This is a genomic window from Streptomyces sp. G45 (assembly GCF_049542095.1).
Lineage (GTDB): Bacteria > Actinomycetota > Actinomycetes > Streptomycetales > Streptomycetaceae > Streptomyces.
The window spans coordinates 6,946,252-7,057,672 of the sequence record NZ_JBMUZU010000001.1 but is presented as its reverse complement, the minus strand read 5'-3'; the positions used below and the strand labels follow the sequence as shown (position 1 = coordinate 7,057,672).

Sequence of the window (111,421 nt, the reverse complement as noted above, 5' to 3'; positions counted from 1 at the left end):
TCGCGGCCGTCCTCGGCGAGTTGGCCATCACCGGTGAAGTGGTGGAAGAGGACGGTCTCCTCATCGAAGACCCACAGGTCAGTGCCAGGGACCAGGAGGTCCTTCGCCTGGCGCCGAGGCAGCCACCGCACCTGTTCCCCGGCAGCGATGTTGGTGAAGGTCACGTCGTGCTCGTAGCGGATGTACTCGCTGACCGGCTCCGACACGATCCGGGCGCGCCGGACCGCGACGCCCCGGGCCGTGGCCTGGCTGACGGCGTCGTGCCAGCCTCCCCACCACGAGTCCCTATCCGACGGATCGAGCCGGTGCCCCTCCTGCCAGGCGATGAACTCCGGGTCGTCCAGCATGTAGCTGTCACGCAACTCCAGGTGCACCGCGGATCGTTGGGCTTGGGCCAGGGCGCTACGCGCTGGTGGCTGCACTTGCTTCCTCTCCGCTGCAGTTCGGGCAGGGGGTGTACTTCAGCATGACCTTGGGCAGCCTAATGACCGTCTCGTGATCCGGCACATCCGTGGAGTGTCCGGGGATAGAGCCGACCTCCTGGCACCCACGTACTTCCTCCGGCGTCGCCTTGTACGACTGGATCAGGAGGTCCCCTGTGGCCTCATCCAGCCAGATCGTGGGGGACTCGTCGGTCGGAGTGTTGGGGATGATGCCGAGGAAGCGCAGGGCCATCAGAATCTCCTCTACGAGCGGATTCCACGCTGTTGCACCGCACCTTCATTGCGGCAGGGCGTCGCGTCAAGAGTGCGTCACGCTGTGTGTCCGCGCCGGGGCGTGGCGAGGTGGTAGGCGTCGACGGCTGTCAGGGGCACCGCTTGCGCTGGCAGGCATGTCCTCCGCCCCCAGCACCGCGGCCCCGTGCGCCCTGCCGCGGCCGTGAACGAGGACACCCGCGCCTTCCCCTGGCGTGACCCGCGCGTCGGCCTGGCCGATGGGCAACGCGTCGCGTACGAACGGCTGCTCGCCGGGGGGCCGACGCGGTACGCGCCGACGTCGTCACGGCGGCCTGAACCTCACACCCCGCAGGGGCAAGCTCCGCGGAATCGCCCCGACGCCGGGCCCAGGTTCGGCATGGTGGACCTCGATCCCCTACCGGCGAGGAGCGGCCATGTGGGCCACGGAGGAGTACGGCAAGAGCCACGAGGGATGGGTGGGAGCCGTACTCGCGGACGGCACCGAGCCCAAGCCAGCACACATCGACCCCGGCAGCGGCCCCAACTTCCGCCAGACACGCGAGTGGTGGGCCTACAGCGGATCCCTGGGGCGCCCGCGAGCATCCCGGGCCCGCGGTGCCTGCTCCTGCGGGTGGCGCGGGGAGAACGAGTACCTCATCGACTGGGATCAAGTCGACGTCCGCACGCAAGAGTTCCCCTCGCTCGAACCGCTCTCGGACTGGGAGCGGCACATCGACTCCGTAGCGGCCCTCACCGTCCCGCTGCCCACCGAACTGGCGGACCTCTTGGAACAGGTCGACACCCAGCTCACACGTCTCGCCGACGAGGCACCGCTGGCTGCGATCAAGGCCGTGATCGCGCTGGAGAGCACGATGAAGCGCGTCGCTCGCAACTCCGCCGCCTACGCTGAGGCCGATGGCCTGTCAGGCGAGGCGCTGGGGCAGGCGCTCGGCTTGTCGCCAGCAGCTGCTGAGTCGCGGTTGCTGCGGTATCGACTCCGCTAAGCGGCTCTGCTGTCCGCGGGCATGATGGAGTGCCCCGGCCCGCGCGCAAGGCGGGGGGCGGGGCATCGTTCACGGTTCACGCGTACTGGCCTCGTTGAGGATCCTCATGGTTTTCACCATGCTCATGAGCGGCGCTGTCCCGCCGCCGGAGCCGCGCCGCGGCAAGTACGTCAGGAAAGCGGTGTGCGAGAAGCGACCGCTCGCGATGGGCCCGGCCTGCCAGCTCGCGGTGAACGCGTACGCGGTGTGGGGCTTCTCCGGCTGGACGTACATCTGGCGCGCCGCGTTACAGGGGCCAGCGGCCAGTGAGCGCGAGGCGCGCAGGGGCTTCCTGCGCCCGGCGGTCCCGCCCGGGGCGCGGGCCTCGCCCGCCTAGGCGAACAGCCCGCTGTACGCGTTCAACGCGGGCTGTCCGCCCAGGTGGGCGTAGAGGACCGTCGACCGCGGGCCGATCTCCTCACGCCGTACGAGATCGAGGAGTGCCGCCATCGACTTCCCCTCGTAGACGGGATCGGTGATCATGCCCTCGGTGCGGGCGGCGACGCGCATCGCGTCGAGGGTGGCGTCGTCCGGGATGCCGTACGTCCCGGCGTGGTAGCGCTCGTCCAGTTCGATGTCCGCCTCCTCGATGGGCCGCCGCACGCCCAGGAGCTCGGCCGTGGCGCGGGCGATCCGCAGGATCTGCGCGCGGGTGCGGGCGGGCTCGGCGGAGGCGTCGACCCCGAGGATCCGGCGGGGGCGCCCGCCCCGCTCCTCGGCGAGCGCGGCGAACCCGGCGACCATCCCGGCCTGCGTGGACCCGGTCACCGAGCACACCACCACGGTGTCGAAGAAGACCCCCAGCTCGTCCTCCTGCCGGGCGACTTCGGCGGCCCACCCGGCGAACCCGAGGCCGCCGAGCGGATGGTCGGAGGCGCCCGCCGGGATGGCGTACGGCGCGCCGCCCGCCTCCTCCACCTCGCGCACCGCCCGCTCCCAGCTCTCCCTGACGCCGATGTCGAACCCGGCCCGCACCAGGCGCACATCGGCGCCCGCGAGGCGGCTGAGGAGGATGTTGCCGACCTTGTCATAGCCGGGTTCTGGCCAGTCGACCCAGCTCTCCTGGACGAGCACGCACCGGAGCCCGGCGTGCGCGGCGGCCGCGGCGACCTGCCGGGTGTGGTTGGACTGCACGCCGCCGACCGACACGAGCGTGTCGCGGCCTTGGGCGAGCGCGTCGGCGACCAGGTACTCCAGCTTGCGGGTCTTGTTGCCGCCGTAGGCGACGCCGGAGTTGCAGTCCTCCCGCTTGGCCCACAGGGCGGGCCCGCCGAGGTGGTCCGTGAGGCGCCGCAGGGGGTGGACGGGCGAGGGGCCGAAGAGCAGCGGATGGCGGGGGAAGGCGCGGAGCGCGGCGGCCAGCGGCGAGGGGGACACGGAACCTCCGGACGGTCAGGGGACGTCAAGGCCTGGGGTGTCGTCGGCCAGCTCTTCCAGGGCGCGCCAGATGTCCGTCGTGACGCGCACGGCGGCGCCGGTGTCGCCCGCCGCGCACGCGTCGATCAGCCGGTCGTGCAGCGCGGCGGAGCGGCAGCGGCTGCCCGCGCCGAACACCTGGCGCTCCAGACGGCGGATCAGCGGGGTGTAGCGGGCGATGGTGGCGGCCGCGGCGCGGTTGCCCGCGGCGTCCACCAGGATCTGGTGCAGCGCGTCGTCCTCGGCCAGCGCGGCGTCCACGTCCCCGGCCGCGACGGCCGCCGAGAAGCGGGAGTTGGCGGCGCGCAGGGCCGCGACGGCGCCGGGGCCGAGCCGGGGCACGGCGGTGCGCGCGACCAGTTCGTGCAGGGCGCGGACCACGGCCGCCGCGTCCCGGACGTCGGCGGCGACCAGCGGCGTCACGCGCGTACGGCTCTGCGGCTTCGTCTCCACCAGTCCCTCGTCGGACAGGCGCGCCAGGGCCTCGCGGACGGGCGCCCGGGACAGGCCGAGCCGGTCGGCGAGGTCCGTGTCGCGCACGATCGAGCCGGGCGGCAGGTCGCCGCCGACGATGGCGTCGCGCAGCGCTGCGTACGCCTGGTCGCGAAGGAGCGTGCGGCGCACGGGTCGTAGGGCACCCATGAACTGACATGTTAGATACCAGTACGGGTTTTGCACAGACGCACGAAGACGCGGAAGGGGCGGCGAGCGGCTCGGGCCGTCCGCCGCCCCCGGTGGTTCAGCGCTTCCAGGGCCAGTCCGCGGCCCGTCCCGCCTCCAGGAGCGGCACCATGCGGAACGCGGCGTCCGAAAGGCCGCCGAACACATGGCGGTTGCCGGTGCCGGAGGGGCCGTGGCCCGTGCGGTAGCCCGCCAGGTTCCAGGTGTACACCGGGATGTGCGCCGGGATCTGGTCGGTGGGGCCGCCGTGGCGGCTGTGCGCGGTCTGCTCGTCGGTGACGATCAGGACCCGGTCGTGGCCGCGGTAGTGGCGGCGGACCGCCTCCGTGGTGTGGGTGCCGCCGAGGTCGCCGAAGCGGTCCAGGACCTTCAGGACGGACTCGCCCCGCGCGTACCGCACTTCGGCGCTGGTGGTGCCGAACTGCACGAGGTCGGCGTCGGCGGCGCGCAGCGCGAGGGCCGCGCCGAACACCGCCGCCGCGTCCGCGCGGTTGAGCTGCGAGCGCTCCGAAAGCGGCGACCACATGGAGCCGGAGCGGTCCACCAGGATCAGCGAACGGCCGGGCAGCGCGGGCACGTTGGCCAGCGAGTGGCCGAGCGCCCGCTCCAGCGCGTACGCCCAGCGCAGCGACGGCGCGTGCTGGTACGCGGCCAGGTAGCGGAAGGGGAACTGCCGCGACCGCGCGACCTCCGCGGGGTCGGCGAGCCGTGCCGCGACCCCGGCGGCGACCTCGTCGCTGACGCCCGCCTCGTCGAAGTTCCGCAGGTTCCGTGTCAGCGCCATCACGCCCATGGACGGAATGACCGCCTCCCAGGCGGCCCTGTCCATCGGCCCCTGGAGCCAGCCCGCGAGCGCCTCCCAGGTCATGCCCGCGGCGGCGAGCCGCTCGGCGGCGCCCGCGCCGGTGACGACGCGGCGCCGCTTGGCGACGCGCAGCGCCATCAGGTCGCGGTGCGCGGCCAGCACGGGCAGGGACGCGGGCACCACGGCCGTCTCCGGGTGGTGGCGCCGGTCGAGCGCGTACCGGAACAGGTCGCCCTGCCAGGGCTTGTCCGGGTCGGGCGCGGCGTGCACCAGGTTCAGGATGTCGCCGAAGCGGTAGCCCTTGGACGCCGTGTCGTACTTCAGCAGGGACTTCTGCGAGTACAGACGGCGTACGGCGTCGGCGATGCCGCGCTTGACGGGCTTCGGCACGCTCCGGCCGTACGTCGCCGTCCAGTAGCCGAGCAGTTCGCCGGGCTCGTCGGGGCGGCGCAGGACGGAGGCGATGACCTGGCGGTTGGCGGGGCCGCCGGTGGCGCCCGCCGCGAGGCGCGCCCGCACGTACTCGGCGGCGCCGACCAGGGACGCCGTCCGCATGCCGCCGTCGCCGCGGAGCCAGCCGAGCAGGCCCGCGGTCCACTCGGGGTCCTCGACGGCGAGCTGGCGCACGAGCGCCGCGAACCGGTCGTCGCGGGCCTGGCCGCTCTCGTAGTGGGTGTCCTGCGCCACGAAGTTCGCGACGGCGAACAGGAAAAGTTCGGAGCGCGCGTCCCTCAGGTGTCCCCGGCCGCCCTGGTGGGTGCGGGTGACCGCGCCGGTCGAGCGGACGGGCGAGGCGGGCGGGGCCTTGGCCGCCCTGGCGTTGAATCGCGCCATGGTGAATTCCCCCGAATTCTGGGCCTCCCGAGATCTGATCGGCGGCGGCGTCATTTCGGAAAAGGAAGGAGCCGCGGCCAGCGCACCGGGAGGTGGATGTCCTGGGTGTCCAGAGATCTCGGCGGCGGAACTGACGTATGGCGCTCTGACCCCTGAGCTACACCGGCCTGACGTGCCGATGGCGGGATTCGAACCCGCGGCCTCCCCGTTAGCAGCGGAAGTAAGTCCCGCCCGCGCACCTGGACACGGATCACTTTAGGAGAGCGAACTCGACGGGTGCCAAGGGTTTTTCCCGCGGGCCCGGTCGCGGGCGGACGCAACCATACGATGCCCGTGCGGCGTCGCTCTGTGCGGCCGGATCGAGGAGGGGGCGGGCGCTATGGCGGGGGCCACGGGGGTCACACGGGCCACGGCCGGTGACGTCGGCGGCTACCGGCTCGTCGCCGAGCTGGGCGCGGGCGGCATGGGGCGGGTGCACCTGGCGCGGTCCGCGGCGGGGCGGCCGGTCGCCGTGAAGACGGTGCACGCGCACCTGGCCGCCGAGCCGGAGTTCCGCGAGCGGTTCCGCCGCGAGACGGCCGCCGCGCGCGCCGTCACCGGCCCGTTCACCGCAGCGGTCCTCGACGCCGACCCGGAGGCGGAGCGGCCCTGGCTGGCCACGGAGTTCTGCGCGGGCCCGGACCTCGCGGACGCGGTCGCCGCGCACGGGCCGCTGTCCGCCGCCGACCTCGCCGCGCTCGGCGCCGCGCTCGCGGAGGCGCTCGGCGCCGTCCACGCGGCGGGCCTGGTGCACCGCGACCTGAAGCCCGCCAACGTGGTCGTCACCCGCGCGGGGCCGAAGGTCCTCGACTTCGGCATCGCCAAGAGCGCCGCCGACGACAGCCTCACGGCCAGCGACGAGGCCATCGGCTCCCCCGGCTTCATCGCCCCCGAGCAGCTGGCGCGCGGCGCCGACGCGGCGCGCCCCGGGCCGCCCGCCGACGTGTTCGCGCTCGGCGCGGTGCTCGCGCTGGCGATGACGGGGCGGGCCCCGTTCGGCGGGGACGGCGCGGCCCGCGTCCTGTACCGCACGCTGCACGAGGACCCGGACCTGGACGGCGTGCCCGCTGACCTGGACGGCGTGCCCAGCCCCGGCCCGCGCGCCTTCCTCGCCCGCTGCCTGGCCCGCGACCCCGGCGAGCGGCCGACGGTCGTGGAGGTGCTGGCGTGGTGCGGGGAGCGGACGGCGGGGGTGCCGTGGTGGGAGCGGGGCGCGGTCGCTGAGCTGATACGACGTCATGAGGACGACGTGGCAAGGCTGTTGGCGCCCAGCGCGCCCCCGGGCGGCACGGGCGGCACGGGCGCCTCGGACAGCACGTGCGCCTTGCACACCTCGGGCGCCTTGGCCACCTCGGGCGCGTTGGACGCCTCGGGTGCCTCGGCCGACTCGGACAGCACGGCCGCCTTGGGTGCCTCGGGCAGCACGGACACCTCCGCCGCCCCTGACGCTCCCACCTCCCCCGCCGCCCTCACCGCCCCTACCGTCCCCACCGTCTCCGACACCCCCGCCCCACCCCGCCGCCGCCTGCTCCTCTGGGGCGGCGGCGCCCTCGCCGCCGCCGCGGTGGCGACCACGGCGACCGTCGCCGCCCTGGCCGGGAACGACGGCGACGGCCGCAAGGGGAAGGGCAGCGGCGGCCGGACCCGCTGGACCCGGGGCCGCGTCCTGTGGACCAGGGAGGCCGACGACGTCAGGACCGGGGGCCTGGTGCGCCGCGGCGCCGACCTGTACCTGCTCACCGTCGACGGGCTCACCTGCCTGGACGCCCCATCCGGCACGGAGCGCTGGGGGTATCCGGAGGCGAGCCTGCACCAGGTGGAGCGCTACCGCGACACGGTGTACGTCCTCAAGGACGACCTGTTCGAGCCGGAGGCGCACGCGCTCGGCGCCGCCACCGGCCGCAAGGAGTGGCAGTCCCCCTCGCACGTCCTCAACCCGCGGCGCCGCACGCTCGCCGCCACGGACGCCGACAACCCGCTCAGCACGCTGGAGGGCGACCGCGGCACGCTCGTGCTCTGCGGCGGCGTGCTCTGCCTGCTGACGTACGCCGCGTACGACACCCGGTGGGCGCGGCGCTCCGCGCAGGGCAGGCGGTGGCGGGCCTACGGCTTCGACGCCCGCACCCACCGGGACCTCTGGTACCACCAGGGGGACGCGTCCGGGGTGGTCGGCACCCACCAGGCGGGCGGCCGCATCGCCGTGGCCACGTCGGCGCGCCCGGCGTACGGAAGCGAGGAGCCGCGCGGCCCGCTCGTGGTGCTGCGGGCCGCGGACGGCGGGGTGGAGCGGACCGTGCCGGGCGGCGCGGCCCGCCCCCAGGCGCACCCGGGCGCGCGGGGCACCGGCGTGTACGCGGCCGGGCCCGGCCTGACGGCGGTCGACCTGGGCACGGGCCGCACCCGCTGGAGCCGCCGCGCGACGGCGGTCACCGCGCACACGCCGCGCCCGGTGCGGGGCCTGGTGCTGGCCGCGGCGGGCGACGGGGTCAGCGCGTACGACGCCGGGTCGGGCGGCGGGCCCCGCTGGACCCGCGCCGGGGTGCGCGGACTGACCGCCGGGGACGGCTCGCTGCTCACCGCGGACGGATACGCGTACGTCCTCGGGCCCGAGCCCGGGACGCGGGGCGAGCCCACGTGGGGCCTGCACGCCCTGGACGTGCGCACGGGCGCGACGGCCTGGGCGGTGGAGCTGGGCGCGGGCACGACGGTGGCCGCGGCGGCGGCCGGTGACGGTCTGGTCCACCTGTACGCCGACGACGCGCTCCGGACGGTCGGGGGGCCGGACCGCTCATGACGACGCCCCTGCTGCCGGAGGACCCGGCGACCCTCGGCGGCCACCGGCTGCTGGCCCGGCTCGGCGCGGGCGGCATGGGCCAGGTGTACCTGGCGCGCAGCCCCGGCGGGAAGCCGCTCGCGGTGAAGACGGTGCACGCGCACCTGGCGGCGGAGCCGCACTTCCGGGAGCGTTTCCGGCGGGAGGCCACCGCGGCGCGGGCCGTCACCGGCGCGTACACGGCGGCGGTGGTGGACGCGGACCCCGACGCCGAGCAGCCGTGGCTGGCGACGGCCTACCTGCCGGGCGTGACGCTCCGCCAGGCGGTCGCGGCGGCGGGCCCGTTGGGCGCGGACGTGGCGCGGTCGCTGGCGGCGTGCCTGGCCGAGGCGCTGGTCGCCATGCACGCGGCCGGGGTCGTCCACCGCGACCTCAAGCCGTCCAACGTGCTGCTCACCGCCGACGGCCCGCGCGTCATCGACTTCGGCATCGCCCGCGCCACCGGCGACCACGCCCGGGGCGCCCTGACGGCGACGGGCGCGCTGCTCGGCACGCCGGGCTACATGGCGCCGGAGCAGGTCCTGGGGGCGGAGGTGGGCCCGGCGACGGACGTGTTCGCCCTGGGCGCGGTCCTGACCTTCGCGACGACGGGGCAGCACCCGTTCGGCACGGGACCGGTAGCGGTACTCCTCTACCGGGCGGCCCACGAGGACCCGGACCTCAGCGGCGTACCCGAGCCCCTGCGCGCCCTGACCGCCCGCTGCCTCAGCAAGCCCCCACCGGCCCGCCCGACCCCCGCCGACATCCTCTCCGAGACCTCCACCCCCCAGGCCCCGCTGTGGTGGCGCGAGCCCCCGTTGGGCCCGCTGATCCAGAACGAGCAGCCCGAGATTCCAGCCCGTCCGACGCCCGAGGACGAGCGCACAGCGCGACAGACCGAGCCCGTCCGGCGTTCGAGGACAAGCGCGGAGCGCGGGGAATCAGCCCGTCCGGCGCTTGAGGACGAGGCGCGGAGCGCCGACGGGGCGGGGGCCCAGGGGCGGCAGCCCCCTGGCTCGGGGCGAAGGGGCGGGTCTGGGGGTCCCCGCGACAGCGCACCCTCGCCCGCCGCACCGCCCTCACCCTCGGCGGCACCGCCCTCGCGGCCCTGGCGGGCTGGGCCATCAGCACCTCCCCGGGCCCGGCCACCCCGGGCAACCGCAGCGGCAACGGCGACGGCACGGACAGAGCCGCCCTGGCGCTCAGCAAGGGCCGCCGCGCCACCCCGGCCGCCACCCGCTGGACCCTGACCTCCGAGGCCACCCCCGGCGACGGCCCCAACGGCCTGCTGCTGACGGGCGGCACCCTCCTGGTGCACGCCCCGGCCTCCGCCGCCTCGACGGGCGGCACGGTCCACGCCGTACGCACCGCCGACGGCACCCGCCGCTGGCAGCGGGACGGCGGCGCGGGCGCCCCGCCGAAGCTGTGGGGCGTCGTGGACGGCCTGCTGCTCGCGCCGGACGCGCTGGCGGAGGCGCTGGACGTGCGCACGGGCGAGCCGTGGCCGGTGCCGGACGCCTGGCCGGGGACCACGCTCTGGTACGCCGTCGCCGGGCGGCGCCTGGCCACGCTGCACCGGGTCGACGGGGTGGACCGCTACGAACTGCGGCTGCGCACCCTGCCCGACGGCTCCGCGCCCAGGACCCGCAAGAGCGCCCCGCACTGGCACCGGCCCGCGGCCCTCGGCTCGGCGCTGCTGCTCGCGCCCGAGCCGGGCACGCTCGTGGACGACGTCACCTGCCTGGACGCGGCCACCGGGAACACGCGGTGGACGTACGACGGACTCGGCTCCGACGCGAAGGCGGTGGCCGCGCCACTGGCGCTGCCCGGTCGTGGCGGGCGCGCGGCGCGCTTCGCGCTCCTGTCCGACACGGGTGACCTGCACCTGGTCGCCGCCCGCGACGGGAAGCGCCTTGCCCGCCGCGCGCTCGGCATCGCGGCGGGCCGCGGTACCACGGCGCTCGGCCAGGCGCGGGGCACCGGTCTGGTGCTCGGCGGCGGCAGGCTCGTCGCCTTCGACCCCGACGACGGGGCGGTGCGGTGGAACCGCCCGACGGCCGGGCTCGCCGCGAGCTGGCCGTCCGGCCCCGGCGGCGCGGCGGCGCCGGTGACCGCCGATGGCGTCCTGCTGCACTGGGCGGACCCCGGCACCCTGGAGGCCGTCGACCTCGCCGACGGCGGCAGGCGGTTGTGGGCGGCGGCCTTCGACGCCACCGCCCAGTGCCCTCCCGCCGTCGGCGGTGGCGTCGTCTATGTCACGGCGGGCCGCGAGTGCCGGGCGCTGCCGCCGCGCGGCGGGGCGCCGCTCGCGCGGTGGCGCCTCGACGCCGAGGCCACGGCGCTGGCCGCCGACGCGTCCGGCTGGTACGCGCTGCTCGGCGGGCGGTCCGTACGCGCCGTCAACGCGCCGTCCGTGTAAGGGAGTTCAGTGGCGCTGGCGCCGCCAGGGCCCGGTGATCGCGAACATGATGCCGGGGCTCTGGATGTTGGCGTACAGGGTCCGGCCGTCCGGCGAGAACGTGACGCCGGTGAACTCGCTGTAGGAGGGCTTCTCCGGGGTGCCCGCGTTGAGTTCGTTGCGGGCGATCGGGTACGTGCGGCCGCGCTCCGTCGCGCCGAACAGGTGCTGGACGCCGTCGCCGTCCTCGGCGAGGATCAGGCCGCCGTACGGCGAGACGGTGATGTTGTCGGGGCCGTCGAAGGCGCCGTCCCGGTCCGGGTCCTGGTTGACGCCGAGCCGCACCTTCAGGGTGAGGGTGCGGCGGCCGGGGTGGTAGAACCACACCTGCCCGTCGTGCTGGGCGCCGGGGCTCTCGTCACGGGCGTACGACGACACGATGTACGCGCCGCCGTCGCCCCACCACATGCCTTCGAGCTTGCGGGCGCGCGTGACGGCGCCGAGGTCGAACTGCTCGCGCACGGGGACGTCGCGGGCGTCGCGGTCGGGCACCTCCACCCAGTCCACGCCGTACACGGTGCCGATCTTCGTGGCGCGCGAGAGGTCGTCGACGAACCGGCCGCCGGAGTCGTAGCACTTGGGGGCCTTCAGGACGCCCGCATCGTCGGCGAGGGCACGCAGGCGGCCGCGGCCGTGGCGAAAGCCGTGCGGCGGGGTCCAGCGGTAGAACAGGCCGTTGGGCCCGGCGGCGTCCTCGGTCAGATACAGGTGGCCGCGCTTGGGGTCGACGACGACGGCCTCGTGGGCGTAGCGGCCGAGGGCCTTGATGGGCTTGGGGGCGAGGTTGGCGCGCCGGTCGTGGGGGTCGACCTCGAAGACATAGCCGTGGTCCTTGGTCATGCCGTTCTGACCGGCCTTGTCCTCGGTCTCCTCGCAGGTCAGCCAGGTGCCCCAGGGGGTGGATCCGCCCGCGCAGTTGGTGGAGGTGCCCGCGACGCCCACCCACTCGGCGACGGCGCCGCCGCGGCGGACCTCGACGACCGTGCAGCCGCCGGACGCGGCCGGGTCGTAGACCAGGCCCTCGGTGAGCGGGACGGGGTGCTTCCACCTGGAGCGGCGGCCGCCCAGCTCGTGGTTGTTGACGAGCAGGGTCACGCCGCGCGGGCCGGGGAAGGCGGCGGTGCCGTCGTGGTTCGAGGGCGTGAACTCACCCGTCTCCAGGCGGGTACGGCCGCTGTAGGTGAGGACGCGGTACGAGAACCCGGCGGGCAGCGCGAGCAGTCCCTCGGGGTCGGGGACGAGCGGCCCGTAGCCGGGCGCGCCGTGGCCGTGGCCGTCGGCGGTGGCCTCCCCGGCCACGTCGGGGTCCTCGGCCGCGAGCGCGCCCGGCGCGGTGGCGAGCGCCCCGGCACTGCCCGCGATGGCGATGCCCGCGCCGGTGGCCGCGGATCGTCTGGTGAAGTCCCTGCGCGTGAGCGACGACATGGTTTCTCCTGAGGGAGCGGATGACGGCGGGTGGGGGGCGCGAACGACCAGGCAACTGCCGCCGACAGATTCCCGCGCCCGCCTGAACACCACTTGAACACCACTCAACCGCCCGCCCTGAAAAGGGCGGGCGGGTGGGGAAAAGCGAGCGCGCCAGCGCGAGCAACCCGCGGACGACCGCGGACCGCGACGAAACCACTCAGCCCGTCCGGCGCTTGAGGACGAGCGCGCAGCGCGAAGACCGGCACCCCGAGGGGGCGGTCACCCCCTCTGGGACCTGGCCTTGAAGGCCGCCTTGCGGGCCTCCTTCGCCACCTTCTTGTCCGGGTGCAGCCGCCCCATCGCCTCCAGGACGTCCGCCGTCGCGGGGTGCTCCACCCGCCACGCCGCCGCGAAGAACCCGCTGTGCTGGGCGGCGAGCCCCTCCACGAGCCCCCGCAGCTCCTCGGAGTTGCCCTCGGCGGCGAGCTGCGCCGCGATCGTGTCGATGGTGAGCCAGAAGACCATGCCCTCGCCCGGCGGGGGCACGTCCGCCGCGCCGCGCTCGGCCAGCCACACCCTCGCGAGCCCGCCCAGCTCGGCGTCGTCGAGGACCTCGCGCAGCGCGGGCTCGGCGGCGCCGCCGACCAGGGACAGCGCCTGCTGGCAGCGCAGCCGCCGCAGCGGCGCCCCCTCGTCGCTGCCGCGCGCGGCGGCCAGCAGCTCCCGCGCGGCGTCGAGCGGCTCGCGCCGGGCGAGCCACTGCTCGGTCTCGGCCCGCGCGGCGGTCTGCGGGAAGGCGGAGGTGGCGTCGAGGAGGGTGTCGGCGCCCTTGTCGGCGAGGTCGCCGACGGCGGGCGCGTCGACACCGGCCTCCAGCATCCGGGCGCGGACGCCGTAGAGGCCGAGCGGCGTCAGCCTGACCATGCCGTAGCGCGTGACGTCCTCGTCGTCGACGGGCGGCAGCGGCTCCCCGCTGTCGCCCTGGTCGATGTCCGCCATCAGGGCCTCGTCCACGGGCTGGTAGTCGACGAGGCCGACCGGCGCCAGCATCCGGAACTGGTCGTCGAGCCGCATCATCGCGTCGGAGACCTGCTCCAGGATGTCGTCGGTGGGCTCGCCCATGTCGTCGGGCACGATCATCGAGGCGGCGAGCGCGGGCAGCGGCACCGCGCCGTCGTCGGTGGCGCCGTCGCCGACCGTCAGCAGGTACAGGTTGCCGAGGACGCCCTCGAGGAAGTCGGCCTCGGCCTGCGGGTCCCAGCCCAGCTCGCCGAAGTCGATCTCACCGCCGTCCTGGATGACGTCGACGAGGTCCTCCAGGTCCGGCACGGTGGCGTCGGCGAACACGGTCTCCAGGGCGCCCAGCCAGATGGCGAGGACGTCCTGCGGGCCGCCGGAGGTGATCAGCTCCAGCTCCTCCCCCGCGACCACGGTGCCCTCGGCGTCATCGGCGTCGGCGTCGTCGTCGGCGTCATCGGCGGCGTCCACGACCTCCACCAGGCCGGTGTCGACGGCGACCCGCCAGGCCTCGCTCGCGTACGCCGCCGCGTCCCCGGCCTGCAGGCCGTCGGCCCCGTCGACGAGCCCTAGCTCGGCCGCCGCCGCGGGCAGCTGCTCGTCGACGAGCTCACCGCCCGCGCCGACCCTGGTCTCCGGGCCCGCCCAGCGGGCGAGCCGCACCGCGCGGCCCAGCAGCGGGGTGGCGAGCGCGTCCCGCGCGAGCTCCGCTTCTGAGTGCAGCAGCACCGGCGGCAGGGTGGCGGGGCTTTGGGACATCGGCTGGTTCTCCTGACGGGGGTACACGGGGGCACGGTCTGCTGCGTGAAGCCTAGACGGATGTGACCGTTCGCCGCCCACCCGTCACCGGACCCGGCCACCGGCCGGGGCGCCACGGGGGTTGCCCCTCTTTGGCCTAGTTCATGTCCCTGTCAGAAAACGTACAGCCGGACCACACCCGTCCAACCTTGACAACTCCCCTGGTCAGGCAAGAGATTGACGCGCGTAGAGCCGCGTTCCCCGAGCCGCGCGCCCCACCGCTTTCCCTTCTTTCCGCTCTCTCCTCTCATCATCCGGAGCCTCTCGATGCCCGCCATATCCGGCAAGAACCGCCTGCCCCGCGTCCCCAGGTCCGCCGCCGTCAGCGCCGCCGTCGCCACGGCCCTCGCGGCCGGGCTGCTCGCCGCCACCGCCGCCCCCGCCTCGGCCGACCAGGTGCGCGTCCACGACATCCAGGGCACCACGCGCCTGTCCCCGCTGGCCGGACAGCAGGTCACGGACGTGCCCGGGATCGTGACCGGCGTCCGCGCCTACGGCTCGAAGGGCTTCTGGATCCAGGACCCGCGGGCCGACGACGACCGCGCGACCAGCGAGGGCGTCTTCGTCTACACCGGCTCGACGCCCACGGTGAAGCCGGGCGACGCGGTACGGGTCTCGGGCACCGTCACCGAGTACGTCCCCGGCGGCGCGAACTCCGGCAACCAGTCCCTGACGCAGCTCACCAAGCCGACGGTCACCGTCGAGTCGTCCGGCAACCCGCTGCCCGCCCCCGTCACCCTCGACGCCAAGTCGGTGCCGTCCGCGTACGCGCCCGCCGGTGACCCGGCCGCCGGGAACAGCGTCAACGCCCTGCCGCTGCGGCCCCGCTCGTACGCCCTGGACCTGTACGAGTCCCTGGAGGGCATGAACGTCCGTGTCGGCACCTCGCGCGTCGTCGGCGCCACCGACCCGCACCACGAGCTGTGGATCACCGTGAAGCCGCGGGAGCACCGCAGCGAACGCGGGGGCGCGCTCTACGGCTCGTACGCCTCCCAGAACACCGGGCGCCTCCAGATCCAGCAGCTCGCGCCGGTCTCGGAGCAGCCCTTCCCGAAGGCGGACGTCGGGGACGTGCTGTCCGGCACCACCGAGGGCCCGCTGGACTTCAACCAGTACGGCGGCTACACGCTGACCGCGCGCACGCTCGGCACGGTCGTCGGCAAGGGCCTGGAGCGGGAGCGGACCCGCCCGCAGCGCGAGCGCGAGCTGGCCGTGGCCACGTACAACGTCGAGAACCTCGACCCGGGCGACCCGCAGGCGAAGTTCGACGCGCTCGCCACGGGCGTCGTCACCAACCTCGCCTCGCCGGACATCGTCGCCCTGGAGGAGATCCAGGACGACAACGGCGCGAAGAACGACGGCACGGTGGGCGCGGGCCAGACCCTGAAGAAGTTCACCGACGCCGTCGTGGCGGCGGGCGGCCCCCGCTACGCGTGGCGCTCCGTCGACCCGGAGAACAACAAGGACGGCGGCGAGCCCGGCGGCAACATCCGCCAGGTATTCCTCTACAACCCCGAGCGGGTGTCGTTCACCGACCGCGCGGGCGGGGACGCGACGACCCCCACCGACGTGGTGCGCCACGGCAAGCGGGCCGCGCTCACCCTCTCCCCCGGCCGGATCGACCCGGCGAACGAGGCGTGGACCAACAGCCGCAAGCCGCTCGCGGGCGAGTTCACCTTCCGCGGCCGGACCGTCTTCGTGATCGCCAACCACTTCGCCTCCAAGGGCGGCGACGAGTCCCTGACCTCCCACCACCAGCCGCCGTCGCGCCCCTCGGAGGTCCAGCGGCTCAAGCAGGCGCAGGCCGTCAACGCGTTCGTGCGCAAGCTGCGCGCCGCGGAGAAGGACGCGGACGTCGTGGTCGCCGGTGACATCAACGACTTCGAGTTCTCGCCGACCACCAAGGCCCTTGAGGCGGGCGGCGCCCTGCGCGCGGGCGTGAGGACGCTGCCGCGCGACGAGCGCTACTCGTACGTCTTCCAGGGCAATTCCCAGGTGCTCGACCAGATCCTGGTCAGCCCCGGCGTCGGCCGCTTCACCTACGACAGCGTGCACCTGAACGCGGAGTTCGCCGAGCAGAACAGCGACCACGACCCGCAGGTGGTCCGCTTCAAGCCGTGAGCCGGGCGTCACGCCCGCGGGCCCGCGGGCGTGACGCCGTACGCGAACCGGTAGCGCTTCACCCGGTCGTCCCGGGCCACGCCAGGGAACTCCCGCACCCCGCGCCACTGCGGTGTCGGCGAGCCCACGCCCGCGCCCGGGGCGGCCAGCGCCTCGTCGTGGTCCCGGGCGCTTCGCCACTCCGCGTAGTTGAGCACCCGCCTGCCGTCGGTGCTGAGGTGGAAGTGCGCGCCGAGCAGGCCGGGGGCGGGCGCGGGGTCGGAGGCGAGGGCCGCGAGGACGGTGTCGACCCAGGCGCGCTGGCGGTCGGCGTCGGGCCCGTCGAAGTCGACCTCGACCAGCACGAAGGCCCCGGCGGTGCCGCTGCCCGGCGTCACGCTGCGGTAGCGGCGGGTCTTGTGCAGGCCGAGGCGTTCGATGCCCGGCACGGCCGCGTCGATGTCGGCGTTGCGCTGGTCCCGGCCGTGGGCGAAGAAGTCCTCGTAGGCCTGCTCGTCGCGCCACTGCGAGTGGTGCATCAGGGTCGCCCCGTCCTCGCCCTCGTACACGGAGTACGACAGCAGCCCCGCGTGCGGCCAGTCACGGGACTCCCAGGCGCGGGAGATCGCCTCGACGGTGGCGCGCTGGCGCTCGGGGGTGCCGACGTGCCAGGTGCTGAAGAAGGCGAGGCCCACGTCGGTGCGGGTCGGGTCGGGGGGCGTGAGGGCGCGCTGGGTCATGGGTGCTCCCGGGTCGTGAACGGGCGAGGGCCGCCGGGTCGGCGGCACGGCTCACGCTCCAACGTGAACCAAGGTTGAAGTCAAGCCCGTGCTCTGAGAAGCCCGTACTTCTGGAAGGCCCGCACGCCTGGAAGGCCTGTACTTGTGGGGGCCCGCACTCCCGGAAGGCCTGTACTTGTGGGGGCCCGCACTCCCGGAAGCCCCGCCCTCAGGCCCCTTCCGGCAGCCGCACCGCGTCCAGCGCCGGGCGCTTCGGGCGCCGCCCTGAGCCGCCAGGCTCCGGCAGCCGCATCCGGCGCCGCGCCCAGGGCGCCACCGCCCCGGCCAGCCACCGCACCTCCTGCGCCGCCCCGCCGAGCGCTGTCACCGGGGCGAGCGGCGGCAGCGGGCGCGCCCAGTCGGCGTACCCGGGGACGCCGAGCACGTCGGCCACGCCCGCGGCGATCCGGGCGTGGCCCACGGGGCTCGGGTGGGTGCGGTCGCGGCTCCACAGGCGCGGGTCGGCCATGACGCGCTGCGGGAACAGGTCGAGGACGACGACGCCGTGGCGGTCCGCGGCGGCCCGGACGCGGGCGTTCAGGTCGACGGCGCGCGGCTGGGCGCGGCGCGCGAGGGGCGCGATCCTGCCGATGTCCGGGAAGGTCACGGTGACCACGCGGGCGCCCGCCGCGGTGAGTTCGGCGAACATCTCCTCCATGGCGCGCGCGGTGCGGGCCGCCTCGTAGCCGGGTCCCATCAGGTCGACCAGGCCCGCCACGACGGTCGCGAGGTCGGGCTTCAGGTCGAGCGCGGGGCCGAGCTGCCCGTCCCTGACCCGTGCCGCGGAGCGGCCGCGCACGGCGAGGTTGGCGTACGCGAAGTCCGGGCGCCCGACGGCGAGGATCTCCGCGAGGCGGTCGGCCCAGCCGCGGTAGCCGCGTCGCGCGTCGCCGTCGCCGATCCCCTCGGTCAAGCCGTCTCCGAGCGCGACGTACCGCGCGTACGGATGCGAGCTCATGGCCTGAGGGTCCTGCGCGCGCCGGGCCCCGTCAACGCGGCCGCCGGTGGCGCGTGCCGGACTTCACGGCCGCACCGCCTCCCCCGGCGCGCCCGCGCCGCGGCCACGGCGGGTGCGGGCTCGCCCCGCGGGCCGTGGCGGGCGCGCCGCCCGGTGCTCAGCCCGGCCCCCGCAGCCGCCCCAACTCGCTCTGGAACCAGTCGAGCCGGGCCTGGAGCAGCGCCGCCTCCGCGGCCAGCTCCGGCAGGCCGAGCCCGGTGGGTACGGGCGCGGGCGCGCCGGGCACCGCGGGGGCCGCGGTCACCCGCAGCCCCTCGCCCGCCACCTCGGCGAAGCGGCCGAGGGTCACCGAGACCCGGCCGCCGCCCCGCCCGCAGCCGCCGCACACCGCGTCGAGGGCCCGCCAGCCGGGCCTGCCCCAGCCCGCGTCCGCGAGCCGGGTGGCGGCGGCGCCGCAGCCGCAGGGCCCCACGGTGAGCACGCGCACGCGCTGGCGCGCGTACCGGAAGCCGCGCTCGAAGCGGATGTAGGCGCCGAGCACGGCCACTTCGAGGAGCGCGGCCGCGCGGTGCTCGGCGGTGCACAGCAGTCCCTCGGCCTCGGCGCGCGCGTGCACGCAGTGGAAGCCGCAGTCGCAGCGCCGGTGCGGGGCCCGGTGCCGTCGGCCGTAGGCGCAGCGGGCCTCGTCGAGCACCCCGTACGGCAGCGCGCCGCCGAGCGAGACGCCGGTGAACCCGGCGCGGGTGCCGTCCTGGGACAGCACCGGGTGGGCGACCTTGTATCCGGTCGGCGGCGTCGCGGGGCGCTCCGCGGGCAGCCGGAACCTCATCGGGCCGCGGGCACCTCGGCCGGGGCGGCGGCGGTGGCTGGGGCCGGGGTCAGGGGCGGGGCCGGGGTCGGCCCGGCGGTTTCCGGGGCGGGGGCGGACGCGGTGCCGGTGGCGTCGGCGGCGCCGGTCCCGGTGGCCGCGGGGGTCTCGTGGGGCTCTTCCGTGGCGATTCCGGTGGCGAGTGCCTTGCCCAGCCTCATGGTGCCTCCTGTACACGTGACTACACGTGGCGCGTGACGGACGTGTTCCCTGGCTTCCGCCATGGTGACGCATTCCGGGGCGAGTTGGCACCGGTGCCTCCCCATCTCGTGGCGGGCCAGACGGCGCGGACCGGACGGCGCGGGCGGGCGGGACGGCGCGGGCGGGCGGGACGGCGCGGGCGGCCCGTCGGCCACGAGGTGGTCGACGGGCCGCGCACGGTCTACGAGGCGCTCACGGGCGGCGGCGCGGATCCGCTCACCGCGCGGTGAGCAGCGGCGTCCAGCGACCGGGGTAGTCGGCCGACGGTTTGCGGAAGCCGCCGAGCGGCACGACCTTCCCGCTGCCGACGGTGACCAGGACGAGGCGCGTGCGGAACTCGTCACCGCCGTGGCACCTGCCGGGCTCGCAGCCCCAGGCGATGAGGCGCCGGTTGTCGGCCCAGGCGAGCTGCTGCATGCCGGGGACGGTGCCGACCTGCTTGCCGGTTCCCGGGTCGAGGAGCGGGGAGCCCTTGTCGTCGCCGTCGGCGGCGAGCAGCTTGCCGTCGGGCGAGAGCCCGGCCCGGGGCCAGCCCGCGTACCGCTCGCCCGCGGGCGCCTCGGTCCGCTTGCCGTCGAGGGTGTACCAGTGGCGGCTCTCGCCGACGCGGGCCGAGGCGTCGCGGGTGGGCGGGACCTCGTCGGCCGGAACCTCCTTGCCTTCGGTGATCTTCACCTTCCCGACGTCGGCGGGCTCGTACTCGACCTCCTGCGTGTAGAGCTTGGTGCCGTCCCGGGACCAGTCGAGGTCCTCGCGCGGGTTGCCGTCGTAGGACCGCCCCATCGGCGCCTTGGGCTGCCGCAGTTCGCGGAACGGGCCGACCTCGCCGGTGCCCGCGTCGATCACGTAGAAGCCGGTGCGGCTGCCGTGCGGGCGCGTGTCGTCCCCGGGCCACTTCTTGGGCGGCGCCAGGCGGCGGTCGGGGTTCTTGCTGTACGCGGTCGCGACGAGCCGCTTGCCGTCGGGCGACCACTCGACGCCCGCGACGGCGCTGCCCGGTGTGATCCACCGCCGTACCTCGCCGGTCATCAGGTCGAGCATCCCGATGCGCCGGGCGGGCAGTTCGCCCTCCAGGACGGCGGCGGTGCGCATGCCGGGGGCGACGTCCACCCAGGCCCACTTCGCGTCGGCCTTCTCGTACGTCCCGGTCTTCTGGTCGAGGAGCGTGTAGCGGCGCTCGATCACCTCGTCGCCGTTCGACCGCTTCTCGGTGCGGGTCGTGTAGTACCCGGACACCGCCGTGTTCCCGGCGGCGATCAGGTCGCGGGGCGGCGACTGGTCGGGGTGGGCGACGACGTCGGCGGTCAGCGACGCGCTGGCCGGGCCCGCCTCCTCGGTGCCGTCGCCGGGCAGGCCGAGGGCCGCGGCGGCGATCGCGGCCGCCGTCACCGCGGCGGCGCCCGCGAGGGCGCCCCGCGTGCGGCGGCGCCGTGCGGCGAGCACCCGGTCGGCGAGGCCGGTCCGTGCTCCGCCGCCTGCGGCGGCCTCTTCCTTGAGCGCCTCGCGCACCAACTGTTCGACGTTCACGGACGTACCTCCACAGGCTCCACAGGCTGCACGGGCGAGATGTCACGGGGCGGCGCCGCGTCGGCGGTCTCGTCGGCGTCGTCCGGGCCGCCGAGCGCGGCGAGTTCCGGCGCGAGCTGGCGGAGCCGGGCGAGCGAGCGGTGCGTGGTGCTGCGGACCGTGCCGACGGTGCAGCCGAGGACACGGGCCACGTCGGCCTCCGGAAGGTCCTCGAAGTAGCGCAGCACCAGCACGGAGCGCTGCCGCGGGGTGAGCCGGGCGAGCGCCCCGCGCATCACCACGCGCAGCTCGGCGGCGCTCTGGTCGCCGTCACCGGCGCGTTCCGGCGGCTCGGCGACGGCCACCTCGCGGCGCGGCCACTTCAGCCGCCACCGGCTGACCTGCTGGCGGTAGAGCACCTGCCGGACGTACGCCTCCGGTTCCTCCACCCTGGACCACCGGCCCGCGACCTTCACCAGCGCGTTCTGCAGCTGGTCCTCGGCGGCGTGCCGGTCGCCGCCGCACAGCAGCACGGCGGTCCTCAGCAGGGCGGAGGATCTGCTCTCCACGAACTCCCGGAAGCGTTCCTGGCTCTCGGCATCCATCGTCACCTTCTCTTCTCCGGCGGCCCTGCTGCCCCCTCTGCCCTGGGTGACGCGCGCGGACCCGCGTCGCTATGCCTGTGCGGCGACGCGGGTCCGTGAGGTGGTGTACGGGGGTGGGGTCAGCCCTTGGTGAAGCCTCCGCCCTTGGTCCAGCGCAGGCGGTCGGCGTGGTGCTTGAACGTGACGCGCTTGCCGTCGCGCGCGATGTCGGCCCTGGTCCAGCCGTCGAAGTGCCGGGTGATGTGCCGCTCCCACGTGGTGAGGCCGCCGGTGGCGACGGCGGCGAGCGAGGTCTGCGGGGGCTCGCCGTCGTAGCAGTACGTCCCCCAGTCGGCGATGGCCGCGACGGTGCCCGCGCGGGCCGTGAGCGTGATGCCCTGGCAGACGTCGGCCCGGGTGCGGTACACGGCCTTCGGCTTGGACCAGCCGCGCTCCCTGGGGCTGTAGTCCTGGACGTACAGCCCCTTCCGCTTCAGGTAGTGCAGGGCCACGCGCCGCCCGTCGGGGAGCTTCAGCCGCGACTCGAAGGGCGACGGCGACCCGCTCCAGGGGATGTCGGAGTGCTGGAGCCGGTAGTGGTGGTGCCCACCGCCCGCCCCTCGGGCCCCGGCACCCCCGGTCTCCGCCCCTCGGGCCCCGGCGACCCCGGTCCCCGCCCCCGCGACGAGCACGAGGGCGACACCGCCCGCCACGACCGCCCGCGCCGCCGCCTCGCGCATGGTTGTTCCCCTCCCTGGAAAGTGCCCGAGTCCGGATAAGTGCCCGAGCCTGGATAAGTGCCCGAGCCGGATCGCCCCGGAGGGGCGCTCAGTTGTGGCTGTGCAGCACGTCGTTGAGGCCGCCCCACACCGCGTTGTTGGGCCGTGCCTCCACCGCGCCGGTGACGGAGTTGCGCCGGAAGAGGATGTTCGACGCCCCGGACAGCTCACGGGCCTTCACGATCTGCCCGTCGGGCATCGTCACGCGCGTACCGGCGGTGACGTAGAGACCCGCCTCGACGACGCACTCGTCACCGAGCGCGATGCCGACCCCGGCCTCGGCGCCGATGAGGCAGCGCTCGCCGATGACGATGCGGACGTTGCCGCCGCCGGACAGGGTGCCCATGGTGGACGCGCCGCCCCCGATGTCGGACCCGTCGCCGACGACGACCCCGGCGGAGATCCGGCCCTCGACCATCGAGGTGCCGAGCGTTCCGGCGTTGAAGTTCACGAAGCCCTCGTGCATGACCGTGGTGCCCTCGGCGAGGTGCGCGCCGAGCCGGACGCGGTCGGCGTCGCCGATGCGGACGCCCTTGGGGGCGACGTAGTCGGTCATGCGCGGGAACTTGTCGACGGAGGTCACCTGAAGGTGCAGGCCCTCGGCGCGGGCGTTCAGACGCACGGTCTCCAGGTCGTCGACGGCGACCGGGCCGAGGGAGGTCCAGGCGACGTTGGCGAGGAAGCCGAACATGCCGTCGAGGTTCGCACCGTGCGGCTTGATCAGGCGGTGGCTGAGCAGGTGCAGGCGCAGATAGACGTCGTGCGCGTCCAGCGGCTTGGCGTCGAGCGAGGCGATGACCGTGCGGACGGCGACGACCTCCACACCGCGGCGGGCGTCCGGCCCGATGGCCTTCGCGGCGCCCGCGCCGAGCAGCTCCACGGCACGCTCCGCGCTCAGCCGCTCGCTCCCGGCGGGGCCGGGCTCGGCGACGAGCCCGGGCGCGGGGAACCAGGTGTCGAGCACGGTGCCGTCGGCGGCGACGGTGGCGAGACCGGCGGCAACGGCGCCGGTGGTGGGGGAAGCAGTCGTTTCGGTCATGGGTGAAAACCTAACCGGGCCGGGCCCGCGGATGCTAACCGACGCCGGTCAGGCCCGCGGGAGGGCCACATCACGCCGCCCCGCGCGAAGGAGTGGGTTCCCTTTCGGAACGCACTAGGGCATCATGCGGAGCCACCGGATCACCGGGGAGACACCACGAAGAGCCAGGAAGACACCCGGGCACGAGAAGAGAGGGACAGACCCCACCGATGAGGACCCCGCAGGACGCACGGCAGGCACACCCGCTCCTCGGCACGCGCCTGCCGAACCTCCACCTCCCCTCCACCACCGGCGAGTTGACCGACCCCGTGGCCAACACGGCGTTCACGGTCCTGTACTGCTTCCCGGGCGCGTACGCCCGCGCGGACGCCTATCCGCCCGACTGGTCGGCGATCCCGGGCGCGCGGGGCTGCACCCGGCAGTCCTGCGCCTACCGCGACCGGCTCGCCGAGTTCACGGCGGCGGGCGCGGCCGTGCGCGGCGTCTCGACGCAGACCCCGGACGAACAGCGGGCGTTCGCCGCCAAGGAGGGGCTGCGCTTCCCCCTGCTGTCGGACGCGGACCTGGCCCTGTCGGCGGCCCTCGGCCTGCCGACGTTCCGCGCGGCGGGGGTCAGCCGCCTCACGCGGCTGACCCTGGTCGTGGACGCCGACCGGACCGTACGGGACGTGCACCACCCGGTCACGGACGTGACGGCGAGCGTCGACGACGCGCTGGCGGCCGTCAACCGCCTTGCGACAGCGGGTCGTTGACGATCCGCGTGAACATCTCCCGGGCGTAGTCCGCGTCGTAGGCGTCCCCGGCGAGCAGCACCTGGAGGCAGATGCCGTCCATCAGGGCACTGAGCCCGCGCGCCGTGGCGGCGTCGACGTGCTCCCGCAGCAGGTCGATCAGGCCCCCGCACCACTCGGCCGCCACGGGCCGCAGCGCGGGCCTGCGCAGGGCCGCCAGATACAGCTCGTACTCCAGCTCCACGCCCGGCCGCCGCGCCGCGAGCCACTCCCCGAGCAGCGCCGCCAGCTCCTCGGCGACGTCGGCGCCCGGCTCCCGCAGCAGCCCCCGGGCGCGGACCGCCTTCGCGTACGCCTCGCTGGACTGCCGCAGGGCGGCCACCATCAGCTCGTCCAGGGTCTTGAAGTGGTACGTCATGGACCCCAGCGGCACATCGGCCTCGGCGGCCACGGACCGGTGGCTCAGCCCCGCGATGCCGTCGCGCCCCACCACGCGGATCGCCGCGTCGATGATCCGCTGCCGCCGCTCGGGGTCGTAGCGCCGCACCACTAGTGGGCCCCACCCAGGTTCAGCACGACGACGCCCGCGATCACCAGTGCGATCCCGCCGAGCTTCACCAGGCTCGTGGACTCCCCCAGGAACACCATGCCGATGGCGGCCACGGCGGCGGTCCCGATCCCCGCCCAGATCGCGTACGCCGTCCCCACCGATAGCGTCTTCAACGTCTGCGCCAGCAGCGCGAACGCGAGCACATACCCCACCACCGTCACCAGCGAGGGCCACAGCTTGCTGAACCCGTCGCTGTACTTCATGGCCGTCGTCCCGGCCACCTCCGCCGCGATCGCCGCGGCCAGCAGTCCGTATCCCATGCGTACGAGAGTACACATCGTTGCGTACGGCTGTACACATCTGGCGGCCGCCGGATCGCGCCGCCCGGGCCCCGCACACGACGAGGCCCCCGCGCCAGTGGCGCGGGGGCCTCGTGAAGCCCGAAGAAGCGTGCTCGGCTCAGACGTTGAACGTCAGACGTTGAACCCGAGCGCCCGCAGCTGCTCGCGGCCGTCGTCGGTGATCTTGTCGGGGCCCCACGGCGGCATCCAGACCCAGTTGATGCGCAGCTCGTTGACGATGCCGTCCGTGGCGGACTTCGCCTGGTCCTCGATGACGTCGGTCAGCGGGCAGGCCGCCGAGGTGAGCGTCATGTCGATGGTGGCGATGTTGGCGTCGTCGATGTGGATGCCGTAGATCAGGCCCAGGTTGACGACGTCGATGCCCAGCTCGGGGTCGACGACGTCGTACAGCGCTTCGCGGACCTCTTCCTCCGAAGCGGGCTTCGTGGTCAGGGTCTCGTTCTCGCTCATGCCGTCTTCCTCTCCACGCTCTCGCCCAGGGCCTGGGCGGTCGCGTCCTTCCACGCCATCCAGCTCAGCAGAGCACACTTCACGCGCGCCGGGTACTTGGAGACCCCGGCGAACGCGACCGCGTCCTCCAGGACCTCCTCCATCGCGTCGTCCGGCTCCAGCCTGCCCTTGGACTGCATCAGCTCCAGGAACACCGCCTGGATCTTCTGCGCCTCGGCCAGGTCCTTGCCGACGAGCAGCTCGTTCAGGACGGAGGCGCTGGCCTGGCTGATGGAGCAGCCCTGGCCCTCGTAACTCACGTCCTCGATCCGCGTACCGTCGTACTTCACCCGTAGCGTGATCTCGTCGCCGCACGTCGGGTTGACGTGGTGCACCTCGGCGTCGCCGGGGCGCAGTCCGCGGCCGTGCGGATGCTTGTAGTGGTCCAGGATCACGTCCTGGTACATCGAATCCAGCTTCACGATTCCCAGCCAGCCCCTCAGGCGAAGAAGTTCCGGACGTGCTCCAGACCCTCGACGAGCGTGTCGATCTCGCCGGGCGTGGAGTACAGATAGAACGACGCCCGCGTGGTCGCGGGAATTCCGTAGCGCAGGCAGACCGGGCGGGCGCAGTGGTGGCCGACCCGGACCGCGATGCCCTGCTCGTCGAGGACCTGGCCCACGTCGTGCGGGTGGATGTCGCCGAGCGTGAAGGAGATCGCGGCGCCCCGGTCCTCGGCCGTGGCCGGACCGATGATCTTCAGGTCCGGGACTTCGAGCAGCCGCTTCACCGCGTACTCGGTGATCGCGTGCTCGTGGCGCTCGATCTTGTCCATGCCGATGGCCGTGAGGTAGTCCACGGCCGCGCCGAGGCCGACGGCCTGGGCGATCGGCGGGGTGCCCGCCTCGAACTTGTGCGGCGCGGGGGCGTACGTCGAGGAGTGCATGGACACCGTCTCGATCATCTCGCCGCCGCCGAGGAACGGGGCAGGTCCTCCAGCAGCTCCTGGCGGCCCCAGAGCACGCCGATGCCCGTCGGACCGCACATCTTGTGGCCGGTGAAGGCCACGAAGTCGGCCTGGAGGGCCTGCACGTCCAGCGGCATGTGCGGCGCGGCCTGGGAGGCGTCGACCAGGACCAGGGCGCCGACCTCCTGGGCGCGGCGCACGATCGCCTCGACCGGGTTGACCGTGCCCAGGATGTTGGAGACCAGGACGAAGGACACGATCTTCGTCTTCTCCGTGATGACCTCGTCGATGTTCGACAGGTCGAGGCGGCCGTCGTCGGCGAGGCCGAACCACTTCAGCTTCGCGCCCGTGCGCTGCGAGAGCAGCTGCCACGGCACGATGTTGGAGTGGTGCTCCATCTCCGTGATGACGATCTCGGTGTCGTGGTCCACGCGGTAGGGCTCGTCGGCCCAGCCCAGCATGTTGGCCACGAGGTTGAGCGATTCCGAGGCGTTCTTGGTGAAGATCACCTCGTCGCGGCTCGGCGCGTTGATGAACGCCGCGACCTTGTCACGGGCGCCCTCGTACAGCGCCGTGGCCTCCTCCGCGAGGACGTGCACACCGCGGTGGACGTTGGCGTTGTGCTGCTCGTAGTACTCGCTGACCACGTCGATGACCTGGCGCGGCGTCTGGGAGGTCGCCGCGTTGTCCAGGTACACCAGCTTCTTGCCGTCGTGGAGCGTCCGCTCCAGGATCGGGAAGTCCTTGCGGAGCGCCTCGGTGTCGAGGAGGCCCGGCAGCGCTGTCACGCGGACGCGCCTCCCTTCACGTATGCCTCGTAGCCCTCGTTCTCCAGCTTGTCGGCCAGCTCGGGGCCGCCGGACTCGGCGATGCGGCCGTTGGCGAAGACGTGGACGTGGTCGGGCTTGATGTAGCGCAGGATGCGCGTGTAGTGCGTGATGAGCAGGGTGCCGACCTCACCGGTCTCGCGGACGCGGTTGACGCCCTCGGAGACCACGCGCAGCGCGTCGACGTCCAGGCCGGAGTCCGTCTCGTCGAGGATCGCGATCTTCGGCTTGAGCAGCTCCAGCTGGAGGATCTCGTGGCGCTTCTTCTCACCGCCGGAGAAGCCCTCGTTGACGTTGCGCTCGGCGAAGGACGGGTCCATCTGGAGCGCGGCCATCGACTCCTTGACCTCCTTCACCCAGGTGCGGAGCTTGGGGGCCTCGCCGCGGATGGCGGTGGCGGAGGTGCGCAGGAAGTTGGAGACCGAGACGCCGGGGACCTCGACCGGGTACTGCATGGCCAGGAACAGGCCCGCGCGGGCGCGTTCGTCGACCTCCATCTCCAGGACGTCCTCGCCGTCGAGGGTGACGGTGCCGCCGGTGATGGTGTACTTCGGGTGGCCCGCGAGGGAGTAGGCGAGGGTCGACTTGCCGGAGCCGTTGGGGCCCATGATGGCGTGCGTCTCGCCCTGCTTCACGGTCAGGTCGACACCCTTGAGGATTTCCTTGGTGCCGTTCTCGACCTCGACGGTCACGTGCAGGTCGCGGATTTCAAGCGTTGCCATGGGTGCCTCAGGACTCCTGGGAGAGGGAGACGAGCACGTCGTCCCCTTCGATCTTTACGGGGTATACGGGGACGGGGCGCGTCGCGGGAAGGCCGGACGGCTTGCCGGTGCGGAGGTCGAACGCGGAGCCGTGCAGCCAGCACTCGATCTGGCAGTCCTCCACCTCGCCCTCGGAGAGGGAGACGTTCGCGTGCGAGCAGATGTCGTGGATCGCGAACACCTCGCCCTCGGTGTGGACGACCGAGACCGGCGTGCCGTCGAGTTCCACCCGCTTGGGGGTGTCCTCCTCCAGCTCGCTCAGTCCACAGGCGCGTACGTACGTCATGCGACGGACGCCTCCAGCTCCTCTTCGATCTTCGCGATGAGCCGCTCCTCGATGTCGTCGACGCCGATCTGCTGGACCAGCTCGGCGAAGAAGCCGCGGACCACCAGGCGGCGGGCCTCGCGCTCCGGGATGCCCCGGGCCATCAGATAGAAGAGCTGCTCGTCGTCGAAGCGGCCGGTCGCGGACGCGTGACCGGCGCCGACGATCTCGCCGGTCTCGATCTCCAGGTTCGGTACGGAGTCGACGCGGGCGCCGTCCGTCAGGACCAGGTTGCGGTTCATCTCGTAGGTGTCGGTGCCCTCGGCCTTGGCCTCGATGAGCACGTCACCGATCCACACCGCGTGCGCGTCGTCGCCCTGGAGCGCGCCCTTGTAGACGACGTTGGACTTGCAGTGCGGGACGTTGTGGTCGACCAGGAGGCGGTGCTCCTGGTGCTGGCCCGCGTCCGTGAAGTACAGGCCGAACAGCTCGGCCTCGCCGCCCGTGCCCGCGTAGGCGACGCGGGGGTGGATGCGGACGACGTCGCCGCCGAAGGTGACGACGACGGACTTGAAGGAGGCGTCGCGGCCGACGAGCGCGTTGTGCTGCGCCACGTGCACGGCCTTGTCGTCCCAGTCCTGCACGGACACGACGGTCAGCTTGGCGCCGTCACCGAGGACGTAGTCCACGTTGGCGGCGAGGACCGCGTCCCCGGAGTGGTCGATGACGACGACGGCCTCGGCGAACGCGCCCAGCTCGATGACCTGGTGGCCGAAGGCGGTGCCGCCCTCGCCGTGCACGGCGATGCGGATCGGCTCGCTCAGCACCGTCTCCTTGGGGACGGTGACGACCGAGGCCTTCTCGAACGCCGAGTACGCCTGCGCGGCGACCCGGTCCACGGGCGTGCCCGCCCGGCCCAGGCGGGCGTCGTCGCGGCCGACGGTCTCGACGGTGACGCCCTCGGGGGCCTCCACCTCGACCTTGACGCCCTCGCCGGTGGCGACGGCGGTGCCGTCGTGCAGCCCGCGCAGCCGCTCCAGGGGGGTGAACCGCCACTCCTCCTCGCGGCCGTGCGGCACCGGGAAGTCCGCCACGTCGAAGGACGGCGGCGCGCTCATGCGCGTGGCGACGGTGGATTCGGCCGCCACCGCGACGGCTCCCGCCGGGCCGGCACCGGTGCTGGTGGCGCCCGCCGTGATGGAGCCGGAGGTGGTGGCACCCGCCGGGATGTTCTGGGCCATGGCTGTCGTGTTGCTCGCTTTCTGCCTCGTCGTGCTCACCCGCCGCCCGGCTGGCCGGGCCGGTCCTCGCCTGGTGGCGAGGACCGCTCCGGCCCGCCCTGCGGCGAGCTCGCGGGGCTCAGCGAATGAGCCCGGGTCATGGGGTCTGCTGCGCGGGGCGCCCTAGCCCACCGCGCCTTCCATCTGCAGCTCGATCAGCCGGTTGAGCTCCAGGGCGTACTCCATGGGGAGCTCCTTGGCGATCGGCTCGACGAAGCCGCGCACGATCATCGCCATCGCCTCGAACTCGGTCAGACCGCGGCTCATCAGGTAGAAGAGCTGGTCCTCGGAGACCTTGGAGACGGTCGCCTCGTGGCCCATGGACACGTCGTCCTCGCGGACGTCGACGTAGGGGTAGGTGTCCGAGCGGGAGATGGTGTCGACGAGCAGCGCGTCGCAGAGCACGTTGGACTTCGAGCCCGGGGCGCCCTCGCCGATCTCGATCAGGCCGCGGTACGAGGTGCGGCCGCCGCCGCGCGCCACCGACTTGGAGACGATGTTGGACGACGTGTTCGGCGCCATGTGGACCATCTTGGCGCCCGCGTCCTGGTGCTGGCCCTCGCCCGCGAAGGCGATGGACAGGGTCTCGCCCTTGGCGTGCTCGCCCATCAGGTAGACGGCGGGGTACTTCATGGTGACCTTGGAGCCGATGTTGCCGTCGATCCACTCCATGGTTGCGCCCTCGTAGGCCACGGCGCGCTTGGTGACCAGGTTGTAGACGTTGTTCGACCAGTTCTGGATCGTCGTGTAGCGGCAGCGGCCGCCCTTCTTGACGATGATCTCGACGACCGCGGAGTGCAGCGAGTCCGACTTGTAGATCGGCGCCGTGCAGCCCTCGACGTAGTGGACGTAGGCGTCCTCGTCGACGATGATCAGCGTCCGCTCGAACTGGCCCATGTTCTCCGTGTTGATGCGGAAGTACGCCTGGAGCGGGATCTCGACGTGCACGCCCTTGGGGACGTAGATGAACGATCCGCCGGACCACACGGCCGTGTTCAGCGCGGCGAACTTGTTGTCACCGGCCGGGATGACCGTGCCGAAGTACTCCTTGAAGAGCTCGGGGTGCTCCTTGAGGGCCGTGTCGGTGTCGAGGAAGATGACGCCCTGCTCCTCCAGGTCCTCGCGGATCTGGTGGTAGACGACCTCGGACTCGTACTGCGCGGCGACACCGGCGACGAGGCGCTGCTTCTCCGCCTCGGGGATGCCGAGCTTGTCGTACGTGTTCTTGATGTCCTCCGGCAGGTCCTCCCAGGACTCGGCCTGCTTCTCGGTGGACCGCACGAAGTACTTGATGTTGTCGAAGTCGATGCCCGACAGGTCCGAGCCCCAGTTGGGCATGGGCTTCTTCTCGAAGAGCTTCAGGCCCTTCAGGCGCAGCTTGGTCATCCACTCCGGCTCGGACTTCTTGTCCGAGATGTCGCGGACGACCGCGTCGCTCAGACCGCGCTTGGCAGCGGCACCGGCCTCGTCGGAGTCGGCCCAGCCGTACTCGTACTTGCCCAGGCCCTCCAGCTCAGGGTGGGCAGTCTCCGTGGGGAGAGTCATGCGGGGTTCCTCCCGGCCGTGCTTGCGGATGCTCGTTGAGTGGTCTGTGTGGTCTGTGTGGTCTGTGGGGTGCCCGGCGTGCCGTGCGGGATGTACGTCGTACAGACGCCGTCGCCGTGGGCGATGGTGGCGAGCCGCTGGACGTGCGTCCCGAGCAGCCTGGAGAAGATCTCCGTCTCCGCCTCGCACAGCTGCGGATACTGCTCGGCGACGTGGGCGACCGGGCAGTGGTGCTGGCAGAGCTGCTCGCCCTTGCCGGGGCGGGGCGCACTGCGCGCCGTAGCAGCGTACCCGTCCGCGGTCAATGCCTTCGCCAGCGCCTGTGTGCGGCTCTCGGGGGCGCCGCCTCGATCGCCGCGCGGTAGGCCTTGGCCTGCTCGGCGATGCGGGCGCGGGCGAACTCGGCGACCGCCTCCGGGCCGTGCCGCTCGGCGATCCAGCGCAGGGCGTCGGCGGCCAGCGCGTCGTACGACTGGTCGAAGGCGTCCCGGCCGCAGTCGGTGAGCGCGAAGACCTTCGCGGGGCGGCCGCGGGAGCGGGCGCCGTAGACGCGCTTCTCGCGGGGCTCCACCACGTTCTCCTGGACGAGGGCGTCCAGGTGGCGGCGGACGGCGGCCTGGGTCAGGCCCAAGCGGCCCGCGAGGTCGGCGACGGTGGAGGGGCCGTGGTCCAGGATGGAGCGCGCGACGCGGTTGCGCGTGGAGCGCTCACCGGTCGCCAGCTCTTCCTGAGGGGCCCCCGAGGGGGTCTCCCGAGCCTCGCCCACGTTTTTCACAACGCCATTGTTGCGTAATTCTTCAGAGCCTGACAAGCCGCATCCGGATCACCTCGCGGTGCGGTGCGTCACTTAGGTTCACCTAAGCTGACCTGCGGAAACGATCACCGGCCCCGGCAAATCGATGGCACCGGAGACGGCTTTGCAGAACACTGCGGAAGCATGTCGGAGACCTCCGCACCCCCTGTGACCGGCCCTTTGTGCACCCGCGCCACCCTCGCGGCCGAGCTGCGCGCGCTCGGCGTCAGCCGTGGCGAGATCCTGCTCGTCCACTCCTCGCTCAGCTCGCTCGGCTGGGTCTGCGGCGGCGCCGAGGCCGTCGTGCGGGCCCTGCTCGACGCCCTCGGCGAGGACGGCACGCTGGTCGTGCCCACCCAGTCCGGTGACAACTCCGACCCCGCGGAGTGGACGGACCCACCCGTGCCGCAGGAGTGGTGGCCCGACATCCGCGCCTGGCTGCCCGCCTACGACCCGCGCACCACCCGCACCCGCGGCGTCGGCGTGATCCCCGAGACCGTCCGCACCTGGCCGGGCGCCGTGCGCAGCGCGCACCCGCAGACGTCGTTCGCCGCCATCGGCCCCCGCGCGGCGGAGCTGATGGACGGCCACGCCCTGGACTGCCGCCTCGGCGAGCGCAGCCCGCTGGCCCACCTGGAGCGGGCGGGCGCGCGCGTGCTGCTCCTGGGCGCGGGCTTCGCCTCCTGCACGGCCTTCCACCTCGCCGAGTACCGCGGCCCGGCGCCGCTCGTGGAGAACTCCTTCGCCGTCCTGACCGGGGGCGGCCGCCGCTGGATGACCGTCCGCGAGCCCGCCATCAGCGAGGACCGCTTCGCGGACCTGGGCGCGGACTTCGAGAAGGAGCGCCCGGTGGTGCGCGGGTCGGTCGGCGCCGCCACCGCGCGCGTGTTCGCGCTCCCCGAGGCCGTCGCGTACGCCGAGACGTGGCTGCCCCGGCACCGGCCGCGCCCCGCGTGACCCTTGCCGCCCCGGAGGGCCGCCGGGCCCCCTGGTCACGGGACGGCCCACGCTCTCTAGACTCTCCCGTCATGGGAACTGAGTCCGTCGTCCAAGCCGAGGGCCTGGTCAAGCGGTACGGGACAAAGACCGCGGTGGACGGCCTCGACCTGCGGGTCCTCGCGGGCACCGTCACCGCCGTCCTCGGCCCGAACGGCGCCGGCAAGACCACCACCATCGAGATCTGCGAGGGCTACCGCACACCCGACGCCGGATCCGTCCGCGTCCTCGGCCTCGACCCCGTGGCGCGGGGCGCCGAGCTGCGGCCGCGCATCGGCGTGATGCTCCAGTCCGGCGGCGTCTACTCCGGCGCGCGCGCCGACGAGATGCTGCGCCACGTCGCCAAGCTGCACGCCCACCCGCTCGACGTCGACGCCCTCATCGACCGCCTCGGCCTCGGCTACTGCGGCCGCACCGCCTACCGCCGCCTCTCCGGCGGCCAGCAGCAGCGCCTCGCCCTGGCCATGGCGGTCGTCGGCCGTCCCGAGCTGGTCTTCCTCGACGAGCCCACCGCGGGCCTCGACCCGCAGGCCCGCCGCGCCACCTGGGACCTCGTCCGCGACCTGCGCGCCGACGGCGTCTGTGTGATCCTCACCACCCACCACATGGACGAGGCCGAGGAGCTGGCCGACGACGTCGCCATCATCGACGCGGGCAAGGTCATCGCCCAGGGCAGCCCCGAGGAGCTGTGCCGCGGCGGCGCCGAGAACACCCTGCGCTTCACCGGCCGCCCCGGGCTCGACGTCGGCTCCCTGCTCAAGGCGCTGCCGCCGGACTCCGCCGCCGCCGAGATCACCCCCGGCGCCTACCGCGTCAGCGGCACCGTCGACCCGCAGCTGCTGGCCACCGTCACCTCCTGGTGCGCCCAGCACGGCGTCATGCCGGACCGGATCTCCGTCGAACGGCACACCCTGGAGGACGTCTTCCTGGAGCTCACGGGCAAGGAGCTGCGGTCGTGACCAGCACCCCCACCAGTACGCCGGGCACCTACAGCCCGAAGCCGGGCGCCGCCCCGCTGCGCCGCATGATCGCCGCGCAGGCCGCCCTGGAGACCAGGATGCTGCTGCGCAACGGCGAGCAGCTGCTGCTCACCGTCGTGATCCCCACACTGCTGCTCGTGCTGTTCAGCGCCGTGGACATCGTCGACACCGGCGAGGGGAAGGCCGTGGACTTCCTGGCCCCCGGCGTCCTCGCGCTCGCCGTGCTGTCCACCGCGTTCACCGGGCAGGCCATCGCCACCGGCTTCGAGCGGCGCTACGGCGTGCTCAAACGGCTCGGGGCGTCCCCGCTGCCGCGCTGGGGCCTGATGACCGCGAAGACCCTGTCGGTCCTGGTCACCGAGGTGCTCCAGATCGCCCTCCTGACCGCCATCGCGTTCGCGCTCGGCTGGTCCCCGCACGGCAACCCGCTCGCGGTGCTGCTGCTCCTGGTCCTCGGCACGGCCGCGTTCTCCGGGCTCGGCCTGCTGATGGCGGGCACCCTGAAGGCGGAGGCGACCCTGGCCGCCGCGAACCTGGTCTTCCTGCTCCTGCTCGTCGGCGGCGGCGTCATCGTGCCGCTCGACAAGTTCCCCGGCGCCGTCGCCTCCGCGCTCGCCCTGCTGCCGATCTCGGCCCTCTCCGACGGCCTGCGGGACGTGCTCCGGGACGGCGCGGCGATGCCGTGGGGCGACCTCGGGATCCTCGCGGTGTGGGCGGTGCTCGGGCTGGGGGCGGCGGCGCGGTTCTTCCGCTGGGAGTGACCGGCCGGGGCGCCGACGGGGAGTATCCGGAGTACGCCGACTGGGAGTATCCGGAGTAACCGGCGTCACAGAAGCACCGGATACGTCCCCCTCGTGAAGCCGTGCACAAGCGGCCCCCTACGATGGGGCCTGTGCCAAAAGTGACCCGAGCCGACGCCGCCCAGTTCGTGCGCAACCCGCTCGCCTTCATCGCGGAACGCTGGACTCCGACCGAACGGACCGTCCGGCGCGCGGCGCTCTCCTCGCTCGTGATGACGGTGGTGATCGTGGTCACCGGCGGCGCCGTCCGCCTCACGGGCTCCGGCCTCGGCTGCCCGACCTGGCCCAAGTGCACCGACGAGTCCCTCACCGCGACCAGCGAGATGGGCTTCCACGGAGTCGTCGAGTTCGGCAACCGCATGCTGACGTACGTGCTGTGCGCCGCCGTCGGCTGGGCCATCATCGCCGCGCGCGCCCAGAAGCCGTGGCGGCGGAGCCTGACCCGCTACGGCTGGGCCCAGTTCTGGCTGGTCATGGGGAACGCGGTGCTGGGCGGCATCGTCGTCCTCGTCGGCCTGAACCCGTACACCGTGGCGGCGCACTTCCTGCTCTCCACCGCCCTGATCGCGGTCGCCACGGCGATGTGGCAGCGCACCCGCGAGGGCGACGCCCAGCCGCGTCCGCTCGTCGGCAAGGCGGTCGCGCAGCTGGTGTGGGTCCTGACCTCCGTCACCGTGCTGCTGATCGCGGTCGGCACGGTCGTGACCGGCGCCGGACCGCACGCGGGCGACTCCAGTGACGTACCGCGCATGAACGTCGGCGCCGTCGGCCTGGACTGGGAGGGCGTGACCAAGCTGCACGCCGTCCTGGCGTGGGTCGTGGTGACGCTGGCCTTCGCCCTGTGGTTCGTCCTCAAGGCCGTGGACGCCCCGCGCGGCCCGCTGGCCCGCACCCGGGACCTGTTCCTGATCCTGCTCGCCCAGGGCGTCGTCGGCTACGTCCAGTACTTCACGGACCTGCCGGAGGTCCTGGTGGCCACGCACATGCTGGGCTCGTGCCTGGTGTGGATCGGCACCCTGCGCGTGCTGCTGTCGCTGCGGGAGCGGCCGACGGCGACGGCGGAGCTGCCGACGCAGGTGGACGACTCCCGGCTCTCCCCGGTCTGACCCCGGGGCCCCTCTGGTCCACCCTTCCGGCCCGCCCCTCCGGTCCGCCCCTCTGATCCGCCCCTCCGGTCCCGTCCGGCTTACGCGTCCCCCAGCCCGTACACCCGCCGCGCGTTCCCCGCCGCGATCATCCCCGCGACCCGCTGCGCGTCCGTCAGCGACCACGCCCCCTCGGCCACCCACGTCCCGAGCACCCGGCCCAGGGCCTCCCGGAACAGCTGGGCCCCGACCACGTGCAGCTCGGGCAGGCCGTGGGCGCCGCTGGAGAAGAGCAGCTTGCCGAACGGGGCCAGCTCCAGGATCTCGGCGAGGACGGCGGCGGCCCGGGCCCCGGTGCGCGCGAGGGCGGGCCCCACGTCCGCGTACACGTGCGGAAAGGACCCCGCGAGCTGGGCCGCCGTGCGGTGGTGGGGATAGCCGTGCAGCAGCACCAGGTCCGTGCCGAGGCCCGCCGTGGCGCGGGCGAAGCCGCCGAAGGCGCACCGCGGGTCGGCGGAGCCGGTGTGCAGTTGCAGAGGCAGCCCCGAGGCGACGGCGATCCACAGCAGGTGCCGCAGCAGCAGCGGGTCGGCCAGCTCGCCGCCGACCGGCCGCCGGGCCAGCCAGCGGCCCGCGGCGCCGCGCACCTCCCCGGGCCCCGGCGGCTCGGCCGGGAGCGCCCCGCCGTGTCGCACCCCCGCGAGCGAGGTGAACGCGACGGCCGTGGCCGCGGCCCCGTGCACGGACTCGGCGAGGTTGGCGAGGAAGGAGTCGACGGTGCCGGAGGTGTCGGCGACCTGCTCGGCCAGCAGTTCCAGGCGGACGATCTCGCGGGCCTCCGCGTCGCCGGTGCTGGCCAGCTCGCCGGGCCCGGTCAGGTCCCCGGGCAGGCCGGTGTCGACGAGGTACGTCGTGATGCCGCTGCCGCGCAGCAGGCGCCGCCCGGCCGCCAGGACGCCGAGTTCGCGACGCCGTGCCAGATAGCGGGCGGGCGGGCAGTGCGCTTCGAGCCCCAGCAGCGGCGGGCACCAGCGGCGCACCGCGAAGCCGGTCTGCGTGTCGAAGAAGGTGGTGCCGGGCGCGGGCGGGCCCTCGCCCCGGCCAAGGTGGGCCTCGAACGTGCCGAGGCCCAGCTCCGTGCGCAGGATGCCGTGGCAGTGCTGGTCCACCAGGGACGGCGTTTCGATCATCCTGGCTCCCATGGGTGGACCGCGCTTCCACGGTCCCTAACGGGTGACCCCGGCGTCAGGTGTTGCTCGCCTTGTCACTCCGTGCCCACCCCGGGCGGGAGTCAGTCGTTCTTCGGGCCGCCGATCTGGATGCCCGCCATGCGCGTCCACTCGTACCGCCCGGTCCTGACCTTCGCGGCGAGGTCGCCGTCGAACGCCTCGTGGACGGTGATGCCCGCCTTGCCGACGGCGCCCAGGGCGATCGCGTGGGTCGGCGCGACCAGGTCGCCCCAGGCGCCGTCCTCGCCGACGAGGACGATCCGGGAGCCCTTCTGCCCGAGGTACGCGACCTGTCCCTCGGCGCCGCCGTGGGCGCGCGCGAACGCGGTGATCTCCTTGGCCAGCCTGGCCGCCTTGCGCTCGGCGCGCGCGGTGTCCCTGGCCGTGTCCTTCGCCGTGTCCATGGCCGTGTCCGTGGCCGTCTGCCCGTCGGACGCGGCCGTCTCGGGGGTGCCCTGCTCCGTGTCTGCCATGGCACAGGATGCTACCGACGGGTAGATCGTTCGGCGACGCCAGGGCCGAGTGGTCTCGGCCACGGTCGTGCCGCGCACCGCGCGGGAGTTCCGTCCTCGGGCACCGCGTGGTAGGACGAGGCATGCCCGGTCTGCTGGTCGGCGAGGCCCTGCGGTCCGCGGCCCGCGCCGCCCCGCGCCGCGCGGCCGTGGTGCTCGGGGCGCGTGCGCTCACCTTCGCGGAGCTGGACGCCGCCGCCGACCGGGCCGTCGGCGGGCTCGCGGCGCGGGGCGTCCGGCGCGGCGACCGGGTCGTGTGCGTGGCCGGGGCCTCGCTCGACGCCCTGGCCCTGTTCGCCGGGGCGGCGCGGGCCGGGGCGGTGCTCGTGCCCCTGCCCCCGCAGGCGGCGGTCGCCCCGGTCGTGCGCGCGGCGCGACCGCGGCTGCTGGTGACGGAAGCGGAGCCGGTGGGGAGCGCGAGCGGTCCCGGGTGCGTCACGTCGTACTCTCCGAACTGGCCGCCGCACCGGCGGAGCCGCCGCGGCAGCCGCCGGAGGAGCGCGACCCGCATCTCGTGCTCTACACCGGCGGCGAAGACCCGCGCGGCGTCGTCCTGGCGCACCGCGCGAGCGTGCTGCGCGCCCACCCCGGATCCCGCCCCGAGCCGCGCGGCGCGCTGGTGTGCGGGTTCCCGCCGGGGCACTGGGCCCGGTGGACGGCGGTGCTGCGGCAGTGGCGGTCCCGGGGAACCGTGGTGCTGCCCGAGCACCCCGACCCGTGGGCGCTCTGCGCGGCGGTGCGGGAGCACCGCGCGGAGCGGCTGGTGTGCGGGCCCGCGACGTGGCAGGGCGTCCTGGACGCGGCGCCGCACCACCTGGCCACCCTGCGCCTCGCCGACGTCGAGACGGCGGGGCCCGCGGTGCCGCCGCGGCTCCTCGAAGCGGTGCGCACCGCGACCCCGTGCGCCCGCGTCCGGGCCTTCCTCAGCACCCCCGAGGCGGGCGACATCGCCGCCCTCGACCACGCCGACGCCCGCTCCCTGCCGGGCACCTGCGGCAGGCCCGCCCCGGACGTGGACGTCCGCCTCGCGCACGGCAAGCTGTGGGTGCGCGGCCCGGCGCTCTTCGACGGCTACTTCCGGGACAAGCGGGCCACGGACGCGGTGCTGCGCGACGGCTGGTTCCGCACGGGGCGCGCGGCCCGCCTGGACGAGGACGGCTACCTGTATCTCACGGACCGCTGAACGGCGTACCGCACCGGGGCCCGAGCACAGGACGAGGCCCCGCCGCCCGGTGGGCGACGGGGCCTGACCATTTTGTTGACGGTGGGGCTAGCGCAGGAAGGGGTCCACCGCGACCGCCACGAACAGCAGCGACACATACGTGATCGACCAGTGGAAGAGGCGCATCTCCTTGAGCTTGGCGCCCGTCGCCTCGGCCTTCGCGCGGTTCTGCAGCGCGTGCGCCTCCCACAGCCACCAGCCGCCCGCCGCGAGGGCGACCGCGGTGTAGAACCAGCCGGTGTAGCCCAGCGGGGTCAGCAGCAGCGACACCAGGACCATGACCCAGCTGTAGACGACGATCTGCCGGGCGACGACCTTGTTCGAGGCGATGACGGGCAGCATCGGCACGCCCACGCGCGCGTAGTCCTCCTTGACCTTCATGGACAGCGGCCAGTAGTGCGGCGGCGTCCAGAAGAACATCACCAGGAAGAGGATGACCGGCGCCCACGACATGGAGTTGGTGACCGAGGACCAGCCGATGAGGACGGGCAGGCAGCCCGCGATGCCGCCCCACACGATGTTCTGCGAGGTGCGGCGCTTGAGGATCATCGTGTACACGACGACGTAGAAGAGCAGCGCGCCCAGGGACAGCCAGGCCGACAGCCAGTTGACGGTCAGGCCGAACAGGAGCGTGGAGATCACCGCGAGCGAGATGCCGAAGACCAGGCACTCGCGCGGGCTGACCATGCCGGTGACCAGGGGGCGCTGCGAGGTGCGCTCCATCAGGGCGTCGATGTCGCGGTCGTACCACATGTTGAGCGCGTTGGCGCCGCCCGCGGAGAGATAGCCGCCCAGGCAGGTGAGCAGCACCAGCTTCAGGTCGGGCACGCCCTGCTCGGCGAGGAACATCACCGGCACGGTCGTGATCAGCAGCAGCTCGATGATCCGCGGCTTGGTCAGCGCCACGAACGCCTTGACCCGGGCCCCGAACGGCCGGTGGCTCGGGCTCTGGCTCGTCCCGAGTAGCCCCGCTGGACGGGATTCAACGGCCGTCACGCACACCCCTGACAGAGACATCCCAGCAAGCCCACGTCGGACCTTCAGACATGAAGTTCCGGTAAAGGCTCGCGCGTACCACGCCACTTTAGACGTTGCCCATACCTCGCCCTTCGCGGGGGTGGGTTCGTGTTGGGCGGCCAGACGAGGGGTGTTGCGCGGGCGCCCCGGGCGGCCACCCCGGGGACCCGCACACGCGTTCGCCGGTCGGCGCGGATGGCGACCAGATGAGCAGCTCCTCATTCACATGGTGAATGCGGTATGACCCGTTCAGGAGGCGGATCGCGACGGGTCCCGGCAGTCTGGAATGACTCGAAAAGACGCACGTTCTTACAGGGGTAGGCTCGACAGCGGCCGGAGCGATTTCCACGCCGCCGGCATTCGACATGTGGAGAGGAGCCCTGACCCAGGGTGAGCACCAAGCCGACCACCACAGACCTTGAGTGGACCGATCTGGACCAGCGAGCGGTCGACACCGCCCGTGTCCTGGCCATGGATTCCGTACAGAAGGTCGGCAACGGCCATCCGGGTACGGCCATGAGCCTGGCGCCCGCCGCCTACACCCTCTTCCAGAAGGTGATGCGGCACGACCCGGCGGACGCCGACTGGACCGGCAGGGACCGGTTCGTCCTCTCCGCGGGCCACTCCTCCCTGACTCTTTACATCCAGCTCTACCTCGCCGGTTTCGGCCTGGAGCTGGACGACCTGAAATCGTTCCGCACCTGGGGTTCGAAGACCCCCGGTCACCCGGAGTACGGCCACACGGTCGGCGTCGAGACGACGACGGGCCCGCTCGGGCAGGGCGTCGCCAACGCCGTGGGCATGGCGATGGCCGCCCGCTACGAGCGCGGCCTGTTCGACCCGGACACCGCCGCGGGCGAGTCGCCGTTCGACCACTACGTCTACGCGATCGCCGGTGACGGCTGCCTCCAGGAGGGCATCTCCGCCGAGGCGTCGTCGATGGCCGGGCACCAGAAGCTCGGCAACCTGATCCTGCTGTGGGACGACAACCACATCTCGATCGAGGGCGACACCGAGACCGCGATCTCCGAGGACACGGTCAAGCGGTACGAGGCCTACGGCTGGCATGTGCAGCGCGTCGAGCCGAAGGAGAACGGCGACCTCGACCCGCACGCCCTGTACGAGGCGATCCAGCGGGCCAAGGCCGTCACGGACAAGCCGTCGTTCATCGCGATGCGCTCGATCATCGCCTGGCCCGCGCCGAACGCGCAGAACACCGAGGCCGCGCACGGCTCGGCGCTCGGCGACGAGGAGGTCGCGGCCACCAAGCGCGTCCTCGGCTTCGACCCGGAGCGGACCTTCGAGGTCTCCGACGAGGTCATCGCGCACACCCGCCGGGCCCTGGACCGCGGTGCCCAGGCCAAGGCCGAGTGGGAGAAGGGCTTCGCCGCCTGGCGCACCTCGCAGCCGGAGCGCGCCGCCGAGTTCGACCGGATCGCCGCCGGTGAGCTGCCCGCGGGCTGGGAGGAGAAGCTCCCGGTCTTCGAGGCGGGCAAGGGCGTCGCCACGCGCGCCGCGTCCGGCAAGGTCCTCCAGGCCCTCGGCGCGGTGATCCCCGAGCTGTGGGGCGGCTCCGCCGACCTCGCGGGCTCGAACAACACCACGATCGACAAGACGTCGTCGTTCCTCCCCGCGGGCAACCCGCTGCCGGAGGCGAGCCCCTACGGCCGCACGATCCACTTCGGCATCCGCGAGCACTCCATGGCCGCGGAGATGAACGGCATCGCCCTGCACGGCAACACCCGTGTCTACGGCGGCACCTTCCTGGTGTTCTCCGACTACATGCGCAACGCCGTGCGCCTGTCCGCCCTGATGCACCTGCCGGTGACGTACGTGTGGACGCACGACTCCATCGGCCTCGGCGAGGACGGCCCCACCCACCAGCCGGTCGAGCACCTGGCCTCGCTGCGCGCCATCCCGGGCCTGAACGTGGTCCGCCCGGCCGACGCCAACGAGACCGCGGTCGCCTGGCGCGAGATCCTCAAGCGCTGGACGAAGGAGTTCGGCAAGGGCGCCCCGCACGGCCTGGCGCTGACCCGCCAGGGCGTGCCGACGTACGACCGCGAGGTCACCGAGGGCGCGGCCAGGGGCGGCTACGTGCTGTTCGACGCCGAGGGCGGCGAGCCGCGGGTCATCCTCATCGGCACCGGCTCCGAGGTGCAGCTCGCCGTCGAGGCGCGCGAGCAGCTCCAGGCGGCGGGCGTGCCGACGCGGGTCGTGTCGATGCCGTCGGTCGAGTGGTTCGAGGAGCAGGACCAGGGGTACCGCGACAGCGTGCTGCCGCCGTCCGTCAAGGCCCGCGTGGCCGTCGAGGCGGGCATCGGCCTGACCTGGCACAGGTACGTCGGTGACGCGGGCCGCATCGTGTCCCTGGAGCACTTCGGCGCCTCCGCGGACGGCAAGGTCCTGTTCCGCGAGTTCGGCTTCACCGCCGACGCGGTGGCCGCCGCGGCGCGGGAATCCCTCGAAGCCGCTCAGCGCTGACGCCCGTATACGACTAGTAGGAGATGTAATTCCATGACAGACGCAGTCAAGCGCCTCTCCGACGAAGGCGTCGCGATCTGGCTGGACGACCTGTCGCGCAAGCGGATCACGTCCGGCAACCTGGCCGAGCTGATCGACCAGCAGCACGTCGTGGGCGTCACGACCAATCCGTCGATCTTCCAGAAGGCCATCTCGTCCGGCGACGGCTACGAGCAGCAGCTCGCCGACCTCGCCGCGCGCAAGGTCACGGTCGAAGAGGCCATCCGCATGATCACGACGGCGGACGTCCGCGACGCCGCCGACATCCTGCGCCCGGTCTTCGACGCCACCGACGGCCAGGACGGCCGCGTGTCCATCGAGGTCGACCCGCGCCTGGCGCACAACACGGCGGCCACGATCGCCGAGGCCAAGCAGCTGGCGTGGCTGGTGGACCGGCCGAACACGCTCATCAAGATCCCCGCGACCAAGGCGGGCCTCCCGGCGATCACCGAGGTCATCGGCCTCGGCATCAGCGTCAACGTCACGCTGATCTTCTCCCTGGAGCGCTACCGCGAGGTCATGGCCGCCTACCTGGCGGGCCTGGAGAAGGCCAAGGAGCGCGGCCTGGACCTGTCGAAGATCCACTCGGTGGCGTCGTTCTTCGTGTCCCGCGTGGACACCGAGATCGACAAGCGCATCGACGCCCTCGGCACCGACGAGGCCAAGGCCCAGCGCGGCAAGGCCGCCCTCGCCAACGCCCGCCTGGCCTACCAGGCGTACGAGGAGGTGTTCGGCTCCGCCGACAAGTCGACCCAGCCCTCCGACCGCTGGGCCGCCCTGGACAAGGCGCACGCCAACAAGCAGCGCCCCCTGTGGGCCTCGACGGGCGTGAAGGACAAGGCGTACAAGGACACGCTGTACGTCGACGAGCTGGTCGCCCCGGGCACGGTCAACACGATGCCGGAGGCCACCCTGGAGGCCACCGCCGACCACGGTCAGATCACCGGCAACACCATCGCCGGGACCTACGACCAGGCGCGCGCCGACATCGAGGCCGTGGAGAAGCTCGGCATCGGCTACGACGACGTCGTGCAGCTCCTGGAGGACGAGGGCGTCGAGAAGTTCGAGGCGTCCTGGAACGACCTGCTGAAGTCAACCGAGGCGGAGCTGAAGCGCCTCGCTCCCTCGGAAGGCTGACCCACTGTGTCGAGCAGCAATCCGCTGCGTGACGCCGCGGACCGACGGCTCCCGCGCATCGCGGGGCCGTCGGGCCTGGTCATCTTCGGCGTCACGGGCGACCTGTCCCGCAAGAAGCTGATGCCCGCCGTCTACGACCTGGCCAACCGCGGCCTGCTCCCGCCGGGCTTCTCCCTCATCGGGTTCGCCCGCCGCGAGTGGCAGGACGAGGACTTCGCGCAGGAGGTGCACGACGCCGTCAAGGAGCACGCGCGCACGCCCTTCCGCGAGGAGGTCTGGCAGCAGCTCATCCAGGGCATGCGCTTCGTCCAGGGCAACTTCGACGACGACGCGGCCTTCGAGCAGCTCAAGGCCACCATCCAGGAGCTGGACAAGGCGCAGGGCACGGGCGGCAACTTCGCCTTCTACCTGTCGGTGCCGCCGAAGTTCTTCCCGCAGGTCGTGCAGCAGCTCAAGAAGCACGGCCTGGCGGACGCCCCGGACGGGTCCTGGCGCCGCGCGGTCATCGAGAAGCCCTTCGGCCACGACCTGAAGTCGGCCGAGGAGCTGAACGCGATCGTCCACGAGGTCTTCTCGCCGGACCAGGTCTTCCGCATCGACCACTACCTGGGCAAGGAGACGGTCCAGAACATCCTGGCCCTCCGCTTCGCCAACCAGATGTTCGAGCCGATCTGGAACCGGTCGTACGTCGACCACGTGCAGATCACCATGGCCGAGGACATCGGCATCGGCGGCCGCGCCGGGTACTACGACGGCATCGGCGCCGCCCGTGACGTCATCCAGAACCACCTCCTCCAGCTCATGGCCCTGACCGCCATGGAGGAGCCCGCCTCCTTTGACGCGGACGCGCTCGTCGCGGAGAAGGCCAAGGTGCTCGGCGCCGTGCGCCTCCCGAAGGACCTGGGCCGCGACACGGTGCGCGGGCAGTACTCCGCCGGGTGGCAGGGCGGCGAGAAGGCCGTCGGCTACCTCCAGGAAGACGGCATCGACCCGAAGTCCAAGACCGACACCTACGCCGCGATCAAGCTGGAGGTGGACAACCGCCGCTGGGCGGGCGTCCCCTTCTACCTGCGCACCGGCAAGCGCCTCGGCCGCCGCGTCACGGAGATCGCGGTCGTCTTCCAGCGCGCCCCGCACTCCCCCTTCGACCACACGGCGACGGAGGAGCTGGGCCAGAACGCGATCGTCATCCGCGTCCAGCCGGACGAGGGCGTCACGGTCCGCTTCGGCTCGAAGGTGCCGGGCACGTCCATGGAGATCCGGGACGTGTCGATGGACTTCGCGTACGGCGAGTCCTTCACCGAGTCCAGCCCGGAGGCGTACGAGCGCCTGATCCTGGACGTGCTGCTCGGCGACGCCAACCTGTTCCCGCGTACGGAGGAGGTCGAGCTGTCCTGGAAGATCCTCGACCCGATCGAGGAGTACTGGGACGCCAACGGCACGCCCGCGCAGTACCCGGCCGGAACGTGGGGCCCGGTCGAGGCGGACGAAATGCTCGCACGAGACGGACGGAGCTGGCGTCGGCCATGAAGATCGACCTTACGGACACCACGGCCAGCAAGATCAACAAGGCGCTCGTGCAGGGCCGCCGCGCGATCGGCACCCCGGCCGTCGGCATGGTCCTCACTCTCGTCATCGTCACCGACGAGGAGAACGCGTACGACGCCCTGAAGGCGGCCAGCGAGGCCTCGCGCGAGCACCCCTCGCGCACCCTCGTCGTCATCAAGCGCGTCTCGCGCTCGCCCCGCGACCGTACGCAGTCGCGCCTCGACGCCGAGGTGCGGGTGGGCGCGGACGCGGGCACCGGCGAAACGGTCATCCTGCGGCTGTACGGCGAGGTCCTCAACCACGCCCAGTCGGTGGTCCTGCCGCTGCTGCTCCCGGACGCCCCGGTCGTCGCCTGGTGGCCGGTCAACGCGCCGCTCGACCCGGTGGGCGACCCGCTGGGCGCGCTCGCCCAGCGCCGGGTCACGGACACCTACGCCGCCGAGCAGCCGGTGCACGAGCTGACGGCCCGCGCCGAGTCCTACCACCCCGGTGACACCGACCTGTCCTGGACCCGGATCACGCCGTGGCGCTCCATGCTCGCGGCCGCCCTGGACCAGGTCACCTGCGAGGTCACCGCCGCGGAGGTGGAGGGCGAGGAGTTCAACCCGAGCGTCGAGCTGCTCGCGATGTGGCTGGCCGACCGGCTTTCGGTCCCGGTCAAGCGCACGCTGTCGGCGGGCCCCGGCCTGACCGGCGTCCGCATGGACACCAACTGCGGCCCGATCGTGCTCGACCGCGCGGACGGCTCGCTCGCCACGCTCTCCATCCAGGGCCAGCCGGACCGCGCGGTGGCGCTCAAGCGCCGCGAGACGTCCGAGCTGATCGCGGAGGAGCTGCGGCGCCTCGACCCGGACGACACGTACGCGTCGGCGCTGAAGTTCGGCGTGGACCGGCTGGGCGAGACGGCGCGGACGACGGTGCCGTCGGCCGCATCGGAGTCCTCGGCGGCATCGGAGTCCTCGGCAGCTTCCGGGGCGGAAGGCGCGGCCGGATCCGACGACTCCGACGACTCCGACGGCTCCGACGGCTCCGGGGCGAAGAAGGGGCGTCCGCGAAGGGCGCGTCCTCCGCGAAGAAGGCCCCGGCGAAGAAGGCGGCCGCCAAGTGAGCACGGCTCCCCAGCTCGTCGTCCACCGCGACAAGGAGCTGATGGCGCAGGCCGCCGCGGCCCGCCTGATCACGAAGATCGTCGACGCCCAGGCGGCCCGCGGCTCCGCCTCCGTGGTCCTCACCGGCGGCCGCAACGGCAACGGCCTGCTCGCGGCGCTGAGTGCGGCGCCCGCGCGCGACGCCGTGGACTGGTCGCGGCTCGACCTGTGGTGGGGCGACGAGCGGTTCCTGCCGGAGGGCGACCCCGAGCGGAACTACACCCAGGCCCGCGAGGCGCTCCTCGACGCGGTGCCGCTCGACCCGGCGCGGGTGCATCCGATGCCCGCGTCGGACGGCCCGCACGCGGTGGGCGCCGACGGGGACGGCGCGGACGCCGCGGCGGCGGCGTACGCGGCGGAGCTGGCCGCGGCGGCCGGTCCCGAGGACCATGGGCCGGTACCGACGTTCGACGTCCTGATGCTGGGCGTCGGCCCGGACACGCACGTCGCGTCGCTGTTCCCGGAGCTGCCCGCGGTGCGCGAGACCGAGCGCACGGTGGTCGGCGTGCACGGCGCGCCGAAGCCGCCGCCCACGCGGATCTCGCTGACCCTCCCGGCGATCCGCGCGGCCCGCGAGGTGTGGCTGCTCGCGGCGGGCGAGGACAAGGCGAAGGCCGCGGCGATCGCCCTGTCGGGCGCGGGCGAGATCCAGGCCCCGGCCGCGGGCGCGTACGGCCGCTCCCGCACCCTGTGGCTCCTGGACGCGGCGGCGGCGTCCCAGCTGCCCCGGGACCTGTATCCCCCGGCGTCGCCGTGACGCGCTGAGCCGCCGACTGAACGCCCTCGGGCCCCGGACCACCTCTGGTCCGGGGCCCGACGGCGTCGTGCGCTCAGAAGACGTCACAGCTGGCGGTGGCGAGCACACCGCTGGCGGTGGCCGTACGCGTGGTCCCGTCGACCGTGGCCGCGCAGCGGACCGTACCGCCGGAGGTCCCCGTGGTGACGGCGAGCAATCCGCCCTTGACGAAGCCCTTCGTCCTCAGTTCCTTGCGCCACGGCGGGTCGACATCCGTCACTTGGTGCTGCGACAGGCTGCCATCGCTGTAGGTCGCGTACGTGATCGTGACGTCCTTGGCCCTGGCGTCACCGGTCACCTCGTAGGTGATCGTGACCTCGCGCTTCGACTCCTCGTCGATCTCGCGGCCGATGCCCACGACGAGCGCCACGCAGCCGCCCGCGCACAGCACGAACACCGCGAGCAGCGCCCACGGCCACACGCGGCGCTGCCGCCGCCCGCGGGACGGCGGAGCCGACCACCCCCGCTGACCTGGTCCGTGCCCGGGGCCCTGCCCCCGCTCGCCCCACCCCTGGCCCCACCCCTGGGGGCCGTCCGGCGGCGGGGGTGCGGGAGGCAGTGGCATACCCGCCATGCTTCCGCGGCCCCCGGCGGCCCACCACCCGGGCGGGCCACCGCGCCGCCCGTCCGGGTGATCCGGCCCGCTGCCCCGCCGGGCCCGGCGGGGCAGCGGGCCGTCCGGCCCCCGGGTGCTCCGCCGGTCAGGCGGAGGCGGCGGCTCAACGGCCGCGCAGCTCCCGGTACTTGGCGACCAGGGCCGTCGTCGACGCGTCCAGGCCCGGGACGTCCGCGCCTTCGGTGAGGGCGGGCTCGACGCGCTTGGCGAGGACCTTGCCCAGCTCGACGCCCCACTGGTCGAAGGAGTCGATGTTCCAGACGGCGCCCTGCACGAACACCTTGTGCTCGTACAGCGCGATGAGCTGGCCGAGGACCGACGGGGTCAGCTCGCGCGCGAGGATCGTCGTCGTCGGGTGGTTGCCCCGGAACGTCTTGTGCGGGACCAGTTCCTCCGGCACGCCCTCCGCGCGCACCTCGTCCGGCGTCTTGCCGAAGGCGAGGGCCTGGGTCTGGGCGAAGAAGTTGGCCATCAGCAGGTCGTGCTGGGCGACCAGGCCCGGCCTGAGGTCCGCGACCGGCTCGGCGAAGCCGATGAAGTCGGCCGGGATGACCTTCGTGCCCTGGTGGATGAGCTGGTAGTAGGCGTGCTGCCCGTTCGTCCCCGGGGTGCCCCACACGATCGGGCCCGTCTGCCACTCGACGGGGTTGCCGTCCCGGTCCACGGACTTGCCGTTGGACTCCATGTCCAGCTGCTGGAGGTAGGCCGTGAACTTGGACAGGTAGTGCGAGTACGGCAGGACCGCGTGGGACTGCGCGTCGTGGAAGCCGCCGTACCAGACGCCGAGCAGGCCGAGCAGCAGCGGCGCGTTGGCCTCGGCGGGCGCCGTGCGGAAGTGCTCGTCGACCAGGTGGAAGCCGTCCAGCATCTCCCGGAAGCGGTCCGGGCCGATGGCGATCATCAGGGAGAGGCCGATCGCCGAGTCGTACGAGTAGCGGCCGCCGACCCAGTCCCAGAACTCGAACATATTGGCCGTGTCGATGCCGAAGTCGGCGACCTTCTCGGCGTTGGTCGACAGGGCCACGAAGTGCCGGGCGACCGCGCTCTGGTCGGCGCGCAGCTCGGTGAGCAGCCAGTCGCGCGCGGACGTGGCGTTGGTGATCGTCTCGATCGTGGTGAACGTCTTGGAGGCGATGATGAACAGCGTCTCCGCCGCGTCCAGGTCCCGCACCGCCTCGTGCAGGTCGGCGCCGTCCACGTTGGAGACGAAACGGACCGTCAGGTCCCGGTCGGTGAACGAGCGCAGCACCTCGTACGCCATCGCCGGGCCGAGGTCGGAGCCGCCGATGCCGACGTTCACCACGTTCTTGATGCGCTTGCCCGTGTGGCCGGTCCAGGCGCCGGAGCGGACCTGGTCGGCGAAGGCGGACATCTTGTCGAGCACGGCGTGCACCCCCGGCACCACGTTCTCGCCGTCGACCTCGATGACGGCGTCGCGCGGGGCGCGCAGCGCGGTGTGCAGGACCGCCCGGTCCTCCGTGGTGTTGATCTTCTCGCCGCGGAACATGGCGTCCCGCAGCCCGAAGACGTCCGTGGCCCTGGCGAGGTCCCGCAGCAGCGCGAGGGTCTCGTCGGTCACCAGGTGCTTGGAGTAGTCGAGGTAGAGGTCGCCGACCTGGAGGGTGTACGTGGTGCCGCGCGCGGGGTCGGCGTCGAACAGCTCCCGCAGCCGCACCTCCCCGAGCTGCTCCCGGTGCTTGGCCAGGGCCGCCCATTCGGCCGTCTGATTCAGCTTGGTTCGGCTATCTGCGTTCATCTCGGAGTTCATCTCGGACTTCAGCCTTCTCTCGTACAACCTGTGTACCGCGCGTACGCCCCGCTGCCTTTCCCAACCTAATTGATCAGCGCGTGGTTTGAGGCGTCTGTCCGCTGTGGGCCGACTTCAGGGCAGGGGTCAGCGCGAGGACCGAGAGCGTGAACAGGGCGGCCGCGAGCAGCATCGGCGTGTTCGGCCCCCACAGGGCGGCCACGGCCCCGCCGAGCACCGCGCCGAGCGGCGCCCCGGCGATCGCCATGGTCCGGAACGCCGCGCTGATGCGCCCCAGCATGGCGGCGGGCGCGCGCTCCTGCATCAGGGTGTGGGTGTTCACGTTCCACAGCATCCCCATGGCGCCGAACAGCGTCATGCTCACCACCAGGGCCACGCCGCTGCGGACCGTGCCCATCGCCACGAGCGCGGCGGTCTGGGCCGTTCCGGCGAGGAGGATGCCACGCACCCGCCCGAGCCGCCGCGCGAGCCGTCCGGCGACCGCCCCGCCCGCGAGGCTCCCGGCCGCGTACGCGGTCGTGGTGGCCGCGTAGGTGCCGGGGCCCGCGTCGAGCCAGCCGGTGACGAGGACGACGAGCGTGGCGATGAGGGCCCCTATGCCGACGTTGCCCACGGCGGTGGACGCGCACAGGCAGCGCAGCACCCGGTCCCGCCACAGCGCCCGCAGCCCGCCCGCGATGTCGGAGCGCAGGGTGACGCCGCCGGATCTGGGCGGGTGCCCGGGCGCGGGCACCCTCAGCGAGGCCACGAGGGCGGCGCCCGCCAGATACGTCGCCGCGTCGATCCCGTACGGCAGGGCCGGTGCCGCCGCTATCAGGAAGGGCACCACGGGGGCCGCGAGGATGCCGCTGGCGAGCTGCTGCGCGGTCAGCAGCCGGGCGTTGGCGCTGCCCAGGGCGTCCCGGGGCACGAGGGCGGGCAGCAGGGCCGTGGCCGCGTTGTCGAACAGGGTCTGGAAGGTGGTGAGCACCAGGGCCAGCGCAATCAGCAGGCCGATCGAGGCGTGCCCGAACGCCACGGCGAGGGCGAAGGCCGCGACGAGCAGGCCCCGCGCCACGTCCACCCGCCACATGGCCCGCCGCTGGTCCACCCGGTCGGCGATGGCCCCGCCGAGCAGCCCGAAGACGAGCCACGGCAGATAGCCGCAGGCGCTCACGGACGCTATGAGCAGCGGATCGTCGGTGAGCGAGGCGGCGAGCAGCGGCAGCGCGGCCTTGCGCAGCCCGTCGCCGAAGCTGGAGAGCACCACGGCGCCCCACAGCCGCCCGAACCCCCCGCGCCAGGCGACGCTCCGCGCGCCCTTCACTCCGGCCTCAGCCGTGTCCGAAGCTGTCACAACTCCCCCCGCCAGCCGCGCCGTTCACGATCTTCCACGTCCTCTGGGAGAACCGTAGACGGCACCACTGACAATCGCCCGGAGACCGGCCTCGACCTGGCTGCTCTTCGGGGGGCGCGCCACGGGGGCGTCACGGGGGGCGTACGGGTCCGGCCGGGCACCTGTCGGTACCCGGCCGGTCCTCAACTCCTAGATCTCGCCCCGCAGTTTGGCCAGCGCCTCGGCGAGGATGGCCTCGCCGTCCGCGTCGCTGCGCCGCTCCCGTACGTACGCCAGGTGCGTCTTGTACGGCTCGGTGCGCGGCGGGTCCGGCGGGTTGTCCCGGTCCTGTCCGGCCGGGAAGCCGCAGCGCGGGCAGTCCCAGGTGTCGGGAACCTGCGCGTCGCTGGCGAAGCTGGGCTGCGTCTCGTGCCCGTTCGAGCACCAGAAGGAGATGCGCAGTCGCGGCGCGGACTCGCCGCGCTCGGCCTCGCCCATCGGCCCCGCCCCGACCCGGCTGCCACGGATCGCGTTGCCACTTGCCACGGTCGTAACTCCCTGCGTGATGGTGCTGCCTGTGTCGAACGGCGGCTGCGCCGCGGGGTCGACTGTCGGCTCCGCTGAGGGCGCCTCAGTCTACGTAAGGCCCAACGCGCGTCCAGTGTTGGGAGTTACACCCCACCCCGACACGCAAGCCCCATGATAAGCCGCGCGCGCGGGCGCGTACGGAACATGGGGCCATGAGTGGGACTTCGGGGCGGGGCGGCCGTCGCGGGGCAAGCGGCCCGCGGCTGCCGCCCGTTGTCTCAGTTGTTCACCTTCATGAGGATGCCGAGCACGACAATGCAGGCGAACCAGAGCAGACCGACCACGACGGTGATGCGGTCGAGGTTGCGCTCGGCCACCGAGGAACCACCGACAGACGACTGCATTCCGCCACCGAACATGTCGGAAAGGCCGCCGCCCTTGCCCTTGTGCATCAGCACCAGCAGCATCAGCAGCAGGCTGAAGACGATCAGGGCGATCGAGAACCCCATAACCACGGCTGGACCAACTTCCTCGGATCTGAATCGACGACGGGGGCCCGGTGTCAGGCCACCCGGCCCCCGCAAGGGTACGACGTATCTCCGCTACCGCATACTCACTGCTCGCGGAGGCACGGTCACTGCTCGGCGAAGCGCACGATCTTGACGAATTCGTCGGCGTCCAGGGACGCGCCGCCCACGAGGGCGCCGTCGATGTCGGGCTTCTCCATGATCTCGGCGACATTGCCGGACTTCACGGAGCCGCCGTACTGGATGCGGACCTGGTCGGCCACGTCCTGCGTGTACAGCTCGGCGAGCTTGGCGCGGATGGCGGCGCAGACCTCCTGCGCGTCGTCGGCGCCGCACACCTTGCCGGTGCCGATGGCCCAGACGGGCTCGTACGCGATCACGATCTGCTCGGCCTGCTCGGCCGGGACGTCCTTGAGGCCGCCCTCGACCTGGGCGAGGGTGTGCGCGACGGCGTTGCCCGCCTCGCGGACCTCCAGCTCCTCGCCGACGCAGAGGATCGGCGTGATGCCGTGCTTGAAGGCCGCCTTGACCTTGGCGTTGCACAGCTCGTCGCTCTCGCCGTGGTACTGGCGGCGCTCGGAGTGGCCGACGGCCACGTACGAGCACTTCAGCTTGGCGAGCATCGGGCCGGAGATCTCGCCGGTGTACGCGCCGGAGTCGTGCGCGGAGATGTCCTGGGAACCGTACTTGATCTTGAGCTTGTCGCCGTCGACCAGGGTCTGCACGGAGCGCAGGTCGGTGAACGGCGGCAGGACGGCGACCTCGACGGCCTCGTAGTCCTTGTCGGCCAGCGCGAAGGCGAGCTTCTGGACGTGCGCGATGGCCTCGAGGTGGTTGAGGTTCATCTTCCAGTTGCCCGCCATCAGCGGCGTGCGGGTGTTCTGATTCGTCATGAGGGGGTCAGTTCTCCAGTGCGGCGAGGCCGGGGAGCGTCTTGCCCTCGAGGTATTCGAGGGAGGCGCCGCCGCCGGTCGAGATGTGGCCGAATGCGGTCTCGTCGAAGCCCAGGATCCGGACCGCGGCGGCGGAGTCGCCGCCGCCGACGACCGTGAAGGCCGGGGAGTCGATGAGCGCCTGCGCGACCGCCTTGGTGCCCTCGGCGTAGTCGGGGTGCTCGAAGACACCCATCGGACCGTTCCAGAAGACGGTGGCCGCGTCGGCGAGCTTCGAAGCGTACAGCTTGCGGGTCTCGGGGCCGATGTCCAGGCCCTCCTGGTCGGCCGGGATGGCGGTCGCGGCGACCGTGGTGGGGTTGGCCGGGGCCTTGGTCTTCAGGTCCGGGAACTCCGCGGAGACCAGCACGTCGACGGGGAGGACGAACTCCACGCCCCGCTCCTCGGCGCGCTTCAGATAGCCCTGCACGGCCGGGATCTGGTCCTCCTGGAGCAGCGAGATGCCGACCTCGTGCCCCTGGGCCTTGAGGAAGGTGTAGGCCATGCCGCCGCCGATGAGGATGCGGTCGGCCTTCTCCAGGAGGTGGTCGATGACGCCGAGCTTGTCGGAGACCTTGGCGCCGCCGAGCACGACCGCGTAGGGGCGCTTGACGTCCTCGGTGAGCTTCTTCAGGACGCCGACCTCGGTGGCGATCAGGTAGCCCGCGTAGTGCGGCAGCTTGCCCGGCAGGTCGAACACGGAGGCGTGCTTGCGGTGCACGGCGCCGAAGCCGTCGCCCACGTAGACGTCGGCGAGTTCGGCCAGCTGGTCGGCGAAGGCGCCGCGCTCGGCGTCGTCCTTGGCCGTCTCGCCCGCGTTGAAGCGCAGGTTCTCCACCACGGCGACCTGGCCGTCGGCGAGGCCCGCGACGACGGCCTTGGCGGACTCGCCGACCGTGTCCGTGGCGAACGCGACGTCGGCGCCCAGGAGCTCCCCGAGGCGCGCGGCGGCGGGGGCGAGCGAGAAGGCGGGGTCCGGGGCGCCCTTGGGGCGGCCCAGGTGCGAGGCGACGACCACGCGGGCGCCCGCGTCGGCGAGGGCCTTGACGGTCGGCACGACGGCGCGGATGCGGCCGTCGTCGGTGATGGTGGTGCCGTCGAGCGGCACGTTCAGGTCGGCGCGGACGAAGACCCGCTGGCCCGCGACACCGCTGGCGAGAAGTTCGTCGATCGTCTTCATAGAGGGGCTGCTCCTGGTCAGAGGTCTGTGGCGTACGAGACGTACAACAGGGTCCGGACGTTAACGGTCCGGACCCTGCTGCTCACATCTGGGTACCTGCTCTAGGCGCCCGGGCGCCTCAGAGCTGGCCGCCGACGAAGACCGTGAGGTCGACGAGGCGGTTGGAGTAGCCCCACTCGTTGTCGTACCAGCCGAGGATCTTCACCGAGTTGCCCTCCTGGACCATGGTCAGGGAGGAGTCGAAGGTGCAGGAGGCCGGGTCGCTGACGATGTCGGAGGACACGATCGGGTCCTCCGTGTAGTACAGGATGCCCTTCAGCTCGCCGTCGGCGGCCTTCTTGAACGCGGCGTTGACCTCGTCCTTGGTGACCTCGCGCTGGAGCTCGACGACCAGGTCCGTGGCGGAGCCGGTGGGGACCGGGACGCGCATGGCGATGCCGTCCAGCTTGCCCTTGAGCTGCGGCAGGACCAGGGCGGTGGCCTTGGCGGCGCCCGTGGTGGTCGGGATGATGTTCTCCGCGGCGGCGCGGGCGCGGCGCAGGTCCTTGTGCGGGAAGTCCAGGATGCGCTGGTCGTTGGTGTACGCGTGGACCGTCGTCATCAGGCCCTTGACGATGCCGAAGTTCTCGTCGAGGACCTTGGCCATCGGCGCCACACAGTTGGTGGTGCAGGAGGCGTTGGAGATGACGTGGTGGTTGGCCGCGTCGTACTTGTCCTGGTTGACGCCCATCACGATGGTGATGTCCTCGTCCTTGGCCGGGGCCGAGATGAGGACCTTCTTGGCGCCACCGGCGAGGTGCTTGGCGGCGTCCTCGCGCTTGGTGAAGATGCCGGTGGACTCGATCACGATGTCGACGCCCAGCTGGCCCCACGGGATGTCGGCGGGGTTGCGCTCGGACAGCACCTTGATGGTGTGGCCGTCGACGGTGATGGTGTCCTCGGTGTGCGACACCTCGGCCTTGAGGCGGCCCAGGATGGTGTCGTACTTGAGCAGGTGAGCCGTCGTGGCGGTGTCACCCAGGTCGTTGACAGCCACGATCTCGATGTCCGCACCCTGCTCAAGGAGAGCGCGGAAATAGTTGCGCCCGATGCGACCAAAGCCGTTGATGCCTACGCGGATCGTCACGAACCGATCTCCTCGTTGGTACGCCGGTCTGAGACGCCGGCGAGATGTATTGGGATGTCCCCGACCGCTTCCGACCCTACCTCTCCACAAGGCTCGGGGTGACATCGAGTGGCCCCACGGAGGCAATACTGTCCGGTAGTGATAATCGCCACCCCCGTCACCGCGCTCACTCGTTTCACAGCGCGCACGAGTGAGCGCGAAACCCCGGGATTTCGGCGCGGGAGGGGCCCTGGGAGCCCCTTTCTCAGGCCGCCTCAGACCGCGAGGTTGTCGGCCATCTCCTCTGTGAGGTTCGACTCAGTGCCGGGGATGCCCAGGTCCTGGGCCCGCTTGTCGGCCATGGCGAGCAGGCGGCGGATGCGGCCCGCGACGGCGTCCTTGGTCAGCGGCGGGTCGGCGAGCGCGCCCAGCTCCTCCAGGGAGGCCTGCTTGTGCTCCATGCGCAGGCGTCCGGCGGCCGCCAGGTGCTCGGGCACCTCCTCACCCAGGATCTCCAGGGCGCGCTGCACCCGGGCGCCCGCCGCGACGGCGGCGCGGGCCGAGCGGCGCAGGTTGGCGTCGTCGAAGTTGGCCAGGCGGTTGGCGGTGGCGCGCACCTCGCGCCGCATCCGCCGCTCCTCCCAGGCGAGCACCGACTCGTGGGCGCCGAGCCGCGTCAGCAGGGCACCGATCGCGTCACCGTCACGGACGACGACGCGGTCCACGCCGCGCACCTCGCGGGCCTTCGCGGCGATCTGGAGCCGCCGGGCCGCGCCGACCAGGGCGAGCGCGGCCTCCGGGCCCGGGCAGGTCACCTCAAGGGAGGAGGAGCGGCCGGGCTCGGTCAGCGAGCCGTGCGCGAGGAAGGCACCGCGCCAGGCGGCCTCCGCGTCGCAGGTGGCCCCCGAGACCACCTGCGGGGGCAGGCCCCGGATGGGGCGGCCGCGGCCGTCGACCAGACCGGTCTGGCGGGCCAGCTGATCGCCGCCCGCGACGACCCGCACCACGTACCGGGAGCCGCGGCGCAGGCCGCCCGGGGCCATCACGATCAGCTCCGAGCCGTGCCCGAAGATCTCCAGGATGTCCCGCTTGAGGCGGCGGGCCGCCATCGCCGTGTCCAGCTCCGCCTCGATCACGATGCGGCCGCTGACCAGGTGCAGTCCGCCCGCGAACCGCAGGATCGCCGAGACCTCCGCCTTTCTGCAGCAGGTCCGGGTGACGGGGAGCCGGGAGATCTCGTCCTTCACCGCTGCCGTCATCGCCATGGGCCGATCCTTCCATGCATCCGAAAAATACGGTCGTACGCGGCGGCCAGCAGCTCCGGGTCGTGCTTGGGGCTGCCGTCCTCGCGGGCCACCGGAGCCAGCTCCACCGTGGCGCCGAACCGCTTGGCGGCGTCGGTCAGGGATCCACGATCGGGCACGGCGGCCTCGTCGGCCAGCACCACGTCCAGGGCGAGTTTAGGGGCGTGTCGGGCCAAAACCTCCAAATGACGCTGCGGGGAGAAGCCTTCGGTTTCTCCGGGCTGCGGCGCGAGGTTCAGTGACAGGACCCGGCGGGCCTTGGTCTCCGTCAGCGCGTCGAGCAGCTCGGGGACGAGCAGGTGCGGGATGACCGAGGAGAACCAGGAGCCGGGGCCGAGGACCACCCAGTCGGCGTCCAGGACGGCGGCGACGGCCTCCGGGACGGCGGGCGGGTCCTGCGGCACCAGGTGCACGGACTGCACCTCGCCGGGGGTGAGCGCGACGGTGGCCTGGCCGCGCACGGTGTCCACGTCGTCCGGGCGCTCGGGATCGTGGCCCTTGACCAGCGCCTGGAGCTCCAGGGGCACCGCGGACATGGGCAGCACGCGCCCGTGCGCGCCCAGCAGCTTGCCGACCAGGTCCAGGGCCTGGACGTGGTCGCCGAGCTGCTCCCACAGGGCCACGATCAGGACGTTGCCCACGGCGTGCTCGTGCAGGTCGCCACGGGACTGGAAGCGGTGCTGGATGACGCGCGCCCAGGTCTGGCCCCAGTCGTCGTCGCCGCACAGCGCGGCGAGGGCCTTGCGCAGGTCGCCGGGTGGGAGCACGCCCAGCTCCTGGCGCAGGCGGCCGCTGGAGCCGCCGTCGTCGGCCACGGTGACGACGGCGGTGAGGTCTCCGGTGATGCGGCGCAGGGCGGCGAGCGAGGCGGACAGGCCCATGCCGCCGCCGAGGGCGACGACCTTGGGCTGGGCGCCCCGCTTGCGGCCCAGGCGGTTCAGACGGAGCACCCGGCGGTTGGGCTTCATTCGCGCCCCATGTCCCGGTGGACGATGACCGTCTCCACCCCGGCGGCGGACAGCCGGGCGGCGAGCTTCTCGGACGTGGCCACGGAGCGGTGCTTGCCGCCCGTGCAGCCGACGGCGATGGTCACGTACCGCTTGCCCTCGCGGCGGTAGCCCGCGGCGATCAGCTGGAGCAGTTCGGTGTAGCGGTCGAGGAACTCCTTGGCGCCGGGCTGGTTGAAGACGTACGCCGAGACCTCCTCGTTCAGGCCGGTGTACGGGCGCAGCTCGGGGACCCAGTGGGGGTTGGGCAGGAAGCGCATGTCGACGACGAGGTCGGCGTCGACCGGCAGGCCGTACTTGAAGCCGAAGGACATGACGGTGGCCCGCAGCTCGGGCTCCTCGTCGCCCGCGAACTGGGCGTCCATCTTGGCGCGCAGCTCGTGCACGTTCAGGCTGGAGGTGTCGATCACCAGGTCGGCGTCGCCGCGCAGCTCGCGCAGCAGCTCGCGCTCGGCGGCGATGCCGTCGACGATGCGGCCGTCGCCCTGGAGCGGGTGCGGGCGGCGCACCGACTCGAAGCGGCGCACCAGGGCGTCGTCGGAGGACTCCAGGAAGACGATGCGCCGGGTGACGTGCTTGGCCTCCAGGTCGGCGAGGGACTCGCGGAGGTTGTCGAAGAAGCGGCGGCCGCGCACGTCGACGACGACGGCGATGCGGGCCACGTTCCCCTGGGAGCGGGCGCCCAGCTCCACCATGGTGGGGATCAGGGCGGGCGGCAGGTTGTCCACGACGAACCAGCCGAGGTCCTCCAGGCACTTGGCCGCCGTGGAGCGTCCGGCGCCTGACATGCCGGAGATGATCACCAGCTCGGGGATCGCCGCCTCGGCGGCCTCCCCTGCTTCGATGGTGGTGCCCGTACTCACCTGTGTGCCGCCTTCGTCGTGCTCGCTCATGTCTCCGTCCCCCGTCGTGGTTCTTCGGCGCCCACGCGCGTGGGCGCCGTGCTGTCGCTCGGGGCCGCGGTCGGTGCGGGCCCCTCGCCGTTCTCCGGGTGCCCCGCCGTCGCGGGGTCTCCGGTGGGGATCGAGTCTCCCGCCCCCGCGGGGTCCTCGTCCTCCATGATCTCTCCTGTCGCCGTGTTCACGGCGGGGGCCGCAGGGGCCGCCTGGGCGAAGGCGGCGGCGATCGCCTCCGCCGTCTTGCGGCCGAAGCCCGGGACCTCGCAGATCTCGTCGATGGTCGCGGCCCTGAGCTTCTTCACCGAACCGAAGTACTTGATCAGGGCCTGTTTACGCGCGTCACCCAGGCCCGGAACGGCGTCCAGGGGGCTCGCCCGGAAGCGCTTGGCCCGCTTGGTGCGCTGGTAGGTGATCGCGAAGCGGTGCGCCTCGTCGCGGACGCGCTGGAGCAGATACAGGCCCTCGCTGGTGCGCGGCAGGACCACCGGGTCGTCCTCGCCGGGCACCCAGACCTCTTCGAGGCGCTTGGCGAGGCCGCAGACCGCGATGTCGTCGATGCCCAGCTCGTCCAGGGCCCGCTGGGCGGCGGCGACCTGCGGCTGGCCGCCGTCCACGACGACGAGCTGCGGCGGGTAGGCGAACTTCTTGGGGCGCCCGTCCTCCTCGGTGAGGCTCGCCCTGGCGTCCCCGGCGTCCCCGGCGGCCACCTCGGAGCCCCCGGCGTCCCCGGCGTCCCCGGTGTCCTCCGGGGACCACTCCCCCGTCCTCTCCTTCTCGGCGAGATACCGCTTGAAGCGGCGCGTGATCACCTCGTGCATGGACCGGACGTCGTCCTGCCCGGCGAAGCCCTTGATCTGGAAGCGGCGGTACTCGCTCTTGCGGGCGAGGCCGTCCTCGAAGACCACCATGGAGGCGACCACGTCGTCCCCCTGGAGGTGGGAGATGTCGTAGCACTCGATGCGCAGGGGGGCGCTGTCCAGCTCCAGGGCGGCGGCGATCTCCTCCAGGGCGCGCGAGCGGGTGGTGAGGTCGGAGGCGCGCTTGGTCTTGTGCAGGGCGAGGGACTGCTGGGCGTTGCGCGCGACGGTCTCCATGAGGGCCTTCTTGTCGCCGCGCTGCGGGATGCGCAGGGACACGTTCGCCCCGCGGCGCTCGGTCAGCCACTCCTGGACGGGTCCCGCCGGGTCGGGCAGCGCCGGGACCAGCACCTCCTTGGGGACGGCGTCGCCGCGCTCCTCCCCGTAGAGCTGCTGGAGGGCGTGCTCGACGAGGTCGCCGGTGGTGACGGCCTCCACCTTGTCCGTGACCCAGCCGCGCTGGCCGCGCACGCGTCCGCCGCGGACGTGGAAGATCTGGACGGCGGCCTCCAGCTCGTCCTCGGCGAGGGCGATCAGGTCGGCGTCGGTGGCGTCGGCGAGGACGACCGCGCTCTTCTCCATCGCCTTCCTGAGGGCGTCTATGTCGTCGCGCAGGCGGGCCGCCTTCTCGTACTCCATCTCCTCGGCCGCGTCCGTCATCTGGCGCTCCAGGCGCCTGATGTACGTCCCCGTGCGGCCGGTCATGAACTCGCAGAAGTCCTCGGCCAGTTGCCGGTGGTCCTCGGGGGAGATCCGGTCGACGCAGGGGGCGGCGCACTTGCCGATGTACCCGAGGAGGCAGGGGCGGCCGGTGCGGGCGGCGTTCTTGAAGACGCCCGCCGAGCACGTGCGCACGGGGAAGACGCGCAGCAGCAGGTCGACCGTGTCGCGGATGGCCCAGGCGTGGCCGTACGGGCCGAAGTAGCGCACGCCCTTCTTCTTCTGACCGCGCATCACCTGCACGCGGGGGAACTCCTCGTTCATCGTCACCGCGAGGTAGGGGTAGCTCTTGTCGTCGCGGTACTTGACGTTGAAGCGGGGGTCGTACTCCTTGATCCAGGTGTACTCCAGCTGGAGCGCGGCCGTCTCCGTGGCGACGACCGTCCACTCCACGGACGCGGCCGTGGTGACCATCGTGGCCGTGCGCGGGTGCAGGTTGGCCAGGTCCTGGAAGTAGCTCGACAGGCGCTGGCGCAGGCTCTTGGCCTTCCCGACGTAGATCACACGGCGGTGCTCGTCACGGAACCTGTAGACCCCCGGCGAGTCGGGGATCTGTCCCGGCTTGGGGCGGTAGCTGGAAGGGTCGGCCATGTCGGACAGCCTACTGGCGGGGTGTGACAGGCCGGGGCCCGGACGGTTCCTGGCGGGGGCGTCGCGGACCCGCCCGCCCCTCGCGGGGCGGGCGGGTGGGGCGGGTGGGACGGGTGGGAGACGCCCCGGCCGGAGGCCGGACCGCCTCAGCCGAGGCGGCGGGAGCGCCGCTTGACCAGCGCCACCCCGGACAGGCCGAGCGCGACGGCGGCCCCCGCTCCGGCCACGGAGGAGACGACGGTCACAGCCCCGTCGGTGGACGACGCCTCCGGCTCGGGGGCGGCCTCGGTGCCGTAGCCGCCCGCCTTGCCGGACTTGGCGTAGGCCGACCCCGGCAGCTTGTCCCCGTACGCCGCGTGGACCCGCTTCTGGTAGGCGGCGACCGTGGTGCCGTCGGCGCCGACGGCCCGTACCGCGTCCTGGTCGAGCGGCAGCACCCGCTCGCCCTTCTGCACGTACCAGGCGTTGATCTGCGGCTCGTGGAAGACGGTGCCTCCGGGGAGCTTTGCGGCGCCCGCGCGGGCGTAGCGGGTCTCGTCGTCGCCGGTGGCGATGTTCACGACCTGCCAGGAGCCGGACTGCTTGGCGGTCCACAGGGAGGCCTTCTGGCCGTCGGCGGAGACCGCCCCGCTGGCGAGGAACTCCAGGCGGGCGACCGGAGCGCCCTTCGTACCCGCGACGAAGTCCGGCGACAGGTAGTACACCGGCACCGCCGCGCCGGTGACGCGCGGCTCCGCGGCCTTCTTCGCGATCTTGCCGTCCCGGGCGAAGAAGCGGGAGAGGGTGTCCAGCGTCTTCGGAGAGGCGGCCGCGTCGTGTGCGGCGTCCCGGGTGGCCTGGGAGGGCGCGGGGGGCGCGGCGGGCCCGGTCCCGGCGCTCGCCAGGGGTGCTCCGAGGCCGAGCAGCAGGGCGGCGGCCGAGCCCGTGAGCGTGGCCTTCAGGAGGGTGCGGGGAACTCGACGTGTCATCGCTCTCACGCCCCGATCCGGTAGAGCGAGTGGGTCCAGGAGAAGGTGCCGTTGTTGACGTACCAGGAGTGCGACGCCCAGTTGTAGCGGTCGCTGGACGGCCAGGGGTCGCCCCAGTAGACCCAGCTGTTGGCGGTGTCGTACCCGTAGATGACGTGCATGTGGCCGCCGCCGTTGGACCACTGGATACGGGTCTCGACGGGCCGGTTGGCGTCGATCTCGCTCTGCACGGTCGGGTAGCGCAGCCAGCCGGTGACGTACGAGCCGGAGTTGACGCCCATCCAGTTCAGGGCCGTCTGCACGTTCCCGAGGGTGGCCTGGTTGTTGGGGCACTCGGTGTTCTGGCTGCGCCGGAAGGCGGCGTTGCAGAACTGGTTCTGGCTGTAGTTCTTGCCCAGGTACGTGGCGATGGTGTTGCCCGCGGCGGCCCAGCACCAGTTGGACTTCTGCTGCGCCTGCATCGTGATGTTCAGGCGCTTGGCGGCGAGGGCGGAGCGGGCGGAGGGGTCGGCGGCCCCGGGGGCCGGGGCGGCGGCGGGCGCCGGGGCGGCCGACGCGGAGGGCGGGCTGTCGTGCGGGGCCGCCGCGGCCGTGGCCGTCGGCAGCGCGAACAGGGCCGTCGCGGCGACGGCGAGCGCGGACAGCCGTCTGCGGCGGCTGAGCCTGCTGGTGGGGTGCATCGCGGTCCTCCCGAGCAAAGGTGGGGGCGATAGGTGGGGGGTGTGATGTGGAGGAGCGCGTCCGGACGCTGCGATTGAGCATCAAGTGTTGTCGGGAGCAGGTCAACACGCTTCAATGCGGAGGGGATTGAACCGTGAACAACAGCCCACCCCTGTGAACACCGCCCCCGCGCTCACCTGGTCGCCCGCTCTGACCGGGGCGTACGCGCCCACGGTCGGTGTGAACGTTCACAGAAAGGACCAGCGGTGCGGCACGCCCCTCCCCTCGCTCCCCACGCCACGGCCGTCGCGTCGTCCCCCGCGAAGGACATACCGGCGGACCTCGCCGCCGCCCTGCGCGCGGGCCCCTTCCACGTCGCCCTGCGCGCGGCGATCGCCGCGCGGCGGCTGCCCCTCCAGCGCGTGCGCCACCACCTCGCCCGGCACGGCGTCAGCGTCGGCGTGACCAGCCTGAGCTACTGGCAGCAGGGCGCGCGCCGTCCCCAGCGCGCCGAGTCCCTGCGTGCCGTACGCGCCCTGGAGGAGATCCTCGAACTCCCCGAGGAGTCGTTGATCCGGCTGCTCGCTCAGGCCGACGGGCCCCTGGAGGGCGAGCGTCCCGCCGCCCGCTCGTACCGCTCCCTGGTGGAGGCGTCCGACATCCTCCAGTCCCTGCTCGTCGAGCTGGAGTCGCCGCTCGACGGCGGCCTGCACACCATCGGCCACCACGAGCGCGTCCGCATCGGCGCCCGCCGCGAACTCCTCGGCCGCGACTCCGAGCACATCGTGCGCGCCCACCGCGACGGCGTGGACCGCTATATCGCCATCCACCACGGAGACCCGGGCTGCGCTCCGGAGCGCACGGCGGTGCTCGCCCTGGAGAACTGCCGCACCGGACGTGTGCGCTGGCACCACGACACCGGTGTGCTGGTCGCCGAGCTGCTCTTCGACGCGAAGCTGCGCGCGGGCGACACCCATATGTTCCGCTACGGCTTCGTGGACGGCACCGCCGGGGCGTCGAGCGAGTACTTCCGCTGCTTCAGCTTCGCGGGCGGCCAGTACGCCCTCCAGGTGCGCTTCACGGACGGCACCCTGCCGGTGCGCTGCCACCGCTTCACCCAGCACTCCGCCGCGGCCCCGCGCACGGGGCGCAGGGAGATGACCCTGAACGGCTGCCACCGCTTCGTCCACCTGGTGGAGCCGCAGGTGCGGGCCGGGATCGTGGGCGTGGAGTGGGACTGGGAGTGAGGGGCGCGGGGCGGCACGGGGCGCCGCACAGCGCGGGGTGCGGACCGGCGCGAGAGCGGGCCCCCGGCGCGGGGCGGGCCCCTGGCGCGGGGGCGCTGGAAGACGTGCGGGCGCTGGAAGACGCGCGGGCGCGGCCCGGCGCGCCGGGTTACGCCTCGGGCCCCGCCACGATCGTGCCGTTCTCCACCTTCACCCGCAGCTTCTTCAGCGGCGCCACCGCGGGCTCGTGCAGCACCTTGCCGTTCGTCGCGTCGAACTGGCTGCCGTGGCAGGGGCAGGTCAGCTTGCTGCCCTCAAGCCTGTTGATGGGGCACCGGGCGTGCGTGCAGATCGTGCTGTACGCGGCGTACTGGTCGTCGGTGATGCGGCTGACCACCACGTCGTGGTCGGTGTACAGCTTGGACTCACCGACCTTCACCTCGTCGGCGGGTCCCAGGTCCACCGGCTTCGTGGGCGCCGAGCGGTCGCCGTTCTTCGCGTCGGTGGAGCAGGCGGTGAGCCCGAGCCCGGCGGCCGGGGCGAGTGCGGCCGCGCGCAGCACGGTACGGCGGGCGTGGGGCGTGCCGGGCATGAAGTCTCCACAGGTCAGCGGCGTTCGGTGACGGATCAGACCCTACCGGTGCGGATCGTTCCGGCCGCGCTGGGCACCGGTGCGGCCGGGGCGCGTCGTCGCTCGCGCGGGCGGGGCGTGCCCGAGTGGGGCGTGCCGGTGCCCGAGTGGCGCCCGCCCCGCCCCGGCCCCTGGTACACGCCCTAGCCTGGGCGGAAGCGGGCGCCGGGGCCCCGGCCAGGGGGCCGCGGCCCGGGCCGGACGACCGGAAGGGAACCGTCAGTGATCGTCGTCGCAGGAGAGGCCCTGATCGACCTCGTACCGCAGGGCGGTGAGGGCGGCGCGGCGCTGCCGACGCTCGCGCCCCGGCTCGGCGGCGGGCCGTTCAACACGGCGGTGGCACTCGGCCGTCTCGGCTCCCCCGCCGCGTTCTGCTCCCGGATCTCGCGCGACGCCTTCGGTGAGGCCCTGCTCGCGCGGCTGCGGGCGGCGGGCGTCGACGTGTCGTCCGTACAGCGCGGCGAGGAGCCGACGACGCTCGCTGTGGCGTCGGTCGGCCCGGACGGCTCCGCGGGCTACTCCTTCTACGTCGAGGGCACGGCCGACCGGCTCTTCAGCGCCCCCGCGCGCCTGCCGGAGGGGGCGCGGGCGCTGTCCTTCGGGACGTGCTCGCTGGTCCTGGAACCGGGCGCGAGCGCGTACGAGGAGCTGCTGCGGCGGGCGGCGGCGCGCGGGGTCTTCACCGCGCTGGACCCCAACGTCCGCGCGGGTCTGATCGCCGACGCGGACGCCTACCGGGCCCGGTTCGCGAGCTGGCTGCCCTCGGTGTCGCTGCTGAAGCTGTCGGAGGACGACGCGCGCTGGCTGGGCGGCACGCCCAAGGAGTGGCTGGCCTCGGGGCCCACCGCGGTCGTGGTCACGCGGGGCGCGGCGGGCCTTTCGGTGTTCACGCGCGACGGCGGCGAGGTGGCCGTGCCGGGCGTCGCGGTCGACGTCGTGGACACCATCGGCGCGGGTGACACGGTCAACGCGGCACTCCTGCACGGGCTGGCCGCGCGCGACGCCCTGTCGGCGGGCGCGCTGGCGGAGCTGGGCGGTGACGCGTGGGCGGACGTCCTGCGCTTCGCGGCGCGCGCGGCGGCCGTCACGTGCTCCCGCGCGGGCGCGGAGCCTCCGTACGCGGAGGAGTTGGCCGGGGCGTAGACCGCGTCCGGCGGGCTCGTCAGCCGCCGACCGCGCGCAGGCCGCCCGGCTGGCGGCCGTTGAGCCGGTCGAGGGCGGCGGCCGTGGCCTCGTCGGCGGGCAGATGGACGAGCAGGCGCTGGCCGTCGATGTCGGGCAGCGCCAGCGTCTCGTACGCCAGGTTCAGGGCGCCGACCTCAGGGTGGGTGAAGCGCTTGACGCCGCTGCGCCGGGGCACGGCCGGGGCGCCCGTGGCGCGGTCGGCGAAGGGCGCTCCGGCGAGCACGGTCAGCTCGTCGACGAACCCCCGCACGTACCCGTCGATCAGCGGGGACTCGGTCCGCAGGTGCGCGACCTCGTCGTCGGCGACCTGGTCCCACTCGGGGAAGGCGTCGCGGGCGCGGTCGTCGGTGAAGACGAAGCGGACGACGTTGGGCCGGTCGCCGTCCAGCAGGCCGAGCGGCCGCGCGATCCGTTCGTACGCGGTCGTGTACGCGAGCACGTCGCTGAGCCGGTTGAGCAGGACCGCCGGGGTGGGCTCCAGGCGCTCGACGAGCTCCCGGACGGTGGGGCGCACGGTGCGCGCGGGCGGCGGGGCGTCGGCGCAGCACGGGTCCTCGGCACCGGAGTTGGCCTTGTCGAGGCGGCGCAGGTGGAGCCGCTCCTCCACGCTCATCCGCAGGGCGTCCCCGAGGGCGCCGAGCACCTGGGGCGACGGGTGGCGGTCGCGGCCCTGTTCGAGCCGGGTCAGGTACTCGACGCTGATCCCGGCGAGCGTGGCGACTTCGGAGCGGCGCAGTCCGGGAGTGCGGCGGCGCGGTCCCGTGGGCAGCCCCACCTCCGCGGGGGTGACCGCCTCTCGGCGCTCCCGCAGGAAGGCGCCCAGCTCGTTGTCGCTCACCGTTCGAACGTATCAGGGGGTCGGCCCGGCGCGCCGCCTCGGATCATGGCCCTGTCACTACCAGTCTCAGCCCGGCCTTCCTCCGCGCCCGCGGCCGTCGCAGGGTGGTCGGCATGAGCTTCGAAACCACTGAGACGACCGCCGACCGCACCGCGACCGCCGACAACCTGCCGCTGGCCCCGGGCCGGTGGGCCCTCGATCCGCTGCACTCGGCCGTGAACTTCACCATTCGCCACCTGGGCATCTCCAAGGTGCGTGGCCGGTTCGCCGAGTTCGACGCGGAGCTGGTGGTGGGCGAGACGCTGGCGGAGTCCGCGGTGAACGCCACCATCGCGCTCGCGTCGATCGACACGGGCAACCCGGACCGTGACGCCCATGTCCGCGCCTCCGACCTCCTCGACGTGGAGCGGCGGCCGACGATGGTGTTCCGCTCGACGCGGATCACGGGCTCGGGCGAGGACTGGACGCTGGAGGGGGACCTGACGATCGGCGATGTGCGGCGTCCGGTGTCGCTGGCGGTGGAGTTCGGCGGGGTGGGTGCCTTCGGGGAGTCGCGGCACGCCGGGTTCGAGGCGACGGGCGAGATCAAGCGCAGTGAGTTCGGGCTGACCTTCGCGCCCGGGCTGCTGGGCGAGGCCGTGAAGATCCAGCTGGACATGCAGTTCGAGGAGCCGGGGGCGGGCGGCGGTCAGGAGGGGGCGTAGCGGCCGCCCGTGGCGACCGCCGCCACCGCCACCGACTGCCTGCGTACCGCTCACTCAGCCGTCGCCGAAGGCGCCGTGCCGTCCCGCTCCGGCGGCGAACCGCGCGGCGCCTTCGGCCGCTTCGCCGAGCGCCTGCCGTCCGTGGCTCAACTCGACGGCCAGCGCTTCCTGTTCGGGCAGGCCGTGCTGTGCGCGGGCGGACAGCCGGTCGTGCCGCAGGCAGGTCTGGGGGAACGCGGCGATCTCGGCGGCCAGGCCTTCGGCGGCTTCGCGGGCCGTCCCGGCCGGGACGACGCGGTTGACCAGGCCCATGCCGAGGGCCTCGGCGGCGTCCACGGGGCGGCCGGTCAGGATGAGGTCCATGGCGCGTCCCTCACCGATGAGGCGCGGCAGCCTCACGGTGCCGCCGTCGATGAGCGGGACGCCCCAGCGGCGGCAGAACACCCCGAGGACGGCGTCCTCCTCGGCGACGCGCAGGTCGCACCAGAGCGCCAGCTCCAGGCCGCCCGCGACGGCGTGGCCGGAGATCGCGGCGATCACGGGCTTGCCCAGGCGCAGCCGGGTGGGCCCCATCGGCCCGTCGTTCTCTCCGTGCTCGCCGCTCTCGCCGCTCTCGCCGTTGACGTCCAGGACCGCGTTGCCGTCCGGTGTGCCGATGGCCTTGAGGTCGGCGCCCGCGCAGAAGGTGCCGCCCTCGCCCCAGAGCACGGCGACGGATGCGTCCGGGTCGGCGTCGAAGGCCCGGAAGGCGTCGGCGAGCGCGCGGGCGGTGGGCCCGTCGACGGCGTTCCGCGCCTGGGGGCGGGACAGGATGACGGTGGTGACGGGGCCTTGGCGCTCGCTGCGTACGGGCATGGGGGCAAGACGACCACGCGGGCCGCCCCGGGGCAAGGGTCGGTTCGAGGGCCCGTTCGAGCCCCGGGGGCCGCCGCCGGTCCGCCCGCTGAGAGCTGAGAGCGGACCGGCGGGGTGCGCCCCGAAGGGGCGCGGGGAACTGCGCGACCAGCCACGGGCGACGCGCGCGGGCGCCCGTGCCCGTGGGGCCCGCGGTGTCAGCGTGGCGCTCAGGCCTTGCGGCTCCGCGTCGCCTTCTTGGCCGCCGCCTTCTTGGTCACCGTCGTCTTCTTGGCCGCGGTGGCCTTCTTGGCGGTCGTCTTCGTGGCCGCGGTGGCCCGGGTCGCCGTGGTCCTGGCCGTCGCGGACTTGGTGACCGTCTTCTTGGCGGTCGCCGTGGCCGCGGCGACGGACTTCTTGGCGGCCGCCCGCTTCCTCGTACCCCGCGCCGGAGGCGCCCCGGCGTCGCTGATGCGGTCCGCTGCCACGATGTCCCGCAGGAACTTGCCGGTGTGGCTGGCGGGGACCCCGGCGACCTGCTCGGGGGTGCCCTCGGCGATGACGAGGCCGCCGCCGCTGCCGCCCTCGGGGCCCATGTCGACGATCCAGTCGGCGGTCTTGATCACGTCGAGGTTGTGCTCGATGACGATGACCGTGTTGCCCTTGTCGACGAGGCCGGACAGGACCGTGATCAGCTTGCTGATGTCCTCGAAGTGCAGGCCGGTGGTGGGCTCGTCCAGGACGTAGACCGTGCGGCCCGTGGACCGCTTCTGGAGTTCGCTCGCCAGCTTGACGCGCTGGGCCTCGCCTCCGGAGAGGGTGGGCGCGGACTGGCCGAGGCGGACGTAGCCGAGGCCGACGTCGTTGAGCGTCTTCAGGTGGCGGGCGATGGCGGGCACGGCCTCGAAGAAGCCGAGCGCCTCCTCGATGGGCATGTCGAGGACCTCGGCGATGGACTTGCCCTTGTAGTGGACGTCCAGCGTCTCGCGGTTGTAGCGCGCTCCGTGGCACACCTCGCACGGGACGTAGACATCCGGGAGGAAGTTCATCTCGATCTTGATGGTGCCGTCGCCGGAGCAGTTCTCGCAGCGGCCGCCCTTGACGTTGAAGGAGAAGCGGCCGGGCAGATAGCCCCGGACCTTCGCCTCCGTGGTCTCGGCGAACAGCTTGCGGACGTGGTCGAAGACTCCGGTGTACGTCGCCGGGTTCGACCGGGGGGTGCGGCCGATGGGCGACTGGTCGACGTGCACCACCTTGTCGACGAGGTCGTCGCCGTCGACGCGGGTGTGGCGGCCGGGGACGTTCCGGGCGCCGTTCAGCTCCCGGGCCAGGTGGGTGTACAGGATGTCGTTGACCAGCGTCGACTTGCCGGAGCCGGAGACGCCCGTGACGGCCGTGAGGACGCCGAGCGGGAAGGAGACGTCGATGTCCCGCAGGTTGTTCTCACGGGCGCCGTGCACCGTGAGCTGGCGCGTGGGGTCGGTGGGGCGGCGCACGTCGGGGACGGGGATGGCCTTCTTGCCCGACAGGTACTGCCCGGTCACGGACTTGTCGTTGGCGAGCAGTTCCTTGAGGGAGCCGCTGTGCACGACCTTGCCGCCGTGCTCGCCCGCGCCGGGGCCGATGTCGACGACCCAGTCGGCGACCTTGATGGTGTCCTCGTCGTGCTCGACGACGATGAGCGTGTTGCCCATGTCGCGGAGGCGGACCAGGGTCTCGATGAGGCGGTGGTTGTCCCGCTGGTGCAGGCCGATGGAGGGCTCGTCCAGGACGTAGAGCACGCCGACCAGGCCGGAGCCGATCTGGGTGGCCAGGCGGATGCGCTGGGCCTCGCCTCCGGAGAGGGTGCCCGCGGCGCGGTTCAGCGAGAGGTAGTCGAGGCCGACGTCGACCAGGAAGCGCAGCCGCTCGTTGACCTCCTTCAGAACGCGCTCGGCGATCTTCTTGTCACGGGCGGTGAGCTTCAGCTCGGCGAGGAAGTCCGCGCAGTCGCTGATCGACATCGCGGAGACCTCGGCGATGGACTTCCCCATGACCGTGACGGCGAGGACGATCGGCTTCAGGCGCGTGCCCTCACAGGTGGGGCAGGGCACCTCGCGCATGTACCCCTCGAAGCGCTCGCGGCTGGCGTCGCTCTCGGCCTCGCTGTGGCGGCGCTTGACGAAGGGGACGGCGCCTTCGAAGGCCGTGGTGTAGACCCGCTCGCGGCCGTACCTGTTGCGGTAGCGGACCTCGATCTGGGTCTTGTGGCCGTACAGCAGGGCCTTCTTGGCGCGCTGGGGCAGGCCCGCCCAGGGCATGTCCATGGAGAAGCCGAGGGCGTCGGCCAGGGCGCCGACGAGGCGGCCGAAGTAGTCCTTGGTGTGGCCGTGCGACCAGGGGTGGATGGCGCCCTCTTCGAGGGACTTGTCCTCGTCCGGGACGAGCAGCTCGGGGTCGACCTCCATGCGCGTGCCGATGCCGGTGCAGTCGGGGCAGGCGCCGAAGGGCGAGTTGAAGGAGAAGGAGCGGGGCTCCAGCTCTTCGAAGGAGAGGTCGTCGTACGGGCAGTAGAGGTGCTCCGAGTACATCCGCTCGCGCTCGGGGTCGCCCTCGGGGAGGTCGACGAAGTCGAGCACGACCATGCCTCCGGAGAGACCGAGGGCGGTCTCCACGGAGTCGGTGAGGCGGCGCTTGGCGCTGTCCTTGACGGTGAGGCGGTCGACGACCACCTCGATGGTGTGCTTCTCCTGCTTCTTCAGCTTGGGCGGGTCGGAGAGCTGGACCGTCTGGCCGTCGACCCGGGCGCGGCTGTACCCCTTGGTCTGGAGGTCGGCGAAGAGGTCGACGAACTCGCCCTTGCGCTCGCGCACCAGCGGCGACAGGACCTGGAAGCGGCTGCCCTCGGGGAGCTCCAGGACCTTGTCGACGATGGCCTGCGGCGACTGGCGCGTGATCGGGCGGCCGCACTCGGGGCAGTGCGGCTTGCCGATGCGGGCGAACAGCAGGCGCAGGTAGTCGTAGACCTCGGTGATGGTGCCGACCGTGGAGCGCGGGTTGCGCGAGGTCGACTTCTGGTCGATGGAGACCGCGGGCGAAAGGCCCTCGATGAAGTCGACGTCCGGCTTGTCCATCTGGCCGAGGAACTGGCGGGCGTACGACGAGAGCGATTCGACGTATCGGCGCTGGCCCTCGGCGAAGATCGTGTCGAAGGCGAGCGAGGACTTCCCGGAGCCGGAGAGACCGGTGAAGACGATGAGGGAGTCACGTGGGAGGTCGAGCGAGACGTTCTTGAGATTGTGCTCGCGCGCGCCACGGACGATGAGACGGTCGGCCACGCCGGTCCGCACCTTTCTTGAGAGAAGTGACAGGGGCGGGGCCCCCGTCGTTCACAGACTAGGGCGACCCACTGACAACGCCGGGCGGTTTCTCCGGTTCTCCGGTTCGAGGAACCCGGACCCTTCAAGAGTGCCCGATGCCGCGCTCGAGCTTATAGCACGGACATTCGATTTGCGGGGCTGGTCCATCGCCTTCACCCGAACGTGTGGCGGGGCTATCGTCGGGCCCATGATTGATCATGTGCGCGACCTGGCGTCAGTACGTGACGCGACCGACCGGCTGCTCTCGGCGGCCGCCGCCCTGGACGACACGGCCGCCGCCGAGCCGTCCCGGCTCCCGGGCTGGACCCGGGGCCATGTCCTCAGCCACCTCGCGCGGAACGCCGACGCGCTCGTGAACGTCCTGGCCGGGCGCCCCATGTACGCCAGCGCCGAAGCGCGCGACGCCGACATCGAGCGGGGCGCGCCGCGGCCCCTGGCCGAGCAGATCGAGGACGTGCGCCTGTCGGCGGCGCGCTTCCAGGACGAGGGGGCCCGTCCCGCGGACTGGTCCCGCACGGTGGAGCTGCGCAACGGCGTCACGGACTCGGCGTCCCGGGTGCCCTTCCGGCGCTGGATCGAGGTGGAGCTGCACCACGTCGACCTGGGCGTCGGATACGAGCTGGAGGACCTGCCCGGCGACTTCGTCGAGCGCGAGATCGACTTCCTCGCCTGGCGCTTCCTGGGGAACGCCGACGTACCGGCGACGCACGTCACCGACGGCACGCGCGCGTGGAGCACGGGCCGCGTCCAGGAGGGGGAGAAGCCGGAGGTCACCGTGAACGGCCCGGCGCCCGACCTGCTCGGCTGGCTCGCGGGCCGCCGTGACGGCGCCGCCCTGACCGTCGACGGCGGCCCGCTCCCGGCCCTCCCCCCGCTATAGGCTGGCTGTCATGACGTACAGCGGAGCGGTGACGGTCGGCGGGCCCGCGGATGTGCACGAGCTGCGGGACCTGATGATCTCGAAGGTCGCGGTCGGCCCGATGGACAACAACGCCTATCTGCTGCGCTGTCGGGCCACCGACGAGCAGCTCCTGATCGACGCGGCGAACGAGCCGGAGACCCTGCTGCGCCTCATCGGGGACGACGGCATCAGGGCCGTCGTCACCACGCACCAGCACGGCGACCACTGGCAGGCGCTCGCCGACGTGGTCGCGGCCACGGGGGCGCGGACGTACGCGGGCCGCGAGGACGCCGAGGGCATCCCGGTGCCGACGGACGTCCTCTTGGACGACGGGGACACGGTCACGTTCGGCCGGATCTCGCTCACCGCGCGCCACCTGGTGGGCCACACACCGGGCTCGATCGCCCTGGTCTACGACGACCCGCACGGCCACCCGCACGTCTTCACGGGCGACTGCCTCTTCCCCGGAGGCGTCGGCAACACCTGGAAGGACCCGGAGCGGTTCGCGAGCCTCATCGGGGACGTCGAGACGAAGATCTTCGGCGCGCTGCCAGACGAGACCTGGGTCTACCCGGGCCACGGCGGCGACACGACGCTCGGCGCGGAGCGCCCGCACCTCCAGGAGTGGCGCGAGCGCGGCTGGTGACTCCGTAGGGGCGGCGCCGTGACTCCGTAGCGCGGCGCCGCCTCTCCCCCGTGCGCGGGCCGGGGCCGTCAGGCGCCCTTGACCAGCGCCGCCACCCGCTCCACCCCAAACACATAGCCCTGCACCCCGCACCCCGCGATGACGCCGTCGGCGCGCTGCGAGACGTACGAGTGGTGCCGGAAGGCCTCCCGCTGGTGGATGTTGGAGATGTGGACCTCCACCACCGGCAGGCCGTCACAGGTGTTGAGCGCGTCCAGAATCGCGACCGACGTGTGCGAGTAGGCGGCGGGGTTGATGACGATGCCCACATGGTGCTCGCGCGCCTCGTGGATCCAGTCCACCAACTGACCCTCGTGGTTGGACTGCCGGAGGTCGACCGTCCCTCCGTGGGCCGCTGCCGCCTCGGCGCACCGGGCCTCGACGTCGGCGAGCGTGTCGGTGCCGTAGATCTCCGGCTGCCGCTTGCCCAGGAGGTTCAGATTGGGCCCGTTCAGGATCATGATCGGGGCGGTGGCGAGGGTGTGGGGCACAGGGACCTCCGTGCGTCGGGCTGCTGCTCACAGACGGTTTATCACGGTGCGCCCGCGCGGCGGCCGGCCCTAGGCTGCCGGGCATGACGACGCCTGCCGAGCCGCCGCGTCCCGTGTATCCGCCGAAGCCCGCGCCGGGCGACCGCATCGCGGTCGTCTCGCCGTCGGCGGGCCTGCCGGAGCTGTTCCCGCTCCCGTACGAGCTGGGTCTGGCACGGCTGCGCACGATGTTCCACCTGGAGCCGGTGGAGTACCCGACGACGCGCACGATGGGCGCGTCCCCGCGGCGGCGCGCGGAGGACCTGCACGCCGCGTTCGCCGACCCCACGGTGAAGGCCGTCATGGCGAGCATCGGCGGAGACGACCAGATCACCGTCCTGCCGTTCCTGGACCGGGAGTTGATCCGCGCCCACCCGAAGCCGTTCTTCGGGTTCAGCGACAACACGACCCTGCACGCGTTCCTGTGGCGGACCGGCATCGTCAGCTTCCACGGAGCGTCGGTGATGTGCGAGCTGGGGCGGCCGGGCGCCATGGCGGCGCGGACCGCCGACTCGCTGCGCGCCGCGCTGTTCATCCCGGGGCCGTACGAACTCGTGCCCGCCGACCGGTTCCGCACCGTCGACGTCCCCTGGGACGACCCGGCCTCCTTCACGGCCGAGCCGCAGACCGAGCCGGGCGGCGGCTGGCTGTGGCACCTCCCCGGAGCGACGGCCCAGGTCGTGGAGGGGCGCTCCTGGGGCGGCAACCTGGAAGTGCTGTCCTGGCTCCTGATGGCCGACCGCGAGATCGCCCCCGACCCGGCCGCGTACGACGGGCACGTGCTGTTCCTGGAGACGTCCGAGGACCTTCCGTCCGCGGTCGAGGTGTTCCGCGTCCTGCGCAACATGGGTGAGCGGGGGCTGCTCGGCCGCTTCGCCGCGCTGATCATGGGCCGCCCCAAGACCTGGAGCTTCGAGCAGCGCAACACCCCGGAGGAACGGGCCCGTTACGCCCGCGAGCAGCGCGAGGCCGTCCTGCGGGCGCTCGCTGCGTACGCCCCGGACACCATGGCGGTGTTCGACGTGGACCTGGGGCACACGGATCCGCAGTACGTGATCCCGTACGGCGGCGTGGTCCGGGTGGACGGACAGGCGCGGCGCATCACGGTCACGTACTGAAGCCGTCCCGTACTGAAGCCCGTCACGCGCTGAAGTGGCCCGCGGCGGGCGCGGGCGGAGGGGCGGGCGCGTGCAGGGGCACGTCCGTGGCGTGGCGAGACGCGTGCGAACTCCCGTGCGCCCCCGTAACCGCCTGAGACACCGGGTAGTTGACGCACTGTGCACGTTCATCACTCTGCGTCAAACACCCAGGCCAGTCCCCCGTCGCTGCCCCGCCTCGCCGCCGCGTCGCTCGCCGGGACCGCCATCGAGTTCTATGACTTCTTCCTCTACGGCACGGCGGCGGCCCTGGTGCTCGGTCCGCTGTTCTTCCCGACGTTCTCGCCGCTCGCGGGGACGCTCGCCGCGTTCGCGACCTTCGGAGTGGGCTTCGTCGCCCGCCCCCTGGGGTCGGTGATCTTCGGGCACGTCGGGGACCGGCACGGGCGGCGGCCGGTCCTGGTGGTGTCGCTGCTGATGACCGGCCTCGCCACTGTCGCCGTCGGCTGCGTGCCCTCGTACGACGCGATCGGCGTCGCCGCTCCCCTGCTGCTGCTCGTCCTGCGGTTCGTGCAGGGCGTCGGGCTCGGCGGCGAGTGGGGCGGGGCGGTGCTGCTGACGGCCGAGCACGCGCCCGCCGAGCGGCGCGCCCTGTGGGCGAGCTTCCCCCAGGTGGGCCCGCCGGTCGGGTTCCTGCTGGCCAACGGCGCCATGCTGACGCTTTCGGTGACGCTCACCGACGCGCAGTTCGCGTCCTGGGGGTGGCGGGTCCCCTTCTGGGGCGCGGGCCTGCTCGCGGCTGCGGGGCTGGTGCTGCGCTCCTCGCTCGCGGAGAGCCCGGACTTCCTCGGCGTGCGGGAGCACGCGCGCGTGCCGCTCGCGGAGGTGGCGCGCGGGCACTGGCGGCTCGTCCTGCTGACGGCGGGCGCGCTCGCCGTCGGGTACGCGGTGTTCTACGCGGTCACGACCTGGTCGCTCGCCTACGGAGTGGAGCGGCTCGGGGTGAGCCGCACGGTGCTGCTGGCGTGCGTCATGGGGGCCGTCGTCGCCATGGGGGCGCTGACTCCGGTGGCGGCGCACCTCGGGGACCGGTACGGGCGGCGCCCGCTGTGCCTGTTCGGCTGCGCGGCGACCGCCCTGTGGATGTTCCCGATGGTAGGGCTGCTGGCGACGGGTGAGCCGCTGCTGATGTTCCTCGGCTTCCTGGTGGCGCTGCTGGCGTTCGTCACGATGTTCGCGGTGGTCGCCGCCTATCTGCCGGAGCTGTACGAGCCGCGTGTGCGGTGCACGGGGGCGGCGGTCGGCTACAACCTCGCCGGGGTGCTCGGCGGCGCCCTGACGCCCCTTGTGGCGACGGCCGCGGCGCGCGGGGAGGGCACTCCGTGGGGCGTGGCCGCGTATCTGACGGCGGTGGCGGTGCTGAGCCTCGGGTGCTTCGCGCTGCTTCCGGAGACACGGCCCGCCCGGCAGGCGGTGCCGGTCACCGGGTGACGGGCACCGCCCGGGGGCTCACGGGTTCATGGCCAGTTCCAGGTAGGCCGCGAAGAGCACGAGGTGGACGCCGCCTTGGAGCAGCGTCGCCCGGCCTGGTACGACCGTGAGGGTGCTGACGCCGACCGTGAGCAGGAGCAGCACCATGTGGGTCGAGCTGAGGCCGAGCACGAGCGGCCCGGAGAGCCACACGGACGCGATGGCGACGGCCGGGATGGTCAGGCCGATGCTGGCCATCGCCGAGCCGAGGGCGAGGTTCAGGCTGGTCTGCACCCGGTCGCGGCGGGCGGCGCGCACGGCCGCGATGGTCTCGGGCAGCAGCACGAGCAGCGCGATGATCACGCCGACGACGGCGTGCGGCATGCCCGCGGACTCCACGCCCGACTCGATGGTAGGCGACACGCCCTTGGCGAGGCCGACGACGCCGATCAGGGCGAGGCCGAGGAGGCCGAGGCTGATCAGGGCGGTGCGCGACGAGGGGATCTCGGCGTGGTCGTCGGTGTCGAGGACCTCGCCCTCCTTGGTGACCGGCAGGAAGTAGTCGCGGTGCCGCACGGTCTGCGTCGCCACGAACAGGCCATACAGCACGAGCGAGGCCAGCGCGGCGAAGGTGAGCTGCGAGCTGGAGAACTCCGGGCCCGGCTTGGACGTCGTGAACGTCGGCAGGACCAGGCTCAGCGTGGCCAGGGTGGCGACCGTCGCGAGGGCCGCACCGGTGCCCTCGGGGTTGAAGACGGCGACGCGGTGCCGCAGAGCGGCGGTGAGCAGGCACAGGCCGACGATGCCGTTGCAGGTGATCATCACGGCGGCGAAGACGGTGTCGCGCGCCAGGGTGGAGCTCTTGTCGCCGCCGTCGGCCATGAGGGTGACGATCAGGGCCACCTCGATGATGGTGACCGCGACGGCGAGGACGAGGGAGCCGAAGGGTTCGCCGACGCGGTGCGCGATCACCTCCGCGTGGTGGACCGCCGCGAGCACGGCCCCGGCGAGCACGAGCGTCACGAGGGCGACGACGGCGCCGGGCAGGTCCCTGCCCCAGGTGAAGGCGAGGAGTACGACTCCGAGCACGGGTACGGCCGCCGTCCACCGTGAGGTGAGAGCCCGGAGTCTGAAGGTCATGTCTTCGATGCTGCCCCGTGCGCGGGAGGGCCGCGAGTTCATACGTTCCTCTCTATGCGGGAGCGGTGCACAGTCGACGACTGTGCACCGCTCCTGTTCGTTCTTCTGACGGGCGCCCGTCCCCTACGGAGAGGGCGCCTTCGAACTCCGTCTCCACGGAGTGGGCGAACTCCGTCTCTACGGAGTGCGCGGTTACGCCTCGACGCTGTCCTTCGACGCCTCGCCCTTACCGGTCACCGCGTCGGCCGCCTCGCGCTCCGCCTGCTTCTTGGAGGCGACGAGGCTGGTGATCGTGGTGATGATCAGGACGCCGCAGATGACGCCCAGGGAGACCGGGATGGAGATCTCGGGGACGTGCACCCCGTTCTCGTGCAGGGCGTGCAGGACGAGCTTCACGCCGATGAAGCCGAGGATCACCGACAGGCCGTAGCTCAGGTGGACCAGCTTCTTCAGCAGGCCGCCGATGAGGAAGTACAGCTGCCGCAGACCCATCAGGGCGAAGGCGTTGGCGGTGAAGACGATGTACGGGTCCTGGGTGAGGCCGAAGATCGCCGGGATGGAGTCCATGGCGAACAGCACGTCGGTGGTGCCGATGGCGAGCATGACGACCATCAGGGGCGTCATGATGCGCTTGCCGTTCTTCTGGATGAACAGCTTCGTGCCCTCGTACCGGTCCGAGACGCCGAACTTCTTCTCGATGGACTTCAGGAGGCGGTTCTCCTCCCAGTCCTCTTCCTCCTCGTCGGCGCGCGCCTCCTGGATGAGCTTCCAGGCGGTGTAGATCAGGAAGGCGCCGAAGAGGTAGAAGACCCAGGAGAAGCTGGAGATGATCGCGGCGCCCGCGGCGATGAACACGGCCCGCAGGACCAGCGCGATCAGCACGCCGAACAGCAGCACCCGCTGCTGGAGGTGGGAGGGCACCGAGAACTTCGCCATGATCAGGATGAAGACGAAGAGGTTGTCGACGCTCAGCGACTTCTCGGTGATGAAGCCCGCGAAGAACTCGCCGGACGCCTGGGTCTCGCCCGCGATCAGCAGGCCGATGCCGAAGAGCACGGCCAGCACGATCCAGACGATGGTCCAGATTCCGGCTTCCTTGATCGACACCTCATGGGGCTTGCGCCCGATGAAGAAGTCGACAGCGATCAGGGCACACAGACCGAGAACGGTCAGCACCCACAGGGTCATCGAAACGTCCACTGCGCCTCCGGCGTCGTACGGCTACTGATCAGCGTCGTCGCTGCCGGAGGTCTCTTCCACCCGGGCGCCTGCCGTGCGCCGCGGGCCGACGCCCCGGGACCGATGGCGGTCCGTATTGACGGGCACGTCGCGTACGGGAGTACTCCCTCCGCACCACGAAGAGTACGCGAAAGACCAAGCTTTGGTAAAGGGTGCGGCAAACGAGCGCCAAGTGGCCAGGTCAGGCGGGTGTGAGGTCACTTAGTCGACTTGACGGAATCCGTGCCTCGGCGCGGGCCGCGCCGTCGTCGGGTGGCTCAGCGGCTTCCCGTGCGCCGGGCCCTGCCCACGCGGTCGAGGACGTGCCGCAGGACCTGGCTGTGCGGCGGGGGCAGCGGCGGCTCGTACGTCCACGCGTGCCCCACCCAGGGGTCGGCGAGGTGATCGTCGGGCACCGGTGTCAGGCGCATCAGCGCGCGCCACAGCGGGTCGAGCAGCGGACCGTACTCCGCGGCGTCCTCGCGGTCGGCGACCATCATCAGGTGGACGCCGACCGCCGGGCCCTCGTCCGCCAGGTAGCGGAGCTGGGTGACGGCGCGGTCGTCGAAGCCGTGCGGGAAGTCGTTGACCAGCAGGAGTTGCTCGCCCGTGTCCAGGTCCTGGGGCAGCGACTCGGCGACGCCGCCGCGGACCGCCATCTGCACCAGGTCCACGCGCTGCGTGAGCTTGGTGAGGACCGCCGACACCCCGGCGGCTCCGGAGGCGGGCGGCTCGTCCAGGGCTCCGGCGGCGAGCAGCGGCGCGAGCGCGCCCGAGCCGGTGCCCGCGGGGTCGATGACGTGCACCGTGAACCCGCCCGGCGGGTACACGGCGAGCAGCCGCGCCGCGTGGGCGACGGCGCTGTCCAGGGCGAGGCGGCGCACCTGGTCGGCGTCGGCGAGCGAGTCCGCGCCGGAGCGGCCGCAGTCGATCCACAGGCCGCGCTCCAGGGGCAGCCGGACCAGCATGGGGATGCGCAGGTCGGGGCGCTCGGGCAGGTGCAGCCCGCCGAGGCGCAGGGCCATCGGGATCTCCATGGGCACCTGGTACGCCTGCCAGACGGGGCTCGACCAGTCGGCGAACGCCGGGGGCAGCGCGGGCTCGACGACCTCGACCTCGGCGGCGAGCTGGGCCAGGTCCCGGTCGAGGGCGGCCCTGGCCTGGTCGACGAGGTCGCCGTGGCGGGCGCGCGCGGTCTCGCGCGCGGCGTCACCGGCGCCGCCGATGCGGCTGCGCGGGTCGGACAGGACCTTGTCGAGCTCCCGCTCCATGCGCGCGTCGGCGAAGTCGACGGCGCTGCGGTACGCCGCCGTCGAACGGGCCAGGTCCTCGAACATGCCCCACACCTGGTTGTACAGACGCTCCTCCATGGACCAGCCGGTGGCGTCGCCCGCGACGGGCTGGGCGGGCTGGCCGGGGGGCGCGGGGGCCGGGGTGGGCGGGGGCGGCGGCGGTGCGGTGGCCTGGCGGCGCGGGTGGGTGTAGTTGATGGGGCCGCCGTCGGGCTGGCGGGGCGGGGCGGCGCCGTCGCCGGGGCCCGGCGGGGTGGACGGCGGTGCGGCCGGGTCGCCGGGTCCCGCGGGCGGCGACGGCTGGCCGGGGGCGGCGCCCTGGCCGGGCTGCTGGCCCTGCGTGGGCGTCTGGCCGGGGGTCAGCGGGCCCGGAGCGGCGGGGGCGGGCGGCTGCTGGCCCGGCGCCGTGTGCCCCTGCGCGGCGGCGCGCACCCGGGTCTCGTCCGTGGGGCGGGGCGGCGGGGCGGCCACGGAGCGGGCGAGGCCCTGGGCCACCGCCTCGTTGATGGCGCCCGCCAGCTCCTGCGCCTGGGGCAGCCCCTGGTCGGCGAACAGGTCGGCGAGGCCGCCCGCGTAGCCCTGGCCGACGGCGCGGACCTTCCAGGCGTCGCCCCTGCGGTAGAGCTCCAGGGCGACGACGGCCGACTCGGCGGTGAGGTCCGTGATCGTGTAGCTGACGATCTCCATGCCGTCGGGCGCGGCGACGGCGACGAAGGGCGCGGCGACGGCGGCGAAGCTGACCGGGCCGCCGACGCCCACGGGCAGTGCGAGGAGCACGTTGACCTGGTGGGCGTCGTCCGGCAGCGCCTGGAGGTCGACGGCCAGGCGGTGGTCGGCGGCTGCCTGCCGGGACACCTCCAGGCCCGGGAGGGTGGGAGTGCCGGGATGCGCGACCCAGGACGTGCCGCGCACCACGCGCTGCGCGTCGCAGAGCGTGGCCCCGACGACGACCGGCTTGCCAGCCGACACCCTGATGTCGAGGCGGGTGTCGGCGAGGGGGTGGTTCTGCCCCTGACCAGCTCGGCCGTCATCGTTCGCTCCCCCTTGCGGCCCGTCACCGGGCCCTCGTACGTACTGCCGTGCGTGCGTACCGCCGTGCGTGGCCGTCGTCGGTGACGGCCGGGTGGACCGGTGGACCGGTGGCCTGAACGGGTCCGGGCCGGTCGGGTCCTACAGGTGCGGCAGGATCGCGGGCATCAGGTCCTGGAAGGTGCGGCCGTTGGCCGGGTTGCCCAGGGCCGTCATCTGCCAGCCGGGGCCCGCGCGGTGGACCTTGGCCATGATCTGGGCGGTGTACTGGCCGCCGCCGTCGAGGGTGTAGCGCGCCAGCTCCTGGCCGTTGGTCTCGTCGACCAGGCGGCAGAACGCGTTCTGCACCTCCTGGAAGGTCTGTCCGGTGAACGAGTTCACCGTGAACACGATCTGGTCGATGTGGACCGGGACGCGCTGGAGGTCGACGAGGATCGCCTCGTCGTCGCCGCCCTGACCGGCGCCGCCGACCAGGTTGTCCCCGGTGTGCCGCACAGAGCCGTCGTCGCTGACGAGGTGGCGGAAGAACACCACGTCGACCGGCTGCTTGTCGGCGAACAGGACGGCCGACGCGTCCAGGTCGACCTCGCGGGTCCGGGTGCCGAACAGGCCGCGGCGCGGAGCGGCCTGCCAGCCGAGACCCATGCGCACCGCGGTCAGGGCGCCCCCGTCGTTCTTCTGCAGGCTGATGGCCTGGCCCTTGGTCATGTTGACCGTCACGCGCTGTCCCCTTCTCGAACCGCTCTGGGCAACCGCCGTCGTTGACGGTTGCCCATCACCCTATGCAGCGGTGTCCACCGCGCCGCACCCCGTACCGCGATTTGTGTCGGTCTTGCAACACACCGCGACGCCGCCCCCGTTCTGGGCTATGCCAGCCCCGCCTCCTTCATCTGCCGGAGCTCCTTCTTCATCTCCGACACCTCGTCGCGCAGCCGCGCGGCGATCTCGAACTGGAGGTCGGCGGCGGCGGCCCGCATGCGCTCGGTCATCTCCTCGATCTGCTCGGCGAGTTCGGCGGCGGGCCGGTCCGTGGGCGCGGTCTGGCCCTTCGCGGCCTTCTTGGCGGCCTTCGCTCCCTTGGCGGGTGCGGTGCCCGCCGAGCCGAGCGAGGGCACCGGGGCCTTGGCTCCCTTGCCGTCCTTCGACTTGCGGTAGTTGCTGCCGAGGAGCTCTTCGGTGTCGACCTCCTCGCGGGCGATCGCGGACACGATGTCGTTGATCTTCTTGCGGAGCGGCTGGGGGTCGATGCCGTTCGCCTTGTTGTACGCGATCTGCTTCTCGCGGCGGCGGTTGGTCTCCTCGATGGCCTTCTCCATCGCCGGAGTGATCTTGTCCGCGTACATATGGACCTGGCCCGACACGTTGCGCGCGGCGCGGCCGATGGTCTGGATCAGGGAGGTGCCCGAGCGCAGGAAGCCCTCCTTGTCCGCGTCGAGGATCGACACCAGGGAGACCTCGGGCAGGTCGAGGCCCTCACGCAGGAGGTTGATGCCGACCAGGACGTCGTACTCGCCCGCGCGCAGCTCGCGCAGCAGCTCGACGCGGCGCAGGGTGTCGACGTCGCTGTGCAGGTAGCGGACCTGGATGCCGAGCTCCAGGAAGTAGTCCGTGAGGTCTTCGGCCATCTTCTTGGTGAGCGTGGTGACGAGCACCCGCTCGTCCTTCTCGGCGCGCTTGCGGATCTCGTGCACCAGGTCGTCGATCTGGCCCTCGGTGGGCTTGACGACGACCTCCGGGTCGACGAGGCCGGTGGGGCGGATGATCTGCTCCACGAAGCCGTCGGAGCGGGACAGCTCGTACTGCCCGGGGGTGGCCGACAGGTAGACGGTCTGGCCGATGCGCTCCAGGAACTCCTCCCACTTCAGCGGGCGGTTGTCGAGCGCGGAGGGGAGGCGGAAGCCGTGGTCGACGAGGGTGCGCTTGCGGGAGGCGTCGCCCTCGTACATCGCGCCGATCTGCGGGACCGTGACGTGCGACTCGTCGAGGACGAGGAGGAAGTCGTCCGGGAAGTAGTCGAGGAGGGTGTGCGGCGGGGTGCCGGGGTCGCGGCCGTCGAAGTGCATCGAGTAGTTCTCCACGCCGGAGCAGGAGCCGATCTGGCGGAGCATCTCCAGGTCGTAGGTGGTGCGCATGCGCAGGCGCTGGGCCTCCAGCATCTTGCCCTGCTTCTCCAGCTCCGCGAGGCGCTCGGCCAGCTCCTTCTCGATGCCGTTGATCGCCTTCTCCATGCGCTCCGGGCCCGCCACGTAGTGGGAGGCCGGGAAGACGTAGAGGTGGTCGTCGTCGCTGATGACCTCGCCGGTGAGCGGGTGGAGCGTGGAGAGGGCCTCGATCTCGTCGCCGAACATCTCGATGCGCACGGCCAGCTCTTCGTAGACCGGGAAGATCTCGATGGTGTCGCCGCGGACGCGGAAGGTGCCGCGCGTGAAGGCGAGGTCGTTGCGCGTGTACTGGATGTCGACGAAGCGGCGCAGGAGCTGGTCGCGGTCGATCTCGTCGCCGACCTTCAGGGGGACCATGCGGTCCACGTACTCCTGGGGCGTGCCGAGGCCGTAGATGCAGGAGACGGAGGCGACCACGACGACGTCGCGGCGGGTGAGCAGCGAGTTCGTCGCGGAGTGGCGCAGGCGCTCGACCTCCTCGTTGATCGAGGAGTCCTTCTCGATGTACGTGTCCGACTGCGGGACGTAGGCCTCGGGCTGGTAGTAGTCGTAGTACGAGACGAAGTATTCCACCGCGTTGTTGGGCAGCAGCTCGCGGAACTCGTTCGCCAGCTGGGCGGCCAGGGTCTTGTTCGGCGCCATCACCAGGGTGGGGCGCTGGAGCTTCTCGATCATCCACGCGGTGGTGGCCGACTTGCCGGTGCCGGTGGCGCCGAGCAGGACGACGTCCTTCTCGCCCGCGCGGATGCGCTTCTCCAGGTCGGCGATGGCCGCCGGCTGGTCGCCGCTGGGCTGGTACGGACTGACGACCTCGAAAGGCGCCACCGTGCGTTCGATCTTCGATACGGGCCGCATGGAATCCACCGTACGACTCCCCACTGACAACGCGGTCCGCTCGCCGCTCGCGGGCCGGTCGGCGCACCGCTCACGGCCGGTCGCCCCTCACCGTGTCCGGGCTGGTCGGCTCACCATTTCTGGGGTGCGCGCGAGCCCGGACCGCGGCGGTTCCTGCGGCCCGGGCGCGGCGGCGTCCTGCGGCTCACGCGCCCGGCCAGGCGGTCGCCGGAGCGCGCCACGGCGTAGGACGGGGGCGCGGCCGGGCGGCGGCCCTGAGGTCGGCCTTGCCGAGCATCATCAGCGGATCGAAGATCACGATGACGCCGGAGAGCAGCAGGAAGGCGAGCGGCCCGATCATCAGGGGGGCGAGCAGCTCGGCGGACGAGGTGCCGGACGGGTCGCCGGGCGCGTCGTGCAGGTGGACGGTGACGGCGGCCATGCCGGTGTAGTGCATGCCGCTGACGGCGAGGCCCATGACGAGGCTGGCGCCGAGGCTCCACAGGAAGCCCCTGATCTGTCCGGCGGCCCACAGCGCGGCGATGGCGGCGACGACGGCGATCACCACGGAGGCGGCGACGGTGAGGGTGTTGTAGCGCAGCGTGCCGCCCAGGCGCATGCCCGCCATGCCCAGGTAGTGCATCGACGCGATGCCCAGGCCGGTGATCGTGCCCCCGGTGAACAGGGCGGTGCCCCGCGCGCCCCGGTAGCCGACGATGAAGATGCCGACGCCGACCATGGCGATGGCGACGGCGAGGCTCGCGAAGGTCGTCGCCTTGTCGTAGTGGATGGGCGTCTCCTGGACGGTGAAGCCCATCATGGCAATGAAGTGCATGGTCCAGATTCCGGACCCGATCGCGGCCGAGCCGAGGGCGAGCCAGCCCGGCCTCCAGGAGTGCGCGACCAGCAGTGACCTGGTGGTGCAGCGCAGCCCCAGCGCGCCGCCGAGACAGGCCATGAGGTAAGCGACGACCGGTGTGACGAGTCCGTAGCTGAAGCCGTCGACCGTGCCCTCCATGAGCGGTAGCCCTTCCGCCTGTCGTACCTGAATGTCCCGGACCACCCTGTCAGCGCCGGTCGACGGCCGGGTGACGGGGCGTCGGCTGAGGCGAGAGTAGGACTCCTCCAGGAACGTACGAACGATTTTCCGGCAAAGAAACACGGCTTCCGCGCGCGGGGTCCTCACATGAGGGGCCGGTGTTCAACCTGTGGCCATCCTGCACCTGTCTGCAGTTGGCCGTGAACTGTCATCTTTGTCCGGCCCCCCCTGAGCTCTGACGCGAGGAGAATCCGTGTACGCACGCGCTGCCGCAGCCACGACCGCCGCTCTCCTGGGAGCAGGCGCGCTCGTGCTCCCCTCCGCCACCGCCTCCGCGGACACCGCGGGCGCTCCGGAGAGCCGGGTCGCCGCCCGCCACGGCGAGCCGCTGGTCGTCGCCCACCGCGGCGCCTCCGCCTACGCTCCGGAGAACACCCTCGCCGCCATCGACAAGGCGGCCGAGCTGGGCTTCCGCTGGGTCGAGAACGACGTCCAGCGCACCAAGGACGGCGTGCTCGTGATCGTGCACGACGACAACCTGAAGCGGACCACCAACGTCGAGGAGGTCTTCCCCGACCGCGCCCCCTGGAAGGTGAAGGACTTCACCGCGGCGGAGATCGCGAAGCTGGACGCCGGGAGCTGGTTCAGCAAGAAGTACGCGGGCGCGCGCGTGCCGACGCTCACGCAGTACATGAACCGCCTCACGCGCAACCACCAGCGGCTCGTCCTGGAGCTCAAGAAGCCCGAGCTGTACCCGGGCATCGAGCGCGACACCCTGCGGGTGCTGCGCAAGACGGGCTGGCTCGACAGGCAGCACGTGAAGCACCGCCTGGTCATCCAGAGCTTCAACGCGGACAGCGTCCAGAAGGTGCACGCCCTGCGGCCCGACATCAAGACGGGCTTCCTCGGCACGCCCGCGGTCGCCGACCTGCCGAAGTACACGGAGTTCGCCGACCAGATCAACGCCACGCACACGTCGATCTCCGCCGACTACGTCTCCCGGATCCACGCGCTCAAGGGCGCGCACGGCAAGCCCCTGGAGATCTTCACGTGGACCGTCGACGAGGCGGAGGCCGCGCGGCGGGTCGCCGGATTCGGGGTGAACGGGATCATCACCAACAAGCCGGACGTGGTCCGCGAGGCCATCGACGACTGACCGGCGCCGCCGCCCGGCGGGCGCCGGGCGGCACTGTCAGTGCCCGGTCGTACGGTGGTGTCCATGAACGCCATGGGGCACCACGAGCAGGACCCGCGCCGAGCCGACGAGCCCGCGCGGCCCGGCCGGTCCGAGCAGTCCGAGCGGCCCACGCCGGTGTGGACCGTCATCGCCAGCGACATCGGCCCGCTGCTGCTGGTCGCGACCGGAACGGGCCTGGTCACGGTCGGCTTCCACGCCACGGACAGCGTGCGCGACAAGGTCCTCGACAAGCTCGGCGCCCGCCTCGGCGCCGAGCCGGTCGAGGCCCCCGGCTCCCCGCTGCTGGCCGAGCCCATACGCCAGCTCGGGGAGTACTTCGCGGGTGAGCGCCGCGACTTCGACCTGCCGCTCGACTGGTCGCTGATCTCCGGCTTCAACCGCCAGGTGCTGCGCGAGCTGGCGGCGGGCGTTCCGTACGGGGCGGTCGTGGGCTACGGGGACCTGGCCCGGCGCGTGGGCCAGCCCGGCGCGGCCCAGGCGGTGGGGCTCGCGATGGGCGCCAATCCCCTGCCGGTCGTGGTGCCGTGCCACCGGGTGGTGGAGAGCGACGGCGGCATCGGCGGCTTCGGCGGCGGCCTGGAGACCAAGCGGCAGCTGCTCGCGCTGGAGGGGGTGCTGCCCGCGCCGCTGTTCTGAGGGGGCGGGCCGCGTGCCCGGGGGCGGGTGGCCGGAGGCCGGGGCCGCCTCAGCGGGAGCGAGTGCGGTGCCCAGCGAGTGCGGCGCCCGCCGGTCGGGGCCACCCGACGCGGTGTCGGCCGTGGCCCCGGAGCACACGCGCTGAACCGTCCGTCGGCCCTACGCGCTGAGCGTGATGTGGTAGGCCTTGCGCAGCGTCTCGTGGACGGTCCACGTCGTGCGGTCGCCCTCGCGCAGGACTGCCGCGACACCCGGTCCCAGCTCCAGGACGTCACCGCCCTCGACCTCGACGGTGGCGCGCCCGCTGACGACCACGAACAGTTCGTTGGCCTCGGTGTCGGTCACCACGCCCGGCGTGATCTGCCAGATGCCGCGCACCTGCTTGCCGTCCGCCGACTCCCACAGCACCTTGCCCGTCACCACCGGGTCTCCGGAGACGATCTGCTCCGGGTCCAGCGGCTCCTCCTCAAGGTCGACGTCCGGAACGTGCACGGCAAAAGAGGCGGCGCTCTGATCATTCGTGGTCATGCCCGGTCACCTTAATGGGGACCCCCAGAGGCTTCCCCGACGGGTCCGCCGGGCCCGCGTACGGGTTTGCGCCCGCGCCCCGCCCGCCAGGGATGAACCCAGGAGGAGTGAACCGCAGGAGCGAGCGAGACCCGACGGACAGGAGGCAGGCCCGTGTTGGTGGTGTCCGACGACGTGCAGGCGGCGCTGGCGGAGCGGCGGCCCGTGGTGGCCCTGGAGTCCACGATCATCGCGCACGGGCTGCCGCGCCCGCGCAACCTGCGTGTGGCACTCGAACTCGAAGAAGCCGTACGGGACGAGGGCGCCGTTCCCGCGACGATCGCCGTGCTCGACGGCCGCCCCCACATCGGCCTGGGCAAGGAGCAGGTGGAGCGGATCGCCAGCGAGGACGGCGTCCGCAAACTGAGCCAGCGGGACCTGCCGCTGGCGATCGCCGCGGGCGCGAGCGGGGCGACGACGGTGTCGGCGACGGCGCTGCTCGCCGCCCGCGCGGGGCTGCGCGTGTTCGCGACGGGCGGCCTCGGCGGGGTGCACCGGGGCTGGACGGTGACCCAGGACGAGTCCGCCGACCTGGGGCTGCTCGCGCGGACGCGGATCACGGTCGTGTGCGCGGGCGTGAAGTCCGTCCTGGACGTGGCGGCGACACTGGAGCGCCTGGAGACGCTGGGCGTGGCGGTGGCCGGGTACGGGACGGACCGGTTCCCCGGGTTCTACCTCCGCGACTCCGGTCACCCCGTGGACTGGACACTGCGTACGCCGCACGAGGTGGCCGGGGTGATGCGCGCCCAGGACGCCCTGGCCGCGCCGCCGTCGGCCCTCGTCGTGGCGAACCCGGTGCCCCAGGACGAGCAGCTCGACCCCGCCCTGCACGCGCGCGTGCTCGACGAGGCACTACGGGAGTGCGATGCCCACGGTGTGTCCGGGCAGGCGGTGACGCCCTTCCTCCTCGACTATCTGATGCGGCACACCGACGGGGCGTCCCTGGAGGCGAACCTCGCGGCGATCCGCGGAAACGTGCGGCTCGCCGCGCGGATCGCGACCGCGTGGGCGCGGGGGTGAGGGGCGCGGCGGACGCCGGGGCCACGGTTCCGGACGGTCCCGGAGGCCTGCTGGTCGTCGGCGATGTGGTCACGGACATCGTCGCCCGGCACCGGACGCCGCTCGCACCCGGCACCGACACGGCCGCCGCGATCCGCACGGTGCCGGGCGGGGCGGGCGCCAACGTCGCCTGCTGGGCGGCCCACTGGGGCCACGCGGACGTGCGGTTCCTGGGGCGCGTGGGCGCCGACGCGGCGCAGTGGCACCGGGATTCGCTGCTGCGGTCCGCCGTACGCCCCCATCTGGTCGTCGACCCGGACGCCCCGACGGGCACGGTGATCAGCCTGGTCGACGCGGGCGGGCACGTCGAGACCGCGGGAGGGGACACGGACGGACACGAGGACGGCATCGAGCACCCGAGCGGCACCGGGCGTGACGGCGGCGGCGCGTGCGCGGCGGAGCGGACGTTCCTCACCGACAGCGGCGCCTCCCTGCGGCTCGCCGCCGCCGACTGGACGCCGTCGCTGCTCGACGGGGTGACGTGGCTGCACCTGTCCGGCTACTTGTTCTTCGCCGCGTCGAGCCGGGCCGCGGCCCGGGCGGCTCTGGAGGCGGCCCGGTCCCGGGGCGTGACGGTGAGCGTGGACCCGGCGTCCGCGGGCTTCCTCGTGCGGCACGGAGTGGACCGCTTCCTCGCGCAGGCGCGGGACGTCGACGTGCTGCTGCCGAGCCGGGACGAGGCGGAGCTGCTCACGGGCCTGCCGCGGGCCGCGGACGCGGCGGCCGCGCTGAGCCGCCGGTTCCCGGACGTGGTGGTCACGTTGGGGTCCGAGGGCGCGCTGGCCGCGCGGGGCGGTCAGGTGCGGGTCCGCGTGCCTGGGGTGCGGGCACGGGCCCGGGACTCCACGGGCGCGGGCGACGCGTTCAGCGGCGCGTTCATCGCGGCGCGCCTGGCGGGAGCGGGGGTGCGGGAGGCGGTGGCCGAGGGGTGCCGGGCCGGGGCGCGGGCGGTGGAACGGGTGGGGGCGCGGCCCGGCTTGGGGGCGGGGATACGAGGTGGGGGTGAGGGCGGTGGATGAATGTGCCGGACGCGAGATGCGACGGCGTGTGAGGACGGTTGATGAGGGCGGCGGATGAGGATGACAGGTGAAGGCGGCGGATGAGGCAACGGGCAGGGCGACGAAGGGGACGGCGAACCTGGGCGAATGAAGCGGAATCTTCCGTTTCCACAGGCCCCGCGCGATGTCGGATCGTGCTGGCAGACTTTCCCCATCAAGTCCAGTGCTAGGAGCGGCACATGTCGATGGCAGGCAACTTGCGGAAGGTCCGCGGCCTTCGCAGGGTCGGGAATCTGCGGAGCGTGCGCGGCTTGAGAAGGGTGGCGCGCCTGGGCAGGCGCACGCCCCGCGTCGACCTGAGCCACCCCGCGCGTTCCCCGCTGGGCTCGTCGGTGGTCAAGTGCGTGACGTACCGCAAGGGGGTGCGTCAGACCACGGCTCGCGACGGGGACCTCGTCGAGGCAGTGAGGCAGGTCCGCGAGGGCGACGAGGGCTTCGTGTGGCTGGGGCTCCACGAGCCGACGGAGCAGGAGTTCGTGGGCATCGCCGACCTCTTCGACCTGCATCCGCTGGCGGTCGAGGACGCGGTGCACGCCCACCAGCGCCCCAAGGTCGAGCGGTACGGCCAGACGCTGTTCGCCGTGTTCAAGACCGTGTGCTACGTGGACCACGCCGAGCTGACCGCGACCAGCGAGGTGGTGCACACGGGCGAGATCATGGTCTTCGTCGGCCGCGACTTCGTGATCACCGTGCGACACGGACGGCACGGCTCGCTCGGCCCCCTGCGCGAGGAGCTGGAGGCGACGCCGGACCAGCTCGCCCAGGGCCCCTCCGCCGTGCTGCACGCGATCGCGGACCAGGTCGTCGACGACTACCTCGCGGTCACGGAGTCCGTCCAGGAGGACGTCGACGAGGTCGAGTCCGAGGTGTTCGCGCCCACCGGGGCCCGCTCGGCGGACCCGGGCCGCATCTACCAGCTCAAGCGCGAACTGCTGGAGCTGAAGCGGGCGGTGGTGCCGCTCGGCCGCCCGCTCCAGATACTGGCCGCGAAGCCGACCCGCCTCGTCGCCCCGGAGATACAGGCGTACTTCCGCGACGTGGACGACCACCTCAAGCGCGTCACGGACCAGATAGCCGCCTTCGACGAACTGCTGAACTCCATCCTCCAGGCCCACCTGGCACGGGTCACGGTCGCCCAGAACGAGGACATGCGGAAGATCACCGCCTGGGCCGCCATCGTCGCCGTCCCGACGATGGTGTGCGGTATCTACGGCATGAACTTCGACCACATGCCCGAGCTGCGCTGGCAGTACGGCTACGCGCTGGTGATGGGGGTGATCGCCACGGCGTGCTTCACGCTCTACCGGGGCTTCCGGCGCAACGGATGGCTATGACGTGCCGGTCGGCAGAGCGTGATGGTGGCTGTGCCACGCCGGGTGGCCGTGCCGCGTTCGGCTGGCCGTGCCGCGCCGGGGCGCCGTGGAGCGGCAGGTGAGCCTGGCATGGCCGGGGGCCGTGGGGCGGCGGCGAGCCGTGGGGCGGCGCAGGGTTCGACCGCCCGCGCGGCGCGTCAGCTCTTGGCGTAGACGCTCTCGACCCAGCCCGCGAGTTGCTCGTCCGTGAGGTGCGTGGCGAGGTCGGCCTCGCTGATCATGCCGACGAGGCGCTTGTCCTGGATGACGGGCAGTCGGCGGATCTGGTGGGTCTGCATCTCCCGCAGCACGTCGTCGACGTCGGCGTCGGCCGCGATCCAGCGCGGGGTGCCCTGGGCCATGTCGCCCGCTGTCACCTGCGCCGGGTCGTGCCCCTTCGCGACGCAGCCGACCACGATGTCCCGGTCGGTGAGGATGCCGCACAGGCGCTCGTTCGCGTCGCTGATGGGCAGGGCGCCCACATCGAGGCGGGCCATGAGCTGGGCCGCGCGGTCCAGGGTCTCGTGGGCGGGAATCCACTGGGCACCGGCGTGCATGATGTCTCCGGCGGTGGTCATGGGGTACCTCCCAGGGCCGGACGGCCGGCGCGGCACAGGGGGTGCCGCGAGTCCCGGCCCTCCCATTCTCACCGCCCGGCCACCCGGCCGCACCCGCAGCCGCCACGGCTCCGGGCACGCGTCAGCCGCCGCATACCCACCGCCCGCGCCCACCGCCCGCGCCCACCGCCCGCGCCCACCCCGCTCCGCCCAGGTCCTCCCCGCCCGTGTCAGCCGCTCCACGCCGGGTGGCGGGGGTCGTCGGCCCGTACGACCACGTCGGCCGTGGTCGCGGGGGCGGACTCCGTCTCGTACCGGTCGAAGGCGGGCAGCGTCCACTGCTCGTCCGGGGCGGTACGCCGCCGCAGCGCGCCGGGAGACAGCCGTACGTGCACCGTCAGATCGAAGGGGAACCAGTGACCGAGGAGCAGTGGACCGTGAAGCAGCAGCAGGCCACCGGGAGGGAATTGGACGTAAGGGCTGCGCGTGGCGCGGTCGGAGACCGGGTCCCACAGGTCGGGCAGGACCCGGCCGGTGCCGCCCGGCTCCAGCGGCCCGAACACCTCCCGCCACAGGGCGCCGGTGTCGAACCAGCCGCCGTAGTAGGCCTCGACGTCCTTGTGGCCGTACTCGAAGCGCAGCGACGCGGGCTTGAGGAACCCCTGGGTGCCGACGACGACCGAGGGCCGCCCCCGCACCCGCAGGGCCTCGCCCACCCGCGCCGCGAGTTCCCCGGGCCGGGCGGCGGGGGCGCCGTCGAAGGCGACGCGCGGCCAGGGCCCGCCGTCGGCCGACCGCAGGTCGAGCAGGCGGTCGGCGAGGGTGTCCGTGAGCCGTTCCCAGGTGATCGCTTCGAGTCGCACGGGCCCATGATGCCGCCCGCGGGACAGGGGACCGCAAGCACGTACGAGACGCGGCCGCGCGGGGAATCAACCGTCCATGACCGCTGCCTCCGCTCCCGCCCCTCCCTCCGGCGCACCCCGCTCTTCGGGCCGCTCCGCTCTGGTGGTGGTCCAGCCGCTGAAGCGCAAGCGCTGCGCGGAGTGCCGGGCCGGGCCGCTGTCCCTGCTGGTCCGCGAGGACGGCGGGCCGCGCTGTCTGGACTGCGCGGACCTCGGCCACCTCGTGTACCTGCCGCGCGGCGACACGGCGCTGACCAGGCGGTCGCGGGAGGCCAGCGCGCTGTCCGCGGTGGTGGTCCGCTTCAACCGGCGCAGGAGCCGGTACGAGCGCCAGGGCGTCCTGGTCGAGGAGGCGGCGCTCGCGCGGGCCGAGGAGCTGTGTCTGGCGGACGCTCAGGCGAGGGCGCGGCGGCGGGCGCGGGACCGGGCGCGGCGGGCGGTGCTGGACGAGCTGTTCGCGGCGGCGTTCGCGCGGGAGATCCTGGTCCTGTTCCCCGGGTGCCCGCCCGAGCGGGCCCGGCGGATCGCCGCGCACGCGTCGCTGCGGGGCAGCGGGCGCGTGGGGCGCAGCGCGGCCGGGCGTGCCCTGTCGCCGCGGGCGGTGACGGCGGCCGTGATCGCGGCGGTGCGGCACGAGGACACGGAGTACGACGGCCTGTTGATGCGCGGGGTGCCCCGGGGCGAGGCCCGGCGGCGGATCGCGGGGGCGGTGGAGGAGACGGTGCGCGGGTGGCGGCCGTCGGGGACGGACGACGCCGCCACGGCCACGTGAGGCCACCGGCTCCGCCCCGGCACCGGGGGCCCTCCGCCGCCCCGAGCCATCCGCGTATGCCCGCGCGGGGCTGGCGCATGGTCGGTGGTGGCCCCGGGAGATTGACTTGTCGTAGACCAGCACGCCGCGCCGGAGGGCGGAGCCACCCGCCGCAGGCCGGACCCACTCAGGGAGTTGCCATGATCGAGGGACCCTATTTCGTGCTCGCCGTTCTCGGCGCGGTGGCCTGCGGCCTGGTCGCGGGGGTGTTCGTCGGCTTCTCCACCTTCGTGATGAAGGGGCTCGCCGCGCTGCCGTCGGCGCAGGGCGCGGCCGCGATGAACGCGATCAACGCCGCGGCGGTCACGCGGGGGTTCATGGCCGTGTTCATGGGGGCGACCGGGCTGTGCGCGGTGCTCGCCGTGGTGACGTTCGTGCTGTGGCCCGACGAGGGCACGGTGGAGTTGCTGCTCGGCAGCGCGCTGTATCTGTTCGGCTGCTTCGGCGTGACGGTCGCCGCGAACGTCCCGCGCAACGAAGCGCTGGCGACGGTGGACGCAGACTCGGAGCAGGGGGCGGAGTACTGGCGTACGTATGTGCGCGAGTGGACGATGTGGAACCACATACGCACGGCGGCGGCCACCGCGGCGACGTTCGCCTTCATCCTGGCGTTGACCTGACCCCGGCCGCCCTCCCGGCCCGGCCCTGGTGCGCTCGCCCGTCCTGGCCCCGGCTCGATCGCCGTCGCGGCGCGGGCCCCGCCCCGCCCGGTCGCGCGGATGCCGCTCCCACCTTCACGACGTACCGTGACACAAGGGGCGTCGGACGTCGCGTGTGCAGGGAGACGGCCATGGCCGACCCCAAGGGGTTCCTCAGGATCGCGCGCGAGGAGTGGCCGCGGCGGGCGGTCGGCGAGCGGGCCCGGGACTGGGGCGAGGTGTACGTGCCGGGTGTGCCGCTGCCCGTGATCGAGCGGCAGGCGGACCGGTGCATGGACTGCGGGGTGGCGTTCTGCCATGGGGCGTGTCCGCTGGGCAACCTCATCCCGGAGTGGAATGACCTGGTCTCGCGGTCCGACTGGGCGGCCGCGGCCGAGCGGCTGCACGCCACGAACAACTTCCCCGAGTTCACCGGGCAGTTGTGCCCCGCTCCCTGTGAGGCGGGCTGTGTCCTGGCCATCGACCGGCCCGCGGTGGCCATCAAGAACGTGGAGGCGGCCATCGCCGACCGCGCCTGGGCGGAGGGGCTCGCGCCGCCCAGGCCGCCGGACCGGCTGACGGGGAAGTCCGTCGGGATCGTCGGCTCGGGCCCGGCGGGGCTCGCGGCGGCACAGCAGTTGACGCGGGCCGGGCACACGGTCGTGGTGTACGAGCGGGACGACCGGCCGGGCGGGCTGCTGCGGTACGGGATTCCCGCGTTCAAGATGGCGAAGGGGCGGCTGGAGCGGCGGCTCGCGCAGATGCGGGCCGAGGGCACGGCGTTCCGTACGGCGACGGAGGTGGGCCGGGACGTGGAGGCGGGGGTGCTGCGGGCGCGGCATGACGCGCTGGTGCTGGCCGTGGGCGCCACGGCGTGGCGGGAACTTCCGGTGCCGAGCCGGGCGTTGGAGGGGGTGAGGCAGGCGATGGAGTACCTGCCGCTGGCGAACCGCGTCTGCGAGGGGGACCTGGACGCCTCGCCCCTGTCGGCGGCCGGTCGGCACGTGGTGATCGTGGGCGGCGGGGACACCGGAGCGGACTGCCTGGGCACGGCGGTGCGGGAGGGCGCCGCATCGGTGACGCAGGTGGACATCCGCCCGCTGCCGGGCGCGGAGCGGGACGAGGTGGCCGAGCCGTGGCCCGTCTACCCCCGGTTGCGTCGGGTGTCGCCCGCCCATGAGGAGGCCGGGGAGCTGGGGTTGGGGCAGGAGCCGGACGTGGACGCGCGGGTGTTCGCGGCGCGGACGGTGCGGTTCAGCGGGGATGAGGAGGGGAGGGTGCGGGCCGTCCACCTGGTGGGTGTGGACGCGCGGCGGCGGGCCGTGCCGGGCGTGGAGCGGGTGCTGCGCGCGGATCTAGTGCTGCTGGCGCTCGGGTTCCGGGGGCCGGAGACCGAGGGGGTGGTCAGGGAGCTGGGGGTGGCAGTCGGCGCGGACGGGACGGCCGTCCGGGACGACGGCTTCGCCTCAGGCGTGCCGGGGGTGTTCGTCGCCGGGGACGCGGGCCGGGGGCAGTCCCTGGTGGTGTGGGCGATCGCGGAGGGCCGCGCGGTGGCGGCGGCGGTGGACCGCTTCCTGATGGGGACGACGAGCCTCCCGGCTCCGGTGACCCCGGCGGACCGGCCCCTGGCGGCCTGAGCATGGCCTGAGCGCGCCCCGAGCACGCCCCGAGCACGGCCCGAGCCGTGACCGCTCACCCCCGCGCCCTGCCCCTTGGCGGCTTGGCGACGCGGACGGACGCCACACACGTCCGCCCCCGCCACGGATGCGCGGGGCACCAGCGCCCAGCGCCGGTGCCCCACACTCCTCACACTCAGGGAGGCCCCAAACGAAACTCCATGAACGGATACAGACAGGCATAGACACAGTCAGGCATAGCCAGATGTAGCCAGGCGTAGTCAGGTGCAGTCAGACCCAGGCAGATAAGGACGCAATTCACATACCGGCGAGGTCAACCACCGTGCACAATCAGCCAATTACCGGAAGTGACGTCAGGACAGGAGGAAGTCCGCCTCCCCCGCCTTCGCGCCCTGGATGAACGCCCTGATCTCACCGTCGGTGTAGATCAGCGCGGGTCCGTCCGGGTCGGACGACTGGCGGACGGCGACGCGGCCGTCGGCGAGCTTCATCGCCTCCAGGCAGTTGCCGCCGTTGCCGCCGCTCCACGGCTTGTGCCACCCCTCGGTGCCGAGGTCACGGGCTGGCATGCCGTTGTAGACCCGGGACGAGGTCCCCGGGGGCCGGGAATCGGCGCGGGTGTCGGGCCGGGACGCGGGGCCCGTGCCCGCACGGTGTCGACTACGGTCCATTCACAGCTCCTTGCGGACATCCCGGAGGATTTCCTTCGTGCGTTGTGCGGTGGCGGCCTGGGCCGCCATGCGGTCCATGACCTCCAGGTGCGTCGCCACCTCGGTGCGCGCGTCCAGGTAGACGGCGCCGGTCAGGTACTCGCTGTAGACCATGTCCGGCAGCTCCGCCATCGCGAAGCGGAAGAGCACGAACGGTCCGAACGTGCCCGGGTGCGGGCCCGCCGCGAACGGCGCGACCTGCAGCGTCACATACGGCAGCTCGACGGCCTCGATGAGCCGGTCGAGCTGCCCGCGCATCACCTCGGGGCCGCCGACGGGGCGGCGCAGGGCCGTCTCGTCCATCACCACCCACAGGCGCGGCGCGTCCTCACGGGTGAGCAGCGTCTGCCGTTCCATGCGCAGGGCGATGTACCGCTCGATGTCCTCGGGCCGGGTCTGGCCGATGGCACCGGAGAGCAGCACGCCACGCGCGTAGTCCTCGGTCTGGAGCAGGCCCGGCACGAAGTGCGGTTCGTACGACCGGATCAGGCTGGCGGCGCCCTCCAGGCTGACGTACATGCTGAACCAGTTCGGCAGAATGTCGTGAAACCGCTGCCACCAGCCCGGCTTGTTCGCCTCCTCGGCGAGCGCGACGAAGGCGTCGGCCTCGTCGTCGGCGACGCCGTACGCCTTCAGGAGCAGCTGAAGGTACGGGATCTTCAGCGCGACCTCGGCGGTCTCCATGCGGCGCACGGTCGCGGGGGCCACCCGCAGCACGCGCGCGGCCTCGTCGCGTTTCAGGCCCGCGCGTTCGCGCAGGTCCTGTAGGCGACGACCGAGAACGACCTGTCCGACGGTCGGCGCCGACCGCGGTTCGCTCACGTCCTACCTCCACCCACTACGCGTCACTTTCCGCTACGCCTTGCGCCACGCCGTGTTACCGCACGTCACGCCAGCACACGCCGCATGGTGAGGCGTTGCCAGAAGTGTGCCATGCGCCGTCCTGAAGGAACACGTCACTGTGCACTTTTCAGAGTGGCCCTTGCCAAGGTGTTCGCGCCGGGGCGATAGTGGAGAGCGTGACTCCGCCCGCATCGTTAGGAACTGAGGCCACCCGACCCCGACTTGGCGCGAGCGCCGGGCGGGCGGCGGATGGCGAGTCCAGCGTCACCTTCACCTTGGCCGCGCAGCCCGGTTCCGTCGCGCGCGCCCGGCAGTTGACGCGTGACCGGCTCGGTTCCCTCGCGGTCGGCGACGACGCCTGCGACACGGCGGCGCTCGTCGTATCGGAGCTGGTCACCAACGCCATCGTGCACACCGCAAGCCGGACCGTCGTCTGCGAGATCCGCACGGGAGCCGACACCGTGCGGATCGCGGTTCGCGACGAGGGCCGCGGATCGGGGGTTCCGCGCCCGGCCGGTTTGCGTGGGCCTGATGAGGAGCATGGGAGGGGGTTGCTTCTCGTGAGTGCCGTGAGCAGCGCATGGGGTGTCCAGGACTCCGGATCCGGCCTCGCGGTGTGGGCGGAGCTGCCCAGGACACCCGCGGCGTACGCCATCGACGCCGCGGGCGCCCTGGGCACGGAGTTCACCACGGACTTCGACACGGGCTTCGACACGGGCTTCGACACGGACTTCGACGCCGAGTACTCGGAGTGCGGGGAGTACGGCGACTACGGCAAGGACGTCACCGGCGGCTGAGAGCGGCCCGCCCGGCGATGTGAACCACGGCGTGACCCGTCGGCCGCGAGGCCGACGGATCGGGGATGCGAGTGCGACAGTGATGCGGTCGGGGGACATGTGAGCACGGGGACAGCGCGACCGTTTGACCTCGGCACCTTGGTACGGCTCTCGCGCGAGCGGGAGCGAGCGGTCGGACGGCGGGTCGTGAGTGTGCAGCCAGTGGCACGACTCGCCGTCCCCGCTGGAATGCGGCAGCCGCTCGGCTGTGACGCGGTCGCCCTGCCCGCAGAGTTCGGCCCGCGCCTCCTGAAGCGGCTGCCGCGCGCGGGGTGCGTGTTCGCGGACGGGCCGCACTGGTGGTGGATCGTGCCCGCCGAGTCCGACCTGGCCCTGGAGTGGCCCCCGCCGACGCTCTACGCGCCGGGCGCGGTGCTGCCGGACGCGACCGGCGATCCCGTCCTGGTGCACTGTCCCGCCGACCCGGAGCGGAGCCTGCCCTACACGCCCCCCATTCCCCTGTACGCGGCGTACCAGGCCCTGTGCCGCACGAGCCGGGCGGTGCACGCCTGACCCACGACGTACGGGACGGCACCGGAGCCCGTACGGAGGGCACCGCATCCTCACGGGCGTCGCACGGTTGACCGTGCGGCGCCTTTCGCGTTGCGCACCACCGCCCGCACGACGGCGACGCGCCCCCACCGCCCGCACAACGGCGACGCGCCCCCACCGCCCCCGCGACCCACGCCACTTAGGCAAGCCTTTCTATACGTGTAAGAATAAGTGCGTCCAGCTGCGCGCACGCGCGGTGGTCCCGCTCGTGATGCCCGGACCGTGCCGGACCGCGGGGGCGGCGAGGCCGGTTCGAGCGAGGAATGCGAGGAAGGCGACCCGATGACCAGCACCCCGGTGGCGGCCCCGCGCTTCGCCACGTATCTCGTCCCGCTGCTCCGAAGCTCCCCGGTGACGCCGCGGACGCTGCGCCTGACGGTGGGCGGGGAGCGGCTGCGCGGCTTCCGGGCGGGACGGGACGCCGACGAACGCGTCAAGCTGTTCTTCCCGCCGAGGGGCCTGCTCGTCCCGGCGCTGCCCGAGTTCGGCCCCGACGGCATGCGCTACCCGGACGGCGCCGTCGTCCCGCACGCCCGCACCTACACGGTGCGGGCCTTCGACCCCGAACTCCTGGAGCTGGACCTGGACTTCGTGCTCCACGGGGACGGGCGGGCCGCCGAGTGGGCGCGCGAGGCCCGGCCGGGCGACCTGCTCGGCATCGCGGGCCCCGCGGTCGGCGGGATGCCGTCGGCCGCGGCGGACGTCCATGTCATCGCCGGTGACGAGAGCGCGCTGCCCGCGATCGCGTCGATCCTGGAGCGGCTGCCCGCCACGGCCCGCGCCGAGGTGTTCGTCGAGGTCGTGGACGCCGCCGAGGAGCAGCCGCTGGCGATCGCGCCGGGCGCCCGGGTGTGCGTGCGCTGGCTGCACCGGGGCACCGGCCCGTGGGTCTCGCCGACGCCGCTGGAGCACGCGGTGCGCGAACTGCCGTGGCCCGAGGGCGTGGTGCACGCCTGGGTCGCGGGTGAGGCGGGCGTGGTGCGGGCGCTGCGCCGCCTGCTGCGGGACGAGCGGGGGCTGCCGCGCGAGGCGCTGCGCGCCACCGGCTACTGGCGGCTCGGCCGGACCGTCGAGGAGTGGATCGACGAGGAGGGGATCGGCGAGGAGGGGATCAGCGAGGAGGGCGACCCGCGCGCCGAGACCGACTGACCCCGGCCCGGACGCCCGAGGCCCAGCGGTCCGGCAGCCCGGCGCCCGCTACCACCGCCCCGCCAGCAGCCCACCGATCCGGCGCCCGCTTCCACCGCCCCCAGCCGGAACCCGCCGATCCGGCGCCCGCCACCTCCGCCCCGCCCGGAACCCGGCAGTCCGGAACCCGGCAGCCCGGCGCCCGCTACCCCCGCCCCGCCGCGTCGCCTCACACGGCCGCGCGCTCGGCCGCCCCCTCCGGTCCTCGTACGATCACCAGGAACGCGTCCGTCGTCAGGTCCATCACGACCTCCGCGCGCTGGCCCTCGCTGCGCCGGTCCCGCGCGAACTCCTCCGCGGGCCACGAGCCGCGCGGCCCGCCCGCCGGGAACCGCCCCAGCACCACTCGTTTGTTCGTCATGTTCTTCGATCCCCCGTGTGCGACTCGGTACGGAGCGACGGCTCCGTACCGAGGAGAACGCGCGGAGCGCGCCGGAGGATGCACAACGTGACCTAACGTGACCCAACTGACATCGACCGCGGGCCGGGTACCCGTGCGGAGGCGCCTCATCCGCCCACACGGCTGACCGGCCCGTGCCCCTGTCCGTACGGGCGGATCCGTACCGCTAGCCGTACACCTCGTGGTCCTCGTACTCGTCGTGGTACCGCAGCGGGCGGCCGCTCGCGGGGGCGCCGAACGCCGTGGCACGGCCCTTGGGTTCCTCCCAGTCCTCCTGGCGGCCGAGCGCGGTGAGGTCGAGCAGGCTGGTCGTGGAGCCGAGGCCGTCGAGGCCGCGGTCGAACGTCGAGTACGTGTGGAAGACGCGGTCGCCGTCGCGCAGGAAGCAGCTCAGGCCCGGCCGGTCGTGGAGGCGGCCCTCCTCGTCCTCGTACGACGCTTCGAAGTCGCGGTTGAACTCGGCGCCGCACGTCGAGAACCACGGCACGACCCACCCCATGCGCGCCTTGAACGGCAGGATGCGGGTGAACGGGGCGCGCGAGGCGGCGACGAACGTGGTGTCGCGGGCGCGCAGATGGGACAGGTGCCCGATCTGGTCGAGGAAGCCCGAGCAGCCGCGGCAGCCCGCGTCCCACTCGGGCGCGAACATGAAGTGGTAGACGACGAGCTGCGAGCGCCCCGCGAACAGGTCGAGCAGCGTCGCCTTGCCGTCGGCGCCGTCGAACACGTACTCCGTGTCGATCTCGACCATCGGGAGGCCGCGGCGCTCGGCGTTCAACGCGTCGCGCGCGCGGGTGGCCGCCTTCTCCTTGGCGAGCAGCTCCTCGCGCGCGGCCCGCCACTCCGCTCGCGTGACGATGTGCGGAAGTCCCATGGCGCATTCCTCCGGATCCGGTCCGCGGTCTTCGTGAGGGTGGACCGGGGGCGGCGCCGGAACTCATCGGCGGTGGGCGGGGTTTTCGCAACTTTCTTGGCACATCGGTCGGCGCGGCGGCCGTCAGGCGTCGTACTCCTGGATCCGCCGCCCGTGCCCCCGCTCGACCAGGCCCGGAAGGCGCTCGGTCAACTCCCCCACGACCGCGGGCACGTCCACGGTCAGCAGCTTCCGGTCGCGCATCAGGACGCGCCCGTCGACGATCGTCGTGGTGACGTCCGCGCTGCGGGCGCTGTGCACGAGGGTGGCGGCGAGGTCGTGCACCGGCTGGGTGTGCGGCCCGCTGAGGTCGACGAGGACGACGTCGGCGCGGCGGCCCGGCGCGAGGGAGCCGATCGCGTCGCCGAGGCCGACGGCCCGCGCGCTCTGGAGCGTGGCGTGGTGCAGCGCCTGACGCGAGGTCAGCCAGCGGGGGTCGCCGGTGGCGGACTTCTGCACGAGCGCGGTGAGCGCCATCGACTCCCACACGTCGAGGGAGTTGTTGGACGCGGCGCCGTCGGTGGCGAGGCCCACCGGGATGCCGAGTTCGGCGAGGAGCCGTACGGGGGTGGGGTCCCAGGCGAACTTCAGGTAGCCGCGAGGGGCGCTGGCGACGGCGACGCGTCCGGTGGCGGCGGCGAGGGCGGCCCGGTCGCGGTCGACGATGCCGGTGCCGTGGGCGATGAGGACGTCGACGTCGAGCAGGCCGGTGCGGCGCAGGATCTCGATGGGCGTCGCGCCGTGCCGGGCGAGGCTGTGCTCGGTCTGGTCGCGGCTCTCGGCTGCGTGCAGGTGCACGGGCAGGCCGTGCTCGCGGGCGAGGTCGGCGGTGGCGGCGAGGTCGGTGTCGTCGACGGTGTACGGGGCGTGCGGGGCCAGGCAGGTGGTGACGCGGCCGTCGGCGTCGCCCGCGCGGCGCAGCGCGAAGTCGAGGGAGGCGGCCCGGCCCTCGGGGCCCTGCGAGGAGAAGTAGGCCTGGCCGAGCAGGGCGCGCAGGCCGGTGTCGGCGACGACGTCCGCGACGGTGTCCATGGCGAAGTAGTGGTCGGCGAAGGTGGTGACGCCGCCGCGGATCAGCTCGGCGCAGGCGAGGGAGGCGCCGAGTTCCACGTCGCGCGCGCCGAGGTTGGACTCGATGGGCCAGATGTGGTCGTTGAACCACTCCTCGACCGGCAGGTCCTCCGCGACGCCGCGCAGCGCCACCATCGGCGCGTGCGTATGGCAGTTGACCAGGCCCGGCAGCGCGGCCTGGCCGCGCGCGTCGATCCGCTCGACGGCGTCGAGGCCCGCGACGGCGTCCGCGGTGGTGACGTCGGCGATCAGCCCGTCGCGTACGACGATCGCGGCGCCCTCGACGAAGCGGACGCGCTCCTCCTCGTCGTGGACGAGCGCGGTGCAGCCGGTGATGAGCAGGTCGGCGGGACGGCCCGGGCCACCGGCGGCTACGGGGTCGGCGGGGCCGGGCGCGGCAGACGCGGTCATACGTTCACAGTATGCCGGGCGCGTTCACGGTACGCCGTGCGCGGGCGCAGTACGCCGTGCGCGGGCGCGCCCCGAAAGGCCGCGGGGAGCCGCGCGACCAGCCACGACGCCGCCGCGGCCGAACGACCGCACGGCCCGGCACCCGGCGACCCCCTCAGCCACGCCGCACCCGGCAGAAAGCCCAGCCACGCCCCCGGCGAACCCCTCAGCCGCGCGGCACCACCGTGCCGAGCACCCCCGGCAGCGGATACCAGTCCGCCGACACCACGCTGGCGTGCCGCTGGGCGAGCAGCGCGACCCGGTCGCGGGCCTGGGCCTCCGTGGGCCGGGTGCCGTCGATGGCGGGCGGCACCTTGTGGGCGTCGGTCATGACGACGAGGTAGCCCCGGTCGGCGTACCACCGGGTGTCGACGGTCCCGCCCGCGTAGACCGACGCGTCGCCGTCGAACAGCACGAACCACGGCCGGAGCGAGACGTCCGCGTAGCGGGTGCGCGGGTCGCCGGGCGCGGCGCCGAGCACGGCGGGGAAGGCGGCGGCGTCCTGGACGCGGCCCGCGGCGGCCAGGTCCCGCAGATGGGTGGCGTACTCGCGGTCGGTCCACAGGGTGTCGGCGGGGTTGTTCTGCTCGACGGTGCCGGGGATCAGCTCGACGACGAACTTGCCCGCGAGCGCGGACCGCCCGGGCCAGCCCTTGGCGCGGACGGCCTCGTCCAGCGTGGCGCCGCCGGTGGCGAGGTCGCCCGGCCGGTACAGGGCGTCGCCGAGCTTGGCCTTGAGCAGGGCGTCGAGGTCGGCGGGGCCGCGTCCGCCGCGGGCCTGGAAGCCGTCCTTCAGCTCGACCTTCAGCAGGATCGGGCGGTGCCCGGGGTGGGCGTCGTGCCAGGCCCTGAGGTCGGCGAGGCAGCCGTCGAGGCGCTGGTTGCGGGACTTGGTGCGCAGTTCCTCCGGCCGCTGCGCGTTCTCGCAGTTGTTGTCGTTGCCGACGGGGTTGCTGTGCGCGACGCGCCAGCCGCTGCCGAACACATTGGTCCACACGTCGAGTTCGAGCATGGCCGCGCCGGAGTCGAGCGCGTCGGCGAGGTAGGGGTACTTCGTCTTCTCGTACGCGTTGTGCACGCCGACGCCGGTGGTCGCGCCGTACGAGGCGTCGGCGCGCGGAGCGGTGGGCTCCGCCGCGGTCGCCGTTCCGATCAGCGCCCCGCCCAGCACACAGCCCGCCACACAGCCCGCCACGACCCCGCGCGTCACCTTCAGCACCGCCACCCCGCCCGTCCCTCCCGAACCATCCGTCAAGTCCCGGGCACCGTACGGGACGCGGGTGACGCGACGGAAGACAGCGACTTACGGCCACGCCCCGTGGCGCTGCCGCCGCGCCGGGGTCCGGTCCTCTACCGTGGCGCCCGCCGAACCCACCCGCACCGGAGAGACCGGCCGGAAAGACAGGCCGGAACAGGCCGGAAAGACCGAAAGGCGACCCCACCTTCATGGCCCTGACCCTCACCCTCACCGGCCCGCGCCTGGCCCTCGCCGCGGCGGCGGCCGTCCTCGCGGTCGGCGCGCCCACGGCGTACGCGGCCCTCGACTCCGACGCGCCGCAGCCGCCCGCGGCGTCGGCGCAGCGCGGCAAGCCGTTCGTCGAGACCCGCCTGTTCTTCGGCACCGAACGGCCCGACGGCGGGCCCGACGTGACGGACAAGCAGTTCATGAAGTTCATCGACACCGAGGTGACGCCCCGCTTCCCCGACGGCCTGACGATCCAGCGCGGCCGGGGCCAGTGGAAGGACAGCAACGGCACGATCGAGCGCGAGCGGTCCTACGAGCTGATCCTGCTCTACCCGACGGGTGAGGCGAAGCAGCGCGACAAGCTCATCGAGGAGATCCGCTCGGACTACGAGAAGCGGTTCGCGCAGGACTCGGTGGGCCGCGTCGACGACCGGACGCGGGTCGACTTCTGAGCCGCTGAACCCTCTTTGAGCCGCTGAACCCCCTTAGGGGGCGCGCCCGGCGCCCGCGGGCCGCCGCTCACGCCCCCTTTCGCCCCGACCGGGCCCCCCGCGCCCCGTTGCGCTCTACGCTGGTGCTGCCCGTGGCGAAGGGGGACCGCCATGCTGCACCTGCCACTGCACCGGGACTTCCGGTACATCCACGAGCCGCTGCCCGTGGGCGACGGCGCGATACCCGTGCTCGGTCACGAGGAGCTGGTCGACGCGCTGCGGGAGCGGCTGACGTACTCGCACGGCGGGACCTTCCTCGTCACCGGCTTCCGGGGCGTCGGCAAGTCGACGCTGGTGCTGCGCGCGCTCGCCCGCGCCGCCGCCGAGCAGCGGCGCGGCGAGGCGCTGCTGCCGGTGCACCTGAACGTGGCCCGGCGGATGGAGCCGGACCAGCTGCTCTTCGCCGTCGTGCGCAGGATCTTCGAGACCCTGGACGACCGGGGCCTGTTCGCGCGGCTTCCGGCGGAGGTCCGCGAGGCGCTGCTGCTGGCCTACACGCGTACGTCCCTGTCGTTCACGCAGACCCACGCCGAGGGCAGCGAGTACGGGGCGGCGCTCGGCTTCGGGATGCAGAAGGGCGGCCCGCTCGCCTCGCTGACGCCGTCGCTGTCCATGACCGGCAAGAAGGTCAGCGGCCGGGCGATGGAGGCGTCGTTCCTCGCGTACTCGGAGACCGACGTCGAGCACGACCTCGTACGGATCATCCAGCTGCTCGGCGACGTGGACGGCACCCGGCCGCCGCCCCGGCGGCTGCTGCGGCGGCGGCGCAGGTCGCGGCTGCGCATCCACCCGGTGATCGTGCTCGACGAGGTCGACAAGCTCACCGACAACTCCACGGACGCCATCGCCGACCTGGAGAAGCTGCTCGGCACCCTGAAGAACGTGCTGACCGCGCGCGGCGCCCACTTCATCGTCGTCGCCGGGCCGGACCTGCACGACCAGGTCCTGAAGGACGCGGACCGGGGCGGCGGCCTGTACGAGAGCGTCTTCGCGTGGCGGATGTACGTGCCGTGCCTGTGGGCGGCGCCGGAGCGGCTGGTGACGGGCCTGTCCGCGCTCGGCCGCGCGGAGCAGGGTCTGGCCCCGCTGCCGATGCCGTCGGCGCAGTGGCTTCTGACCCGCACCTGGGACGGGCAGGCGTCGCTGAGCGAGGTGATGGCGCTCACGTCGCTGATCACGCACCTCCAGTTCAAGGCGCGCGGGGTGCCGCGCAGGCTGCTCCAGGAGTTCAACTCCCTGGTCACCTGGGACGAGACGGGCCGCCCGGCGCTGCGGGTGACGGGGGACGACTGGCAGCGGGTGCAGTTCTACAGCCACCTGGAAGCGGTCGTCACGGAGGCGGTGTCCGCGAACACCACGAGCGGCCTGGCGACCGTGCCCATCGACATCGACCGGTGGCGGCTCGGCGGCTACCACCTGGTGGACTGGACGCTGCGCAGCCGCGGCCGGGTCTTCACCGCGGCGGACATCACCGGGGACGGCCAGGTCGACCCGCTGCTCAGGATGGACAGCCCCACCGCGGAACGCCTGCTTCGCCACCTCGCGCAGAGCGGTGTCGTGGAGGTCGTCAGCGAGGGCGGCCGCCCGGACGCCACGGTGTACGGCAACCCCGCCGACGCCGCCATCACGTACTACAAGCTCACCGAGGGCTACGCCCGCCGCCTCGCGGGCTTCGCCCGGCACAGCGAGAGCGAACGCGCCGACCTGGGCCTGCCCGCGCCGCCCGCGCGCAGCGTCTGGGACGACACGCTGAGCCCGCCGACCGTGACCACCACGGGCGCGGCGACCGGGCAGGTGGCGCGGGTGGAGCCGGAGCCGCCGGTGATGCTGCTCGCCGACCGCTACGAGCTGCGCCAGCTGATCGGGCAGGGCGGCATGGGCTCGGTCTACCGGGGCCGCGACCTGCGCACGGGCGAGGAGGTCGCGGTGAAGCTGGTGCACCGGGTGGCCGCGCAGGACCCCGCGATGCGGGCCCGCTTCGCCCGGGAGGCGCAGATCGGCCTGCGGATGCGGCACCCCAACGTGGCGCGCGGCATCGCGGTGGTGGAGCATCCGGAACCGGCCCTGGTCATGGAGCTGGTCGAGGGCCCGTCCCTGTACGACCTGCTCCAGGAGGGTCGGCTGCCGCCTCCGCGCGACCTCGCGTCCCTGGCCGAGAACCTGGGCGAGGCCCTGTCCTACCTGCACGCCCAGGGGTTGTCCCGGATCGACCTGAAGCCGTCCAACGTCATCGTGCACCCCGCCCGGGGCGCCGTGATCATCGACCTGGGCGTGGCCCGCACCCTGGACTCGGCCATGACGCAGCTGACCGACACCGGCATCGTGATCGGCACGCCGGTCTACATGGCCCCCGAGCAGGCGCTCGGCGCCGACGTGGACATCCGCTCCGACCTGTACGCCCTGGGCGTCATGCTGTACGAGTGCGCCGCGGGCCGACGGCCGCACGCGGACGGGGAGCTGGTGCGGGTCATGTACACCATCGTCCACCAGGACGTCGACGTCAGTTCGCTGGGCATCTCCCCCGAGCTGCGGCAGGTCCTGAGCACCTGTCTGGCCCGGGACCCGGAGGACCGCTACCAGGATCCGGCGGCCTTCCTCGCGGCGCTGCGCGCCACCCCGGAGGCGCTGGGCCCGCCGTCCACGGGCTTCCACCCCTTGGCGGACACGGGCTGACCCCGGCTATCCCAGATGCACGTCCCCCACGGTGTGGGCCTGGATGACGCCGCCGTGCTGCACTCCGCCGCTGATGGTGTTGTGCGCGGCCCCGCCGCGCGCCCCGCCCTCACCCTCGTACCCCAACTCCGCGAGCAGCGCCCGCAGTTCCCGGGCGGCTTCGGGGTCGTCGCGCAGGGCGCGGCGCATCCGGTTGCGCCACTCGACGCGCAGGCCCTCCTCGACCGTGGCGTCGCGGGAGGCGGTCAACTCCGCGCGGGCCTCGTCGAGTTCCCCGGCGAGACCGTCCTCGCCGCCGTCCCGGCGCCGCCCGAGGAAGGCGGCCACCCGGTCCCGGGCGTGCGTCCATCCGTCCCCGACCATCGCCTGCACGAGCGCGGTCGCACCGGCCGCCGCGAGGGCGGTCACTTCTGGGTCCACCGGGTCTCCTCCACCAGGGGCGCACGGGTGTTCGCGGGCGGCGCACTCCGCGCGGAGCACGCGGACGAACTGGGTCAACGGTAGCTCCGGGCGGGGGCGTTGGGGAGGAGGACGCCTCCGCCCGGGGTGATCGTCTTCGTCGGTAGGAAAGTTTCCTAACTATTCCGCTCCACGATATTGACGCGCACATGCCTGCTCGCCACCATTCCTGAGACGGTCCTCCCCACCCCCCTCACCCCCCAGGAGAAGGACATGGCTCCCACCTCTCGTGCGCCCATTTCCCGTCGCCGCAAGGCCCGTTGGGGCGTGCCCGCCGCCGCGGGCGCCGCGCTCGCCGTCACCGGAGGGCTGCTGGTGTGGTCGCCCGCCGACGCCGCCGAGAACGGGCGGGACACGCGGGCCGCGCGGGCCGCGTTCTCCGCGGTCGCCGTGGGCGACATCGCCGAGCAGTGCACCAAGAGCGACAGCAAGTGCGCGCACCCGAAGACCGCGGCGCTGGTGCAGCAGCTCGACCCCGAGTTCGTGCTGACCATGGGCGACAACCAGTACGACGACGCCCGGCTCAAGGACTTCCAGAAGTACTACGCGACCACGTGGGGCGCCTTCAAGAACAAGACCAAGCCGGTGCCGGGCAACCACGAGACGTACGATCCGGCGGGGCCGCTCAAGGGCTACAAGAGCTACTTCGGGTCCGTGGCCTACCCCAACGGCAAGAGCTACTACAGCTTCGACAAGGGCAACTGGCACTTCGTCGCCCTCGACTCCAACAGCTTCGACGACTCGTCGCAGATCAACTGGCTCAAGTCCGACCTCGCCGCCACCTCCAAGAAGTGCGTGGCCGCCTACTTCCACCACCCGCTGTTCTCCTCCGGAGAGCACGGCAACAACCCCGTGAGCAAGCCCGTGTGGAAGCTGCTGCGCGGCGCCAAGGTCGAGCTGGTGCTCGGCGGACACGACCACCACTACGAGCGGTTCGCGCCGCAGGACGAGAACGGCAAGGCCGACGCGGACAAGGGCATCGTCGAGGTCATCGCCGGGACCGGCGGCGCCAACCCGTACAAGATCGAGGAAGTCCAGCGCAACAGCCAGAAGCGGATCACCAACACCTACGGAGTGGTGAAGCTCGACTTCGGAGACGACGGGTTCTCCTGGAAGCTGATCGGAACGGACGGGTCCACCAAGGACAGCAGCCCGTCCTACGACTGCCGCTGACCCGGGGCGGGCAGCGCACCGATGTATCTGGCCACCACCGACGCGGTCGCCACGGCCACCCAGGGTCGCCGCACGCGCGGCCGCGTCACCGGTCCCGTCCTCGCGCTCGGCGCGGTCAGCCTCGTCACGGACATCTCCTCGGAGATGGTGACGGCGGTCCTTCCGCTGTACTTCGTGCTCGGGCTCGGACTCTCCCCGCTCGCCTTCGGGTTCCTCGACGGGCTCTACAACGGCGTCACCGCCGTCGTGCGCCTCCTCGGCGGGTACGCCGCCGACCGCGGCGGCCGCCACAAGCTCGTCGCGGGCTCCGGCTACCTGCTGTCCGCCCTGTCCCGGCTCGGCCTGCTGCTCGCGGGCGGCGCCACCGCCGGGATCGGCGCGGCCCTCGCCGCCGACCGGATCGGCAAGGGCGTGCGCACCGCGCCCCGCGACGCCCTGATCTCCCTGAGCAGCCCGCCCGACGCGCTCGGCCGCGCCTTCGGAGTGCACCGGGCGATGGACACCACGGGCGCGCTGCTCGGCCCGCTCGCGGCGTTCGCGCTGCTGTGGGTGACCGCCGACGCATACGACGCCGTGTTCGTCGTCAGCTTCTGCTTCGGCCTCTTCGGAGTGCTGCTCCTGGTGGCGTTCGTCCCGGGGCGCGAGGCACTGCCCACAGCGCGCTCGGCACCCAAGCTGAGCGCCTCGCTGGCGCTGCTGCGCGCCCCCTCCTTCCGGCGCCTGTGCGGGGCCGCCGCGCTCCTGGGCGCCGCCACCATCGGCGACGCGTTCCTCTACCTGCTGCTCCAGCGGCGGCTGGACTTCGCGGAGAGCTGGTTCCCGCTGCTTCCCCTCGGCACGGCGGCGGTGTACCTGCTGCTCGCCGTCCCGGCCGGGCGGATCGCCGACCGCTTCGGGCGCCGGGTGCCGTTCCTCGCCGGGCACATCGCGCTGCTCGGGGCGTATCTGCTGCTGCTCCTGCCGACCGGCGGGCGGACGCTGCTCGTCGGGGTGCTGCTCGGACTCGGGGTGTTCTACGCCGCCACGGACGGCATCCTGATGGCGCTCGCCGCCCCCTTCGTACCGTCGGCGCAGCGGGCCGCGGGCATGGCCGTGCTCCAGACCGGCCAGGCGCTCAGCCGCCTCGTGGCCGCGGCCGGGTTCGGCGCCGCGTGGACGCTGTGGGGCATCGGCGCGGCCCTGACCTGCGCGGCGCTCGCGCTGGCGGTGGCGATCGCCGGGGCGGCGGCGCTGCTGCCGCGGCGGGACGCGGGGGCTCCGGAGGCGCCCGACGCTTCCGGGACCTCCGGGGCGCCCGACGCTCCGGACGCTCCTGACACCACCGGCGCCACCGCGACTCCTGAGACCACCGGCACCACCAGCGCCTTCAGCACCACGAGCACCACCAGCACTGCTGGCACCGCTGATACCTCAGGCACCTCAGACACCTCGGACACCTCCAGTGCCCCTAGCTCCCCAGGCACCACCAGCACCCCCGCTCTCCGTGCCCCCGCGGAAGGGACACCATGACCCCGCTTCCCCCGCCCGCCTGCGCTTGATCGCCGTCGCCGCGGCCGCCGCCCTGCTCACGGCCGTCGCCGTCGCCTACACAGTGCGAGCCGCCCACGACGCCCAACCGGTCTCCGCCACCTCGAAGTTCGCCCTCGACACAGGGAAGCTCTACTTCCGCTCCACGCAGGCGGGCGCGGGCCGCGTGGCCCGGCTGCCGCTGTCCGGCGGCGACCGGCGCACCACCGGCGGCCCGTCCTGCGAGCGCTTCTACGCCGCCGGGGGCACCGGCCTGTGCCTGCTGCGCCGCCCCGGCATCCCGCCCAAGTCGTACGCCGTCGTCCTGAACGACCGGCTGCGCGAGCAGCGGCGGATCGCGCTGACCGGCATCCCCAACCGGGCGCGCGTCTCGGCGTCCGGGCGGATGCTGTCGTGGACCATGTTCACCACCGGCGACTCCTACGCGGGCGGCAGCTCGACCTTCTCCACGCGCACCTCGATCCTCGACACCCGCACCGGCTACCTGATCAAGAACATGGAGGAGATCCCGCTCACCATCGACGGCCGCCGCTACCACTCCCCCGACGTCAACTACTGGGGCGTCACCTTCGCCCGCGACGACAACCGCTTCTACGCCACCGTCTCCACGAAGGGCAAGACCTACCTGATCCGCGGCGACATGCGGAAGTGGTCGGCGACGGCCCTGCGCGAGAACGTCGAGTGCCCGTCGCTGTCCCCCGACAACACCCGCCTCGCGTTCAAGAAGCGGGTCCGCGGCGGCACCTCCGACCCGTGGCGGCTGTACGTCCTCGACCTGCGGACGATGCGCGAGCGGCCGCTCGCCGAGCGGCGCAACGTCGACGACCAGGCCGCCTGGCTGGACGACGGCACCCTCGCGTACGCGCTGCCCGGCCGCGAGGGCCGCAAGCAGGACGTCTGGACCGTGCCCGCCGACGGCTCGGGGCGGCCCGAACTCCGTGTCCCCGGGGCCAGTTCACCGGCGGCCGTGCGCTGAGCGGCCCGCCGTCCGGGGGCCCGGGTGCGCCGTCACGGCCGCCCCTGCCTTCACGCGAAATTTAGGTGCGGGCGGGGGCGGGCGGCGCTGACGATGGCCTCATGACCGTTCAGCGCACTGTCGTCCCGTCCCTGTTCCCGCCTCCTGGATACGCCCACGCGGCCGTCGTCGAAGCCGGGACCCGGCTCGCCTTCCTGGCCGGTTCCGTGCCGCTCGACCCCGAGGGGAAGCTGGTCGGCGAGGGCGACCCGGTGCGCCAGGCCGAGCAGGTCATAGCCAATCTGGAAGAGGCCCTGCGAGCCGTGGGCAGCGACCCGTCCCAGGTCGTCGCGAGCACGGTGTACGTGGTGGCGCACGAGCCCGGCGCGCTGACCGAGGTGTGGGAGGTCGTCCGCGCCTCCGGCCTGCTCACCCCGCAGCCGCACACGTCGACGCTGCTCGGCGTGACCGTCCTCGGCTACCCGGGCCAGCTGGTGGAGATCACGGTGACGGCCGTCGTGCCGGACGGCGCCGCCGGGTGACCGCCGAGACCCTCACCCTGCGCGCCGCCACGACCGCCGACGCCGCGGCCGTCACCGAGGTCTATCTGCGGTCGTACGACGCCGCGCTGCCGACGGTCCGCCGCGCCCACTCCAACGCCGAGGTCCGAGAGTTCTTCCAGCACGTGGTGCTGGGGCGCGGCGGCACGTGGGTGGCGGAGGCGGCCGGTGCCGTCGTCGGCATGATGGTGCTCGACGGCGCCGAGCTGAGCCAGCTCTATCTGGCGCCCGACCGGCGCGGCCAGGGCATCGGCGACCGCTTCATGGCGCTCGCCAAACGCCTGGCCCCCGACGGCATCGACCTGTGGACCTTCCAGGTCAACGCGCCCGCCCGCCGGTTCTACGAGCGGCACGGGTTCGTGGCGGCCGAGCGGACGGACGGCGACAACGAGGAGGGCGAGCCGGACGTGCGGTACGTGTGGCGCCCTTGAACGCCAACGCCAACGCCGCCAGCGCCTTCGCCCTAGCCTTCCCCTGCGTTTTCGACGGTGCCCGTGCCGTCGTCGCGGGCGCCGCTCAGCCCTTGGCCGCCCGCGCCAGGCCCAGCGCGTAGCTCGGCCACCACGCCCCGGCCACCGGCCCGCCCCGGCACTGCCCGTCGGACTCACCGGGGCGCTTGATCCACAGGTAGGCGTCGATGGCGGGGTCGCCGGTGCGGGTGGTGGGCGGGGTGCCGAGGGCGCGGCCCGGCGGGTTGCACCACGGCTTGTCGCCCGTGTAGGGGCCGTTGCCGTTGCGGCTGGTGTCGATGACGAAGTGCCGGTCGCCGCCGAGCGCCCGGGCGACGCGGTGACCGTACGCGGAACTCACGGCGTTGGTGTGGAAGTTGGACACGTTCAGCGCGAAGCCGTCGGCCTTGTCGATGCCCGCGCTGCGCAGCGGGGCGACCAGGCGCCGCTCCTGCGGAATCCAGGTGGCGTTGCCCGCGTCCAGGTACACCCGGGCGCCGGGCTGCCGCTTGAGGCGGGTGACGGCGTGGTCGAGCAGCGCGTACCGCTCGGCGGCGTCGGCGCCCGCGCAGCCCGCCACCATGTGCGCGACGGCGTCCGGTTCCACGATCACGTACGCGGGGTGCGAGCCGAGCCCGGCCGCGAAGTCGTCGATCCAGCGCCGGTAGTGGGCGGCGTCCGTGGCGCCGCCCGCCGAGTAGTCGCCGCAGTCGCGGTGCGGGATGAAGTACGCGACGAGGACGGGGGTGCGGTGCGCTCGGGCCGCGCGGGCCACGAGCGAGCGCACCACCGGGCCCGCACCGTCCTTGATCAGCCACTCCGCCTGGGGGCGGACC

Annotated in this window: 102 protein-coding genes and 6 pseudogenes (2 of these 108 running past the window's edge); 44 read left to right on the top strand and 64 right to left on the bottom strand. The window is 73.0% G+C overall.

Features of this window, described 5'->3' with window-relative positions:
- On the bottom strand, positions 1-422 hold the 5' portion of the coding sequence (locus ACOBQU_RS29895) for a DUF6879 family protein (RefSeq protein WP_423631273.1). It extends 97 nt beyond the left edge of the window; 422 of the gene's 519 nt are visible here — the first part of the coding sequence; the start codon lies at positions 420-422; the stop codon falls past the left edge of the window.
- Entirely contained in the window at positions 403-675 is a 273-nt protein-coding gene (locus ACOBQU_RS29890) for a hypothetical protein (RefSeq protein WP_423631271.1), read from the bottom strand. The genes ACOBQU_RS29895 and ACOBQU_RS29890 overlap by 20 nt, the downstream gene beginning before the upstream one ends.
- Positions 676-1,111: 436 nt before the next feature.
- On the opposite strand from ACOBQU_RS29890, the gene ACOBQU_RS29885 reads away from it, so the two are divergent.
- Positions 1,112-1,681 (top strand): hypothetical protein, encoded by a 570-nt coding sequence (locus ACOBQU_RS29885; RefSeq protein ID WP_423631269.1) that lies wholly within the window; start codon positions 1,112-1,114, stop codon positions 1,679-1,681.
- Between the two features lie 124 nt (positions 1,682-1,805).
- The gene (locus ACOBQU_RS29880; protein ID WP_423631267.1) at positions 1,806-2,057 is read left to right on the top strand and encodes a hypothetical protein; all 252 of its coding nucleotides are present in this window, start codon (positions 1,806-1,808) and stop codon (positions 2,055-2,057) included.
- Here ACOBQU_RS29880 and ACOBQU_RS29875 read toward each other — a convergent pair.
- From ACOBQU_RS29875 to ACOBQU_RS29865, 3 genes are all read right to left on the bottom strand, one after another.
- Positions 2,054-3,097, bottom strand: a complete 1,044-nt coding sequence (locus ACOBQU_RS29875; protein WP_423631266.1) for a 1-aminocyclopropane-1-carboxylate deaminase — start codon at positions 3,095-3,097, stop codon at positions 2,054-2,056. The genes ACOBQU_RS29880 and ACOBQU_RS29875 overlap by 4 nt on opposite strands.
- 15 nt (positions 3,098-3,112) lie before the next feature.
- Complete coding sequence (locus ACOBQU_RS29870; RefSeq protein ID WP_423631264.1) at positions 3,113-3,778, bottom strand: GntR family transcriptional regulator; 666 nt, start codon at positions 3,776-3,778, stop codon at positions 3,113-3,115.
- Between the two features lie 97 nt (positions 3,779-3,875).
- Positions 3,876-5,456, bottom strand: a complete 1,581-nt coding sequence (locus ACOBQU_RS29865; RefSeq protein WP_423631262.1) for a TROVE domain-containing protein — start codon at positions 5,454-5,456, stop codon at positions 3,876-3,878.
- 379 nt (positions 5,457-5,835) lie between these two features.
- On the opposite strand from ACOBQU_RS29865, the gene ACOBQU_RS29860 reads away from it, so the two are divergent.
- From ACOBQU_RS29860 to ACOBQU_RS29850, 3 genes are all read left to right on the top strand, one after another.
- The gene (locus ACOBQU_RS29860; RefSeq protein WP_423631260.1) at positions 5,836-8,289 is read left to right on the top strand and encodes a protein kinase domain-containing protein; all 2,454 of its coding nucleotides are present in this window, start codon (positions 5,836-5,838) and stop codon (positions 8,287-8,289) included.
- Positions 8,286-9,557, top strand: coding sequence for a serine/threonine-protein kinase (locus ACOBQU_RS29855; RefSeq protein WP_423631258.1), 1,272 nt, complete (start codon positions 8,286-8,288; stop codon positions 9,555-9,557). The genes ACOBQU_RS29860 and ACOBQU_RS29855 overlap by 4 nt, the downstream gene beginning before the upstream one ends.
- A gap of 62 nt (positions 9,558-9,619) precedes the next feature.
- Positions 9,620-10,726, top strand: coding sequence for a PQQ-binding-like beta-propeller repeat protein (locus ACOBQU_RS29850; RefSeq protein ID WP_423631257.1), 1,107 nt, complete (start codon positions 9,620-9,622; stop codon positions 10,724-10,726).
- A 6-nt stretch (positions 10,727-10,732) separates the two neighbouring features.
- Here ACOBQU_RS29850 and ACOBQU_RS29845 read toward each other — a convergent pair whose 3' ends face one another.
- Together ACOBQU_RS29845 and ACOBQU_RS29840 are read right to left on the bottom strand one after the other, a co-directional pair.
- Entirely contained in the window at positions 10,733-12,190 is a 1,458-nt protein-coding gene (locus tag ACOBQU_RS29845) for an alkaline phosphatase PhoX (RefSeq protein ID WP_423631256.1), read from the bottom strand.
- A 261-nt stretch (positions 12,191-12,451) separates the two neighbouring features.
- Positions 12,452-13,948: a hypothetical protein gene (locus ACOBQU_RS29840; RefSeq protein WP_423631254.1), complete on the bottom strand. Its 1,497-nt coding sequence runs from the start codon at positions 13,946-13,948 to the stop codon at positions 12,452-12,454.
- A 306-nt stretch (positions 13,949-14,254) separates the two neighbouring features.
- On the opposite strand from ACOBQU_RS29840, the gene ACOBQU_RS29835 reads away from it, so the two are divergent.
- Positions 14,255-16,108, top strand: coding sequence for an endonuclease/exonuclease/phosphatase family protein (locus ACOBQU_RS29835; protein ID WP_423631252.1), 1,854 nt, complete (start codon positions 14,255-14,257; stop codon positions 16,106-16,108).
- A gap of 8 nt (positions 16,109-16,116) precedes the next feature.
- On the opposite strand, the gene ACOBQU_RS29830 is transcribed toward ACOBQU_RS29835, so the two are convergent.
- The 4 genes from ACOBQU_RS29830 to ACOBQU_RS29815 form a co-directional block, all read right to left on the bottom strand.
- Positions 16,117-16,827 carry an antibiotic biosynthesis monooxygenase gene (locus tag ACOBQU_RS29830; RefSeq protein WP_423631250.1) on the bottom strand — a complete coding sequence of 237 codons (711 nt, stop codon included), beginning with the start codon at positions 16,825-16,827 and terminating at the stop codon, positions 16,117-16,119.
- Between the two features lie 208 nt (positions 16,828-17,035).
- On the bottom strand, positions 17,036-17,824 hold the full coding sequence (locus ACOBQU_RS29825) for an SGNH/GDSL hydrolase family protein (protein WP_423631248.1): 789 nt from the start codon (positions 17,822-17,824) through the stop codon (positions 17,036-17,038).
- Between the two features lie 157 nt (positions 17,825-17,981).
- Positions 17,982-18,653 carry a hypothetical protein gene (locus tag ACOBQU_RS29820; protein WP_423631246.1) on the bottom strand — a complete coding sequence of 224 codons (672 nt, stop codon included), beginning with the start codon at positions 18,651-18,653 and terminating at the stop codon, positions 17,982-17,984.
- Positions 18,650-18,853 carry a hypothetical protein gene (locus ACOBQU_RS29815; RefSeq protein WP_423631244.1) on the bottom strand — a complete coding sequence of 68 codons (204 nt, stop codon included), beginning with the start codon at positions 18,851-18,853 and terminating at the stop codon, positions 18,650-18,652. The genes ACOBQU_RS29820 and ACOBQU_RS29815 overlap by 4 nt, the downstream gene beginning before the upstream one ends.
- A gap of 93 nt (positions 18,854-18,946) precedes the next feature.
- Between ACOBQU_RS29815 and ACOBQU_RS29810 the strand changes: the two genes are divergently transcribed.
- Entirely contained in the window at positions 18,947-19,123 is a 177-nt protein-coding gene (locus tag ACOBQU_RS29810) for a hypothetical protein (RefSeq protein WP_423631242.1), read from the top strand.
- On the opposite strand, the gene ACOBQU_RS29805 is transcribed toward ACOBQU_RS29810, so the two are convergent.
- The 4 genes from ACOBQU_RS29805 to dapD form a co-directional block, all read right to left on the bottom strand.
- A complete protein-coding gene (locus ACOBQU_RS29805) occupies positions 19,110-20,420 on the bottom strand; it encodes a WD40 repeat domain-containing protein (RefSeq protein ID WP_423631240.1) in 1,311 nt (436 codons plus the stop codon). The two genes, ACOBQU_RS29810 and ACOBQU_RS29805, sit on opposite strands and share 14 nt — an antisense overlap.
- The gene (locus ACOBQU_RS29800; RefSeq protein ID WP_423631238.1) at positions 20,417-21,004 is read right to left on the bottom strand and encodes a SigE family RNA polymerase sigma factor; all 588 of its coding nucleotides are present in this window, start codon (positions 21,002-21,004) and stop codon (positions 20,417-20,419) included. The genes ACOBQU_RS29805 and ACOBQU_RS29800 overlap by 4 nt, the downstream gene beginning before the upstream one ends.
- Positions 21,005-21,123: 119 nt before the next feature.
- Positions 21,124-21,723: a hypothetical protein gene (locus ACOBQU_RS29795; protein WP_423631236.1), complete on the bottom strand. Its 600-nt coding sequence runs from the start codon at positions 21,721-21,723 to the stop codon at positions 21,124-21,126.
- An 88-nt stretch (positions 21,724-21,811) separates the two neighbouring features.
- Entirely contained in the window at positions 21,812-22,801 is a 990-nt protein-coding gene (dapD, locus tag ACOBQU_RS29790; protein ID WP_423631234.1) for a 2,3,4,5-tetrahydropyridine-2,6-dicarboxylate N-succinyltransferase, read from the bottom strand.
- 239 nt (positions 22,802-23,040) lie between these two features.
- On the opposite strand from dapD, the pseudogene ACOBQU_RS29785 reads away from it, so the two are divergent.
- Positions 23,041-23,553: pseudogene (locus ACOBQU_RS29785) on the top strand (peroxiredoxin); the annotation flags it as partial.
- Here ACOBQU_RS29785 and ACOBQU_RS29780 read toward each other — a convergent pair.
- From ACOBQU_RS29780 to ACOBQU_RS29735, 10 genes and pseudogenes are all read right to left on the bottom strand, one after another.
- Entirely contained in the window at positions 23,525-24,082 is a 558-nt protein-coding gene (locus tag ACOBQU_RS29780; RefSeq protein ID WP_423631232.1) for a TetR/AcrR family transcriptional regulator, read from the bottom strand. The pseudogene ACOBQU_RS29785 and the gene ACOBQU_RS29780 sit on opposite strands and share 29 nt — an antisense overlap.
- The gene (locus ACOBQU_RS29775; RefSeq protein ID WP_423631230.1) at positions 24,082-24,420 is read right to left on the bottom strand and encodes a DMT family transporter; all 339 of its coding nucleotides are present in this window, start codon (positions 24,418-24,420) and stop codon (positions 24,082-24,084) included. The genes ACOBQU_RS29780 and ACOBQU_RS29775 overlap by 1 nt, the downstream gene beginning before the upstream one ends.
- Before the next feature lie 135 nt (positions 24,421-24,555).
- Positions 24,556-24,894, bottom strand: coding sequence for a metal-sulfur cluster assembly factor (locus ACOBQU_RS29770; RefSeq protein WP_355790821.1), 339 nt, complete (start codon positions 24,892-24,894; stop codon positions 24,556-24,558).
- Positions 24,891-25,355, bottom strand: coding sequence for a Fe-S cluster assembly sulfur transfer protein SufU (gene sufU / locus ACOBQU_RS29765; protein ID WP_423631229.1), 465 nt, complete (start codon positions 25,353-25,355; stop codon positions 24,891-24,893). Before sufU ends, ACOBQU_RS29770 begins: the two co-directional genes overlap by 4 nt.
- A gap of 17 nt (positions 25,356-25,372) precedes the next feature.
- Positions 25,373-26,628 (bottom strand): annotated as a pseudogene (locus ACOBQU_RS29760) (cysteine desulfurase).
- Positions 26,625-27,389 (bottom strand): Fe-S cluster assembly ATPase SufC, encoded by a 765-nt coding sequence (gene sufC, locus ACOBQU_RS29755; RefSeq protein WP_423631227.1) that lies wholly within the window; start codon positions 27,387-27,389, stop codon positions 26,625-26,627. Before sufC ends, ACOBQU_RS29760 begins: the two are co-directional and overlap by 4 nt.
- Before the next feature lie 7 nt (positions 27,390-27,396).
- Positions 27,397-27,714, bottom strand: coding sequence for a bifunctional 3-phenylpropionate/cinnamic acid dioxygenase ferredoxin subunit (locus ACOBQU_RS29750; protein WP_423631225.1), 318 nt, complete (start codon positions 27,712-27,714; stop codon positions 27,397-27,399).
- Complete coding sequence (gene sufD / locus ACOBQU_RS29745; RefSeq protein WP_423631223.1) at positions 27,711-28,934, bottom strand: Fe-S cluster assembly protein SufD; 1,224 nt, start codon at positions 28,932-28,934, stop codon at positions 27,711-27,713. Before sufD ends, ACOBQU_RS29750 begins: the two co-directional genes overlap by 4 nt.
- Positions 28,935-29,096: 162 nt before the next feature.
- Positions 29,097-30,518 (bottom strand): Fe-S cluster assembly protein SufB, encoded by a 1,422-nt coding sequence (gene sufB, locus ACOBQU_RS29740; protein ID WP_423631221.1) that lies wholly within the window; start codon positions 30,516-30,518, stop codon positions 29,097-29,099.
- Positions 30,515-31,293: pseudogene (locus tag ACOBQU_RS29735) on the bottom strand (helix-turn-helix transcriptional regulator). The gene sufB and the pseudogene ACOBQU_RS29735 overlap by 4 nt, the downstream one beginning before the upstream one ends.
- A 162-nt stretch (positions 31,294-31,455) precedes the next feature.
- On the opposite strand from ACOBQU_RS29735, the gene ACOBQU_RS29730 reads away from it, so the two are divergent.
- The 4 genes from ACOBQU_RS29730 to ACOBQU_RS29715 all read left to right on the top strand — a co-directional run bounded on the left by ACOBQU_RS29730 (position 31,456) and on the right by ACOBQU_RS29715 (position 35,193).
- Positions 31,456-32,268 (top strand): aminoglycoside N(3)-acetyltransferase, encoded by an 813-nt coding sequence (locus ACOBQU_RS29730; RefSeq protein WP_423631219.1) that lies wholly within the window; start codon positions 31,456-31,458, stop codon positions 32,266-32,268.
- Positions 32,269-32,339: 71 nt separating this feature from the next.
- On the top strand, positions 32,340-33,266 hold the full coding sequence (locus tag ACOBQU_RS29725) for an ABC transporter ATP-binding protein (RefSeq protein WP_423631217.1): 927 nt from the start codon (positions 32,340-32,342) through the stop codon (positions 33,264-33,266).
- A gap of 65 nt (positions 33,267-33,331) precedes the next feature.
- Positions 33,332-34,048 carry an ABC transporter permease gene (locus ACOBQU_RS29720; protein ID WP_423634804.1) on the top strand — a complete coding sequence of 239 codons (717 nt, stop codon included), beginning with the start codon at positions 33,332-33,334 and terminating at the stop codon, positions 34,046-34,048.
- Between the two features lie 122 nt (positions 34,049-34,170).
- The gene (locus ACOBQU_RS29715; RefSeq protein WP_423631215.1) at positions 34,171-35,193 is read left to right on the top strand and encodes a COX15/CtaA family protein; all 1,023 of its coding nucleotides are present in this window, start codon (positions 34,171-34,173) and stop codon (positions 35,191-35,193) included.
- A gap of 80 nt (positions 35,194-35,273) precedes the next feature.
- On the opposite strand, the gene ACOBQU_RS29710 is transcribed toward ACOBQU_RS29715, so the two are convergent.
- Together ACOBQU_RS29710 and ACOBQU_RS29705 are read right to left on the bottom strand one after the other, a co-directional pair.
- Complete coding sequence (locus ACOBQU_RS29710; RefSeq protein ID WP_423631213.1) at positions 35,274-36,362, bottom strand: amidohydrolase family protein; 1,089 nt, start codon at positions 36,360-36,362, stop codon at positions 35,274-35,276.
- Between the two features lie 101 nt (positions 36,363-36,463).
- On the bottom strand, positions 36,464-36,874 hold the full coding sequence (locus ACOBQU_RS29705; RefSeq protein ID WP_423631211.1) for a hypothetical protein: 411 nt from the start codon (positions 36,872-36,874) through the stop codon (positions 36,464-36,466).
- Positions 36,875-36,882: 8 nt separating this feature from the next.
- Between ACOBQU_RS29705 and ACOBQU_RS29700 the strand changes: the two are divergent.
- A pseudogene (locus ACOBQU_RS29700) lies at positions 36,883-37,305 on the top strand (AMP-binding protein); the annotation flags it as partial.
- Between the two features lie 38 nt (positions 37,306-37,343).
- Positions 37,344-38,096 carry an AMP-binding protein gene (locus ACOBQU_RS29695; RefSeq protein WP_423631209.1) on the top strand — a complete coding sequence of 251 codons (753 nt, stop codon included), beginning with the start codon at positions 37,344-37,346 and terminating at the stop codon, positions 38,094-38,096.
- A gap of 87 nt (positions 38,097-38,183) precedes the next feature.
- On the opposite strand, the gene ACOBQU_RS29690 is transcribed toward ACOBQU_RS29695, so the two are convergent.
- The gene (locus tag ACOBQU_RS29690; protein ID WP_423631207.1) at positions 38,184-39,152 is read right to left on the bottom strand and encodes a heme o synthase; all 969 of its coding nucleotides are present in this window, start codon (positions 39,150-39,152) and stop codon (positions 38,184-38,186) included.
- 390 nt (positions 39,153-39,542) lie between these two features.
- Between ACOBQU_RS29690 and tkt the strand changes: the two genes are divergently transcribed.
- The 5 genes and pseudogenes from tkt (at position 39,543) to pgl (ending at position 46,265) form a co-directional block, all read left to right on the top strand.
- Positions 39,543-41,636 (top strand): transketolase, encoded by a 2,094-nt coding sequence (gene tkt / locus ACOBQU_RS29685; protein WP_423631205.1) that lies wholly within the window; start codon positions 39,543-39,545, stop codon positions 41,634-41,636.
- Between the two features lie 33 nt (positions 41,637-41,669).
- Positions 41,670-42,812 (top strand): transaldolase, encoded by a 1,143-nt coding sequence (gene tal, locus ACOBQU_RS29680; protein ID WP_423631203.1) that lies wholly within the window; start codon positions 41,670-41,672, stop codon positions 42,810-42,812.
- A 6-nt stretch (positions 42,813-42,818) separates the two neighbouring features.
- The gene (zwf, locus tag ACOBQU_RS29675) at positions 42,819-44,342 is read left to right on the top strand and encodes a glucose-6-phosphate dehydrogenase (RefSeq protein ID WP_423631201.1); all 1,524 of its coding nucleotides are present in this window, start codon (positions 42,819-42,821) and stop codon (positions 44,340-44,342) included.
- A pseudogene (gene opcA, locus ACOBQU_RS29670) lies at positions 44,339-45,259 on the top strand (glucose-6-phosphate dehydrogenase assembly protein OpcA); the annotation flags it as partial. The gene zwf and the pseudogene opcA, both read left to right, overlap by 4 nt.
- 250 nt (positions 45,260-45,509) lie before the next feature.
- Positions 45,510-46,265, top strand: a complete 756-nt coding sequence (gene pgl, locus ACOBQU_RS29665; RefSeq protein WP_423634802.1) for a 6-phosphogluconolactonase — start codon at positions 45,510-45,512, stop codon at positions 46,263-46,265.
- Between the two features lie 73 nt (positions 46,266-46,338).
- On the opposite strand, the gene ACOBQU_RS29660 is transcribed toward pgl, so the two are convergent.
- The 14 genes from ACOBQU_RS29660 to ACOBQU_RS29595 form a co-directional block, all read right to left on the bottom strand.
- Complete coding sequence (locus ACOBQU_RS29660; protein WP_423631199.1) at positions 46,339-46,869, bottom strand: hypothetical protein; 531 nt, start codon at positions 46,867-46,869, stop codon at positions 46,339-46,341.
- A gap of 154 nt (positions 46,870-47,023) precedes the next feature.
- Positions 47,024-48,676 (bottom strand): glucose-6-phosphate isomerase, encoded by a 1,653-nt coding sequence (pgi, locus tag ACOBQU_RS29655; protein WP_423631197.1) that lies wholly within the window; start codon positions 48,674-48,676, stop codon positions 47,024-47,026.
- Between the two features lie 85 nt (positions 48,677-48,761).
- Entirely contained in the window at positions 48,762-50,024 is a 1,263-nt protein-coding gene (locus tag ACOBQU_RS29650) for an MFS transporter (protein ID WP_423631195.1), read from the bottom strand.
- 189 nt (positions 50,025-50,213) lie between these two features.
- On the bottom strand, positions 50,214-50,549 hold the full coding sequence (locus ACOBQU_RS29645; RefSeq protein WP_003957010.1) for an RNA polymerase-binding protein RbpA: 336 nt from the start codon (positions 50,547-50,549) through the stop codon (positions 50,214-50,216).
- Positions 50,550-50,809: 260 nt separating this feature from the next.
- Complete coding sequence (gene secG / locus ACOBQU_RS29640) at positions 50,810-51,040, bottom strand: preprotein translocase subunit SecG (protein ID WP_009300451.1); 231 nt, start codon at positions 51,038-51,040, stop codon at positions 50,810-50,812.
- 125 nt (positions 51,041-51,165) lie between these two features.
- Positions 51,166-51,951 carry a triose-phosphate isomerase gene (gene tpiA, locus ACOBQU_RS29635; RefSeq protein ID WP_423631193.1) on the bottom strand — a complete coding sequence of 262 codons (786 nt, stop codon included), beginning with the start codon at positions 51,949-51,951 and terminating at the stop codon, positions 51,166-51,168.
- Positions 51,952-51,958: 7 nt separating this feature from the next.
- Positions 51,959-53,170 carry a phosphoglycerate kinase gene (locus ACOBQU_RS29630; RefSeq protein ID WP_423631191.1) on the bottom strand — a complete coding sequence of 404 codons (1,212 nt, stop codon included), beginning with the start codon at positions 53,168-53,170 and terminating at the stop codon, positions 51,959-51,961.
- Between the two features lie 118 nt (positions 53,171-53,288).
- Positions 53,289-54,296, bottom strand: a complete 1,008-nt coding sequence (gene gap, locus ACOBQU_RS29625; protein WP_423631189.1) for a type I glyceraldehyde-3-phosphate dehydrogenase — start codon at positions 54,294-54,296, stop codon at positions 53,289-53,291.
- A 254-nt stretch (positions 54,297-54,550) separates the two neighbouring features.
- A complete protein-coding gene (gene whiA, locus ACOBQU_RS29620) occupies positions 54,551-55,540 on the bottom strand; it encodes a DNA-binding protein WhiA (protein ID WP_282796983.1) in 990 nt (329 codons plus the stop codon).
- Positions 55,531-56,547, bottom strand: a complete 1,017-nt coding sequence (locus tag ACOBQU_RS29615) for a gluconeogenesis factor YvcK family protein (RefSeq protein WP_423631187.1) — start codon at positions 56,545-56,547, stop codon at positions 55,531-55,533. Before ACOBQU_RS29615 ends, whiA begins: the two co-directional genes overlap by 10 nt.
- The gene (gene rapZ / locus ACOBQU_RS29610) at positions 56,544-57,479 is read right to left on the bottom strand and encodes an RNase adapter RapZ (RefSeq protein WP_423631185.1); all 936 of its coding nucleotides are present in this window, start codon (positions 57,477-57,479) and stop codon (positions 56,544-56,546) included. The genes ACOBQU_RS29615 and rapZ overlap by 4 nt, the downstream gene beginning before the upstream one ends.
- Complete coding sequence (uvrC, locus tag ACOBQU_RS29605; protein ID WP_423631183.1) at positions 57,476-59,653, bottom strand: excinuclease ABC subunit UvrC; 2,178 nt, start codon at positions 59,651-59,653, stop codon at positions 57,476-57,478. The genes rapZ and uvrC overlap by 4 nt, the downstream gene beginning before the upstream one ends.
- A gap of 146 nt (positions 59,654-59,799) precedes the next feature.
- Positions 59,800-60,621 carry a hypothetical protein gene (locus tag ACOBQU_RS29600; protein WP_423631181.1) on the bottom strand — a complete coding sequence of 274 codons (822 nt, stop codon included), beginning with the start codon at positions 60,619-60,621 and terminating at the stop codon, positions 59,800-59,802.
- Positions 60,622-60,626: 5 nt separating this feature from the next.
- Entirely contained in the window at positions 60,627-61,301 is a 675-nt protein-coding gene (locus ACOBQU_RS29595) for a papain-like cysteine protease family protein (protein ID WP_423631180.1), read from the bottom strand.
- A 246-nt stretch (positions 61,302-61,547) separates the two neighbouring features.
- On the opposite strand from ACOBQU_RS29595, the gene ACOBQU_RS29590 reads away from it, so the two are divergent.
- Complete coding sequence (locus tag ACOBQU_RS29590) at positions 61,548-62,528, top strand: hypothetical protein (protein ID WP_423631179.1); 981 nt, start codon at positions 61,548-61,550, stop codon at positions 62,526-62,528.
- Between the two features lie 148 nt (positions 62,529-62,676).
- Here the strand turns inward: ACOBQU_RS29590 and ACOBQU_RS29585 are convergent, their stop codons facing one another.
- Complete coding sequence (locus ACOBQU_RS29585; protein WP_423631177.1) at positions 62,677-63,099, bottom strand: Rieske (2Fe-2S) protein; 423 nt, start codon at positions 63,097-63,099, stop codon at positions 62,677-62,679.
- Positions 63,100-63,360: 261 nt separating this feature from the next.
- Here ACOBQU_RS29585 and ACOBQU_RS29580 point away from each other — a divergent pair, with 261 nt between their 5' ends.
- Positions 63,361-64,281, top strand: a complete 921-nt coding sequence (locus ACOBQU_RS29580; protein WP_423631175.1) for a carbohydrate kinase family protein — start codon at positions 63,361-63,363, stop codon at positions 64,279-64,281.
- A 19-nt stretch (positions 64,282-64,300) separates the two neighbouring features.
- Here the strand turns inward: ACOBQU_RS29580 and ACOBQU_RS29575 are convergent, their stop codons facing one another.
- The gene (locus ACOBQU_RS29575) at positions 64,301-65,161 is read right to left on the bottom strand and encodes a helix-turn-helix transcriptional regulator (RefSeq protein ID WP_423631174.1); all 861 of its coding nucleotides are present in this window, start codon (positions 65,159-65,161) and stop codon (positions 64,301-64,303) included.
- Positions 65,162-65,274: 113 nt separating this feature from the next.
- On the opposite strand from ACOBQU_RS29575, the gene ACOBQU_RS29570 reads away from it, so the two are divergent.
- Positions 65,275-65,865, top strand: a complete 591-nt coding sequence (locus tag ACOBQU_RS29570; protein ID WP_423631172.1) for a YceI family protein — start codon at positions 65,275-65,277, stop codon at positions 65,863-65,865.
- Between the two features lie 54 nt (positions 65,866-65,919).
- Here the strand turns inward: ACOBQU_RS29570 and ACOBQU_RS29565 are convergent, their stop codons facing one another.
- On the bottom strand, positions 65,920-66,720 hold the full coding sequence (locus ACOBQU_RS29565) for a crotonase/enoyl-CoA hydratase family protein (RefSeq protein WP_423631170.1): 801 nt from the start codon (positions 66,718-66,720) through the stop codon (positions 65,920-65,922).
- A gap of 209 nt (positions 66,721-66,929) precedes the next feature.
- Positions 66,930-70,016, bottom strand: a complete 3,087-nt coding sequence (uvrA, locus tag ACOBQU_RS29560) for an excinuclease ABC subunit UvrA (protein ID WP_423631168.1) — start codon at positions 70,014-70,016, stop codon at positions 66,930-66,932.
- A 229-nt stretch (positions 70,017-70,245) separates the two neighbouring features.
- Here uvrA and ACOBQU_RS29555 point away from each other — a divergent pair, with 229 nt between their 5' ends.
- Both ACOBQU_RS29555 and ACOBQU_RS29550 read left to right on the top strand, forming a co-directional pair.
- Complete coding sequence (locus ACOBQU_RS29555; protein ID WP_423631167.1) at positions 70,246-70,938, top strand: maleylpyruvate isomerase family mycothiol-dependent enzyme; 693 nt, start codon at positions 70,246-70,248, stop codon at positions 70,936-70,938.
- A 10-nt stretch (positions 70,939-70,948) separates the two neighbouring features.
- Positions 70,949-71,605 carry an MBL fold metallo-hydrolase gene (locus tag ACOBQU_RS29550; protein ID WP_423631165.1) on the top strand — a complete coding sequence of 219 codons (657 nt, stop codon included), beginning with the start codon at positions 70,949-70,951 and terminating at the stop codon, positions 71,603-71,605.
- A gap of 68 nt (positions 71,606-71,673) precedes the next feature.
- On the opposite strand, the gene aroQ is transcribed toward ACOBQU_RS29550, so the two are convergent.
- Positions 71,674-72,135 carry a type II 3-dehydroquinate dehydratase gene (gene aroQ / locus ACOBQU_RS29545; protein WP_423631163.1) on the bottom strand — a complete coding sequence of 154 codons (462 nt, stop codon included), beginning with the start codon at positions 72,133-72,135 and terminating at the stop codon, positions 71,674-71,676.
- A gap of 83 nt (positions 72,136-72,218) precedes the next feature.
- On the opposite strand from aroQ, the gene ACOBQU_RS29540 reads away from it, so the two are divergent.
- Both ACOBQU_RS29540 and ACOBQU_RS29535 read left to right on the top strand, forming a co-directional pair.
- Positions 72,219-73,292 (top strand): S66 family peptidase, encoded by a 1,074-nt coding sequence (locus ACOBQU_RS29540; RefSeq protein ID WP_423631161.1) that lies wholly within the window; start codon positions 72,219-72,221, stop codon positions 73,290-73,292.
- A gap of 207 nt (positions 73,293-73,499) precedes the next feature.
- Positions 73,500-74,762: an MFS transporter gene (locus tag ACOBQU_RS29535; protein ID WP_423634800.1), complete on the top strand. Its 1,263-nt coding sequence runs from the start codon at positions 73,500-73,502 to the stop codon at positions 74,760-74,762.
- A gap of 18 nt (positions 74,763-74,780) precedes the next feature.
- Here the strand turns inward: ACOBQU_RS29535 and ACOBQU_RS29530 are convergent, their stop codons facing one another.
- The 6 genes and pseudogenes from ACOBQU_RS29530 to ACOBQU_RS29505 form a co-directional block, all read right to left on the bottom strand.
- Positions 74,781-75,881, bottom strand: a complete 1,101-nt coding sequence (locus tag ACOBQU_RS29530; protein ID WP_423631159.1) for a calcium:proton antiporter — start codon at positions 75,879-75,881, stop codon at positions 74,781-74,783.
- Positions 75,882-76,073: 192 nt separating this feature from the next.
- The gene (locus ACOBQU_RS29525) at positions 76,074-77,081 is read right to left on the bottom strand and encodes a TerC family protein (protein ID WP_423631157.1); all 1,008 of its coding nucleotides are present in this window, start codon (positions 77,079-77,081) and stop codon (positions 76,074-76,076) included.
- Between the two features lie 296 nt (positions 77,082-77,377).
- A pseudogene (locus ACOBQU_RS29520) lies at positions 77,378-79,422 on the bottom strand (TerD family protein).
- Positions 79,423-79,561: 139 nt separating this feature from the next.
- Positions 79,562-80,140: a TerD family protein gene (locus tag ACOBQU_RS29515; RefSeq protein WP_423631155.1), complete on the bottom strand. Its 579-nt coding sequence runs from the start codon at positions 80,138-80,140 to the stop codon at positions 79,562-79,564.
- A gap of 146 nt (positions 80,141-80,286) precedes the next feature.
- Complete coding sequence (uvrB, locus tag ACOBQU_RS29510; protein ID WP_423631153.1) at positions 80,287-82,437, bottom strand: excinuclease ABC subunit UvrB; 2,151 nt, start codon at positions 82,435-82,437, stop codon at positions 80,287-80,289.
- A gap of 184 nt (positions 82,438-82,621) precedes the next feature.
- Positions 82,622-83,434: an MHYT domain-containing protein gene (locus tag ACOBQU_RS29505; RefSeq protein WP_423631151.1), complete on the bottom strand. Its 813-nt coding sequence runs from the start codon at positions 83,432-83,434 to the stop codon at positions 82,622-82,624.
- Positions 83,435-83,708: 274 nt separating this feature from the next.
- On the opposite strand from ACOBQU_RS29505, the gene ACOBQU_RS29500 reads away from it, so the two are divergent.
- Positions 83,709-84,611: a glycerophosphodiester phosphodiesterase gene (locus tag ACOBQU_RS29500; protein ID WP_423631150.1), complete on the top strand. Its 903-nt coding sequence runs from the start codon at positions 83,709-83,711 to the stop codon at positions 84,609-84,611.
- 72 nt (positions 84,612-84,683) lie between these two features.
- Entirely contained in the window at positions 84,684-85,289 is a 606-nt protein-coding gene (locus ACOBQU_RS29495) for a methylated-DNA--[protein]-cysteine S-methyltransferase (protein ID WP_423634798.1), read from the top strand.
- A 159-nt stretch (positions 85,290-85,448) separates the two neighbouring features.
- On the opposite strand, the gene ACOBQU_RS29490 is transcribed toward ACOBQU_RS29495, so the two are convergent.
- Positions 85,449-85,817: a cupin domain-containing protein gene (locus tag ACOBQU_RS29490; protein ID WP_423631148.1), complete on the bottom strand. Its 369-nt coding sequence runs from the start codon at positions 85,815-85,817 to the stop codon at positions 85,449-85,451.
- A 153-nt stretch (positions 85,818-85,970) separates the two neighbouring features.
- Between ACOBQU_RS29490 and ACOBQU_RS29485 the strand changes: the two genes are divergently transcribed.
- The 3 genes from ACOBQU_RS29485 to corA all read left to right on the top strand — a co-directional run bounded on the left by ACOBQU_RS29485 (position 85,971) and on the right by corA (position 89,307).
- On the top strand, positions 85,971-86,876 hold the full coding sequence (locus tag ACOBQU_RS29485; protein ID WP_423631146.1) for a pseudouridine-5'-phosphate glycosidase: 906 nt from the start codon (positions 85,971-85,973) through the stop codon (positions 86,874-86,876).
- Positions 86,861-87,934 carry a carbohydrate kinase family protein gene (locus ACOBQU_RS29480; protein WP_423631144.1) on the top strand — a complete coding sequence of 358 codons (1,074 nt, stop codon included), beginning with the start codon at positions 86,861-86,863 and terminating at the stop codon, positions 87,932-87,934. Before ACOBQU_RS29485 ends, ACOBQU_RS29480 begins: the two co-directional genes overlap by 16 nt.
- A 218-nt stretch (positions 87,935-88,152) precedes the next feature.
- Positions 88,153-89,307 (top strand): magnesium/cobalt transporter CorA, encoded by a 1,155-nt coding sequence (corA, locus tag ACOBQU_RS29475; RefSeq protein ID WP_423631142.1) that lies wholly within the window; start codon positions 88,153-88,155, stop codon positions 89,305-89,307.
- Positions 89,308-89,483: 176 nt separating this feature from the next.
- On the opposite strand, the gene ACOBQU_RS29470 is transcribed toward corA, so the two are convergent.
- Positions 89,484-89,903 carry a CBS domain-containing protein gene (locus ACOBQU_RS29470; protein WP_423631140.1) on the bottom strand — a complete coding sequence of 140 codons (420 nt, stop codon included), beginning with the start codon at positions 89,901-89,903 and terminating at the stop codon, positions 89,484-89,486.
- A gap of 209 nt (positions 89,904-90,112) precedes the next feature.
- Positions 90,113-90,745 carry a uridine kinase gene (locus ACOBQU_RS29465; RefSeq protein ID WP_423631138.1) on the bottom strand — a complete coding sequence of 211 codons (633 nt, stop codon included), beginning with the start codon at positions 90,743-90,745 and terminating at the stop codon, positions 90,113-90,115.
- Positions 90,746-90,821: 76 nt separating this feature from the next.
- Between ACOBQU_RS29465 and ACOBQU_RS29460 the strand changes: the two genes are divergently transcribed.
- The 3 genes from ACOBQU_RS29460 (at position 90,822) to ACOBQU_RS29450 (ending at position 93,870) form a co-directional block, all read left to right on the top strand.
- Positions 90,822-91,556 carry a DUF2293 domain-containing protein gene (locus tag ACOBQU_RS29460; protein WP_423631136.1) on the top strand — a complete coding sequence of 245 codons (735 nt, stop codon included), beginning with the start codon at positions 90,822-90,824 and terminating at the stop codon, positions 91,554-91,556.
- Between the two features lie 179 nt (positions 91,557-91,735).
- Positions 91,736-92,215: a DUF1772 domain-containing protein gene (locus tag ACOBQU_RS29455; RefSeq protein WP_423631134.1), complete on the top strand. Its 480-nt coding sequence runs from the start codon at positions 91,736-91,738 to the stop codon at positions 92,213-92,215.
- A gap of 170 nt (positions 92,216-92,385) precedes the next feature.
- Complete coding sequence (locus tag ACOBQU_RS29450; RefSeq protein ID WP_423631133.1) at positions 92,386-93,870, top strand: glutamate synthase subunit beta; 1,485 nt, start codon at positions 92,386-92,388, stop codon at positions 93,868-93,870.
- A gap of 353 nt (positions 93,871-94,223) precedes the next feature.
- Here ACOBQU_RS29450 and ACOBQU_RS29445 read toward each other — a convergent pair whose 3' ends face one another.
- The gene (locus ACOBQU_RS29445) at positions 94,224-94,439 is read right to left on the bottom strand and encodes a DUF397 domain-containing protein (protein ID WP_384797535.1); all 216 of its coding nucleotides are present in this window, start codon (positions 94,437-94,439) and stop codon (positions 94,224-94,226) included.
- 102 nt (positions 94,440-94,541) lie between these two features.
- Positions 94,542-95,402 carry a helix-turn-helix domain-containing protein gene (locus ACOBQU_RS29440; protein ID WP_423631131.1) on the bottom strand — a complete coding sequence of 287 codons (861 nt, stop codon included), beginning with the start codon at positions 95,400-95,402 and terminating at the stop codon, positions 94,542-94,544.
- Between the two features lie 188 nt (positions 95,403-95,590).
- On the opposite strand from ACOBQU_RS29440, the gene ACOBQU_RS29435 reads away from it, so the two are divergent.
- The 3 genes from ACOBQU_RS29435 to ACOBQU_RS29425 all read left to right on the top strand — a co-directional run bounded on the left by ACOBQU_RS29435 (position 95,591) and on the right by ACOBQU_RS29425 (position 97,960).
- The gene (locus tag ACOBQU_RS29435) at positions 95,591-96,220 is read left to right on the top strand and encodes an ATP-binding protein (RefSeq protein WP_423631129.1); all 630 of its coding nucleotides are present in this window, start codon (positions 95,591-95,593) and stop codon (positions 96,218-96,220) included.
- Positions 96,221-96,448: 228 nt separating this feature from the next.
- Complete coding sequence (locus ACOBQU_RS29430) at positions 96,449-96,772, top strand: hypothetical protein (RefSeq protein WP_423634796.1); 324 nt, start codon at positions 96,449-96,451, stop codon at positions 96,770-96,772.
- A 321-nt stretch (positions 96,773-97,093) separates the two neighbouring features.
- On the top strand, positions 97,094-97,960 hold the full coding sequence (locus ACOBQU_RS29425; protein ID WP_423631127.1) for a siderophore-interacting protein: 867 nt from the start codon (positions 97,094-97,096) through the stop codon (positions 97,958-97,960).
- A 208-nt stretch (positions 97,961-98,168) separates the two neighbouring features.
- Here ACOBQU_RS29425 and ACOBQU_RS29420 read toward each other — a convergent pair whose 3' ends face one another.
- From ACOBQU_RS29420 to ACOBQU_RS29405, 4 genes are all read right to left on the bottom strand, one after another.
- Entirely contained in the window at positions 98,169-98,360 is a 192-nt protein-coding gene (locus ACOBQU_RS29420) for a hypothetical protein (RefSeq protein ID WP_423631125.1), read from the bottom strand.
- A gap of 205 nt (positions 98,361-98,565) precedes the next feature.
- On the bottom strand, positions 98,566-99,273 hold the full coding sequence (locus ACOBQU_RS29415; protein WP_423631124.1) for a DUF899 domain-containing protein: 708 nt from the start codon (positions 99,271-99,273) through the stop codon (positions 98,566-98,568).
- Between the two features lie 123 nt (positions 99,274-99,396).
- Positions 99,397-100,794, bottom strand: coding sequence for an amidohydrolase (locus ACOBQU_RS29410; protein WP_423631122.1), 1,398 nt, complete (start codon positions 100,792-100,794; stop codon positions 99,397-99,399).
- Positions 100,795-100,999: 205 nt separating this feature from the next.
- On the bottom strand, positions 101,000-102,049 hold the full coding sequence (locus ACOBQU_RS29405) for a phosphatidylinositol-specific phospholipase C domain-containing protein (RefSeq protein WP_423634794.1): 1,050 nt from the start codon (positions 102,047-102,049) through the stop codon (positions 101,000-101,002).
- Positions 102,050-102,279: 230 nt separating this feature from the next.
- Here ACOBQU_RS29405 and ACOBQU_RS29400 point away from each other — a divergent pair, with 230 nt between their 5' ends.
- The gene (locus tag ACOBQU_RS29400; protein ID WP_423631120.1) at positions 102,280-102,750 is read left to right on the top strand and encodes a DUF3574 domain-containing protein; all 471 of its coding nucleotides are present in this window, start codon (positions 102,280-102,282) and stop codon (positions 102,748-102,750) included.
- A gap of 150 nt (positions 102,751-102,900) precedes the next feature.
- Entirely contained in the window at positions 102,901-105,462 is a 2,562-nt protein-coding gene (locus tag ACOBQU_RS29395) for a serine/threonine-protein kinase (RefSeq protein WP_423631118.1), read from the top strand.
- Between the two features lie 6 nt (positions 105,463-105,468).
- Here ACOBQU_RS29395 and ACOBQU_RS29390 read toward each other — a convergent pair whose 3' ends face one another.
- A complete protein-coding gene (locus ACOBQU_RS29390; RefSeq protein WP_423631116.1) occupies positions 105,469-105,882 on the bottom strand; it encodes a hypothetical protein in 414 nt (137 codons plus the stop codon).
- A gap of 252 nt (positions 105,883-106,134) precedes the next feature.
- Between ACOBQU_RS29390 and ACOBQU_RS29385 the strand changes: the two genes are divergently transcribed.
- From ACOBQU_RS29385 to ACOBQU_RS29365, 5 genes are all read left to right on the top strand, one after another.
- Positions 106,135-107,094, top strand: coding sequence for a metallophosphoesterase family protein (locus ACOBQU_RS29385; protein ID WP_423631114.1), 960 nt, complete (start codon positions 106,135-106,137; stop codon positions 107,092-107,094).
- A 21-nt stretch (positions 107,095-107,115) separates the two neighbouring features.
- Positions 107,116-108,603 (top strand): MFS transporter, encoded by a 1,488-nt coding sequence (locus tag ACOBQU_RS29380; protein ID WP_423631112.1) that lies wholly within the window; start codon positions 107,116-107,118, stop codon positions 108,601-108,603.
- 28 nt (positions 108,604-108,631) lie between these two features.
- Complete coding sequence (locus tag ACOBQU_RS29375) at positions 108,632-109,597, top strand: TolB family protein (RefSeq protein WP_423634792.1); 966 nt, start codon at positions 108,632-108,634, stop codon at positions 109,595-109,597.
- A 101-nt stretch (positions 109,598-109,698) separates the two neighbouring features.
- A complete protein-coding gene (locus tag ACOBQU_RS29370) occupies positions 109,699-110,118 on the top strand; it encodes a RidA family protein (RefSeq protein WP_423631110.1) in 420 nt (139 codons plus the stop codon).
- Positions 110,115-110,567 (top strand): GNAT family N-acetyltransferase, encoded by a 453-nt coding sequence (locus ACOBQU_RS29365; RefSeq protein ID WP_423631109.1) that lies wholly within the window; start codon positions 110,115-110,117, stop codon positions 110,565-110,567. The genes ACOBQU_RS29370 and ACOBQU_RS29365 overlap by 4 nt, the downstream gene beginning before the upstream one ends.
- An 85-nt stretch (positions 110,568-110,652) precedes the next feature.
- On the opposite strand, the gene ACOBQU_RS29360 is transcribed toward ACOBQU_RS29365, so the two are convergent.
- Positions 110,653-111,421: the 3' portion of a glycoside hydrolase family 6 protein gene (locus ACOBQU_RS29360; protein ID WP_423634790.1), read on the bottom strand. 275 nt of this gene lie beyond the right edge of the window; 769 of the gene's 1,044 nt are visible here — the last part of the coding sequence; the start codon falls outside the window, past its right edge; its stop codon occupies positions 110,653-110,655.

Bases quoted from the DNA above. Each gene is read 5' to 3' on its own strand.
- ACOBQU_RS29890 (WP_423631271.1), bottom strand. From the start codon at position 675: ATGGCCCTGCGCTTCCTCGGCATCATCCCCAACACTCCGACCGACGAG.
- pgi (WP_423631197.1), bottom strand. From the start codon at position 48,676: ATGAACGCAGATAGCCGAACCAAGCTGAATCAGACGGCCGAATGGGCG.
- sufC (WP_423631227.1), bottom strand. From the start codon at position 27,389: ATGGCAACGCTTGAAATCCGCGACCTGCACGTGACCGTCGAGGTCGAG.
- pgl (WP_423634802.1), top strand. From the start codon at position 45,510: ATGGCGCAGGCCGCCGCGGCCCGCCTGATCACGAAGATCGTCGACGCC.
- ACOBQU_RS29880 (WP_423631267.1), top strand. From the start codon at position 1,806: ATGAGCGGCGCTGTCCCGCCGCCGGAGCCGCGCCGCGGCAAGTACGTC.
- ACOBQU_RS29595 (WP_423631180.1), bottom strand. From the start codon at position 61,301: ATGCACCCCACCAGCAGGCTCAGCCGCCGCAGACGGCTGTCCGCGCTC.
- ACOBQU_RS29430 (WP_423634796.1), top strand. From the start codon at position 96,449: ATGCGGCAGCCGCTCGGCTGTGACGCGGTCGCCCTGCCCGCAGAGTTC.
- ACOBQU_RS29725 (WP_423631217.1), top strand. From the start codon at position 32,340: ATGGGAACTGAGTCCGTCGTCCAAGCCGAGGGCCTGGTCAAGCGGTAC.
- ACOBQU_RS29555 (WP_423631167.1), top strand. From the start codon at position 70,246: ATGATTGATCATGTGCGCGACCTGGCGTCAGTACGTGACGCGACCGAC.
- ACOBQU_RS29865 (WP_423631262.1), bottom strand. From the start codon at position 5,456: ATGGCGCGATTCAACGCCAGGGCGGCCAAGGCCCCGCCCGCCTCGCCC.
- uvrC (WP_423631183.1), bottom strand. From the start codon at position 59,653: ATGGCCGACCCTTCCAGCTACCGCCCCAAGCCGGGACAGATCCCCGAC.
- ACOBQU_RS29775 (WP_423631230.1), bottom strand. From the start codon at position 24,420: ATGTGTACTCTCGTACGCATGGGATACGGACTGCTGGCCGCGGCGATC.
- ACOBQU_RS29720 (WP_423634804.1), top strand. From the start codon at position 33,332: ATGATCGCCGCGCAGGCCGCCCTGGAGACCAGGATGCTGCTGCGCAAC.
- ACOBQU_RS29450 (WP_423631133.1), top strand. From the start codon at position 92,386: ATGGCCGACCCCAAGGGGTTCCTCAGGATCGCGCGCGAGGAGTGGCCG.
- ACOBQU_RS29730 (WP_423631219.1), top strand. From the start codon at position 31,456: ATGTCGGAGACCTCCGCACCCCCTGTGACCGGCCCTTTGTGCACCCGC.
- ACOBQU_RS29690 (WP_423631207.1), bottom strand. From the start codon at position 39,152: ATGTCTCTGTCAGGGGTGTGCGTGACGGCCGTTGAATCCCGTCCAGCG.
- ACOBQU_RS29815 (WP_423631244.1), bottom strand. From the start codon at position 18,853: ATGAGGCTGGGCAAGGCACTCGCCACCGGAATCGCCACGGAAGAGCCC.
- ACOBQU_RS29870 (WP_423631264.1), bottom strand. From the start codon at position 3,778: ATGGGTGCCCTACGACCCGTGCGCCGCACGCTCCTTCGCGACCAGGCG.
- sufD (WP_423631223.1), bottom strand. From the start codon at position 28,934: ATGGCCCAGAACATCCCGGCGGGTGCCACCACCTCCGGCTCCATCACG.
- ACOBQU_RS29395 (WP_423631118.1), top strand. From the start codon at position 102,901: ATGCTGCACCTGCCACTGCACCGGGACTTCCGGTACATCCACGAGCCG.
- ACOBQU_RS29415 (WP_423631124.1), bottom strand. From the start codon at position 99,273: ATGGGACTTCCGCACATCGTCACGCGAGCGGAGTGGCGGGCCGCGCGC.
- ACOBQU_RS29570 (WP_423631172.1), top strand. From the start codon at position 65,275: ATGAGCTTCGAAACCACTGAGACGACCGCCGACCGCACCGCGACCGCC.
- ACOBQU_RS29445 (WP_384797535.1), bottom strand. From the start codon at position 94,439: ATGCCAGCCCGTGACCTCGGCACCGAGGGGTGGCACAAGCCGTGGAGC.
- ACOBQU_RS29840 (WP_423631254.1), bottom strand. From the start codon at position 13,948: ATGTCCCAAAGCCCCGCCACCCTGCCGCCGGTGCTGCTGCACTCAGAA.
- ACOBQU_RS29800 (WP_423631238.1), bottom strand. From the start codon at position 21,004: ATGGATGCCGAGAGCCAGGAACGCTTCCGGGAGTTCGTGGAGAGCAGA.
- ACOBQU_RS29470 (WP_423631140.1), bottom strand. From the start codon at position 89,903: ATGACCACCGCCGGAGACATCATGCACGCCGGTGCCCAGTGGATTCCC.
- sufB (WP_423631221.1), bottom strand. From the start codon at position 30,518: ATGACTCTCCCCACGGAGACTGCCCACCCTGAGCTGGAGGGCCTGGGC.
- ACOBQU_RS29795 (WP_423631236.1), bottom strand. From the start codon at position 21,723: ATGCGCGAGGCGGCGGCGCGGGCGGTCGTGGCGGGCGGTGTCGCCCTC.
- ACOBQU_RS29550 (WP_423631165.1), top strand. From the start codon at position 70,949: ATGACGTACAGCGGAGCGGTGACGGTCGGCGGGCCCGCGGATGTGCAC.
- tpiA (WP_423631193.1), bottom strand. From the start codon at position 51,951: ATGACGAATCAGAACACCCGCACGCCGCTGATGGCGGGCAACTGGAAG.
- ACOBQU_RS29420 (WP_423631125.1), bottom strand. From the start codon at position 98,360: ATGACGAACAAACGAGTGGTGCTGGGGCGGTTCCCGGCGGGCGGGCCG.
- ACOBQU_RS29455 (WP_423631134.1), top strand. From the start codon at position 91,736: ATGATCGAGGGACCCTATTTCGTGCTCGCCGTTCTCGGCGCGGTGGCC.
- ACOBQU_RS29820 (WP_423631246.1), bottom strand. From the start codon at position 18,653: ATGAGGTTCCGGCTGCCCGCGGAGCGCCCCGCGACGCCGCCGACCGGA.
- ACOBQU_RS29410 (WP_423631122.1), bottom strand. From the start codon at position 100,794: ATGACCGCGTCTGCCGCGCCCGGCCCCGCCGACCCCGTAGCCGCCGGT.
- ACOBQU_RS29385 (WP_423631114.1), top strand. From the start codon at position 106,135: ATGGCTCCCACCTCTCGTGCGCCCATTTCCCGTCGCCGCAAGGCCCGT.
- ACOBQU_RS29845 (WP_423631256.1), bottom strand. From the start codon at position 12,190: ATGTCGTCGCTCACGCGCAGGGACTTCACCAGACGATCCGCGGCCACC.
- ACOBQU_RS29600 (WP_423631181.1), bottom strand. From the start codon at position 60,621: ATGACACGTCGAGTTCCCCGCACCCTCCTGAAGGCCACGCTCACGGGC.
- ACOBQU_RS29835 (WP_423631252.1), top strand. From the start codon at position 14,255: ATGCCCGCCATATCCGGCAAGAACCGCCTGCCCCGCGTCCCCAGGTCC.
- ACOBQU_RS29770 (WP_355790821.1), bottom strand. From the start codon at position 24,894: ATGAGCGAGAACGAGACCCTGACCACGAAGCCCGCTTCGGAGGAAGAG.
- ACOBQU_RS29540 (WP_423631161.1), top strand. From the start codon at position 72,219: ATGACGACGCCTGCCGAGCCGCCGCGTCCCGTGTATCCGCCGAAGCCC.
- ACOBQU_RS29855 (WP_423631258.1), top strand. From the start codon at position 8,286: ATGACGACGCCCCTGCTGCCGGAGGACCCGGCGACCCTCGGCGGCCAC.
- ACOBQU_RS29425 (WP_423631127.1), top strand. From the start codon at position 97,094: ATGACCAGCACCCCGGTGGCGGCCCCGCGCTTCGCCACGTATCTCGTC.
- ACOBQU_RS29490 (WP_423631148.1), bottom strand. From the start codon at position 85,817: ATGACCACGAATGATCAGAGCGCCGCCTCTTTTGCCGTGCACGTTCCG.
- ACOBQU_RS29825 (WP_423631248.1), bottom strand. From the start codon at position 17,824: ATGAGCTCGCATCCGTACGCGCGGTACGTCGCGCTCGGAGACGGCTTG.
- ACOBQU_RS29710 (WP_423631213.1), bottom strand. From the start codon at position 36,362: ATGATCGAAACGCCGTCCCTGGTGGACCAGCACTGCCACGGCATCCTG.
- rapZ (WP_423631185.1), bottom strand. From the start codon at position 57,479: ATGAGCGAGCACGACGAAGGCGGCACACAGGTGAGTACGGGCACCACC.
- dapD (WP_423631234.1), bottom strand. From the start codon at position 22,801: ATGACCGAAACGACTGCTTCCCCCACCACCGGCGCCGTTGCCGCCGGT.
- ACOBQU_RS29530 (WP_423631159.1), bottom strand. From the start codon at position 75,881: ATGACCTTCAGACTCCGGGCTCTCACCTCACGGTGGACGGCGGCCGTA.
- uvrB (WP_423631153.1), bottom strand. From the start codon at position 82,437: ATGCGGCCCGTATCGAAGATCGAACGCACGGTGGCGCCTTTCGAGGTC.
- ACOBQU_RS29705 (WP_423631211.1), bottom strand. From the start codon at position 36,874: ATGGCAGACACGGAGCAGGGCACCCCCGAGACGGCCGCGTCCGACGGG.
- ACOBQU_RS29460 (WP_423631136.1), top strand. From the start codon at position 90,822: ATGACCGCTGCCTCCGCTCCCGCCCCTCCCTCCGGCGCACCCCGCTCT.
- ACOBQU_RS29830 (WP_423631250.1), bottom strand. From the start codon at position 16,827: ATGACCCAGCGCGCCCTCACGCCCCCCGACCCGACCCGCACCGACGTG.
- corA (WP_423631142.1), top strand. From the start codon at position 88,153: ATGTCGATGGCAGGCAACTTGCGGAAGGTCCGCGGCCTTCGCAGGGTC.
- ACOBQU_RS29630 (WP_423631191.1), bottom strand. From the start codon at position 53,170: ATGAAGACGATCGACGAACTTCTCGCCAGCGGTGTCGCGGGCCAGCGG.
- ACOBQU_RS29400 (WP_423631120.1), top strand. From the start codon at position 102,280: ATGGCCCTGACCCTCACCCTCACCGGCCCGCGCCTGGCCCTCGCCGCG.
- ACOBQU_RS29660 (WP_423631199.1), bottom strand. From the start codon at position 46,869: ATGCCACTGCCTCCCGCACCCCCGCCGCCGGACGGCCCCCAGGGGTGG.
- ACOBQU_RS29565 (WP_423631170.1), bottom strand. From the start codon at position 66,720: ATGCCCGTACGCAGCGAGCGCCAAGGCCCCGTCACCACCGTCATCCTG.
- ACOBQU_RS29615 (WP_423631187.1), bottom strand. From the start codon at position 56,547: ATGAAGCCCAACCGCCGGGTGCTCCGTCTGAACCGCCTGGGCCGCAAG.
- ACOBQU_RS29860 (WP_423631260.1), top strand. From the start codon at position 5,836: ATGGCGGGGGCCACGGGGGTCACACGGGCCACGGCCGGTGACGTCGGC.
- ACOBQU_RS29370 (WP_423631110.1), top strand. From the start codon at position 109,699: ATGACCGTTCAGCGCACTGTCGTCCCGTCCCTGTTCCCGCCTCCTGGA.
- ACOBQU_RS29505 (WP_423631151.1), bottom strand. From the start codon at position 83,434: ATGGAGGGCACGGTCGACGGCTTCAGCTACGGACTCGTCACACCGGTC.
- ACOBQU_RS29750 (WP_423631225.1), bottom strand. From the start codon at position 27,714: ATGACGTACGTACGCGCCTGTGGACTGAGCGAGCTGGAGGAGGACACC.
- ACOBQU_RS29715 (WP_423631215.1), top strand. From the start codon at position 34,171: ATGGGGCCTGTGCCAAAAGTGACCCGAGCCGACGCCGCCCAGTTCGTG.
- ACOBQU_RS29885 (WP_423631269.1), top strand. From the start codon at position 1,112: ATGTGGGCCACGGAGGAGTACGGCAAGAGCCACGAGGGATGGGTGGGA.
- whiA (WP_282796983.1), bottom strand. From the start codon at position 55,540: ATGGCGATGACGGCAGCGGTGAAGGACGAGATCTCCCGGCTCCCCGTC.
- ACOBQU_RS29495 (WP_423634798.1), top strand. From the start codon at position 84,684: ATGGGGCACCACGAGCAGGACCCGCGCCGAGCCGACGAGCCCGCGCGG.
- ACOBQU_RS29585 (WP_423631177.1), bottom strand. From the start codon at position 63,099: ATGCCCGGCACGCCCCACGCCCGCCGTACCGTGCTGCGCGCGGCCGCA.
- tal (WP_423631203.1), top strand. From the start codon at position 41,670: ATGACAGACGCAGTCAAGCGCCTCTCCGACGAAGGCGTCGCGATCTGG.
- secG (WP_009300451.1), bottom strand. From the start codon at position 51,040: ATGGGGTTCTCGATCGCCCTGATCGTCTTCAGCCTGCTGCTGATGCTG.
- ACOBQU_RS29380 (WP_423631112.1), top strand. From the start codon at position 107,116: ATGTATCTGGCCACCACCGACGCGGTCGCCACGGCCACCCAGGGTCGC.